This window comes from Streptomyces incarnatus (assembly GCF_001027185.1).
GTDB classification, from domain to species: Bacteria; Actinomycetota; Actinomycetes; order Streptomycetales; family Streptomycetaceae; genus Streptomyces; species Streptomyces puniciscabiei.
In genome coordinates this window covers 5538288-5653630 of sequence record NZ_CP011497.1, presented here as the reverse complement: position 1 = coordinate 5653630, position 115343 = coordinate 5538288, and the positions used below count along the sequence as shown (strand labels likewise).

Annotated in this window: 98 protein-coding genes, 4 tRNA genes and 5 pseudogenes (1 of these 107 only partly in view); 55 read left to right on the top strand and 52 right to left on the bottom strand. The window is 71.8% G+C overall.

What is annotated here, in order from left to right:
• From ABB07_RS25505 to ABB07_RS25485, 5 genes are all read right to left on the bottom strand, one after another.
• Window positions 1–6 carry the 5' portion of a rod shape-determining protein gene (locus ABB07_RS25505; RefSeq protein ID WP_020940056.1) on the bottom strand. It extends 1014 nt beyond the left edge of the window, so 6 of the gene's 1020 nt are visible here — the first part of the coding sequence; the start codon lies at window positions 4–6; its stop codon lies off the left edge, out of view.
• 313 nt (window positions 7–319) lie between these two features.
• Complete coding sequence (gene ndk, locus ABB07_RS25500; RefSeq protein ID WP_208900884.1) at window positions 320–733, bottom strand: nucleoside-diphosphate kinase; 414 nt, start codon at window positions 731–733, stop codon at window positions 320–322.
• Window positions 734–799: 66 nt separating this feature from the next.
• Window positions 800–1162 carry a DUF4233 domain-containing protein gene (locus ABB07_RS25495; protein ID WP_208900883.1) on the bottom strand — a complete coding sequence of 121 codons (363 nt, stop codon included), beginning with the start codon at window positions 1160–1162 and terminating at the stop codon, window positions 800–802.
• Window positions 1163–1171: 9 nt separating this feature from the next.
• The gene (gene folC / locus ABB07_RS25490) at window positions 1172–2677 is read right to left on the bottom strand and encodes a bifunctional tetrahydrofolate synthase/dihydrofolate synthase (protein WP_208900882.1); all 1506 of its coding nucleotides are present in this window, start codon (window positions 2675–2677) and stop codon (window positions 1172–1174) included.
• Window positions 2678–2865: 188 nt separating this feature from the next.
• Entirely contained in the window at window positions 2866–5496 is a 2631-nt protein-coding gene (locus ABB07_RS25485; RefSeq protein WP_208900881.1) for a valine--tRNA ligase, read from the bottom strand.
• Window positions 5497–5633: 137 nt separating this feature from the next.
• On the opposite strand from ABB07_RS25485, the gene ABB07_RS25480 reads away from it, so the two are divergent.
• A complete protein-coding gene (locus ABB07_RS25480; RefSeq protein ID WP_208900880.1) occupies window positions 5634–6635 on the top strand; it encodes a hypothetical protein in 1002 nt (333 codons plus the stop codon).
• Window positions 6636–6701: 66 nt separating this feature from the next.
• Here ABB07_RS25480 and clpX read toward each other — a convergent pair whose 3' ends face one another.
• The 5 genes from clpX to ABB07_RS25455 form a co-directional block, all read right to left on the bottom strand.
• Window positions 6702–7988: an ATP-dependent Clp protease ATP-binding subunit ClpX gene (gene clpX / locus ABB07_RS25475; protein WP_208900879.1), complete on the bottom strand. Its 1287-nt coding sequence runs from the start codon at window positions 7986–7988 to the stop codon at window positions 6702–6704.
• A 170-nt stretch (window positions 7989–8158) separates the two neighbouring features.
• Window positions 8159–8824, bottom strand: a complete 666-nt coding sequence (locus ABB07_RS25470; protein WP_059249543.1) for an ATP-dependent Clp protease proteolytic subunit — start codon at window positions 8822–8824, stop codon at window positions 8159–8161.
• Window positions 8825–8891: 67 nt separating this feature from the next.
• A complete protein-coding gene (locus ABB07_RS25465; RefSeq protein ID WP_208903621.1) occupies window positions 8892–9497 on the bottom strand; it encodes an ATP-dependent Clp protease proteolytic subunit in 606 nt (201 codons plus the stop codon).
• Window positions 9498–9815: 318 nt separating this feature from the next.
• A complete protein-coding gene (gene tig / locus ABB07_RS25460) occupies window positions 9816–11186 on the bottom strand; it encodes a trigger factor (RefSeq protein WP_208900878.1) in 1371 nt (456 codons plus the stop codon).
• Window positions 11187–11376: 190 nt separating this feature from the next.
• Window positions 11377–11453, bottom strand: a tRNA-Pro gene (locus ABB07_RS25455).
• Between the two features lie 150 nt (window positions 11454–11603).
• Between ABB07_RS25455 and ABB07_RS25450 the strand changes: the two genes are divergently transcribed.
• Window positions 11604–11674 (top strand) — tRNA-Gly (locus ABB07_RS25450).
• Between the two features lie 94 nt (window positions 11675–11768).
• Here ABB07_RS25450 and ABB07_RS25445 read toward each other — a convergent pair.
• A complete protein-coding gene (locus ABB07_RS25445) occupies window positions 11769–13910 on the bottom strand; it encodes a protein kinase domain-containing protein (protein WP_208900877.1) in 2142 nt (713 codons plus the stop codon).
• A gap of 110 nt (window positions 13911–14020) precedes the next feature.
• Window positions 14021–14215, bottom strand: coding sequence for a hypothetical protein (locus ABB07_RS25440; protein ID WP_055703542.1), 195 nt, complete (start codon window positions 14213–14215; stop codon window positions 14021–14023).
• A gap of 439 nt (window positions 14216–14654) precedes the next feature.
• Between ABB07_RS25440 and ABB07_RS25435 the strand changes: the two genes are divergently transcribed.
• A complete protein-coding gene (locus tag ABB07_RS25435; protein WP_208900876.1) occupies window positions 14655–15887 on the top strand; it encodes an acyltransferase family protein in 1233 nt (410 codons plus the stop codon).
• Window positions 15888–15920: 33 nt separating this feature from the next.
• On the opposite strand, the gene ABB07_RS25430 is transcribed toward ABB07_RS25435, so the two are convergent.
• Both ABB07_RS25430 and ABB07_RS25425 read right to left on the bottom strand, forming a co-directional pair.
• Window positions 15921–16376 carry an HD domain-containing protein gene (locus ABB07_RS25430; RefSeq protein WP_208900875.1) on the bottom strand — a complete coding sequence of 152 codons (456 nt, stop codon included), beginning with the start codon at window positions 16374–16376 and terminating at the stop codon, window positions 15921–15923.
• Window positions 16377–16447: 71 nt separating this feature from the next.
• Window positions 16448–17617 (bottom strand): PP2C family protein-serine/threonine phosphatase, encoded by a 1170-nt coding sequence (locus tag ABB07_RS25425; RefSeq protein ID WP_208900874.1) that lies wholly within the window; start codon window positions 17615–17617, stop codon window positions 16448–16450.
• A gap of 188 nt (window positions 17618–17805) precedes the next feature.
• On the opposite strand from ABB07_RS25425, the gene ABB07_RS25420 reads away from it, so the two are divergent.
• Window positions 17806–19047 (top strand): GNAT family N-acetyltransferase, encoded by a 1242-nt coding sequence (locus ABB07_RS25420; protein ID WP_208900873.1) that lies wholly within the window; start codon window positions 17806–17808, stop codon window positions 19045–19047.
• 99 nt (window positions 19048–19146) lie between these two features.
• Here ABB07_RS25420 and ABB07_RS25415 read toward each other — a convergent pair.
• Window positions 19147–20570 (bottom strand): annotated as a pseudogene (locus ABB07_RS25415) (amino acid permease).
• 248 nt (window positions 20571–20818) lie between these two features.
• On the opposite strand from ABB07_RS25415, the gene ABB07_RS25410 reads away from it, so the two are divergent.
• Together ABB07_RS25410 and ABB07_RS25405 are read left to right on the top strand one after the other, a co-directional pair.
• Complete coding sequence (locus ABB07_RS25410) at window positions 20819–21304, top strand: ribose-5-phosphate isomerase (protein WP_208900872.1); 486 nt, start codon at window positions 20819–20821, stop codon at window positions 21302–21304.
• 403 nt (window positions 21305–21707) lie between these two features.
• Window positions 21708–22517, top strand: coding sequence for an Fpg/Nei family DNA glycosylase (locus tag ABB07_RS25405; RefSeq protein ID WP_208900871.1), 810 nt, complete (start codon window positions 21708–21710; stop codon window positions 22515–22517).
• Window positions 22518–22530: 13 nt separating this feature from the next.
• Here the strand turns inward: ABB07_RS25405 and ABB07_RS25400 are convergent, their stop codons facing one another.
• Window positions 22531–23112, bottom strand: coding sequence for a biotin transporter BioY (locus tag ABB07_RS25400; RefSeq protein ID WP_208900870.1), 582 nt, complete (start codon window positions 23110–23112; stop codon window positions 22531–22533).
• A gap of 426 nt (window positions 23113–23538) precedes the next feature.
• Here ABB07_RS25400 and ABB07_RS25395 point away from each other — a divergent pair, with 426 nt between their 5' ends.
• The 7 genes from ABB07_RS25395 (at window position 23539) to ABB07_RS25365 (ending at window position 31339) form a co-directional block, all read left to right on the top strand.
• Window positions 23539–24738 carry an ROK family transcriptional regulator gene (locus ABB07_RS25395; protein WP_208900869.1) on the top strand — a complete coding sequence of 400 codons (1200 nt, stop codon included), beginning with the start codon at window positions 23539–23541 and terminating at the stop codon, window positions 24736–24738.
• A gap of 242 nt (window positions 24739–24980) precedes the next feature.
• Complete coding sequence (locus tag ABB07_RS25390) at window positions 24981–26021, top strand: ABC transporter substrate-binding protein (protein WP_208900868.1); 1041 nt, start codon at window positions 24981–24983, stop codon at window positions 26019–26021.
• Complete coding sequence (locus ABB07_RS25385; RefSeq protein ID WP_208900867.1) at window positions 26018–26869, top strand: ABC transporter permease; 852 nt, start codon at window positions 26018–26020, stop codon at window positions 26867–26869. The genes ABB07_RS25390 and ABB07_RS25385 overlap by 4 nt, the downstream gene beginning before the upstream one ends.
• Window positions 26845–27579, top strand: a complete 735-nt coding sequence (locus ABB07_RS25380) for an ABC transporter ATP-binding protein (protein ID WP_208900866.1) — start codon at window positions 26845–26847, stop codon at window positions 27577–27579. Before ABB07_RS25385 ends, ABB07_RS25380 begins: the two co-directional genes overlap by 25 nt.
• Window positions 27576–28919: an LLM class flavin-dependent oxidoreductase gene (locus tag ABB07_RS25375; RefSeq protein WP_244189518.1), complete on the top strand. Its 1344-nt coding sequence runs from the start codon at window positions 27576–27578 to the stop codon at window positions 28917–28919. Before ABB07_RS25380 ends, ABB07_RS25375 begins: the two co-directional genes overlap by 4 nt.
• A gap of 12 nt (window positions 28920–28931) precedes the next feature.
• Window positions 28932–29828, top strand: coding sequence for a TauD/TfdA dioxygenase family protein (locus ABB07_RS25370; RefSeq protein WP_208900865.1), 897 nt, complete (start codon window positions 28932–28934; stop codon window positions 29826–29828).
• 125 nt (window positions 29829–29953) lie between these two features.
• The gene (locus tag ABB07_RS25365) at window positions 29954–31339 is read left to right on the top strand and encodes an amino acid permease (RefSeq protein WP_208900864.1); all 1386 of its coding nucleotides are present in this window, start codon (window positions 29954–29956) and stop codon (window positions 31337–31339) included.
• 62 nt (window positions 31340–31401) lie between these two features.
• On the opposite strand, the gene ABB07_RS25360 is transcribed toward ABB07_RS25365, so the two are convergent.
• A complete protein-coding gene (locus tag ABB07_RS25360; protein ID WP_208900863.1) occupies window positions 31402–32646 on the bottom strand; it encodes an IS30 family transposase in 1245 nt (414 codons plus the stop codon).
• A gap of 140 nt (window positions 32647–32786) precedes the next feature.
• Between ABB07_RS25360 and ABB07_RS25355 the strand changes: the two genes are divergently transcribed.
• Together ABB07_RS25355 and ABB07_RS25350 are read left to right on the top strand one after the other, a co-directional pair.
• Window positions 32787–33434, top strand: coding sequence for a superoxide dismutase (locus ABB07_RS25355; RefSeq protein WP_208900862.1), 648 nt, complete (start codon window positions 32787–32789; stop codon window positions 33432–33434).
• Between the two features lie 138 nt (window positions 33435–33572).
• On the top strand, window positions 33573–34022 hold the full coding sequence (locus ABB07_RS25350; protein ID WP_208900861.1) for a DUF3887 domain-containing protein: 450 nt from the start codon (window positions 33573–33575) through the stop codon (window positions 34020–34022).
• Between the two features lie 52 nt (window positions 34023–34074).
• Here the strand turns inward: ABB07_RS25350 and ABB07_RS25345 are convergent, their stop codons facing one another.
• A complete protein-coding gene (locus ABB07_RS25345) occupies window positions 34075–34725 on the bottom strand; it encodes a mycothiol-dependent nitroreductase Rv2466c family protein (RefSeq protein WP_055703524.1) in 651 nt (216 codons plus the stop codon).
• A gap of 140 nt (window positions 34726–34865) precedes the next feature.
• On the opposite strand from ABB07_RS25345, the gene pepN (ABB07_RS25340) reads away from it, so the two are divergent.
• The 4 genes and pseudogenes from pepN (ABB07_RS25340) to ABB07_RS25325 form a co-directional block, all read left to right on the top strand.
• Entirely contained in the window at window positions 34866–37445 is a 2580-nt protein-coding gene (gene pepN, locus ABB07_RS25340; RefSeq protein WP_208900860.1) for an aminopeptidase N, read from the top strand.
• Between the two features lie 272 nt (window positions 37446–37717).
• Window positions 37718–38755: a hypothetical protein gene (locus ABB07_RS25335; protein ID WP_208900859.1), complete on the top strand. Its 1038-nt coding sequence runs from the start codon at window positions 37718–37720 to the stop codon at window positions 38753–38755.
• A gap of 187 nt (window positions 38756–38942) precedes the next feature.
• Complete coding sequence (locus ABB07_RS25330; RefSeq protein WP_208900858.1) at window positions 38943–39752, top strand: SGNH/GDSL hydrolase family protein; 810 nt, start codon at window positions 38943–38945, stop codon at window positions 39750–39752.
• A gap of 36 nt (window positions 39753–39788) precedes the next feature.
• Window positions 39789–40166: pseudogene (locus tag ABB07_RS25325) on the top strand (GNAT family N-acetyltransferase); the annotation flags it as partial.
• Here the strand turns inward: ABB07_RS25325 and ABB07_RS25320 are convergent.
• The 6 genes from ABB07_RS25320 to ABB07_RS25295 all read right to left on the bottom strand — a co-directional run bounded on the left by ABB07_RS25320 (window position 40107) and on the right by ABB07_RS25295 (window position 46674).
• Window positions 40107–41474 (bottom strand): glycosyltransferase, encoded by a 1368-nt coding sequence (locus ABB07_RS25320; protein WP_244189797.1) that lies wholly within the window; start codon window positions 41472–41474, stop codon window positions 40107–40109. The pseudogene ABB07_RS25325 and the gene ABB07_RS25320 overlap by 60 nt on opposite strands.
• 151 nt (window positions 41475–41625) lie before the next feature.
• Entirely contained in the window at window positions 41626–42768 is a 1143-nt protein-coding gene (locus ABB07_RS25315) for a serine hydrolase domain-containing protein (RefSeq protein WP_208900856.1), read from the bottom strand.
• A gap of 93 nt (window positions 42769–42861) precedes the next feature.
• Window positions 42862–44634, bottom strand: coding sequence for a TIGR03767 family metallophosphoesterase (locus ABB07_RS25310; protein WP_208900855.1), 1773 nt, complete (start codon window positions 44632–44634; stop codon window positions 42862–42864).
• A 202-nt stretch (window positions 44635–44836) separates the two neighbouring features.
• Window positions 44837–45325, bottom strand: a complete 489-nt coding sequence (locus ABB07_RS25305) for an NUDIX hydrolase (RefSeq protein ID WP_208900854.1) — start codon at window positions 45323–45325, stop codon at window positions 44837–44839.
• Between the two features lie 9 nt (window positions 45326–45334).
• Window positions 45335–46225 carry a pyridoxamine 5'-phosphate oxidase family protein gene (locus tag ABB07_RS25300; protein WP_208900853.1) on the bottom strand — a complete coding sequence of 297 codons (891 nt, stop codon included), beginning with the start codon at window positions 46223–46225 and terminating at the stop codon, window positions 45335–45337.
• A gap of 2 nt (window positions 46226–46227) precedes the next feature.
• Window positions 46228–46674 (bottom strand): VOC family protein, encoded by a 447-nt coding sequence (locus tag ABB07_RS25295; protein ID WP_208900852.1) that lies wholly within the window; start codon window positions 46672–46674, stop codon window positions 46228–46230.
• Between the two features lie 112 nt (window positions 46675–46786).
• Between ABB07_RS25295 and ABB07_RS25290 the strand changes: the two genes are divergently transcribed.
• Window positions 46787–47329, top strand: a complete 543-nt coding sequence (locus ABB07_RS25290) for a CGNR zinc finger domain-containing protein (RefSeq protein ID WP_208900851.1) — start codon at window positions 46787–46789, stop codon at window positions 47327–47329.
• Between the two features lie 85 nt (window positions 47330–47414).
• Here ABB07_RS25290 and ABB07_RS25285 read toward each other — a convergent pair whose 3' ends face one another.
• Window positions 47415–48293, bottom strand: coding sequence for a hypothetical protein (locus ABB07_RS25285; protein WP_244189517.1), 879 nt, complete (start codon window positions 48291–48293; stop codon window positions 47415–47417).
• 1 nt (window position 48294) lies between these two features.
• Window positions 48295–48819, bottom strand: coding sequence for an RNA polymerase sigma factor (locus ABB07_RS25280; RefSeq protein ID WP_208903618.1), 525 nt, complete (start codon window positions 48817–48819; stop codon window positions 48295–48297).
• Between the two features lie 330 nt (window positions 48820–49149).
• On the opposite strand from ABB07_RS25280, the gene ABB07_RS25275 reads away from it, so the two are divergent.
• The 3 genes from ABB07_RS25275 (at window position 49150) to ABB07_RS25265 (ending at window position 52545) form a co-directional block, all read left to right on the top strand.
• The gene (locus ABB07_RS25275) at window positions 49150–50169 is read left to right on the top strand and encodes an aspartate-semialdehyde dehydrogenase (RefSeq protein WP_208900850.1); all 1020 of its coding nucleotides are present in this window, start codon (window positions 49150–49152) and stop codon (window positions 50167–50169) included.
• A 138-nt stretch (window positions 50170–50307) separates the two neighbouring features.
• Complete coding sequence (locus ABB07_RS25270; RefSeq protein ID WP_208900849.1) at window positions 50308–51714, top strand: RNA polymerase subunit sigma-70; 1407 nt, start codon at window positions 50308–50310, stop codon at window positions 51712–51714.
• A 69-nt stretch (window positions 51715–51783) separates the two neighbouring features.
• Complete coding sequence (locus ABB07_RS25265) at window positions 51784–52545, top strand: SDR family NAD(P)-dependent oxidoreductase (protein ID WP_208900848.1); 762 nt, start codon at window positions 51784–51786, stop codon at window positions 52543–52545.
• A 97-nt stretch (window positions 52546–52642) separates the two neighbouring features.
• Here ABB07_RS25265 and pepN (ABB07_RS25260) read toward each other — a convergent pair whose 3' ends face one another.
• Window positions 52643–55228 (bottom strand): aminopeptidase N, encoded by a 2586-nt coding sequence (gene pepN, locus ABB07_RS25260; RefSeq protein WP_208900847.1) that lies wholly within the window; start codon window positions 55226–55228, stop codon window positions 52643–52645.
• Window positions 55229–55341: 113 nt separating this feature from the next.
• Here pepN (ABB07_RS25260) and ABB07_RS25255 point away from each other — a divergent pair, with 113 nt between their 5' ends.
• Window positions 55342–55812 (top strand): DUF1203 domain-containing protein, encoded by a 471-nt coding sequence (locus tag ABB07_RS25255; RefSeq protein WP_208900846.1) that lies wholly within the window; start codon window positions 55342–55344, stop codon window positions 55810–55812.
• Between the two features lie 39 nt (window positions 55813–55851).
• On the opposite strand, the gene ABB07_RS25250 is transcribed toward ABB07_RS25255, so the two are convergent.
• The 6 genes from ABB07_RS25250 to ABB07_RS25230 all read right to left on the bottom strand — a co-directional run bounded on the left by ABB07_RS25250 (window position 55852) and on the right by ABB07_RS25230 (window position 61191).
• Entirely contained in the window at window positions 55852–56889 is a 1038-nt protein-coding gene (locus ABB07_RS25250) for a tetratricopeptide repeat protein (protein ID WP_244189515.1), read from the bottom strand.
• Window positions 56890–57040: 151 nt separating this feature from the next.
• Window positions 57041–57943 (bottom strand): LysR family transcriptional regulator, encoded by a 903-nt coding sequence (locus ABB07_RS25245; protein WP_208900845.1) that lies wholly within the window; start codon window positions 57941–57943, stop codon window positions 57041–57043.
• 17 nt (window positions 57944–57960) lie between these two features.
• On the bottom strand, window positions 57961–58875 hold the full coding sequence (locus ABB07_RS25240; RefSeq protein WP_208900844.1) for a DMT family transporter: 915 nt from the start codon (window positions 58873–58875) through the stop codon (window positions 57961–57963).
• Window positions 58876–58907: 32 nt separating this feature from the next.
• The gene (locus tag ABB07_RS25235; RefSeq protein ID WP_208900843.1) at window positions 58908–59837 is read right to left on the bottom strand and encodes an EamA family transporter; all 930 of its coding nucleotides are present in this window, start codon (window positions 59835–59837) and stop codon (window positions 58908–58910) included.
• Window positions 59834–60256: a hypothetical protein gene (locus ABB07_RS41005; RefSeq protein WP_244189514.1), complete on the bottom strand. Its 423-nt coding sequence runs from the start codon at window positions 60254–60256 to the stop codon at window positions 59834–59836. Before ABB07_RS41005 ends, ABB07_RS25235 begins: the two co-directional genes overlap by 4 nt.
• Window positions 60205–61191 (bottom strand): MFS transporter, encoded by a 987-nt coding sequence (locus ABB07_RS25230; protein ID WP_244189513.1) that lies wholly within the window; start codon window positions 61189–61191, stop codon window positions 60205–60207. Before ABB07_RS25230 ends, ABB07_RS41005 begins: the two co-directional genes overlap by 52 nt.
• 100 nt (window positions 61192–61291) lie before the next feature.
• Between ABB07_RS25230 and ABB07_RS25225 the strand changes: the two genes are divergently transcribed.
• Window positions 61292–61804, top strand: coding sequence for a MarR family winged helix-turn-helix transcriptional regulator (locus ABB07_RS25225; RefSeq protein ID WP_208900842.1), 513 nt, complete (start codon window positions 61292–61294; stop codon window positions 61802–61804).
• 7 nt (window positions 61805–61811) lie between these two features.
• Here ABB07_RS25225 and ABB07_RS25220 read toward each other — a convergent pair whose 3' ends face one another.
• Complete coding sequence (locus tag ABB07_RS25220) at window positions 61812–63344, bottom strand: FAD-dependent monooxygenase (RefSeq protein WP_208900841.1); 1533 nt, start codon at window positions 63342–63344, stop codon at window positions 61812–61814.
• A 171-nt stretch (window positions 63345–63515) separates the two neighbouring features.
• Between ABB07_RS25220 and ABB07_RS25215 the strand changes: the two genes are divergently transcribed.
• A complete protein-coding gene (locus ABB07_RS25215; protein ID WP_208900840.1) occupies window positions 63516–64094 on the top strand; it encodes a TetR/AcrR family transcriptional regulator in 579 nt (192 codons plus the stop codon).
• 325 nt (window positions 64095–64419) lie between these two features.
• Here ABB07_RS25215 and ABB07_RS25210 read toward each other — a convergent pair whose 3' ends face one another.
• Genes ABB07_RS25210 through ABB07_RS25200 form a run of 3 tightly spaced genes read right to left on the bottom strand, consistent with a single transcriptional unit; the run spans window position 64420 to window position 67201 of the window.
• On the bottom strand, window positions 64420–64695 hold the full coding sequence (locus tag ABB07_RS25210; RefSeq protein ID WP_208900839.1) for a hypothetical protein: 276 nt from the start codon (window positions 64693–64695) through the stop codon (window positions 64420–64422).
• A 58-nt stretch (window positions 64696–64753) separates the two neighbouring features.
• Complete coding sequence (gene malQ / locus ABB07_RS25205; protein ID WP_208900838.1) at window positions 64754–66907, bottom strand: 4-alpha-glucanotransferase; 2154 nt, start codon at window positions 66905–66907, stop codon at window positions 64754–64756.
• Window positions 66908–67201, bottom strand: a complete 294-nt coding sequence (locus ABB07_RS25200) for a hypothetical protein (protein WP_244189512.1) — start codon at window positions 67199–67201, stop codon at window positions 66908–66910.
• 266 nt (window positions 67202–67467) lie between these two features.
• On the opposite strand from ABB07_RS25200, the pseudogene ABB07_RS25195 reads away from it, so the two are divergent.
• Window positions 67468–67704 (top strand): annotated as a pseudogene (locus ABB07_RS25195) (PadR family transcriptional regulator); the annotation flags it as partial.
• A 99-nt stretch (window positions 67705–67803) separates the two neighbouring features.
• Window positions 67804–68121: pseudogene (locus tag ABB07_RS25190) on the top strand (ABC transporter permease); the annotation flags it as partial.
• Window positions 68122–68383: 262 nt separating this feature from the next.
• Here ABB07_RS25190 and ABB07_RS25185 read toward each other — a convergent pair.
• Entirely contained in the window at window positions 68384–68920 is a 537-nt protein-coding gene (locus ABB07_RS25185) for an HNH endonuclease (RefSeq protein ID WP_208900837.1), read from the bottom strand.
• 324 nt (window positions 68921–69244) lie between these two features.
• Between ABB07_RS25185 and ABB07_RS25180 the strand changes: the two genes are divergently transcribed.
• The 8 genes from ABB07_RS25180 to ABB07_RS25145 all read left to right on the top strand — a co-directional run bounded on the left by ABB07_RS25180 (window position 69245) and on the right by ABB07_RS25145 (window position 77547).
• Window positions 69245–70363, top strand: coding sequence for a mechanosensitive ion channel family protein (locus ABB07_RS25180; protein ID WP_208900836.1), 1119 nt, complete (start codon window positions 69245–69247; stop codon window positions 70361–70363).
• Between the two features lie 47 nt (window positions 70364–70410).
• Window positions 70411–70647, top strand: coding sequence for a hypothetical protein (locus ABB07_RS25175; protein WP_208900835.1), 237 nt, complete (start codon window positions 70411–70413; stop codon window positions 70645–70647).
• Window positions 70648–70825: 178 nt separating this feature from the next.
• Window positions 70826–72037, top strand: a complete 1212-nt coding sequence (locus ABB07_RS25170) for an ROK family transcriptional regulator (RefSeq protein ID WP_208900834.1) — start codon at window positions 70826–70828, stop codon at window positions 72035–72037.
• 42 nt (window positions 72038–72079) lie between these two features.
• Window positions 72080–73423, top strand: coding sequence for an ABC transporter substrate-binding protein (locus ABB07_RS25165; protein WP_244189511.1), 1344 nt, complete (start codon window positions 72080–72082; stop codon window positions 73421–73423).
• Window positions 73424–73426: 3 nt separating this feature from the next.
• Window positions 73427–74368, top strand: coding sequence for a carbohydrate ABC transporter permease (locus ABB07_RS25160; protein WP_208900833.1), 942 nt, complete (start codon window positions 73427–73429; stop codon window positions 74366–74368).
• A gap of 2 nt (window positions 74369–74370) precedes the next feature.
• A complete protein-coding gene (locus tag ABB07_RS25155) occupies window positions 74371–75264 on the top strand; it encodes a carbohydrate ABC transporter permease (protein WP_208900832.1) in 894 nt (297 codons plus the stop codon).
• Window positions 75265–75271: 7 nt separating this feature from the next.
• Window positions 75272–76537, top strand: coding sequence for a 6-phospho-beta-glucosidase (locus ABB07_RS25150; RefSeq protein WP_208900831.1), 1266 nt, complete (start codon window positions 75272–75274; stop codon window positions 76535–76537).
• Entirely contained in the window at window positions 76528–77547 is a 1020-nt protein-coding gene (locus ABB07_RS25145) for an N-acetylglucosamine kinase (RefSeq protein WP_208900830.1), read from the top strand. Before ABB07_RS25150 ends, ABB07_RS25145 begins: the two co-directional genes overlap by 10 nt.
• Before the next feature lie 32 nt (window positions 77548–77579).
• Here the strand turns inward: ABB07_RS25145 and ABB07_RS25140 are convergent, their stop codons facing one another.
• On the bottom strand, window positions 77580–78005 hold the full coding sequence (locus ABB07_RS25140) for an SMI1/KNR4 family protein (RefSeq protein ID WP_208900829.1): 426 nt from the start codon (window positions 78003–78005) through the stop codon (window positions 77580–77582).
• Window positions 78006–78234: 229 nt separating this feature from the next.
• On the opposite strand from ABB07_RS25140, the gene ABB07_RS25135 reads away from it, so the two are divergent.
• From ABB07_RS25135 to ABB07_RS25125, 3 genes are read left to right on the top strand one after another with little or no spacing between them, the layout of a single operon-like run.
• Window positions 78235–79671 (top strand): hypothetical protein, encoded by a 1437-nt coding sequence (locus tag ABB07_RS25135; protein ID WP_208900828.1) that lies wholly within the window; start codon window positions 78235–78237, stop codon window positions 79669–79671.
• 14 nt (window positions 79672–79685) lie between these two features.
• Window positions 79686–80720: a glutamate ABC transporter substrate-binding protein gene (locus tag ABB07_RS25130; RefSeq protein ID WP_208903615.1), complete on the top strand. Its 1035-nt coding sequence runs from the start codon at window positions 79686–79688 to the stop codon at window positions 80718–80720.
• 43 nt (window positions 80721–80763) lie between these two features.
• Window positions 80764–82044 carry a coiled-coil domain-containing protein gene (locus ABB07_RS25125; protein WP_208900827.1) on the top strand — a complete coding sequence of 427 codons (1281 nt, stop codon included), beginning with the start codon at window positions 80764–80766 and terminating at the stop codon, window positions 82042–82044.
• Between the two features lie 19 nt (window positions 82045–82063).
• Here the strand turns inward: ABB07_RS25125 and ABB07_RS42040 are convergent, their stop codons facing one another.
• Window positions 82064–82357 carry a hypothetical protein gene (locus tag ABB07_RS42040; protein WP_425264760.1) on the bottom strand — a complete coding sequence of 98 codons (294 nt, stop codon included), beginning with the start codon at window positions 82355–82357 and terminating at the stop codon, window positions 82064–82066.
• 40 nt (window positions 82358–82397) lie between these two features.
• On the opposite strand from ABB07_RS42040, the gene ABB07_RS25120 reads away from it, so the two are divergent.
• The 4 genes from ABB07_RS25120 to ABB07_RS25105 all read left to right on the top strand — a co-directional run bounded on the left by ABB07_RS25120 (window position 82398) and on the right by ABB07_RS25105 (window position 88951).
• Window positions 82398–84506: a serine/threonine-protein kinase gene (locus ABB07_RS25120; protein ID WP_425264759.1), complete on the top strand. Its 2109-nt coding sequence runs from the start codon at window positions 82398–82400 to the stop codon at window positions 84504–84506.
• 3 nt (window positions 84507–84509) lie between these two features.
• Complete coding sequence (locus tag ABB07_RS25115) at window positions 84510–85913, top strand: PP2C family protein-serine/threonine phosphatase (protein WP_208900825.1); 1404 nt, start codon at window positions 84510–84512, stop codon at window positions 85911–85913.
• A 100-nt stretch (window positions 85914–86013) separates the two neighbouring features.
• A complete protein-coding gene (locus tag ABB07_RS25110; protein ID WP_208900824.1) occupies window positions 86014–87354 on the top strand; it encodes a vWA domain-containing protein in 1341 nt (446 codons plus the stop codon).
• A gap of 34 nt (window positions 87355–87388) precedes the next feature.
• On the top strand, window positions 87389–88951 hold the full coding sequence (locus ABB07_RS25105) for an FHA domain-containing protein (protein ID WP_208900823.1): 1563 nt from the start codon (window positions 87389–87391) through the stop codon (window positions 88949–88951).
• A 42-nt stretch (window positions 88952–88993) separates the two neighbouring features.
• On the opposite strand, the gene ABB07_RS25100 is transcribed toward ABB07_RS25105, so the two are convergent.
• Window positions 88994–89971, bottom strand: coding sequence for a methyltransferase domain-containing protein (locus ABB07_RS25100; RefSeq protein ID WP_208900822.1), 978 nt, complete (start codon window positions 89969–89971; stop codon window positions 88994–88996).
• Between the two features lie 61 nt (window positions 89972–90032).
• Here ABB07_RS25100 and ABB07_RS25095 point away from each other — a divergent pair, with 61 nt between their 5' ends.
• The gene (locus ABB07_RS25095) at window positions 90033–90437 is read left to right on the top strand and encodes a globin (RefSeq protein WP_208900821.1); all 405 of its coding nucleotides are present in this window, start codon (window positions 90033–90035) and stop codon (window positions 90435–90437) included.
• Between the two features lie 41 nt (window positions 90438–90478).
• Here ABB07_RS25095 and ABB07_RS25090 read toward each other — a convergent pair whose 3' ends face one another.
• From ABB07_RS25090 to ettA, 3 genes are read right to left on the bottom strand one after another with little or no spacing between them, the layout of a single operon-like run.
• Entirely contained in the window at window positions 90479–91156 is a 678-nt protein-coding gene (locus ABB07_RS25090; RefSeq protein ID WP_208900820.1) for a DUF8185 domain-containing protein, read from the bottom strand.
• Entirely contained in the window at window positions 91153–91566 is a 414-nt protein-coding gene (locus ABB07_RS25085) for an acyl-CoA thioesterase (RefSeq protein WP_208900819.1), read from the bottom strand. Before ABB07_RS25085 ends, ABB07_RS25090 begins: the two co-directional genes overlap by 4 nt.
• Window positions 91567–91572: 6 nt before the next feature.
• Window positions 91573–93237: an energy-dependent translational throttle protein EttA gene (gene ettA / locus ABB07_RS25080; protein ID WP_208900818.1), complete on the bottom strand. Its 1665-nt coding sequence runs from the start codon at window positions 93235–93237 to the stop codon at window positions 91573–91575.
• A gap of 249 nt (window positions 93238–93486) precedes the next feature.
• On the opposite strand from ettA, the gene ABB07_RS25075 reads away from it, so the two are divergent.
• Both ABB07_RS25075 and ABB07_RS25070 read left to right on the top strand, forming a co-directional pair.
• Window positions 93487–94002, top strand: coding sequence for an HAD domain-containing protein (locus ABB07_RS25075; protein ID WP_208900817.1), 516 nt, complete (start codon window positions 93487–93489; stop codon window positions 94000–94002).
• 234 nt (window positions 94003–94236) lie between these two features.
• On the top strand, window positions 94237–94950 hold the full coding sequence (locus ABB07_RS25070) for a DUF6928 family protein (RefSeq protein ID WP_244189510.1): 714 nt from the start codon (window positions 94237–94239) through the stop codon (window positions 94948–94950).
• Window positions 94951–94982: 32 nt separating this feature from the next.
• On the opposite strand, the gene fxsT is transcribed toward ABB07_RS25070, so the two are convergent.
• The 3 genes from fxsT to ABB07_RS41000 form a co-directional block, all read right to left on the bottom strand.
• A complete protein-coding gene (fxsT, locus tag ABB07_RS25065; protein ID WP_208900816.1) occupies window positions 94983–97202 on the bottom strand; it encodes an FxSxx-COOH system tetratricopeptide repeat protein in 2220 nt (739 codons plus the stop codon).
• Entirely contained in the window at window positions 97199–97621 is a 423-nt protein-coding gene (locus ABB07_RS25060; protein ID WP_208900815.1) for a hypothetical protein, read from the bottom strand. The genes fxsT and ABB07_RS25060 overlap by 4 nt, the downstream gene beginning before the upstream one ends.
• Before the next feature lie 466 nt (window positions 97622–98087).
• Entirely contained in the window at window positions 98088–98243 is a 156-nt protein-coding gene (locus ABB07_RS41000; protein WP_244189509.1) for an SHOCT domain-containing protein, read from the bottom strand.
• Between the two features lie 289 nt (window positions 98244–98532).
• On the opposite strand from ABB07_RS41000, the gene ABB07_RS40995 reads away from it, so the two are divergent.
• The 3 genes from ABB07_RS40995 (at window position 98533) to ABB07_RS25040 (ending at window position 100547) form a co-directional block, all read left to right on the top strand.
• A complete protein-coding gene (locus ABB07_RS40995) occupies window positions 98533–98931 on the top strand; it encodes a hypothetical protein (protein ID WP_244189508.1) in 399 nt (132 codons plus the stop codon).
• 520 nt (window positions 98932–99451) lie between these two features.
• Window positions 99452–99994 (top strand): DUF4262 domain-containing protein, encoded by a 543-nt coding sequence (locus tag ABB07_RS25045; RefSeq protein ID WP_208900812.1) that lies wholly within the window; start codon window positions 99452–99454, stop codon window positions 99992–99994.
• Between the two features lie 325 nt (window positions 99995–100319).
• Window positions 100320–100547 (top strand): hypothetical protein, encoded by a 228-nt coding sequence (locus ABB07_RS25040; protein ID WP_244189507.1) that lies wholly within the window; start codon window positions 100320–100322, stop codon window positions 100545–100547.
• 12 nt (window positions 100548–100559) lie between these two features.
• Here ABB07_RS25040 and ABB07_RS25035 read toward each other — a convergent pair whose 3' ends face one another.
• The 4 genes from ABB07_RS25035 to ABB07_RS25020 all read right to left on the bottom strand — a co-directional run bounded on the left by ABB07_RS25035 (window position 100560) and on the right by ABB07_RS25020 (window position 107766).
• Window positions 100560–101972, bottom strand: a complete 1413-nt coding sequence (locus tag ABB07_RS25035) for a TQXA domain-containing protein (protein WP_425264758.1) — start codon at window positions 101970–101972, stop codon at window positions 100560–100562.
• Window positions 101973–102248: 276 nt separating this feature from the next.
• Window positions 102249–102731, bottom strand: a complete 483-nt coding sequence (locus ABB07_RS25030; protein ID WP_208900811.1) for a single-stranded DNA-binding protein — start codon at window positions 102729–102731, stop codon at window positions 102249–102251.
• A 433-nt stretch (window positions 102732–103164) separates the two neighbouring features.
• Window positions 103165–104970, bottom strand: a complete 1806-nt coding sequence (locus ABB07_RS25025) for a YfjP family GTPase (protein WP_244189794.1) — start codon at window positions 104968–104970, stop codon at window positions 103165–103167.
• 1185 nt (window positions 104971–106155) lie between these two features.
• Entirely contained in the window at window positions 106156–107766 is a 1611-nt protein-coding gene (locus ABB07_RS25020; RefSeq protein WP_208900810.1) for a dynamin family protein, read from the bottom strand.
• Window positions 107767–108039: 273 nt separating this feature from the next.
• Here ABB07_RS25020 and ABB07_RS25015 point away from each other — a divergent pair.
• Together ABB07_RS25015 and ABB07_RS25010 are read left to right on the top strand one after the other, a co-directional pair.
• Window positions 108040–108112, top strand: a tRNA-Arg gene (locus ABB07_RS25015).
• Between the two features lie 873 nt (window positions 108113–108985).
• Window positions 108986–110335: an alpha/beta hydrolase family protein gene (locus ABB07_RS25010; protein WP_244189506.1), complete on the top strand. Its 1350-nt coding sequence runs from the start codon at window positions 108986–108988 to the stop codon at window positions 110333–110335.
• A gap of 514 nt (window positions 110336–110849) precedes the next feature.
• Here the strand turns inward: ABB07_RS25010 and ABB07_RS41790 are convergent.
• Window positions 110850–111023 (bottom strand): annotated as a pseudogene (locus ABB07_RS41790) (hypothetical protein); the annotation flags it as partial.
• A gap of 160 nt (window positions 111024–111183) precedes the next feature.
• Between ABB07_RS41790 and ABB07_RS25000 the strand changes: the two are divergent.
• The 4 genes from ABB07_RS25000 to ABB07_RS24985 all read left to right on the top strand — a co-directional run bounded on the left by ABB07_RS25000 (window position 111184) and on the right by ABB07_RS24985 (window position 115295).
• Window positions 111184–111254 (top strand) — tRNA-Gly (locus ABB07_RS25000).
• Window positions 111255–111556: 302 nt separating this feature from the next.
• Window positions 111557–112516: a D-2-hydroxyacid dehydrogenase family protein gene (locus tag ABB07_RS24995; RefSeq protein ID WP_208903610.1), complete on the top strand. Its 960-nt coding sequence runs from the start codon at window positions 111557–111559 to the stop codon at window positions 112514–112516.
• Window positions 112517–113716: 1200 nt separating this feature from the next.
• Window positions 113717–114199: a sugar transferase gene (locus ABB07_RS24990; protein WP_244189505.1), complete on the top strand. Its 483-nt coding sequence runs from the start codon at window positions 113717–113719 to the stop codon at window positions 114197–114199.
• On the top strand, window positions 114189–115295 hold the full coding sequence (locus ABB07_RS24985; RefSeq protein ID WP_208900809.1) for a glycosyltransferase family 4 protein: 1107 nt from the start codon (window positions 114189–114191) through the stop codon (window positions 115293–115295). Before ABB07_RS24990 ends, ABB07_RS24985 begins: the two co-directional genes overlap by 11 nt.
• Window positions 115296–115343: the final 48 nt, after the last annotated feature.

The following is a 115343-nucleotide window of genomic DNA, read 5'->3' as shown; positions in this document are numbered from 1 at the left end:
CGACATTGAGTTCCCCATCCGGATTCATCTGGCCTTCCTGAGCTTTTGAGGGCATATCAGGTCGGCGAGGCGGGTGCTGTGACGTGAAGGCTTCCATCGTAAACGCGCCTGCACGAACACTGCGCGAGGGTCTCCGCCATTGTCACCATGTGGCGGCCCGCCCCGCTTGTGGAGACGGTCCATCGGTGGCACGCGTTCCCCCGATCGGCAAGGCATATGCCAAAGGACGGCCGAAATGTACGACCGTCCCTGGTCAGGCGCCACCGGACAGAGCTGACGCCCACTCAGAAAAATTACCGAAAACTCAGCTCGCGACGACTCACACGCGGCCCGGGAAGAAGATCTTCACCTCGCGCTCGGCGGACTCCTCGGAGTCGGAGGCGTGAATCAGGTTCTCCCGGACGATCACGCCGAAGTCGCCGCGGATGGAACCCGGCGCGGCGGCGATCGGGTCGGTCGGGCCGGCCAGCGCGCGCACACCCTCGATGACCCGCTCGCCCTCGACGATCAGCACGACGACCGGGCCGGAGGACATGAACTCCACCAGCGGCTCGTAGAACGGCTTGCCGACGTGCTCGGCGTAGTGCTGCTCCAGCGTGGCACGGTCCAGGATGCGCAGCTCCAGCGCGGTGATCTGCCAGCCGGCCTTGCGCTCGATACGGCTGATGATCTCGCCGGTCAGGCCTCGACGGACGGCGTCGGGCTTGAGGAGGACGAGGGTGCGCTGGCTCACGGGAGGACTCCTTACGCGACTGACATGTGCGGTGGGACGAGGTTACAGGGCGTGTCGGGCCGCCCGTCACACAGCGTCAGGTGCGGAGGAGGAGGACTCCGCCTGGGCGGCGAACCTGGCCTTCGCCTCGTCCACCTTTCTGCCGAAGTGCACCGAAGCCCACCACAGCGCCGCGAACACCGCGCCCATGAAGTACATGGTCGGGACGAAGACGCCGGAGGCGATCAGCGCGAGCTGCAGGGCCCAGCCGAGGGCCACCCCGCCGGGCCGGGTCACCATGCCGCACAGCAGCACGCACAGCACCATGGCGATGCCGCTGACCAGCCACACCGTGGAGACGGACAGGGCCGGGTCCTTCATGGCGACGAGCCCGGCGAAGCCGATGACGAAGAACTCGCCGATCAGCGTCGATGCACAGAGCGTACGCATCTACGATCCTCAGCCCTTCCCCAGCAGCAGCCGGGCCTCGCCGACGGTGATGACGGAACCGGTGATCAGTACGCCACCGCCGGCGAACTCGCCCTCCTCCTCGGCCAGCGTGATCGCGGCCTCCAGGGCGTCCGGCAGCCGCGGCTCGACCTGCACCCGCTCCTCGCCGAACACCTCGACCGCGATCGCGGCCAGCTCGTCCGCGTCCATCGCCCGCGGAGTGGAGTTCTGCGTGACGACCACCTCGGCGAAGATCGGCTCGAAGGCCTCCAGCAGCCCCCGCACGTTCTTGTCGCCGCTCGCGCCGACCACGCCGATCAGCCGGCTGAAGTCGAACGCCTCCTGAACGGCCTCCGCGGTCACCCGCGCGCCCGCCGGGTTGTGCGCGGCGTCCAGCACGACCGTCGGGGAGCGCCGTACGACCTCCAGGCGGCCCGGCGAGGACACGGCCGCGAAGGCCTTGCGGACGGTGTCGATGTCCAGCGGATCCGGGCGCTGCTCGCCGACGCCGAAGAACGCCTCCACCGCGGCGAGGGCCACCGCCGCGTTGTGCGCCTGGTGCGCGCCGTGCAGCGGCAGGTACACCTCGGGGTACTCGCCGCCGAGGCCGCGCAGCGTGATCAGCTGCCCGCCGACGGCGACCTGCCGGGCGACCACGCCGAACTCCAGGCCCTCGCGGGCCACGGTGGCGTCCACCTCGACCGCCTTCTTCAGCAGCACCTGCGCCGCGTCCACCGGCTGCTGGGCCAGGATCACGGTCGCGTCCTGCTTGATGATCCCGCCCTTCTCGCCGGCGATCTGAGCGGGCGTCTCGCCGAGGCGGTCGGTGTGGTCCAGGTCGATCGGGGTGATCACGGCGACGTCGCCGTCGATCACGTTGGTGGCGTCCCAGGAGCCGCCCATGCCGACCTCGACGACGGCGACGTCCACGGGGGCGTCCGCGAAGGCGGCGTACGCCATGCCGGTGAGGACCTCGAAGAAGGACAGGCGGTACTCCTGCTGTCCGTCCACCATCTCGACGTACGGCTTGATGTCCTGGTACGTCTCGATGAACCGCTCGGCGGAGATCGGGGCGCCGTCCAGGCTGATCCGCTCGGTGATCGACTGCACGTGGGGGCTGGTGTACCGGCCGGTGCGCAGCTCGAAGGCGCCGAGCAGGGCCTCGATCATGCGGGCGGTGGACGTCTTGCCGTTGGTGCCCGTGATGTGGATCGAGGGGTACGACCGCTGGGGCTCGCCGAGCACGTCCATCAGCGCGGAGATGCGGCTGACCGAGGGCTCCAGCTTGGTCTCGCCCCAGCGGGTGGCCAGCTCGGCCTCGACCTCGCGCAGGGCCTTGTCGACCTCCGGGTCCTCCGGCCGCGTGGGTACGTCGGCCTGCGGCGGGCCGCCGCTCTGCGTCCGCAGGGTTCGGCTGCCCGCTTCGATCACGGCGAGGTCGGGGTCGCGGTCGGTCTCCTCAGCGATGATCTCGTCGAAGCTGTCGAGGGGGTCGGTGCCATTCGGGTCGCTCACGGTGCCCAGTCTACGAAGCGGCGCTGACAAAGGGTGCGGTGGCTTCGCGGCGGCGGTATGGGGTGGCTGGTCCTGTCGGCCGGCTGCGGGTGCGTGGGGGCTGGTCGCGCAGTTCCCCGCGCCCCTTCAGGGCGCCGAAGGCCCCCGGCGCGTCAAACGCACCGGGGGCCTCGACTCCGTACAAACCCTTATACCGACGGCAGCCGCTCCAGCTGGGCCGTGATGCGGGCGATGTCCTCCTCGGCCTTGGCGAGGCGCGTGCGGATCTTGTCCACCACCTGGTCCGGCGCCTTCGCGAGGAACGCCTCGTTGCCGAGCTTGGCCGTGGCCTGGGCCTTCTCCTTCTCGGCGGCGGCGAGGTCCTTGGCGAGGCGCTTGCGCTCGGCGGCCACGTCGATCGTGCCGGAGAGGTCGAGCGCGACCTCGGCGCCGGCGACCGGCAGGGTGGCCGTGGCCGTGAAGGAGTCGCCCTCCGGCTGGAGGCGCAGCAGCTGGCGGATGGCGGCCTCGTGCGGGGCGAGGGCCGTACCGTCGAGCGTCAGGCGGGCCGGGACCCGCTGGCCCGGCTGCAGCCCCTGGTCGGCGCGGAAGCGGCGGACCTCGGTGATGACCGACTGCAGGGTCTCGATCTCCCGCTCGGCGTCGGCGTCACGGAAGCCGCTGTCCTCGGGCCAGTCCGCGATGACGACCGACTCGCCGCCCGTGAGGGTGGTCCACAGGGTCTCGGTCACGAACGGGACGACCGGGTGCAGCAGCCTGAGGGTGACGTCGAGGACCTCGCCCAGGACCCGCTTGCTGACCTCGGCCGGCTCGCCGCCCGCCTGGAAGACGGTCTTCGACAGCTCGACGTACCAGTCGAAGACCTCGTCCCACGCGAAGTGGAACAGCGTGTCCGACAGCTTGGCGAACTGGAAGTCGTCGTAGTAGGCGTCGACTTCGGCCACGACCGAGTTCAGGCGGGAGAGGATCCAGCGGTCGGTCGCCGACATCTTCGCCGGGTCCGGCAGCGGGCCGCCCACCGTCGCGCCGTTCATCAGGGCGAAGCGGGTGGCGTTCCAGATCTTGTTGGCGAAGTTGCGGGAGCCCTGGACCCAGTCCTCGCCGATCGGGACGTCGACACCGGGGTTCGCGCCACGGGCCAGGGTGAACCGGAGCGCGTCGCTGCCGTACTTGTCCATCCAGTCCAGCGGGTTGACCGCGTTGCCGAAGGACTTCGACATCTTCTTGCCGAACTGGTCGCGGACCATGCCGTGCAGGGCGATGGTGTGGAACGGCGGGGTGCCGTCCATCGCGTACAGGCCGAACATCATCATCCGGGCGACCCAGAAGAAGAGGATGTCGTAGCCGGTGACCAGGACGGAGTTCGGGTAGAACTTCGCGAGCGACTCGGTCTGCTCGGGCCAGCCGAGGGTGGAGAAGGGCCACAGGCCGGAGGAGAACCAGGTGTCGAGGACGTCGGTGTCCTGGTGCCAGCCCTCCGCCTCGGTCCCGGGCGGCTGCTCGTCCGGGCCGACGCAGACGACCTCGCCGTTCGGGCCGTACCAGACGGGGATCCGGTGGCCCCACCACAACTGCCGGGAGATGCACCAGTCGTGGAGGTTGTCGACCCAGTCGAAGTACCGCTTCTCCATCTCCTGCGGGTGGATCTTGACGCGGCCGTCCCGGACGGCGTCGCCGGCGGCCTTCGCCAGCGGGCCGACCTTGACCCACCACTGCATCGACAGACGCGGCTCGATGGTGGTCTTGCAGCGCGAGCAGTGGCCGACGGAGTGGACGTACGGCCGCTTCTCGGCGACGATCCGGCCCTCGGCGCGCAGCGCGGCGACGATGGCCGAGCGGGCCTCCAGTCGGTCCATGCCCTGGAAGGGGCCGTGCACGGTGATGACGGCGTGCTCGTCCATCATCGTGATGGCCGGCAGGTCATGGCGCTGGCCGATCTCGAAGTCGTTCGGGTCGTGGGCCGGGGTGACCTTGACGGCGCCGGTGCCGAACGCGGGGTCGACGTGGGGGTCCGCGACGACCGGGATGGAACGGTCGGTCAGCGGGAGCTTGATGAGCTTGCCGACGAGGTGCCGGTAGCGCTCGTCGTCGGGGTGAACGGCGACGGCGGTGTCACCGAGCATGGTCTCGGCGCGGGTGGTGGCGACGACGACCGTCTCGTCACCCTCGCCGTACTTCAGCGAGACCAGCTCGCCGTCGTCCTCCTGGTACTCGACCTCGATGTCGGAAATCGCCGTCAGGCACCGGGGACACCAGTTGATGATCCGCTCGGCGCGGTAGATCAACTCGTCGTCGTAGAGGCGCTTGAAGATGGTCTGGACGGCCTGGGACAGGCCCTCGTCCATGGTGAACCGCTCACGCGACCAGGCGACGCCGTCACCCAGGCGCCGCATCTGCCCGCTGATCTGCCCGCCGGACTCGGCCTTCCACTGCCAGACGCGCTCGACGAAGGCTTCCCGGCCCAGGTCGTGCCGGGACTTGCCCTCCTTGCCCAGCTCCCGCTCGACGACGTTCTGCGTGGCGATACCGGCGTGGTCCATGCCGGGCTGCCACAGCGTCTCGTACCCCTGCATGCGCTTGCGGCGGGTCAGCGCGTCGATGAGGGTGTGCTCGAAGGCGTGGCCCAGGTGCAGGCTGCCCGTGACGTTCGGCGGCGGGATGACGATCGTGTACGGCGGCTTGTCGCTCTTCTCGTCCGCCTCGAAGTAACCGCGCTCTACCCAGCGCTCGTACAGCGGCCCCTCTACGTCGGCCGGCGCGTACTGGGTCGGCAGTTCGGAGTCGGGCGCGGGTGGCTGCTGCTGAGCGTTCTCGGTCACGGGGGTCAGTTTAGAGGTGTCACGGGGTGGTCCCGAAACGCGTTTGTTCTGTAACGGTGCGGCCCCCGGTGCCGTGCGCTTTCCGGGCCTGGTCCAGGATGTCAGGAACACATAAGCGTCCTAGGGGGAACCCAGAAATGAGCAACAACCAGCCGGGCCCGTACGGCCAGCCGCCCCAGCAGCCGGGTCCCTACGGCCAGCAGGGGCAGCCCGGTCCGTACGGCCAGCCGGGGCCCTACGGTCAGCCCGGCCCGTACGGCCAGCAGCCGCAGGCCCCGCAGCCCGGCTACGGCTACCCCCAGCAGGCACCCCCGGCCGCCCCGCCGCAGCCGGGGTACGGCTACCCGCAGCAGGGCGGCATGCCGCCGCAGCCGAACCCGTACGGCCAGCAGCCTTATGGCCAGCAGCCCTACGGCATGCCCCAGCCCCCGGCCCCGGCCGGCGGCAAGAAGAAGACGGGCCTGATCATCGGCGTGGTGGCCGTGGTGGCGGCTGTGGCGGTGGGCGTGGCCTTCGCGGTCAGCGGCGGGAGCGGCGGCAGCGGGGGCGTCGCGGACGACGGCCCGCACAAGCTGATCACGCCGGCCGTGGTGATCAACGGGACGTACAAGAAGTCGGACGACGCGGCTGACTCCTCGGTGAGCGACGACGACATGAACGACTTCAAGAAGGCGGGCGTCCAGAACGCGCAAGGCGTCCAGGCCGGCTACAAGGCCGGTACCGGATTCACCGCCCAGAGCCTGGTGTTCGAGGGCACGTACGGCACCATCAAGAATCCCGAGGCGACCATCGACGCGATGTTCGCCGCGGCGAAGGTCAAGTCCGAGAAGAAGAACAACAGCGACAGCAGCGACAGCAGCGTCAAGGGCAAGTTCGTGGGCTCCCCGCAGGAGTTCAAGCCGTCCGGCTTCAGCAACGGCATCATGAAGTGCCAGGAGAGCCAGATCACGAACAACGACGCGCAGGCCGGCATGGCGAAGACGACGACCGTGCCGATCTGCATCTGGGCCGACCACAGCACGATGGCCATCGTCATGTCGTTCGACGTCGCCAGTCTGGCCAGCGGCAAGGGCACGAGCATGCAGGACGTGGCGGACATCGCGGCGAAGCTGCGCAAGGACGTGCGCGTCAAGGCCTGACCCCGGCTGACCGTGCGAGGAGGGGCCCCGGTCGGTCGACCGGGGCCCCTCCTCGTGTCCGGGGTCCTACGCCGACTTCTGCTCCCCCGACCCCCGCCCGCGCGCGTCCCGCGGAATCAGGGTCGGGTTGACGTTGGAGAGGACCACGTCGGCGGTGATGACGACTCGGGCCACGTCCTTGCGGGACGGGACCTCGTACATGACGCCCTGGAGGACTTCCTCCATGATGGCGCGGAGGCCCCGGGCGCCGGTCTGGCGGAGGATGGCCTGGTCGGCGATGGCTTCCAGGGCCTCGCGCTCGAAGTCCAGCTCCACGCCGTCGAGTTCGAAGAGGCGCTGGTACTGCTTGACCAGGGCGTTGCGGGGTTCCACCAGGATCTTCAGCAACGCCTCGCGGTCCAGGTTGTGGACGCTCGTGATCACTGGGAGGCGGCCGATGAACTCCGGGATCATGCCGAACTTGACCAGGTCCTCCGGCATGACGTCCTCGAAGACGTCCTTCGCCTCCAGCTCGCGCTTGGAGAGGATCGTCGCGCCGAAGCCGATGCCCTTGGCACCCGCGCGGGCCTCGATGATCTTCTCCAGGCCGGCGAAGGCACCGCCCACGATGAACAGGACGTTCGTCGTGTCGATCTGGATGAACTCCTGGTGGGGGTGCTTGCGGCCGCCCTGGGGCGGGACCGAGGCAGTGGTGCCTTCCAGGATCTTGAGCAACGCCTGCTGGACGCCTTCGCCCGAGACGTCCCGGGTGATCGAGGGGTTCTCGCTCTTCCGCGCCACCTTGTCGATCTCGTCGATGTAGATGATCCCGGTCTCGGCCTTCTTGACGTCGTAGTCCGCCGCCTGGATCAGCTTCAGGAGGATGTTCTCGACGTCCTCGCCGACGTAGCCCGCCTCCGTGAGCGCCGTCGCGTCGGCGATCGCGAAGGGCACGTTCAGCATGCGCGCCAGCGTCTGCGCGAGGAGGGTCTTGCCGGAGCCCGTGGGGCCCAGCAGGAGGATGTTGGACTTCGCCAGCTCGATGGCGTCGTCACGGCCGCCCGGGCCGCCGTTCTCGCCCGCCTGGACCCGCTTGTAGTGGTTGTACACCGCGACGGAGAGGGCCTTCTTCGCCGCCTCCTGGCCGACCACGTAGCCTTCCAGGAACTCGTAGATCTCGCGGGGCTTCGGGAGTTCCTCCCAGCGCACCTCGCTCGTCTCGGCGAGCTCCTCCTCGATGATCTCGTTACAGAGATCGATGCACTCGTCGCAGATGTACACACCGGGCCCTGCGATGAGCTTCTTGACCTGCTTCTGGCTCTTGCCGCAGAACGAGCACTTGAGCAGATCGCCGCCGTCACCGATGCGTGCCACGGTGTGCTTCCCCTTCGCCTGGGAGACGCCCGGACGCTTTCGAGTCCAGCGGCTCCTGGTGCTGCCTTATGTCGACGGTACCTTGCCGGGCCCCGTGTTCGGGCCCCCCTTGGCAGGGTTCACTTTGACGCGGACCCTGCCAAGAGGGGCCCAGAGTATGCCGTTCCGCCTCAGCGGACCGCGGCGTTGTTCAGCTTGCGGGTGGAGATGATCTGGTCGACGAGGCCGTACTCCAGCGCCTCCTCGGCCGTGAGGATCTTGTCGCGCTCGATGTCCTCGCGGACCTGCTCGATCGGCCGGTTCGAGTGCTTCGCCAGCATGTTCTCCAGCTGCTCACGCATCCGGGTGAACTCGTTGGCGATGATCTCCAGGTCGGAGAGCTGGCCGCGGCCGGTGGAGCCCGCCGGCTGGTGGATCAGCACGCGGGAGTTCGGCAGCGCCATGCGCTTGCCGGGCGTGCCGGCGGCGAGCAGGATGGCCGCGGCGGAGGCCGCCTGGCCCATGCAGACCGTCTGGATGTCGGGCTTCACGAACTGCATCGTGTCGTAGATCGCCGTGAGGGCGGTCATGTCACCGCCGGGGCTGTTGATGTAGATCGAGATGTCCCGGTCCGGGTCCATCGACTCCAGGCACAGCAGCTGCGCCATGACGTCGTTGGCGGAGGCGTCGTCGATCTGGACGCCCAGGAAGATCACGCGCTCCTCGAAGAGCTTCGCGTACGGGTCGTACTCGCGGATGCCCTGGGAGGTGCGCTCGACGAAGCGCGGGATGACGTAGCGGCTGTCGGGCCGGGGGCCCTCGTACATGCCGCTGGCGGCGCCGGGGAAGTTGCTCATGGGGTTCACCGTCCTGGTGGCGTTCGGGGGGCTGGTGTCTCGGCGGTGCGTGGCGTGGCCGTGCCGGTCAGGCACCGGTGCCGCCGCCTCCCGGAACACCCGAGGCGTGCGTGATGATCTCGTCAATGAGACCGTACTCCTTGGCCTCTTCCGGCGTGAACCAGCGGTCGCGGTCGCCGTCCCGGATGATCGTCTCGACCGTCTGGCCGGAGTGCCGCGCGGTCAGCTCCGACATGCGCTTCTTGGTGCGCATCAGGTATTCGGCCTGGATCTTGATGTCCGAGACCGTACCGCCGAGGCCCGCGGAGCCCTGGTGCATCATGATGTCCGCGTGCGGCAGGGCGAAGCGCTTGCCGGCGGTGCCGCCGGTGAGGAGGAACTGGCCCATGGAGGCCGCCATGCCCATGGCGATCGTGACCACGTCGTTCGGGATGTACTGCATGGTGTCGTAGATCGCCATGCCGGCCGTCACCGAGCCGCCGGGGCTGTTGATGTAGAGGTAGACGTCCTTCTCCGGGTCGGCGGCGAGGAGCAGCAGCTGCGCGGTGATCTTGTTGGCGATGTCGTCGTCAACCTGCTGACCGAGGAAGATGATCCGCTCGTTGAGCAGCCGGTTGTAGACCTGGTCGCCGAGGCCACCACCGATGGAAGGCTCGCCGGCGGCGGAGGGCATCAGATTCGTCACGTATCCACCTGCTCGTCTTACGACGGCGCCGGGCCGTCTCATTGTTCTGCCTTTCATGGACCCTAACGCGGCGGTCCCTTCGGGGAATCCCGGAGAGGTGAGTGTTCGCCGGGGGCGTAGCGCTCACGCGAGGGGCCGGTGCGGTTCATGGGGGGTGGTGCCGGTGGTCGTCGGACTGCGGGTGCGCGGGGGTGTTCGCGCAGTTCCCCGCGCCCCTGAGTCGGCTGCCCGTCGCGGAGACGAAACAGGCCCCCGGGAGACACTCCCAGGGGCCTGCTACGCGCTTCAGGGGCGCCTTCGGGCCGCTCAGCCCTCGGCGTTCTCCTCGGAGGTCTCCGACGCCTCGGCGGCCTCGGTCTCCTCCTCCTCGTCGTCCAGGTCGACGATCTCGCCGTTGGTGTCCTTCACCGTGGCGGCCTCGACCACGACGGCCAGGGCCTTGCCGCGGGCGACCTCGCCGACCAGGAGCGGCACCTGACCGCCCTCGACGACGGCCTGGGCGAACTGGTCGGGGGACATGCCGGAGGAGGCCGCTCGCCGCATGAGGTGCTCGGTGAGCTCCTCCTGGTTGACGTTGAGGTTCTCCTTCTTGACCAGCTCGTCCAGGACGAACTGGGTCTTGATGCCCTTGACCGCGGCCTCGCGGGTCTCGGTGTCGAACTCCTCGGCGGTCTTGCCCTGGATCTCCAGGTACTTGTCGAGGGTCAGGCCCATCTGGCCGAGCTGGTGGTGCTCCAGGTTGTGCTTGCGGGTGTTGATCTCGTCCTCGAGCAGCTTCTCGGGGACCGGGACCTCGACCAGCTCGAGGAGCTTCTCCAGGACGCGCTCCTGGGCCTGGGTGGCCTGGTCGAACTGCTTCATGTTGGCCAGGCGCTTGCGGCTGTCGGCCTTCAGCTCGTCCAGGGTGTCGAACTCGGAGGCGAGCTGCGCGAAGTCGTCGTCCAGCTCGGGCAGTTCACGGGCGGCGACCTGGGTGACCTTGACGGTGACCTCGGCCTCCTTGCCCGCGGCGGAGCCGCCCTTCAGCTCGGAGGTGAAGGTGGCCTCCTCACCGGCGGACAGGCCCTTGACGGCGTCGTCGATGCCGTCCAGCAGCTCGCCGGAGCCGATGGTGTAGGAGACGCCGTTGGCGATGCCGTCCTCCAGCACCTCGCCGTCGACCTTGGCCTGCAGGTCGATGGTGACGACGTCGCCGTCCTCGGCGGCGCGCTCGACGGGAGAGGTCGACGCGAAGCGCTCACGCAGCTGCTCCACGGACTTCTCGACGTCCTCGTCCGTCACCTCGACGGCGTCGACCTCGACCTCGATGCCGGAGTAGTCCGGGATCTCCAGGGCCGGGCGGACGTCGACCTCGGCGGTGAAGTTCAGCGTCTCGCCGTCCTTCAGCTCGGTGATGTCGACCTCGGGCTGGCCCAGCGGGCTGAGCTCGGCCTCGTTGACCGCCTCGGTGTAGAACTTCGGAAGCGCGTCGTTGACGGCCTCCTCGAGCACGGCGCCACGACCGAACCGCTGGTCGATGACACGGGCGGGGATCTTGCCCTTGCGGAAGCCCTTCACCGTGACCTGCTGGTTGATCTTCTTGTACGCCGCGTCGAGGCTGTCCTTGAGCTCCTCGAAGGGCACCTCGACAGTGAGCCGAACCCGGGTCGGGTTCAGGGTCTCCACGGCGCTCTTCACGGTTCGGTCTCCTTGTGGCTGACTTCTTGGGTTTCGCCGGAGCCAGACAGGTCCGGCGGATTCGCCGCCCGGAGGAGTACGTAGGCCGTGAGGGCCGGGTCACACGGGCGCGCAGCTTGCATAGTAACCGCAGCGGGTCAGCGCCCCAAAAGGCGATCATCGCGACACCGTGAGCAGATGCGTGAGCAGGTGGTCGGGGTGGCGGGATTTGAACCCACGGCCTTCCGCTCCCAAAGCGGACGCGCTACCAAGCTGCGCCACACCCCGTCTGGTGCGACACGTAGGGTACATGCCCCGGGCGGATCCGTCGGCCGCATTCCCCGAGGCGGGCCGCACGGCCGAACTCGTTGGCCTCGGCGGCGGGCGACCCGCTACGATGCCTCCAGTGCCGCGGTCACCGACCTGCGGCGCAGTGCTGCGGGCGTAGCTCAATGGTAGAGCCCTAGTCTTCCAAACTAGCTACGCGGGTTCGATTCCCGTCGCCCGCTCCGATCGGTCGTCATGGCCGGCACGGAGGCCCGGTTCCGCTTCGGCGGGGCCGGGCCTCCGGCGTTTTCGGCGGGGCCGGGCCTCCGGCGTCGGTCACAGGTGCCGCAGGTCCACGGAGTAGACCGCCCGGATGCCGTAGGGCACGTAGAGGGCGGCGCCGCGGGTGACGGGGGTGGAGCCGGAGTACACGAAGACGGGGTCCGTGCGGTCGTCGCGGCCGGGGAGGCTGTGGACCTCCTTGCCGGTGCGGCGGTCCAGGGCCGCCAGCCGGCCGCCGGGCGAGGCGATCAGGACGTAGTCGCCCCAGACCGCGGGCGGGCCGGGGCGTTCGACGGAGGAGCGGGTGTCCCAGCGGGTGCGGCCGGTGACCGGGTCCACGGCGCGGACCTCGCCGCTGTTGACGGTGAGGTACAGGGTGCCGTCGAGCACGGTGGGGGTGGCGTCGGCGGACACGGTCCGGCTGAGCGGGACGACGTGCGGGGCGTGGTCGGCGACGCCGACCAGGAGGATGCGGCCGTAGCGCTCGGTGACGGGGCTGTACGGGGCGTCGGGGGCCAGGCTGGTCGGCACCAGGACCAGGCGGCCTCCGGCCTCGCCGGCCAGGGCGAGGATTCCCTGCGCGGTGACGGTCCAGAGGGTCTCGCCATGGGCCGGGCCGACGGAGGCGATCGTGGTGCGGTTCCGCTTGAAGTCGAGGCAGAGCACGTATCCGTGCCCCTGCGCGGCGGTGACCTCGCACGTCTCCCGGCGGGCCGCGGTGTGCAGGGCGGGCAGGGTGCGCTTCCAGCGTGGCGTGCCGGTGGCCGGGTCGAGCAGGGAGTACGTCCTGCCGTCCGCGCGGACGACGATCGGGCCGTCGGCCGTGACGGCGGCCGTGCCGTCCGTGACCGCGGGTGCCAGGTCCCCGGTGGCCGCGCTCCAGCGGACCTTCCCGGTGCGGGCGTCGAGGGCCTGGAGGGCGTAGGTATCCGTCTGCGCCGACCGGGGCTGGGTCTCGGCCACCGTGTAGAGGTCGTGGCCGTGCGTGCCCAGCAGCCCGGTGTCCGAGCCGCTGCTGTTCGGGTCGGGGTGGTCGGCCGTCGGGCGGCTCCATTCGACCTTGCCCGTGGTGAGCGAGAAGCGGACGGCCTTCAGGCCGTCACCGGCGCAGAGCAGCCCGCCGTCGAGTGCCGCGCAGGACGCGAACGCCGAGCCGGCGCTGGTCTGCTTGTCGGTCTCGTGGGCCTGCCAGGCGTGCCAGCCCGCCGGCAGTGCGGCGGACGGACCGGTGCGGGTGTCCCCGGTCAGCCGGGAGGCCGTCACGGTGCCGGCCAGGGCGAGTACGAGGGCGCCGGCGAGCGCGGCCGACCACCGTGCCCAGTGCCGCCCGCGGGGCCGGGCCGGCACGGTGTCCTGGGGCGCGGTGCCGGGTTCCCGGGCGGGCAGGCGCCCCTCGCGCAGCAGGTGCAGCAGTTCGCCGGGGGTCGGGCGGGCCTTGGGGTGTTTCTCCAGGCAGAGGCGGACGAAGGGGAGCAGGTCGGCGGGGACGCCGTCGAGGTCGGGGGTGGCCTCGACGACCCGCGTCGCGGTCTCCCAGGGGCTCACGCTGTCGAACGGGCCGCGCCGGGTGGCGGCGTACACGAGGACCGCGCCGAGGGAGAAGACGTCGGTGGCCGGGCCGACCTCGTGCGGGGAGGTGAACTGCTCGGGGGACATGAAGGGCGGCGTGCCCATCACCCTGCCGGTCTGGGTGAGGGCGTCGGCGGCGGTGGACTCGGCGGCGCGGGAGACGCCGAAGTCGATGACGCGCGGGCCGTCCTCGGCGAGCATGACGTTGGCCGGTTTCAGGTCCCGGTGGACCACCCCGGCGCGGTGAATGTCGCGCAGGGCCTCGGCCAGGCCGGCGGCGAGTTCGCGCAGCCGCTCGGGGGACAGCGGACCGTGCCGGCGGACGTGGGTGCCGAGGTCCGCGCCGGGGATGTAGAGCGTGGCCATCCAGGGGCGCGGGGCGTCGGCGTCCGCGTCCACCACGGGGGCCGTGAAGGCGCCGCTGACCTGGCGTGCGGCGGCCACCTCGCGGCTGAACCGGAGGCGGAACTCGTCGTCGTCGGCGTACTGGCCGTGGACGACCTTGACCGCGAGCCGGCGACCGGAGGCGGACCGGGCGAGGTACACCACGCCCATGCCGCCGCTGCCGAGGCGGTCCTCGATGCGGTAGCCGCCGATCTCCGCCGGGTCCGTGTCGCGCAGCGCCATCCCGGTACGTCCCCCCGTGGTGTGAAGTTGTTCAGCGCCCGAAGTCGTCCGGCCCGTTCCGGTCCGCCGGCCCCGCTCCGGTCAGGACTCCGCTCCGGTCAGGACTCCGGTCAGAACTTGATCGAGCTGATCGAGTCCGCTATCGAGTTCAGGAAGCGGTCGATGGACGGGGCCATGCCGGTGGAGGCGAGGAAGAAACCGAAGAGGACCGCGACGATCGCGGGGCCCGCCTTGATGTTCCCCCCTCTCAGGAGCACTACAAGGATGATCGCCAACAGCAGCACCACAGACAGTGAAATGGCCACAACTGATCACACCCTCGGTCGGTCCGCTCTCCCGGCCCGGGGGTACGGCCCGCACCCCCGCCAGAACCATCGTGCCACCAACCCGGCCCGCCCATGCGGCCCGTGACACAACGTCGGGCATCCGACCGACGCGGGCGACCGGCCGCACAGTAATTCGACCGGGCCCCGCGCACATGACTCCCCGGGAAATTACGCGACTTCGTTTCCTCCTCCACACATCCTCTGCGCAGGTAATTCGAATTGATGACACAGAGGCGCCGTATGCCCCATTTAGTCGGGATGAATCGGGACATCGAGGGTGGATTGACGGCACCTGTGTGCGCATCATCACGTGGACAGAGATGCCAAGTTCATGAAATCGGCGGGTATCCGAAGGCGTTAACCAGGAATACCTGCGGGGGTTTTACGAAATCCCACGGACGACGCTAGGGTGCCTGAGATGTTTGACGCCGCCTCCTCCCCCGGCCAGAACCGCAGACCGCTCCCCCCGGCACAGTCGCCGGCGAACGGAGTGCCCGGTCCGCGCACCCCGCCGAGCCCGCAGGAGCGGCAGGCGAAGGCGGACAGCCCCGGCAAACGGGATGAAGGCGAACGCCCGGACGGCAAACGGGTCGACGGCAAGCAGCGCGACGCGTTCTTCGACAACGCCAAGTACCTGGCGATCGTGCTCGTCGCGATGGGTCACTCGTGGGAGCCGCTGAAGGGCGACAGCCGGATCCTGGAGGGCCTGTACACGGTCGTGTACTGCTTCCACATGCCGGCGTTCATCATCATCTCCGGCTTCTTCTCGCGCGGTTTCGACATGCGCCCGGACCGGCTGAAGCGGCTGATCACCGGTGTCGTGGTGCCGTACGTCGTCTTCGAGACGGCGTACCCGACGTTCCGGAACCTGGTCACGGGCTCGCACGAGGAGATCAGCCTCCTCGATCCCTGGTACCTGACCTGGTTCCTGGTCGCACTGTTCATCTGGCGGCTGACGACGCCGATCTGGAAGCTGGTGCGCTCGCCGTTCGCGGTCGCCCTCGGCATCGCCATGCTGGCCTCCGTCACCCCGAACATCGGCGACGACCTCGATCTGCAGCGGGTCCTGCAGTTCCTGCCGTACTTCGTGCTCGGCCTGTGCCTGAAGCCCGAGCACTTCCAGCTGGTGCGCCGGCGCTCGGTGCGGATCGCCGCGGTGCCGGTGTTCGCCGCCGCGCTGGCGGTCGGCTGGTGGGCGGTGCCGCGCATGAACGCCTCGTGGTTCTACCACCGCGACTCCGCACAGGAGCTGGGCGCGCCCTGGTGGTGCGGCCCGCTGATGACGCTCGCGATGATGGGCTGCTCGCTGCTGCTGACGGCCTGCTTCTTCGCCTGGGTGCCCGGCCGGAAGACCTGGTTCACGGCCCTGGGCGCGGGCACCCTGTACGGCTATCTGCTGCACGGCTTCCTCGTGAAGTTCGCCGACTACCGCGGCTGGTTCGACCACCCCTGGCTGCACCGCCCGCTCGGCGAGATCCTGGTGACCCTCGCCTTCGGCACCGCCGTCACCCTGCTGTGCACCAAGCCCGTGCGGCGCGTCTTCCGGTTCGCGATGGAGCCGCGGATGGAGTGGGCGTTCAAGCAGGACGCGGCGGAACTCGCCCGCGCACGCGAGCGAACGGAAGGCGAGCGCGAGAAGGCCGGCGCATAGGACCCCGACTCCCGCAGGCGAGAAGGCTGGCGCCTAGGACCCCGACTCCCCCAGACCGAGAAGCGCGCGCATCCGGGTGTACTTCTCGGTCAGGCGTTCCCGGGTCGGCCCGTCCAGGACCGCCAGCCGCTCCGGGTCGGCGTTGTGCGCCAGGTCGGCCTCCTTGACCAGGCGTGCGCCGTCGGTCGCGAGGATCCGCCCCGCGTACGCCTCCGGCTCCTCCCCCGGCCGCTTGGTGAGGGCGTCCACGATGGCCTTGGTGCGGGCGCTCAGGGCCGCCTGCTCGAGCCACTGACGGCTGAGCGCGTCGTCCTCCACGGCATCGTGCAGCCAGGCCGCCGCGATCTGTTCGGCGTCCCCGCCCCGGGCGCGCACACCGGCGGCGACGGCGGCGAGATGCTCGGCGTACGGCCGTCCCGCCTTGTCGGTCTGGCCCTCGTGGGCGGCGCGGGCGACGGCCTCGACCTCGGCGGGCGTGAGCTGTGTCATCGCCCCAGTGTCGCAAAGCGGGACGCCCGGCGGGTCGGTCGGCGGTCGGTCGGCGGTCGCTCAGTGGCGGTTCAGCGGACCGCTGCCGTCGCCTGACGGCAGATCAGGAGCAGCGCCCGGTCGTCATTGACGTCCTTCGCGACCGCCTCGATGAGATGCCAGGCGGCGCCGTGGAAGCCGCCGGCGACATAGCGGTCGGCCTCACCGGTGAGCCTGTCGATGCCCTCGACGATGTCGCGGTCGGAGGTTTCCACCAGACCGTCTGTGAACAGCATCAACACGTCACCGGGGCGCAGCGAGCCCTTCACGGAGTCGAACTGGGCGCCGTCGTACACACCGAGGAGCGGACCCTCGGCGGCCTTCTCCTCCCAGCGCCCGCTGCCCGCGCTCAGCTGCAGCCCCGGCGGATGCCCGGCGGAGTACAGCTCGTAGTCGCCGGAGTCGAGGTCCAGGACGAGATGGATGGAGGTGGCGAAGCCCTCGTCCCAGTCCTGGCGCAGCAGGTAGCCGTTCGCGGCCGGGAGGAAGGAGTGCGGGGGAAGGGAGCCCAGCAGGCCCCCGAACGCCCCCGACAGCAGCAGGGCGCGCGATCCCGCGTCCATGCCCTTGCCGGACACGTCCGTGAGCACGACCTCCAGCGTGCGGCCGCCGTTGGTGCGGGCCGCGACGACGAAGTCGCCGGAGAAGGACTGGCCGCCGGCCGGGCGCAGCGCCATCTCGTGGTGCCAGCCCTGCGGCAGCTTCGGCAGCTTGCTCTGCACCCGGATCCGCTCGCGCAGGTCGAACAGCATGGTGCCGCCGCGCCGCCAGGGCACGCCGACCCGGCTGCGGAACTGGGCCGTGAGCAGGCCGAAGAACCCGCAGGCGGCCACCACCAGCACGATGCCCGGAGTGACCCGCGAGGGCCCTTCCGTGTACGGCCCGAGCCGCACCGACTCCACGATCAGCGCGGTGGCCCCCGCCGCGTACAGGCCGAGCAGGCTGGCCGGGCGCAGCAGCAGCCCGCCGGCGATGATCGGCAGCACTAGCGTGGCCGGGGAGCACCACACCGAGTCGACCAGGGTCATGGCCATGAGGAGGGGGATGGTGAGCAGCAGCCCGGCGAACGCGATCCAGTCGGAGCCGTCGCCGCGGAAGTAGTCCACGGCGCTTCTGCGCAGGCCGGTGCGGGCCCGGTGCCACTGCATCCTCCACCGGGCCGTGAACGTCTCGGCCTTCGCGCGCCGCTCTCCTGCTGCCATTAGTTCGGGACCCTATCCATCGGACCGGCTGCTTGGCACGGGAGGTCCCACTTGTCCCCCGTGCGGGGTTCGACTTCGCGGTTCGACTTCGCGGTTCGTCCTCACAGTGAACGGCACGCGAGGCCGTCGCGCCGCCGTCCGGGAGAAATTCACTGGCTCGTCCTGCAATGCCCTGATAGGCATGGCTCATGGGGACTGACCCGGGAACCGAGCTGAAGGTGCTGCGCGAGTCCGACTGGGACCGGTGGTACGACGTCCTGTACCGCGCCTTCGGCGCCTCGGCGGCGCCGCCCGAGGAACGTGAACTGGACAGGTCCCTCACCGAGTTCGACCGTTCCCTGGCCGCCTGGGACGGGGCCGAGATCGTCGGTGCGGCCGGGGCGTTCAGCTTCCGGATGACCGTGCCCGGCGGGGCCCCGGTCCCGGCGGCCGGCGTGACCATGGTGGGCGTGGCGGCCACCCACCGGCGGCGCGGGGTGCTGACCTCGATGATGCGCCGGCAGCTGGACGACGTACGGGAGCTGGGCGAGCCGCTCGCGGTGCTGACCGCGTCCGAGCCCGCGATCTACGGCCGCTTCGGCTACGGCGCGGCCACCTTCCGTACGTCCGCCGAGATCGACACGGGCCGGGTGACCCTGTCCCTGCCGCCCGGCGTCGACGACGTACGGCTGCGCTACGCGGCGCCCGCCGACGTCCTCGACGCCTGCGAGGCGGTCTACGCGGCGCTGGTACCGCTGCGGCCCGGGATGCTCGCCCGGCGGCCCGGCTGGGAACGGGCCGGTCTGCTCGACCCGGAGAGCGAGCGGGGCGGGGCGTCGGCGCTGCAGTGCGTGGTGGCCGAGCGGGATGGCGAGGTGACGGGATACGCCCGGTTCAGCACCAAGATCGGCTGGGGCGAGAGCGGTCACGACGGCACGGTGAACCTGAAGGACCTGGCCGCGCTGGATCCGGTGACCGAGGCGGCGCTGTGGCGGTTCCTGTTCGGCATCGACCTGATGACGACGCTGTCGGTGGGGTCACGGCCGGTCGACGACGCCTGGCGGTACCTGGTCTCGGACACCCGCCGCTGCCGGCCGCGCCTGCGGGACGACGCGTACGTCCGTCTCGTCGACGTCGGTGCGGCGCTCGCGGCGCGCACGTACCAGGCGCCGGTCGACGTCGTGCTGGAGGTGGCGGACGGCTTCTGCCCGTGGAACGCGGGGCGTTGGCGGCTGACCGGCGACACGAAGGGCGCGTCCTGCGAGCGTACGTCCGACGCCGCCGAACTCTCCCTCTCCGTGCGCGAGCTGGGCGCGTCCTATCTCGGCGGCGTGACGCTGCTGTCGCTCGCGGCGGCCGGGCGGGTACGGGAGCTGCGGCCGGGGGCGCTGACGGAGGCGTCGGTGGCGTTCGGCTCACCGGTGGCCCCGTGGCTGCCACACGGTTTCTAGGCCGCCGGATTCCGGTGCGCCGACGGCGTACAGCGACGACGTACAGCACGGTGAAGGGGATCCTCCACCGTGCTGTGGTCGCGTGCCGAGGGCGGTGGATCAGCCGACGGACACCTTGTCGGCCGGGGTCTCGACGGCGGGGGCCTCGCGGTTCTGCTCGAGCCTCTGCTTCACCACGGCGATGACCACCACGACCGCCGCGACCGCCACCGACAGCAGCACGGTCGTACGGCCGCTGCTCTCGCCCTTGGTGTCGGTCAGCATGTAGCCGAGGACGCCGATGATGAACAGGGCCGTCGCCCAGGTCAGGTACGGGTACAGCCACATGCGCACGACGAGCTTCTCCGGCGCCTCCCGCTGGATGATCCGCCGCATCCGCAGCTGCGAGAAGCAGATGACCAGCCACACGAACAGGGCGACCGCGCCACTGGAGTTGACCAGGAAGAGGAAGACGGTCTTCGGGTAGGCGTAGTTGAAGAACACCGCCACGAAACCGAACACGACCGACGCCAGGATGGCCGCCATCGGCACGCCGCGGGAGGTGGTGCGGGCGAACGCCTTCGGGGCGTCACCGCGCTGGCCGAGCGAGAAGGCCATCCGGGAGGCCGTGTAGAGGCCGGAGTTGAGACAGGACAGCACCGAGGTCAGCACGATGACCTTCATGATCTCGCCGGCGTGGGCGATGCCGAGGGAGTTCAGCGCGGCGACGTAGGAGCCGTCGTTCTTGATGGCCGGGTCGTTCCACGGCAGCAGCGAGACGACGACCAGGATCGAGCCCAGGTAGAAGACGCCGATACGCCAGATGATGCTGTTGGTGGACTTGGTGACCGCGCGCTGCGGGTCCTCCGACTCACCGGCCGCGAGGGTCGCGATCTCGCTGCCCATGAAGGAGAAGACGACCAGCAGCACACCGGTGAGGATGGCGCCGGGGCCGTGCGGCAGGAAGCCGCCGTGGCCGGTCAGGTTGCCGAGGACGCCTTGTCGGCGTGCACGCCCGGCAGGACGCCGAACACGGCCAGCAGACCGATGGCGATGAACGCGCCGATCGCCACGACCTTGATGCCGGCGAACCAGAACTCGAACTCGCCGTAGGAGCCGACGGAGACCAGGTTGGTCGCGGTCAGCACGGTCATCACGATGAGGGCCCAGGCCCACTGCGGCACGCCCGGGACCCAGCCGTGCAGGATCCCGGCGCCGGCGGTGGCCTCGACGGCCAGTACGACGACCCAGAAGAACCAGTAGAGCCAGCCGATGGAGAACCCGGCCCAGCGGCCGAGGGCACGGTCGGCGTGCGCGGAGAAGGAGCCGGAGGTGGGGTTGGCGGCGGACATCTCGCCGAGCATCCGCATCACGAGGACGACGAGGGTGCCGACGATGGCATAGGAGAGGAGGATGCCCGGTCCCGCGGTGGCGATACCGGAGCTGGAACCGACGAAGAGGCCGGCTCCGATGACGCCACCGATCGCGATCATCGTCAGGTGGCGGTTCTTGAGTCCTGCTTGGAGGCCCGAGCCAGGGGTCATGGACGGATTTCCTTTACGCCAGGCGGAGCATTCGTACGAGCGGTGTACGAGCCGGTCCAGTGAATCCGAGGTGAACGGATTCGGGAACCTCTGAATCCGTATCGTTACTTGAGGTTCCCTTGAGGTTCTATGGTCCGGCTCACATTTCCCTGGGTCCGGTGGGGTGCCCTTCGAGCCCCGCGGGGCCGCCTGGCGGGGGGCCGGCACCCGAGGCTGCTGCCCGGAATGGGGCGTGTCACACTCATGGCATGCGCGTGTATCTCGGCTCCGACCATGCTGGCTACGAACTCAAGAACCACCTCGTCGAGTGGCTCAAGGCGGCGGGTCACGAGCCCGTCGACTGCGGGCCGCACATCTACGACGCCCAGGACGACTACCCGCCCTTCTGCCTCAGGGCGGCCGAGCGCACGGCGGCGGACGCCGACGCCCTCGGCATCGTGATCGGCGGCTCCGGCAACGGTGAGCAGATCGCCGCGAACAAGGTGAAGGGCGTGCGGGCGGCGCTGGCCTGGAGCGAGGAGACGGCGGCGCTCGGGCGGCAGCACAACGACGCCAACGTGGTGGCCGTGGGTGCGCGGATGCACAGCACGGAGGAGGCGACGAAGTTCGTCGAGGTCTTCCTCAACACGCCGTTCTCCGGTGACGAGCGTCACATCCGGCGGATCGACATGCTGTCGGCGTACGAGACGACGGGCGACCTCCCGCCGATCCCGGCCCACCACCCGCAGGCCTAGGCCTCACCCACCAGCCCACCCGGCTCGACCGGCTGGAGGGACACCCCCGCCGGGGGCTCCGCCCCTGGACCCCCGGGTCCCGCCCAGCCGCACACCGGACTCGGCCGGCTGCAAGGCCGGGCACCTGGGGGCGGAGCCCCCAGACCCCCGTCCTGCCCACCGACCCGCCCGACTCGGTGGGCTGGGAGGTGGGCCTCCGGGGCTTCGCCTCTGGACTCCAGCTGCCCGGTCCGGTCTGCCGGCTCGCTTCTCGGTCCGGCGAGACGGGTGGGTGGGAAAGCGTTCGAGGCCCGCCCACCCGGAACAGTCAGCCGGAGATGCCGGCTCAGCCCGGTCGTTCACCTCTCGGCCGACCGAGACGGGCGGGTGGGTGGGCGAAGACGGAAGGAAAGGACACCCCGCCTTGCCGGAAGGGCACACCATTCATCGGCTGGCCCAGGACTACGCCGAGCGCTTCCTCGGCACCGCCCCGCGCGTCAGCAGCCCGCAGGGCAAGTTCTCCGACGCCGCGACCCTGCTGGACTCGGCCGAGCTCACGGCCACCGACGCCCACGGCAAGCACCTCTTCCTCCGCTTCCGGGACACCGACTGGGTCCACATCCACCTCGGCCTCTTCGGAAACGTCGGCTTCGGCGACGCCCCCGCGCCCCCGCCGACCGACACCGTCCGGCTCCGGCTCGCGAACGAGACGGCGTACGTGGACCTCCGCGGCCCCACCACCTGCGCACTGATCACCGACGCCGAGAAGCGGGCCGTACACGACCGCCTCGGCCCCGACCCGCTCCGCGAGGACGCCGACCCGGACGCGGCGTACCGCAGGATCTCCCGCAGCCGTACGACGATCGCCGCGCTCCTCATGGACCAGAAGACCGTCGCCGGCGTCGGCAACGTCTACCGCGCCGAGGTCCTGTTCCGGCACGGCATCGACCCCTACCGCGCGGGCAGGGACATCGGCCGCGCCGAGTGGGACGCCCTGTGGGCCGACCTCGTCGAGCTGATGCGCGAAGGGGTACGGAGGAACAGGATCGACACGGTCCGGGCCGAGCACACCCCGGAGGCCATGGGCCGGCCGCCCCGCGTGGACGACCACGGCGGCGAGGTGTACGTCTACCGCCGCGCCGCCCTGCCCTGCCACATCTGCGGCGACGGCATCCGCACCGCCGGTCTCGCCGCCCGCAACCTCTTCTGGTGCCCCACCTGCCAGAAGCCCTGAAGATGCGCGCCCGCTAGCGCTTGTCCGCGAGCTTCCAGGCGGTGGGCAGCGCGCCCATCGCCAGCGCGGCCTTGAGGGCGTCGCCGATCAGGAACGGGGTGAGGCCGGCGGCGACGGCCTGGGAGAGCGAGAGGTGGGCGGCGAGGGCCAGGTAGGGCACGCCGACGGCGTAGATGATCGCCTCGCCGAGGATCATCGTGCCCGCCATGCGCAGCGGCGAGCGGTCGGCGCCGCGCCGGGCCAGGGCGCCGACGGCCGCTGAGGCGAGCAGCATGCCGAGGACGTAGCCGAAGGAGACCGAGGCCGCACCGGAGGTGCCGTCCGCGAACCACGGCACGCCCGCGACACCGGCGAGCGCGTACAGGGCGAGGGAGAGGAAGCCGCGGCGGGCGCCGAGCGCGGTGCCGACGAGCAGCGCGGCGAAGGTCTGGCCGGTCACCGGCACCGGGGTGCCGGGCACCGGGATCGCCACCTGGGCCGCGAGGCCGGTGAGCGCGGCGCCGCCGACGACGAGGGCCGCGTCGCGGACGCGGGACGCGGGGAGCAGGTCGGCGAGGACTGCGCCGGGGCGAGCGGTGGCGGTGGCGGTGCTCATGGGGACTCCGCGGGTGACGGGGACATGCTGGGACACGGTGACGCTATCCCAGCCGACTCGCGCCGATCACCGTCAGCGCTCGACAAATGACGGAACGAGGGCTTGGTGGGCTCCACACAAAGAGTGCGGGTTACACCGATCAGGGCGTGACCCTGGTCACTGAGGCAGGGACGCACAGCTCACTGGGTGGGGTGCCGGGGCGACTGTGGGGTCTCACCAAACGAATCCGGGTCGTCTGGCCGGATTCACCTTCCTGCCCTACCCTTCCAGCCATGGTTGCCCAGGCCCGGTACTTCACCTCGCGTCGCTATGTCGACCTGCGACGCCAGGGCACGGCCACCTGTCGCCGCCCGGGGTAGGGGCGAGCGCTCGGCACGCCCCTCCTTCCGAGACGTGTCGGCCCCGTTTCCTCCAGGACGGTTCCCCATGCCCCGTACCGCGGCACCCACCCTTGTCTCGCCCGTTCCGCGTGCCGCCGACAGCGACCGGCGGCGCACCAGCGCCAGTGTCGTGCTGCGGTCCGTGCTGGAGCACGGGCCGGTCGCGCGCAGCACCGTCGCCCGGCTGACCGGTCTTTCGCCCGCGTCGGTCACCGAGCACTGCGCCCGGCTCACCGAACTCGGCCTCGTCCGGGAGGCGGCGGCGCCCCGCCGCTCGAACGGGGTCGGCCGGCCGCATGTCCCCGTCGACCTGGACGACACGGGGTTCCTGGTCGGCGGGGTGCACGTGGCTGTGCCGTACACGACGGTCGCGCTGCTGGATCTGCGCGGCCGGGTGGTGGCCCGGCGCGAGCTGAAGCACGAACGGACCGATCCGGGCTGGGTGCTGGCGCGGGCTGCCGAGGGGCTCGCCGCACTGCTCGCCGGGGTGCCGGGGCGCCGGCCGCTGGGGGTCGGGGTGGCCGTCGGCGGCTGGGTGGACCGGGAGACGGGCACCGTGGTCGAGCACGAGCTGCTGGGCTGGCGCGAGGTGCCGGTGCGGGAGCTGCTCGGCGCCCGCACCGGGCTGCCGGTCCATGTGGACGGGCACGCGCGGGCGTTGGTGCACGGGGAGCGGCTGTTCGGGCGGGCCCGGGGCAGCCGCAGCGTGCTGCATCTGTTCGTGGGCAATGTGGTCGACGCGGCCTTCGCCACCAACGACGAGGTGCACCACGGGCCGCGTTCGGCGGCCGGGGCGATCGCGCATCTCCCGGTGCCGGGCGGCACCGAGCGGTGCCCGTGCGGCCGTACCGGCTGCCTTCAGGTCGAGCTGAGCGAGCGGACGCTGTGCCGGCGGGCCCGCGCCGCGGGCGTGATCGACTCGGCCAATCCGATGCACGTGGTGGCCGCGGCGGCGGCCGGGGACGCGGTGGCCCGGCGGCTGCTGGTCGAGCGGTCCCGGACGACCGGGCGGGCGGCCGGGCTGCTGCTGGACGTGCTCAATCCGGAGACGGTCGTGGTGACCGAGGTGGGGATCCTGCATGTCGAGGACTGCCTCGGCGCGCTCCGGGAAGCGGTCGGGGAGAGCCGTGCGGCGGCCGTGCTGCCGACGAGTTTCCCGGATTCCGTGCTGGCGGTGGCGGGGGGTTCGGTCGTTCTCGACGTGCTGTTCCGGGATCCGCTGAGCCTGTCACCTGAGGCTATTTAATTCAGAAACTCGGAATGTTGACAGGGATCAGCGAAGGACAGGAACATGCTGGTCATGAGCCCGCTTACCAGCTGTCGCACCCTTTGTTGCTGACACATTGCCGCGCGTGAAGCGCGCGTTTCCGGCTCCTTGCTCTCTTTTTCCCCCGGCCGCCGGCCAGGGAATTCCACCTGCCTTTCCCCTGCTTTCCCCTGCTTCCCTCCTTTCCCCTTCTTTCCCCTCCTGTCCTTCGGGGAGTTCTCATGCACCGTCGTGTCTTTCTCGCCTCTCTGCTGGGCGCGTCCGCCGCCGTCGGCCTCGGCGGCTGCGCCAAGGGCGATGCCTCCGCCGACACCAAGGGCGCCGCCACCAGGCCGCTCGCGGACAAGGTCCCGGCCGGCACCAGCCTGAAGATCGCCTCGTACCTGGGCCAGCAGCAGCTGCAGTTCCGGCTGGCGAAGCTGCCCCAGCTGCCGTTCACGGTGTCGAACTGGCTCAACATCGGCGCCGGCCCGGATGTCATCAACGCCTTCCGCGCGGGGTCCCTGGACCTCGCCAACAATGCCGGTATCCCGCCGATCCAGGCGCACTACCAGGGCTTCGACGCCAAGATCGTGGCGATCGACATCACCCGCAAGCCCAACTACGTCTTCGCCACGAAACCCGGCAGCGACCTGCACACCGTCGCCGACTTCAAGGGCAGAAGGCTCGCGTTCTCGCAGGGCCAGGCGCAGGGCGTCGTCCTGCTGCGGGCGCTGAAGCAGGCGGGCCTGACGTACGACGAGGTGAAGCTGGTCCCGCTGACCAGCAACCAGTTCTTCACCGCCCTGCAGTCCGGGCAGGTCGACGTGGCCCCGCTCGCCAACAGCCAGGCGCCCGCCTATCTGAAGCAGTACGAGGCGAAGGGCGCCCGCACCATTCCCACCGACGTCGTCGACCTGCTCAACCTGCTGTGGGCCCCGCAGTCCGTGCTGAACGACCCGGCGAAGGCCGCCGCGATCGCCGCCTACATCCCGCAGTGGGCCAAGGGCCAGGTGTGGCAGTACGAGCACCCGGACGTCTGGAACGAGGAGTTCTACGTCAAGACCCAGAACCTGACCCCGGAGCAGGCGCGCGGCATCAGCCGGCTCGCCAACAAGCCGCTGTTCCCGCCCAGTTGGGCCGAGGCGATCAAGTGGGAGCAGGAGACGGCCGATCTGCTCGCCGAGGGCGGGTTCGTGAAGAAGTTCGACGTCGGCTCGCTCTTCGACCACCGCTTCGAGTCGATCGCCGCCAGGGCCGTACCCGAGGAGTACCGGAAATGACCGCGCTGACCACGACGACGACCGCCGTCGCGGCGGCGGCAGAGGCCGGGGAGGTTCCCGAGGTCCGCAGGCGGCGCCGCCTCTCCCCCGGCCGCCGGCTGCCCGCCGCCCGGCTGATCGGCCCCCTCGTCCTCCTCGCCCTGTGGGCCGCGGCCTCCGCCGCCGGAGCCCTCGACACGGGTGCCGTCCCGGCGCCCTGGACGGTCGTCAGGACCGCCGGTCATCTGTGGACCGACGGCACCCTGGCCACCGACATCGGGACCTCGGTGCAGCGGGCCGGGTACGGCTTCGCGATCGGTCTGGCCGCGGGCGTGCTGCTCGCCCTCGCCGCCGGGCTCAGCCGCGTCGGCGAGGCGCTGATCGACGGGACCGTGCAGTTCAACCGGGCGATCCCGACGCTCGGCCTGATCCCGCTGTTCATCCTCTGGCTGGGCATCGGGGAGACCTTCAAGGTCGCCATCATCGCGATCGTCGTCTACATCCCGATCTATCTGAACACGCATGCCGCGCTGTCCGGCATCGACGGCCGGTACGTCGAACTCGCCGAGGTCCAGGGCCTGTCGAGGCTCACCTTCGTCCGCCAGGTGGTGATACCCGGCGCGCTGCCCGGATTCTTCGTGGGACTCCGGCTCGGTGTGACGGGCTCCTGGCTGGCCCTGGTGGTCCTGGAGCAGATCAACGCCACCAGCGGCCTCGGCTACATGATGTTCCAGGCGCAGAACTACGGCCAGAGCGACGTCATCCTGGTCGGCCTGCTGATCTACGGCGTCTTCGGCCTGGTCTCCGACAGCGCGGTCCGTCTCGTCGAACGGAGGGTGCTGTCGTGGCGCCGCACACTGAGCAACTGACCCGCCCCGCCGTCCGGCTGCAGGGTCTGACCCGGTCCTTCGACGGCCGTACGGTCCTCGACGGCATCGATCTCGACCTGCCCCCGGGCCAGTTCGCGGCCCTGCTCGGGCACAGCGGCTCGGGCAAGAGCACCCTGCTGCGGGCGATCGCCGGGCTGGACCACGGGGTCGCGGGCGGCGGCCTGCTCACCGCCCCCGAGCGGGTCTCGGTCGTCTTCCAGGACTCCCGGCTGCTGCCCTGGCGCCGGGTGCTGGACAACGTCCTGCTCGGCACCGGCGGCAAGGACGCCGAGGAGCGCGGCCGGGCCGCCCTCGCCGAGGTCGGGCTGAAGGGCCGCGAGCGGGCCTGGCCGGGCGAGCTGTCCGGCGGCGAGGCCCAGCGGGCCGCGCTCGCCCGCTCCCTGGTCCGCGAGCCGGAGCTGCTGCTGGCGGACGAGCCGTTCGGCGCGCTGGACGCGCTCACCCGGATCCGGATGCACGGGCTGCTGCGCGACCTGTGGCAGCGCCACCGGCCGTCCGTCCTGCTGGTCACCCACGACGTGGACGAGGCGATCGTGCTCGCCGACCGGATCCTCGTCCTCGACCAGAGGCGCATCGGCCTCGACCTGACCATCGACCACCCCCACCCGCGCTCCTACCGCGAGCCGGTCCTGGGTGAGTACCGCGAACGACTGCTGACCGCACTGGGCGTCACGGAGGACCACCGGTGACACAGAGAAGTCTCCACCTCAACGCGTTCCTGATGAACACCGGGCACCACGAGGCCTCCTGGCGGCTGCCGGAGAGCGACCCGTACGCGCACGTCGACCTGGCGCACTACGTGCGGCTCGCACGGATCGCCGAGCGCGGGACCTTCGACTCGCTGTTCCTCGCCGACGGCCCCCAGCTGTGGGGCAATCTCGCCCAGCGCCCGGCCGGGGCCCTGGAACCGCTCACCCTGCTGACCGCGCTGGCGACGGCCACCGAGCACATCGGCCTGATCGCCACCGCGTCCACGTCGTACAACTCGCCCTACAACCTGGCCCGCAGATTCGCCTCGCTGGACATCGTCAGCGGCGGCCGGGCCGGGTGGAACATCGTCACCACGGCGGGGGCCGAGGCCGCCCGGAACTTCGGGCTGGACGCCGAGCCCGCGCACGCCGAGCGGTACGCCCGAGCGGCCGAGTTCGTCGATGTGGCGCTGAAGCTGTGGGACAGCTGGGAGGACGACGCGATCGTCGCCGACAAGGCGGCCGGCGTCTGGGGCGACGACAGCAAGGTCCATCCGCCCCGGCACCGGGGGACGTACTTCAGCGTGGCGGGCGCCCTCAACGTGCCCCGCTCACCCCAGGGTTACCCGCTCCTGGTGCAGGCGGGGTCGAGCGAGGACGGCAAGGCCTTCGCCGCCCGCTACGCGGAGGCGGTCTTCACCGCCCAGCAGACCCTCGCCGACGCCCAGGCGTTCTACGCCGACCTCAAGTCCCGTACGGCACGGGCGGGCAGGGATCCCGAGCACATCAAGGTGCTGCCCGGGATCGTGCCCGTCCTCGGCGCGACGGAGGCGGAGGCACGGGCGGCGGAGCAGCTGCTGGAGGAGCACATCGTGTACGACCACGGGGTGGACCGACTGGAACGGCTGCTGCAACTCCCTTCCGGAACACTGGAGTTGGACGCCCCGCTCCCGGCCGGCCTGCCGCCCGAGTCCGCGGTCGAAGGGGCCAAGAGCCGCTACACGCTCGTGGTCGAGCTGGCCCGGCGCGAGCGGCTCACCGTCCGGCAGCTGATCGGCCGGCTCGGCGGCGGGCGCGGCCACCTCACCTTCGCCGGGACGCCCGAGCAGGTCGCCGACCAGATCGAGACCTGGTTCACCCAGGGAGCCGCCGACGGCTTCAACATCATGCCCGCCGTACTGCCCTCCGGCCTGGACGCCTTCGTCGAGCACGTCGTACCGCTGCTGCGCGCCCGCGGGCTGTTCCGCGACGCCTACGGCCCCCGCCAGACCCTCCGGGAGCGCTACGGCCTCCCCCGACCCGCCAACCAGTACCTGAGCCCGGCCCCCGCCCTCGTCTGAAAGGACCCGCCCATGTCCCTCGAGATCACCAAGGTCACCGCCCGCATCGGTGCCCGCGTCTCCGGCGTCGACATCACCAGGCCGCTCGCGCCGGAGGAGGTCACCGCGATCCGCGAGGCCCTCAACGTCCACAAGGCGCTCGTCTTCGACGCGCGCGGCCTGGACGACGCCGGACAGCAGGCCTTCGCCCGCCACTTCGGCGACCTGACCACCGCGCACCCGACGGTCGGCGCGGTCGACGGCGCGCCGAACGTGCTGCCCGTGGACAGCGAGCGGGGCCGCGCCAACCACTGGCACACCGATGTGACCTTCGTGCTCAACCCGCCGCAGGCCAGCACCCTGCGCTCGATCACCGTCCCGCCGTACGGCGGCGAGACCCTGATCGCCAACGCGGCCGCCGCCTACCGGGACCTGCCCGAGCCGCTGCGCCGGCTGGCCGACACCCTGTGGGCCGAGCACACCAACGACTACGACTACGCCGTACCGGACGAGGAGATCGACGAGGAGCAGGCCGCCCAGCGCGCCCAGTTCACCTCCATCAAGTACCGCACCGCCCACCCGGTGGTCCGCGTGCATCCGCTGACCGGCGAGCGCGGGCTGTTCATCGGCGGGTTCGCCCAGCGGATCGTGGGCCTGTCCGCCGGCGAGTCCCGCAAGGTCCTGGACCTGTTCCAGGCGTACGTCACCCGCCCGGAGAACATCCTGCGCCACCGCTGGGCGGAGAACGAGCTGGTGCTCTTCGACAACCGGATCACCCAGCACTACGCCATCGACAACTACGACGGACAGCCGCGCCGGCTGCACCGGGTGACCGTCGCCGGTGACGTGCCGGCCGGCATCGAGGGCAAGGAGAGCTACTCGATCGAGGGCGACGCCTCGCACTACACACCGGTGCTCGCGGCGGTGTAACCGGACCCTCACCCTCCGCACAGAGGGTGTCCGGATACTGGGCGGTCCCTCCGCGTGAGCGGACGGGCCGCCCAGACTGGCGGGGTTTTTGCCCGCCCATTGCCTTGCCCGGGAGAGCCGCACCGATGCCCACCAGCACCACCACGGAGACGCCACCGCAGGAACAGCAGGCCGCCTCCCTCTCCCACGGCCTCAAGCAGCGCCATCTGTCGATGATCGCCCTGGGCGGCGTCATCGGCGCGGGCCTGTTCGTCGGCTCCGGCGCCGGCATCGCCGCCGCGGGTCCGTCCATCGTCGTCGCGTACACGCTCTCCGGCCTGCTGGTGATGCTGGTGATGCGGATGCTGGGCGAGATGTCGGCCGCCTACCCGTCGTCGGGCTCGTTCTCCGCGCACGCCGAGCGGGCGATCGGCCCGTGGGCGGGCTTCGCCGCCGGCTGGTCCTTCTGGGTGCTGCTGTGCACGGCCGTCGGCCTGGAGGGCATCGGCGCCGCGAAGATCGTCCAGGGCTGGGTGCCGGGCACCCCGCAGTGGATGTGGGTGGCCCTGTTCATGGTGACGTTCTGCGGCGCGAACCTGGCCGCGGTGAAGAACTTCGGCGAGTTCGAGTTCTGGTTCGCCGCGCTGAAGGTGGGCGCGATCAGCCTGTTCCTGATCCTGGGCGCCCTGGCCGTCGCGGGCGTCCTGCCCGGCACGGACTCCCCCGGCACCTCGCACCTCACCCACTTCTTCCCGCACGGCAGCGAGGGCCTGATCATCGGCCTGCTCGCGTCCGTGTTCTCCTACGGCGGCATGGAGACGGTCACCATCGCCGCGGCCGAGTCGGAGAACCCGGTCAAGGGCGTGGCCTCCGCCGTCCGTACGGCGATGTGGCGGATCGCCCTGTTCTACATCGGCTCCATGGCGGTCGTCGTCACCCTGGTCCCGTGGGACTCCAAGGCGGTCGTCGAGAGGGGCCCGTACGTCGCCACGCTCGACCACCTCGGCATCTCCAGCGCCGGAGAGGTGATGAAGGTGGTCATCCTGGTCGCCCTGCTGTCCGCGATGAACGCCAACATCTACGGCTCCTCGCGCATCGCCTACTCGCTGGTCGAGCGCGGCCAGGGCCCGAGGGCGCTGACCAGGCTGTCCGGCGGGGTCCCCCGCACCGCCGTACTCACCTCCTGCTTCTTCGGTTTCGTCTGCGTGCTGCTCAGCTACTGGAGCCCGGACCGGGTCTTCCCCTGGCTGCTGAACATGATCGGCGCGGTCATCCTGGTCGTCTGGATCTTCATCGCGGTCTCCCAGCTGCTGCTGCGGCGCCGTATCGAGCGCGAGACCCCCGAGAAGCTGGTCGTGCGCATGTGGGCGTTCCCGTGGCTGACCTGGGTCGCACTGGCCGGCATGGCGGCGATCTTCGTCCTGATGGCCCGCGAGCCGGACACCCGCGTCCAGCTCTGGTCCACCGGCGGCATGACCCTGTTCCTGGCGGTCGTGGGCTACCTCTGGCAGCGGGCCCGAGCCGGCCGCTGACACCCCTGCTCGGAAAGGCCCCCGGCACCGGCGTATTCGAGGGGTCGTTGCAACACTGCTGGTCAGCTGGCTAGGTCCAGTAGCTTAGCGAGGCGCTCGGCTGGGGTTTCCCAGCCGAGCGTTTTGCGTGGGCGGCTGTTGAGTTCGGCGGCCACGGCCTCCAGGTGCTCGGGTGTGTGGCTGCTGAGGTCGGTTCCTTTGGGGAAGTACTGCCGTAGCAGGCCGTTCGTGTTCTCGTTCGATCCGCGCTGCCAGGGGCTGGCCGGGTTGCAGAAGTAGACCGGGATGTCGGTGGCGACGGTGAACGCGCGGTGGGCGGCCATCTCCGAGCCCTGGTCCCAGGTCAGGGATCGCCACAGGTGCGGTGGGAGGGTCTGGACGGTGGTAGCGAGCGCGTTGCGGGTCGCGAGGGCGCTGTGTCCGCGCGGCAGGTGCACGAGCATCACGTAGCGGGTGGAGCGTTCGACGAGGGTGCCGATGGCTGAGCGGCCGTCCTTGCCGATGATGAGGTCGCCCTCCCAGTGGCCGGGAATGGCCCGGTCCTCCGCTTCGGCCGGCCGGTCGCTGATCATGACCATGTTCTTGATAGGCCGGGAGATCCGCTTGGCGGCGTGGCGGTGCGGGCGGCGCATGGCGCGTCCGGTGCGCAGCGAGCGGGTCAGCTCCCGGCGCAGTTCACCACGGCCTTGGACGTAGAGGGCCTGGTAGATCGTTTCGTGGGTCAGGTGCATCTCCGGCCGGTCCAGGAAGCGTGCCCGCAGAGCCTGGCAGATCTGCTCGGGGCTCCACCGCATCGTGAGGTGGTCCTGGATGAAGTCCCGCAGCTCGGGGTTCTGGCCGATCTTGCCCACCTTGGGCCGGGAGCGGCGCCGTTCGGCACGGCGGTGGGCATGGAAGGGCTGGTAGGTCCATCCTCCCCTGGGCATGGCCCGGCGGTTGCGGCGGATCTCGCGGCTGATGGTGGAGGGGCTGCGGCCCAGCTCGGCGGCGATCTGCCGGACGGATGCCTTCTCACGCAGCCGGTCGGCGATGTGGATGCGCTCTGCCTCGTCCAGATGGCGCGAGGGCGCCGGAGGCGTCGTCTCAACGGGCAGCGGCACCACCGAGTTGATCGGTGGTGCCGCCTTGTTCCTGCCCGAGGCGGAGCGTCCGTTCCGCCATCGCTTGCCCGTACGGAGATTGATCCCGACGATACGGGCCGCTTCCCGGGTGCTGTAGCCCTGCTCCATGAGCTGGAAGTATGCGGCCCGCTCCCGGGTCAGTTTCCCGGCCCCAGGCCTCCTGTCCTTGCGGACCTCGAAGTCCATCGCACCCCTTGAACCGGGGGTGTTGCAACGACCACTAGAACTCAAGGACCACACGTGGGGGCCTTTGTGTTGTCCGGGCGCAGTTGTTGTTAGCTTGTAGTTGCAATAGACTTGCAATAAGGTCTCGGAGGGGATCACCCATGCCCGTCTACTCGCTGCCCGACCTGCCCTACGACTACTCCGCGCTCGCCCCCGTGATCAGCCCGGAGATCATCGAACTGCACCACGACAAGCACCACGCGGCCTATGTGAAGGGCGCCAACGACACCCTGGAGCAGCTCGCCGAGGCGCGGGAGAAGGAGTCCTGGGGAGCCGTCAACGGGCTGGAGAAGAACCTGGCCTTCCACCTCTCCGGGCACATCCTGCACAGCATCTACTGGCAGAACATGACCGGCCCGAAGGACGGCGGCGGCGAGCCGCTCGCGGCCGACGGCGTGGGCGAGCTGGCGGACGCGATCAGGGAGTCCTTCGGCTCCTTCGCCGCCTTCAAGACCCAGCTCTCCAAGGCCGCTGCCACCACGCAGGGCTCCGGCTGGGGCGTGCTGGCGTACGAGCCGCTGAGCGGCCGGCTCATCGTCGAGCAGGTCTACGACCACCAGGGCAACGTCGGCCAGGGGTCCACCCCGGTCCTGGTCTTCGACGCCTGGGAGCACGCCTTCTACCTGCAGTACCGGAACCAGAAGGCGGACTTCGTCGAGGCCATGTGGCAGGTCGTCAACTGGCAGGACGTCGCCCGCCGTTACGAGGCCGCCAAGTCCCGGGCGAACGCGCTCCTGCTGGCTCCCTGAGAGTCCCCCGCTCGTCCTGCCTCGTGATCGTCTTCTCACCCTTCACGGCGGCAGGCGGAAGAAAGGAGAACCCCGTGAGGACGTGACTCACGGGGTTCTCCGCATGCGCCGGGTGGGTGGGTGGCGCACGATGAGCGTATGTCCGACCACGACATCGCCCGCGGTGGCAGGCGGCGACTCGTCCGGGCGGCGGCCCCGGTCGCACTGGCCGCGACCGCGCTGCTGCCGGTCACCGGTTCCGCGCTGGCCGCGTCCGGGGACGACACGGTCGCCGTGCACACGCTCGACGACATCGTCAAGGGCCACTACAAGGCCGCCACCGCCCACTTCGACACGGACATGCGCAAGCACCTGCCGCCGGACGGGCTGCAGAAGGTGTGGAAGAGCTACCAGGCCCAGTTCGGACACTACGTGTCGCACGGGAAGCCCAAGGACACCAAGTCCGGCCGCTACACCGTGGTCAGCGTGCCCCTGCGCATGCAGCACAGCGCCGGCGAGTTCCGCCTGAGCTTCGACAAGAAGGGGTCCGTCGCCGGGCTGTTCTTCCTCAAGCCGGGCGTGCCGGTCCCGAAGCCGTCGCGCACATGACCAGGGAACGGGCCCGGCGCGCCGAACGGCACCGGGCCCGTACGCCGGCGGCCTACAGGTTGCTGAAGTCCGGCCCCTTGGTCCGGGTCCGCTTGATCTCGTAGAAGCCCGGCACCGAGGCCACGGCGAGGGTGCCGTCCCACAGGCGGGCCGCCTCCTCGCCCTTGGGGGCCGGGGTGACGACCGGGCCGAAGAAGGCGATCTGCTCGCCGTCGGGGCCGGGCACCGCGATGACCGGAGTGCCGACGTCCTGGCCGACCTTCTCGATGCCCTCCTTGTGGGAGGCGCGCAGCTCGGCGTCGTACTCGAAGTCCTGCTGCTCGGCGTAGTCGATGAGGTCGGCGGGCAGTCCGACGTCCGCGAGCGCCCCGGCGACGGCCTCCAGGGTGGGGCCCTCGCCGTTGTTGTGGATGCGGGTGCCGAGCGCGGTGTACAGCGGGCCGAGGACGTCGGCGCCGTGCTTCTGCCAGGCCGCGGTGACCACGCGCACCGGCTGCCAGGCCTTGGTGGCGAGCATCTCCCGGTACTCCTCGGGCAGCTCGTCCAGCCTGTTCTCGTTGAGGACGGCGAGGCTCATGATGTGCCAGCGGACCTCGATGTCGCGGACCTTCTCCACTTCCAGCACCCAGCGGGACGTCATCCAGGCCCACGGGCACAGCGGGTCGAACCAGAAGTCGACGGGGGTCTTGCCGGACTCGGACATGGCTCTCCTCAGCGAAGGACTCTTTTCACGCCTCAACCACGTCCTCGCGACCGGCATTCCCTGCTGCCCCCCGTCAGGGGCACATGGCAGGATCGGTCCTGTTCCGCCCTCATCCACGCGATCACAAGGGAGTGCCGTCCGTGCCCGGTGAGAATCTGTCCCGCGACGAGGCCCGGGAGCGGGCCGCCCTGCTGTCCGTCGACGGGTACGACGTGTCCCTGGACCTCAGGTCGGCGGTGGGCGGCGGGGACGGCGAGCCACGCACGTTCCGCTCGGTGACCACGATCCGGTTCCGGTGCAGCGAGCCGGGCGCGGCGAGCTTCGCCGACCTGATCGCGCCGAGCGTGACCTCGGTCTCGCTCAACGGCCGGGACCTGGACCCGGGCGAGGTCTTCGACGGCTCGCGGATCGCCCTGGAGGACCTGGCCGCGGAGAACGAGCTGGTGGTGGACGCCCAGTGCGCCTACTCCCGCACCGGGGAGGGCATGCACCGCTTCGTCGACCCCGAGGACGGCGAGGTCTACCTCTACACCCAGTACGAGCCGGCCGACGCGCGCCGGGTGTTCGCGAACTTCGAGCAGCCGGACCTGAAGGCGCCGTACCGCTTCGAGGTGCGGGCGCCCGAGGGCTGGACGGTGTGGAGCAACGGCGCCGGTGAACTCGCGGACGGCGTATGGCGGTTCGCGGAGACCAAGCCGATCTCGACGTACATCACGTGCGTGGTGGCGGGGCCGTACCACTATGTGACGGATTCCTACGAGCGGGTGCTGGAGGACGGCACCAAGCTGGAGATCCCGCTCGGCGCGATGTGCCGCAAGGGGCTCGCCCCGCACTTCGACGCCGACGACGTCTTCCTGGTCACCAAGCAGGGCCTGGACTTCTTCCACGACCACTTCGACTACCCGTACCCGTTCGGGAAGTACGACCAGGCCTTCGTGCCCGAGTACAACCTGGGCGCGATGGAGAACCCGGGTCTGGTGACCTTCCGCGAGGAGTACATCTTCCGCGGCAAGGTGACGCAGGCGTCGTACGAGGGCCGGGCCAACGTCGTCCTGCACGAGATGGCGCACATGTGGTTCGGCGACCTGGTCACCATGGAGTGGTGGGACGACCTGTGGCTGAAGGAGTCCTTCGCCGACTTCATGGGCACCTTCGCGAACGTCGGCGCGACCCGCTTCAAGGACGCCTGGATCACCTTCGCCAACCGCCGCAAGGCCTGGGCGTACCGCGCGGACCAGCTGCCGTCGACGCATCCGGTCACGGCGGACATCCGTGACCTGGAGGACGCCAAGCTGAACTTCGACGGCATCACCTACGCCAAGGGCGCCTCGGTGCTCAAGCAGCTGGTGGCGTACGTCGGCCAGGACGCCTTCCTGGAGGGGGCGCGGCGCTACTTCAAGCGTCACGCGTACGGCAACACGCGCCTGGGCGACCTGCTGTCGGTGCTGGGCGAGACCAGCGGCCGGGACATGTCGGCGTGGGCGCGCTCCTGGCTGCAGACGGCCGGGGTCAACTCGCTGACCCCGCAGGTGCTGCTGGACACCGAGGGCCGGGTGGCCGAGCTGGCGGTGGTGCAGGAGGCGCCGGAGTCGCACCCCGAGGAGCGCCCGCACCGGATCGCGGTGGGCCTGTACCGGCGGACGGCCGAGGGCGCGCTGGAGCGGTACGCGCGCGTGGAGACGGACGTGCACGAGCCGCGCACGGTCGTCGCGGACCTGGCGGGCGCCGAGGCCCCGGATCTGGTCCTGGTCAACGACGACGACCTGACGTACTGCAAGATCCGCTTCGACGACACCTCGCTGGCCACCCTCAAGGAGCACCTGGGCGAGCTCACCGACCCGCTGGCCCGGGCGCTGTGCTGGTCGGCGCTGTGGAACATGACCCGGGACGCGCTGCTGCCGGCGCGGGACTTCGTCGGCCTGGTGCTGCGGTTCGCGGGGCGCGAGTCCGACATCGGTGTGCTGCAGATGCTGCACGCGTGGGCGAACTCGGCGCTGGTGCACTACGCGGCGCCCGGGTGGCGGGAGGCCGGCGGTGAGCTGCTGGCGCAGGGCGCGCTGCGGGAGCTGGAGGCGGCCGAGCCGGGCAGTGAGCAGCAGCTGGCGTGGGCGCGTTTCTTCGCGACGGTGGCGTCCGGCGAGACGGACCTCGCCCTGCTCAAGCGCCTGCTGGACGGCACGGAGACCGTCGACGGCCTGGAGGTGGACCAGGAGCTGCGCTGGGCGTTCCTGGAGCCGCTGGCCGCGCACGGCGTGGCCGACGAGTCCGTCCTCGCGGCCGAGCTGGCCCGCGACGACACGGCGTCCGGCAAGCGCCACCAGGTCCGCTGCCTGGCGGCCCGCCCCTCGGCGGCGGTCAAGGCGCAGGCGTGGGCGCAGGTGGTGGAGTCGGACGCGCTGTCCAACGCCCTGGTGGAGGCGACGATCGCGGGCTTCGGCCAGTCCTCCCAGCGGGAGCTGACGGCGCCGTACGCGGAGAAGTACTTCGCGGCGATTCTGCGGGTGTGGCGGGAGCGGTCGATCCAGATCGGCATGGACGTCGTACGGGGGCTGTTCCCGGCGCTGCAGGACCGGCCGGAGACGCTCCGGGCGACGGACGCGTGGCTCGAGGAGCACCGGGACGCGGCGCCGGCGCTGCGCCGGCTGGTGCTGGAGGCGCGGGACGACCTGGCGCGGGCGCTGCGCGCACAGGAGTGCGACGCGACGGCCGACGGCGACTGACACCGGCCGGCACCCGCTGACACCAGCCGGCCCGGCACCCGCCGGTGCCGGCCGGCATCGGACGAGCTTTGGCCTGAGCTTGGGCCGCGGGTGACCGTTACGGAATTCGGTCAATCGGAACCGTAACCCCTGGTCCGCACCCGATCGGACCAGGGGTTTCCCGTCCCTACTCGGCACCCGAACACCTGACCTTTAGTCCCCCCTTGTCCGCATTCCTCGACGGGCGTGTAACAGCGGTTAAAGGTGGGACCGGGCGCGGGAATCCCGACGCCATGACGCACAACACCCCGCTCTCCCCCCGCCCCCTCCGCCACCTCTCCGAGGTCCACCGCCGCGTCCAGACCACGGCCCAGCTCCGCTCCCACGGAGTGACGACGGCCGAGCTGACCGAGCAGTGCCGTTCCGGCGGCCCCTGGCAGCTGCTGCTGCCGAACGTGGTCCTCCTCCATCCGGGCCCGCCGACGAGCGAGGAGCGTCTGCACGGGGCGCTGCTGTACGCGGCCCGCGAGTCCGCGCCGGGCGTCCCGGCGCAGCCGACGGCGGAGGAACCGCACCGCCCGGTCTACGCGGAGGCGATGATCACGGGCCTGGCGGCCCTCACCCTCCACGGCTTCTCCGCCACCCCGCCCCTGCTCTCCCTGGACCGCATCGACGTCCTGGTCCCGCGCCTGCGCCGGCTGCGCTCCGCGGGCTACGTCCACGTCCTGCGCACCCCCGCCCTCCCGGCCCCCCGGATGGTGACGGGCCTGCCGGTGGCGCCGGTGCCGCGGGCGCTGGCGGACGCGGTCGCGGAGCTCACGGACGCGGCGGCGGTACTTCGGCTGCTCACCGAGGCGGTGCGCGGCGGCCACTGCGAACCGGCCGCAGTCGTACGGGAGTTGACCCAGGCCAAGCTGCTGAACCGGCCGCACGTGGTGGACGCGGTGGACGCGCTGGTGGCGGAGGGCCGTGCGATCGCCGAGAACCGCCTGTACCGGATGGTCACCGAGTACGGCCTGCCCGACCCCGTCTGGAACGTCGACCTGCGGCTGCCCGGCGGCCCGCACCTCGGCGGCCTGGACGCGTACTGGCCGGACCAGGCGGTGGCGGTGGAGCTGGACACCCGGGCCCCGCGCCATGACGAGGACGCCATGTGGTCGGAGTACGCCCGCAAGCGCGAGCACCTGGAACGCCTCGGGATCACGGTCGTGTACCTCACGCCGCGGAAGCTCAGGGACGCGATGGAACAGCAGGCGGCGGTGGTCCGCACGGCCCTGATGGCCTCGGCCGACCGTGACCCGGCCGCGTATGTCGTGGTGCTTCCCCGGTAGTGACGGACCGGGAGGCACCGGGAGGGCCGCAGCGAGCCCTCAGGAGGGGAGAGGAGGGGCCACCGGGCGAATCCGGCGGCCCCTCCTCGTGGTGTGCGACCGCGACAGCCCTCGGGTGACGCTGCGTTCTCACCCGAACGGAGGAGCCTCGCGGGCGGCGCCGTCCGGCCCGCGAAAGATGAGAGGTATGCGACATACCCGGACAGCCGTGTGCTCGTCGGCCCTGCTGCTCGCCGCCGCCTGCCTCGTCGCCGCCCCCGGGACGGCACAGCCGGCGCCGCTGGGAGCGGGCCCGGGTTACGTGGCCCTCGGTGACTCCTACTCCGCGGGGCTCGGTGCGGGCGCCTACCTCCCCACCGGCACGAACTGCAAGCGCAGCAGCCGGGCGTACCCGGTGCTGTGGGCCTCCGCGCACAAGGTGACGGCCTTCGCCTTCGCCGCGTGCAACCACGCCCGGACGGCCGACGTCCTGTCCGGCCAGCTCGGCGCGCTCGGCGCCGGCACCAGGCTGGTCACCCTGACCGTCGGCGGTATGGACGCGGGCTTCGCCGGTGTCATGACGACCTGTGCGCTGGGCGGCACCAGCCGCTGCCTGTCGGCCATCACCCGGGCCCGCGCCACGGTGGACAGCTCCCTCGGGGACAGCCTGGACCGGCTCTACTCGGCCATCAGGGACCGGGCTCCCGCCGCCCACGTCGTGGTGCTCGGCTATCCGCACCTGTACCACCTCAGAGGCACCTGCGAGATCGGCCTGCAGGACACCGCGCGCGCCGCCCTCAACGACGGTGTGGACCACCTCGACGCGGTGATCGCCCGCCGCGCCGCCGCCCACGGCTTCACCTTCGCCGACGTCCGGGACGCCTTCGCCGGGCACGAGATCTGCTCCGCCAGCCCCTGGCTGCACAGCGTCGACGTCCCGGCGGTCACCGAGTCCTACCACCCGACGGCACCGGGCCAGTCGCTCGGCTACCTCCCGGTGCTGGAGCGGGTCTCCTGACGAGGTCCTGACAGGTCGGGCCCTACGCTCCGGTCCATGTCTGCCGAATCCGTGACCCTGCGCCCTGTGGGTGAGGACGACCTCCCGCTGCTGGAACACTTCCTCACCGACCCGGAAGCGGCGGGGCCCTTCCAGTGGTACGGGTACGCCGACTCCGGCCGCTTCCGCCGCCGCTGGGCGGAGAACCGGCTGCTCGGTGAGGACGGCGGCCACCTGATGGTGACCGCCGACGGCGAGCGGGCCGGGTTCGTGGCCTGGCGGAAGGTCGTCGTCTCGGCCTCCACCCACTGCTGGAACATCGGCGCCCAGCTGCTGCCCGGGGCCCGCGGCCGGGGCATCGGCAGCCGGGCCCAGCTACGGCTCGTCCGCTATCTCTTCGCCCACACCGCCGTGATGCGGATCGAGGCCGACACCGAGGCCGAGAACCTCGCCGAGCAACGGGCCCTGGAGAAGGCGGGGTTCACCCGCGAGGGCGTACTGCGGGGCATCGTCTTCCGGGACGGCCGGTGGCGCGACGGCGTCGCCTACAGCGTGCTGCGCGACGACCCGCTGCCCACCGACGTGTGAGGCGTACACCTCGTCGAGCAGGGTGGCGTAGGCCGCGATCATGCGGGTGCGGCTGAAGCGCTCGCGGGCGGCGTCCAGGGCCGGGGCGAGCCCGGTACGGCGGGCGGCCGCGGCGGACCAGGCGTCCGCGATCGCGGCCGGGTCCGGCGGGGTGACGTGGCCGAGGCCCTCGACGATCGACGCGCTGTCGCCGACGTCGGTCGTCACCGGGACCGCGCCGCACATCATGCCCTCGATCAGGCACAGCGGCGCCGCCTCGCCGGAGACGGAGGTCAGGGCGACGACGTCGGCGGCGGCGTACACGGTCTCCATGTCGCCGCGCACGCCGAGCAGGCGTACGCGGTCCGCCAGGTGCCGGTCCCCGCCGAACGCGGTCTCGATGTCGGCCCGCAGCGCCGGGTTCTCGTCGGTCATGCCCGCGCCGCACATCAGGACGTGGGCCTCGGGCTCGCGGGACAGCCACGCCCGGGCCGCCCGGAGGAAGAGCGGGACGTTCTTCATCGGGGCGTAGCGGGCCGCGAAGACGACCGCCGGGGCCGCGGCCGGGACGCCCAGGGAGGCGCGGAGCGCCAGCCGTGCGGCCGCGTCGGGGCGGAAGCGCAGGAGGTCCACCCCGTTGGGGATGACATGCAGCACCTCGGCGGGGACGCCCTCCGCCTCGTACGCCGCCCTGGTCGACTCCGCGCAGCACACGCACGCCACCACCTTGCCGTCGGCGATGGCGGCCTTCAGCTCGTCGAGCGCGGGGCCCTGGTTCTCCGGGTCGGAGCGGTGCAGGCCGACCACGATCGGGCGGCGGGGCAGGCCGGCCTGGTTGAGCAGGGCCAGCGGCTGCTCCTTCAGGGAGAGGATCACCTCCGCCCCCGCCATCGACCGTGCCGTTTCGGCCAGCTCCGGCCCGCTGAATACGTTCGCCGCGAGCGCGCCGTCCACCAGGCCGGCGCTGCGGCCGAGCGAGGTGACGCCGACCCCGCCGGCGGTCAGCGCCCGGTAGCAGGGGTCGTCCTCCATGCGCTGCCGGGTGGCCTCGCGGTGGACCTCGCCGTGGATGCTGAGTACCTGGTGGGACTGGCCGCCCTCGGCCAGTCCCCGTACGACGTCACTGTGCACGATCCGGGCTCCTCCGGAGAAGAAACCCTCGTAGACCGACAGCACACGCAGTCCGTGCCTCGCGCGCACGCGACCACCCGCCTTGCATAAATGATCGAGAAGATCGAGCCATCCCCGTCCAAAGCGGGATAGCCGATATGAGGCGGTACGGACATTGCGTCCGGGTTAACACGGAATGACGTGGATGAAACGGTGGCTAACAGAATTCCGCGTCGATCACGGACTCCATGCCCCCGGTCCAGTCGCCGTTGAAATTGAAGGCGATCGCATGGCGGCCGTCCGCCGTCGTCATCGCCGTGGAGGCCGACCCGTGAATGCCGCCGTTGTGACCCCAGACGTGAACCCCGCAGGTCAGCCGGGTGTCCATGAGTCCGAGGCCGTAGCGCGTGTTCGGGATGCCGGTGGCCTCGACGGTGGTCTTCATCTCCTTCAGCTGCGCGGGCGGCAGGAGTTTCCCGCCGAGCAGCGCGCCGTAGAAGCGGTCGAGATCGGCGGAGTCGGAGATCATTTCACCGGCGGACGAGGCGAGGGACGGATTGAGGGTCGTGACGTCGTACGCCGGGCTCGTCGGGTCGTTGAATTTCGAGTAGGCGCGGCTGCTCGGGCGGGGCACGGTGATCCGGGTGCCGGGGAGCGAGGTGCCCCGCAGCCGCAGCGGCGCGATGAGGCGGCGTTCGATCTCGGTGGCGTACGGGTGGCCCGTCACCTTCTCGATCACCATTCCGGCCAGGACGTAGTTGGTGTTGGAGTACTTCCAGGACGTGCCCGGCGCGAAGTACGGCTCGTGCCGCAGGGCGATCGTGACCAGCTCGCCCGGGGTGTACGTGTCGTAGCGGTGCCGGGCGAAGCCGTCCCTGGTGAAGACCGCCCGGCCGAAGTCCGCGTCGGAGGTGTAGTCGAAGATGCCGCTGGTGTGGTTCAGCAGCCGGCGGATCGTGATGCGGCGGCCGTCGTGGCCGTGCCCGCGGACGACGCCCGGCAGCCACGTGTCCACGGTGTCGTCCAGCGACAGCCGGCCCTCCGCCTCCAGCTGGAGCAGGACGGTGGCGACGAAGGTCTTGGTGATGCTGCCGACGCGGTACCGGTCGGCGGTGGAGCGCGGCCGGCCCGTGCGGAGGTCGCCCACACCGGCGGTGGTGGACCAGGTGCCGTGGCGGTCCTCGGCGGTGGCGGTCACCCCGGGCACCCCGGCCGCGACGGCGGCCTCGACGGCCGTGCGGGTGGCGGCGTGCGGGGGTCCGCCCGCGGGGTGGGCACCGGTGGCGGCGACGGCCGGAGCCGCGAGGGCCGCCGAGAGGAGTACGGCCGTGGCGGCCACCAGGGTCGTGCGTACGCGCATGTCTTCCCCCAACCTGTGCGGTTCGTGCGGTCGGGGGAAGAAACCGATGCCGGATGCGCGAAGGTTGCTCGGGTTACTCCGGTTGAGTGACTTTCAGCCCTTCTTCAACACCAGCTCCGTGTTCCGGTCGGCCGTGCCGCCCGCGCCGAGGGTCTTGCTGGCGCCCGGGGCGTTGAAGGTCAGCTCGCGGTAGAGGGCGGCGAGGCCGGTCTGGGAGAGGTCGGCGAAGTCGGTGCGGTGCGGGGCGGCGGACTCGATGAGGGTGGTGAACACGGAGATCGTGCCGTCCTTGTTGTCGGCCAGCTCGATGATCCGGGCGAGGTGCGGGTAGTCGATGTGCGAGGCGGTGGAGATCTCCCAGAAGGAGCGGCCGGCGGGGCCCTGGTGCGGGGTGATGACGTTCCGGTGGATGTGGCCGTTCACCCAGGCCAGCACATGGGTGTGGGCGGACAGGACCGAGAGCACCTCCGCGCCGCTGTGCCGCTTCTCGCCGGGGCGCGCCGGGTCGGGGCGGGTGTTGCCCATCGTGGTGCTGGTGTGGTGGCTGAAGACGACCGCGTGGGAGTCCTTGTTCGCCTTCAGCGTCCGGTCGAGCCAGTTCAGCTGGGCGGTGCCGATGGAGCCCACGGAGTCGCCGCCGGGGTCGGTGGTGTCGAGGCTGATGCCGATGACGTCGTCGGAGACGCGGAAGGCGTAGTACTGGGTGCCCGCGTCGAGGTTCGCCGAGGAGTAGCCGTGCCCGACCGGGCCGTGACCCTGGTGGGCGGGGTCGAGGTGGGCCTTCAGATAGTCGGCGGGCGTGTACGGGGCCCGCTTCTCGTCCGGGGTGACCGAGCGCATCGAGCGGGCGTGGGCCTTGAGGAACTCGCGGTAGCCGGCGCCCCTCGGGTCCTTGGCGCTGCTGATGGCCTCCTGGAGCTTCCTGGCGTCGGCGGCGGAGACGTCGAACAGCTTCCTGCCGCCGATGGCGGCCTCGGCGAGGTAGGGGTCGCCGTGGGAGCCGAAGCAGCCGAGGGGGAGGGCGTCGTGGTTGCCGACGGTGGAGTACCACGGGAGGTCGAGGCCGGGGCTGTTCACCTCGCGGATCGCCGCGGCCAGGAAGCCGTCCAACCGCGGGAAGCCGAGCGCCTTGTCACGGTCGCGGGTGGCGGAGTCCGGCTGCCAGAACAGCTTCAGACCGCTGTTCTGCACCCCCTCGTAGTGCCGGGGGTCACCGGTGTTCGGGGTGATCCGGCCACCGCTCATGATCTGCATGAACCACTCCAGTTCGGAGTGGGCGTTGTTGTCGGTGTTGTCGCCGGTGGTCATGACGAAGCGCAGCGGGGCGCCGGTGGCCGGGGCCCCGCGCAGCGCGTTGACCCGCTCGACGAGCGCGACCGCACCGGGCACGGTGAGCGCCTCCTGCGGGCGCCAGGAGTGCGGGGCGTTCGAGCGCAGGTACTCCAGGCGCAGCGGGTGCTGGACGTCCTGCAGGTGCAGATCGGTGAACTGCACGAACGCGGCGAGGACCGTACGGCGCTGCTCCCGGCCGGACTTGGGTGTGGCCAGTTCGCCGCGCACGACCCGCTGCCAGCCGGGACCGTCGCCCAGGCGCTGGTAGCCGGAGCTGTTCCGCGGGGCGGCGACCGAGGCGAGCGTGGTGCCCTTGGTGTACGGCGCGGGCGGGGCGGTGGAGGCCGCTGCGGACCGGGCAACGGGCGCGTCCCCCGTGCCGCCGGGACCGGTGGCGGCCTGGCTGTCGGTGGGGTGGAGGGCGTAGCCGACGCCCGCGGAGAGCGAGACCGCTCCGGCGGCGGCGAGGACGGTACGGCGGTTGACCCCCAGGCCGGAAGCGGCGGAGGCGGTGACAGAGCGTATGCGCGACATTGGCGCGATCTCCCCGAGTGCGAACGCGTCGGCAGTGGTCGCGGGCCGTCGCTGACGCGAACACCCCGCTCACTCAAGGATCGTTGGCACCAGGGATGGCCTGCGCGTGAACGCGGCGGCAACGCGCAGCGCCGATCACCGTACGTGGATCACGGGGTACGGGTCGCGGTCATGGAGTGGATCGTGGGCGGCCGGGGGCCGGTCACTCCTCGTTCACCTCTTGGGGTAGGGGACGGGCTCCGGGGACGAGGTGACCGTTCGTGGGGCGTTCCCGCCACAGGCGCAGGGCCGTGTCGACGAGGGACACCCGGTTGAGATCCGGCACCGCCGAAAGATCCTGCCATGCGGCGAAATCCGTCGATCCGCCGGTTTCGTACCGGAGTTCACCGCCGACGACCTCGCCCTCGTAGACGAGGCGCAGGGCGTGGTGGTCGGTGCCCGGCCGCAGACCCTGACCCGGGTGGCGATGGCGGCGGGAGTCCACGCCGAGGAGACCGGTCACCTCGATGCGGTAACCGGTCTCCTCCATCAGCTCACGGCGGACGGTGTCGTACGGGTCCTCCCCGTGCTCCATGCCGCCGCCCGGCAGCACCCACTCCGGGGTTCCGTCGGGGCCGGGGGAACGCGCCAGCAGGAGCTGTCCGTCACGGACGCACACGGCGTAGGCCGCCACCCTCAAGTTCTGTCGCATGCACGGACGTTAACGCGAGATGTCCGGATTCGCCGGGGAATATTCCGGCGCCGACCAGCGCAGCGGGAGGGCGGCGGGGGTCCACAGGGCCTCGGTGAGGGTGAAGCGGACACTCCGCTCGCCGGACGCCGTGAACTCGGTGTGCGCCTCGCCGGTGAGCTGGAGGGTGGTGCCGGTGGCCCAGTCGAGGAAGAGCAGGCCGGCCCGGGGGTCGCCGCGCAGGTTGCCGAGGGTGAGGAACATGGCGTTGCCGGGGTAGTCCGGCCAGGTCAGTTCGCGTGGTGAGGTGACCTGGACGAAACCCGGGTTGCCGCCGCGGTGACTGGCGTCGGCTCCGGCGGGGTGGACCGTGGCCAGGAAGAAGGTGTCGGCCGCGCGGATGAACTCCGTCGCCTGCGGGTCGAGTTCGGTCAGCCTGCGGGGGGTGCCCGGTGCGCGGTCGGCGAGGGTCTCGTACGTCTCCCTGCGCTGGATGTGTTTGGGGCAGTTGGAGAAGACCTGGTCGGCCTCCACGGCGAAGCCCCTGCTGGTCGGCCTCAGCCGGCCGTTGAGGCGCATGCGGCGGCGGGTCCGGGGGTCGAGGGCGATGGTGCCGACGGGGGTGCCGGGTGTCTTGAGGGCCGCGCCGAGCGGGTCGGATCCCTGCCCGGTACCGGTGACGACCGACACCTGCCGCACGCCCGTCGCCCTGACGAACCCGGGGCTGCCCGTGAGCACCGACGCCCACACGCTCCCCGTCCCCGGGTCCGCCGCGCCGATGATCAGCAGGGGCTGGAGCTCCAGGAACGCGGCCGCGATCGGCTTGATGCCCTGGCCGAGGGAGCGGCCCACGTGGTCGGCGCGGTCGCGGACGCCCATCAGCTCCTGCACGGCGAGCGAGCCCGCGTGATACACGCCCATGACTAGAAGAAACCGCAGGTCGGGGCGTCCGCGTGCGGGGCCGGGGCGCCGTCGGGGCCGAGCGGGGCGGAGATCTCCAGGCGGATGCCGTCCGGGTCGTGGAAGAAGATCCCGCCCGAGGTCCCGCCCTCGCGGTGGGCGACCACGCCGTCGTAGGCGAACTCCACGCCGGCGGCCCGCAGCGCGTCCTCGTACTCCCGGACGCGGTCGATCGAGTCGACCGTGAAGGCGAGGTGGTGCAGTCCGGGGCGGCCGCTGTCGTACGACCCCTGCGCCTGCTGCCAGAGGGTGACGAGCGGGGCACCGCCGGTCTCCCCCAGCATCGCCCAGCGCTGGTCGTCCTCCTTGCCCTCGGCGAGCACGGCGAAGCCGAGGAGGTCGCGGTACAGGGCGAGCGAGCGGTCGAGGTCGGTGACGTTCAGACCTGCGTGTGCGATGCGCGGGGCCATGGTGTTCTCCTTCGAGCTGCCATCTAACCTTCTTAACTGACGTTAGACGGTTATACGTCGGTCGGTCAACCGGTCACATACAATTGAGTGGTTAGACGAGAAGGAGTGTCCGATGGCCGCACCCCGCGATCCCCGCCCCCTGACCGGCGAGCCCCTCGCGCTCGACCTGCTCAACACCCGGTGGAACCGGGAAGGCGTCACCCAGGACCTGCTCGACGGCACCGAGGGGCTGGCGGTGTGGCTCGCGAGCAACGGGCTGGCCGGGGACCACGCGGCCGACGCGGAGGTGCTGGCACATCTGCGCGAGGCGCGCGAGGCACTCGGGGCCGCGGTGCACGGGACGCCGGCCGAGGCCGCGCCGCTCGTGGACGCCGTACTGGCACACGGGCGCATCCGGGCCCGGCTGACCGCCGACGGCCCCGCCGAGGAGCCGGAGTTCGCCGATCCGTCGTGGGGGCCGGCCTGGCTCGCCGCCCGGAACTACCTGGACCTGATCACCCGGGCACCGGAACGCATCCGGACCTGCGCCGGCGGCAGCTGCATCCTGCACTTCTTCGACACGTCCCGGAACGGCACCCGCCGCTGGTGCTCGATGGCGGCGTGCGGCAACCGCGCGAAGGCGTCCCGGCATTACGCGCGCTCGAAGGAGAACTGAGCCGGCTGCCGGCCCCGGCCGGCCGGCCACACGGGTCCACCGCGATCAAGGTGAGGGGCAGGTGTCCGGGGGGACACCCGCCTTTTCACGGCTTGCCGGTGGGTGCCCCTCCGGCGGGGCAGGTGACGTGCCCCGACGTGGGCAGCGCCTCGGTGAACCAGGCACGGTTGACGGCCACGCGGGCGTCCCCGACGGCCCACAGGCTCGCGTTCTGCTGTCCCGCACGGACCTGGACGAGTACGTGCTGGCCCTTGCGCGGGGCCGGTTGCGCGCCGCTCTCGAGCAGGAAGGCGACCTCGGCCGGGCCATGGGCGGGCTTGTAGGAGCGGATCACCTTCAGCGTGACCCGGCTCCACGGGGACGGCTTCTGCGGTTCCACCTCGGTCACGGTGCCCTCCACGACCAGCCGGGAGCAGGCGAGGGTGAGTGCGGCGTCGGACGGCCGCCCGCCCTCGCCGGAGACCCTGTCCGGGGGCTCGGCGACGCTTTTGCCCGATGCGCTCGCCGCGCTGTCGTCCGAGGCACCGGGGTGCGTGATCAGCCAGCCGAACCCGGCGACCAGCGCGAAGACCGCGGCACCGGCGAGCGCCCCGAACGCGATCCGCAGCGCCCGGCGCGGTCCGGCGGGCCGGCCGGGGCGCGGCGGCCGCGGGGGACGGCGCCCGGACCGCACCGGTCGTACGGCACCGCGCGGGCGGGACACCGGCGCGGGATGCCCGGCGCGCTCTTCGGGCACCGCCTCCTCCCCGGTCAGCGCCTCGGCGAGCCGGCCCAACTGCTCCCTGAGCACCGCCAGATCGGCCTCGGCCGCCCGGTGCTCGGCGAGGAAGGCGGGATCCCGACGGGCCTCCTCCGGTACCGGTTCCCCCGTGATGGCGGCCATCAGCGCGTCCATACCGCCGTACTCCCCGGTGTTCGCGTCCATACCGCCGTACTCCCCGGCGTTTCCTCCTCCGGCGGTCACGTCACACCACCTCGTCCTCGTGCAGGCGGTCACGCAGGGCGCGGACCGCCGTGTGCAGCCTGCTCTTGACCGTGCCCTCGGGGACGCCCAGTTCCTCGGCGATGGCCCGGACGGGCAGGTCGGCGAAGAAGCGCAGGACGAGCACCTGCCGCTGGGCGGCGGGCAGCTCGTCCAGGCCCTGGGCGACGGCGACGGAGAGCAGGCTGGTCTCCTCGCCGGAGGGGTGCGCGGGCTCGCGCAGCGCGGCCAGCCGCTCCCCCAGCCGCTCCTGGCGCCGCTTGGCCCGGTGCCAGTCCATGGCGAGGTTGGAGGCGACCACCGCCGCCCACGCCGAGACGTCCCGCGGCGCCTCCCGGCCGCTCGCGGTCCGCTCCAGCAGCCGCAGCCGGACCTGCTGCACCCCGTCCGGCAGGTCCGACTGCGGGACGCCGCCGAGCGCGAGCACCGCCCGCACCCGGCGTTCCTGGGCCGCGTCCAGCGGATCGTCGTACGACGTCTGCTCGCGGCGCGCTCTTCCGCGCAGCACCAGCCACCCCCTCACGCGTTTCTCCTACGACGCGGCAGCGGGCGGAAACGTTCGGGTCGATGTCGTCCGGTCCGCAGAGGCGTGCGTCACATCGCCGTGTGGCCGGGAACCGCACGGGCAGGGGCGGGACAGCACAGCTTGCGGCCTGGCCGGCAGGCGAGGGGAATTTCTCCAGCTCAGCGGGGTGTTCGACGGAGGTACGGAACCGTCCGCCGGGTGATCGTGTCCCACTCCTCGGGCACGTCACGCAAAGAATTGGACAGGTGGACCGGGGTCGGCCGCATGATGGAAAAGCCCCGGTCATGCACGAGACACAAAGAGGGAGTCACTGTGAGGGTCGGAATCGTCGGAGCCACCGGTCAGGTCGGCACGGTCATGCGCAGGATCCTCACGGAGCGGAACTTCCCGGTGACCCAGCTGCGCCTGTTCGCCTCGGCGCGCTCGGCCGGCACCGTGCTGGACGGGGTGACGGTGGAGGACGCGGCGACCGCCGACTACTCCGGCCTGGACATCGTGCTCTTCTCCGCGGGCGGCGCGACCTCCAAGGCGCTGGCCGAGAAGGTCGCCTCCCAGGGCGCCGTCGTGATCGACAACTCCTCCGCCTGGCGCAAGGACCCCGACGTCCCCCTGGTGGTCTCCGAGGTGAACCCGCACGCGGTCGCCGACCGCCCCAAGGGCATCATCGCCAACCCGAACTGCACCACGATGGCCGCGATGCCGGTCCTCAAGCCCCTGCACGAGGAGGCGGGCCTTCAGGCGCTGGTCGTCGCCACCTACCAGGCGGTGTCCGGCTCGGGCCTCGCCGGCGTGGCCGAGCTGCACGGCCAGGTGCAGAAGGTCGCCGCCGAGGCCGACAAGCTGACCCACGACGGTTCGGCGGTCGACTTCCCCGAGCCGGGGGTCTACAAGCGCACCATCGCCTTCAACGTGCTGCCCTTCGCCGGCAACCTCGTCGACGACGGTCTGAACGAGACCGACGAGGAGCAGAAGCTGCGCCACGAGTCCCGCAAGATCCTGGAGATCCCGGAGCTGAAGGTCTCCGGCACCTGTGTCCGTGTGCCGGTCTTCTCCGGCCACTCCCTCCAGGTCAACGCCCGCTTCGCCCGCCCGCTCCCCCCCGAGCGCGCGACCGAGCTCCTCTCCGGCGCCCCCGGCGTGGCCCTCTCCGACATCCCGACCCCGCTGCAGGCCGCCGGCCAGGACCCGTCGTACGTCGGCCGCATCCGCCGCGACGAGACGGTGGACAACGGCCTCGCCCTGTTCATCTCCAACGACAACCTCCGCAAGGGCGCCGCACTGAACGCGGTCCAGATCGCGGAACTGGTGGCGGCGGAGCTGTCCGGGAAGTAACCCCCGACCGCGTCACCGGGGCGGCCACGACCACGTGGCCGCCCCTTTTCGTGTCCGGAGTTCGCGCGAGTGCTGGCGGGGACCGTGCCGGTGCGCGAGGATCGCTGCCCCGGAGTGCGAGTGGTCCGAGCGGGAGGGGTGGCCGTGGACACGTGCGCGAGCTGTGGCGGTCCTCTGCCCGCGCGTGCCGGGCGGCGGGGGCGTAGCTCCGTGTACTGCTCGGCGGCCTGCCGGCAGCGGGCGTACCGGGGGCGGCAGGACGGCGGGGACCTGGAGGCGCTGATCGAGTCGGTCGGCCGGCAGGCGGGTGCGCTGGTGCCGAGGCCTGCCTCCGCCCTGTACGCGGGCGTGACCGAGCTGTCCGCCTCCGTGGCCCGGCTGCGCCGGATCGCGCGGCTGGCACAGGAGACGGCGGAGCGATCCGTCACGGAGACGGGCGTGACGGAAGTCCCTCGGTCCGTCGCGGAGACGGCGGAGCGATCCGTAACGGAGTCGGGCGTGACGGAAATCCCCGGGGCCGACAGTCCGGTTTCCGTCACGGAGTCGCCCGTGACGGAATCAGGCGGGACGACCGTCGCCGGTCCGCCGTTCGACGAGAGCGCCTTCGCCGCGCTCACCGAGGCGCACCGCCGGGAGATCCGCGCCCACTGCTATCGCATGACCGGTTCCTACGACGACGCCGAGGACCTGGTCCAGGAGACGTTCCTGCGGGCCTGGCGGGCCCGGGACGGCTATCAGGGGCGGGCGGGCGCCCGTACCTGGCTGTACCGCATCGCGACCAACGCCTGCCTGGACTTCCAGCGCCGTACGGCCCGCCGCCCGCGGCACTACGAGCCGCTGCCCGGCATGGACCACGGCCCCGGCGAGCCGCCCGCCCGGATCACCTGGCTGCAGCCCTGCCCGGACGACGAGCTGCCGGACAGCGCCGCGGAGGCGCGCGAGACCGTTGAGCTGGTCCTGCTGGCCGCGCTCCAGCACCTCCCGGCCCGGCAGCGCGCCGCGCTCGTGCTGCGCGACCTGCTCGGACTCACCGCCGCCGAGACCGCGCAGGCCCTCGAAACCTCCGTGGCCTCGGTCAACAGCGCGCTGCAGCGCGCCCGTCCGGCCCTGCGCGAGCATCTGCCCGCGAGCCGTACGGACTGGACGGCCGCCCCGCCGACGGACGCCCAGCGGGCCGCGCTCCAGCGGTACATGACGGCCGCCGAGCGGCTGGACTTCGACGCGATGGCCGGGCTGCTGGCCGAGGACGTCACGCTGACGATGCCACCGAACCCGTTCTGGTTCACGGGCCGCGCGGCGCTGCTCGCCTTCCTCCGCCCCAGCCTCGACCCCGCGTCCCCCCTGTTCCTGGGCCACTGGCGCCACCTGCCCGCCCGCGCCAACGGGCAGCTCGCGGCCGGGGGTTACGTCCGCCGCCCCGGTACGAACGTCTACCGCGCCCAGGTCCTGGACGTGCTCCGCTTCGACGCCGACGACCGCATCGCGGAGATCACCTCCTTCGAACCGCACCTGTTCCCGGCGTTCGGGCTGCCGCTGCGGCTGTGAGCGATGAGCGCGTGGGGCGCCGTACGTCAGTACCGGTGAACGTGACGACACACCGACAGGGAGTTCACCATGCTGCTCACCGACAAGACCGCGATCATCTACGGCGCCGGAGGCTCGATCGGCGGTGCGGTGGCCCGCGCCTTCGCCCGCGAGGGCGCCCGGGTGCACCTCGTGGGCCGTACCCGGGAGACGCTGGAGGCGGTGGCCAAGGAGATCACGGCGGCCGGCGGGCACGCCGAGACGGCGGTCGTGGACGCGCTGGACGAGGCGGCCGTGGAGGAGCACGCGGGCCGGGTCGGCACGATCGACATCTCCTTCAACCTCGTCAGCCGCGGGGACGTCCAGGGCGCCCCGCTGACGGAGATGCCGGCCGACGACTTCCTGCGCCCCGTCCTCGACGGAACCCGCGCCGCCTTCCTCACCGCCCGCGCCGCCGCCCGCCGCATGGCCGAGCGCGGCTCCGGGGTGATCCTCACCCTCAACAGCGGCTCCGCGCACGGCAGTCCGATGATGGGCGGCACCGGCCCGGCCGACGCGGCCGCCGACGCCCTGGTGCGCAACCTCGCCATGGAACTGGGCCCGCGCGGGGTGCGCGCGGTGGGCCTGTGGGCGGCCGGTGTCCCGGAGACGCTCACCGGGGACAAGCTCCGCGCCGTCGACCCGAACGTGAACGTCGCCGGCATCCTCGACCACCTGGCGAGCCTGCGCATGACCCGCCGCAACCCCACCCTGGCCGAGATCACCGCCACGGCCGTCTTCCTCGCCTCCGACCACGCGGCGGGCATCACCGGCACGTTCGTGAACGTGACCGGGGGGATGTTCCCGGGCTGAGCACGGGCGATGTTCCCGGGCTGAGCACGCGGGATGTTCCCGGGCTGAGCACGGCGGAGGGCGCCCGGCGCGGATGCCGGGCGCCCTCGCGGCCGTACTACTGCGCCGCCGCGTCCGCCGCCTGGGCCCGCAGTGCGCGCTCGACGCCCGAGCGGGACTCCGAGACGAGGCGGCGCAGGGCCGCGTTCGGCTCGGCCGAGGACAGCCAGGTGTCCGTCTTGGCCAGGGTCTCCTCGGAGACCTGGACGGCCGGGTACAGGCCGACGGCGATCTGCTGGGCGATCTCGTGCGAGCGCGAGTCCCAGATGCCCTTGACGACCTCGAAGTACTTGTCCGCGTACGGCGCCAGCAGCTCGCGCTGGTCGGTCTGGACGAAGCCGCCGATCACGGCCTCCTGCACGGCGTTCGGCAGCTTGTCGGACTCGACCACCGAGGCCCAGGCCTCCGCCTTGGCCTCCGCCGTCGGCCGGGCGGCCCGGGCGGTCGCCGCGTGCCGCTCACCGGCCGCTGTCCTGTCCCGCTCGTACTCGGCCGCGATCTCGGCCTCGTCGAAGCGGCCGACCGCCGCGAGGCGCTCCACGAACGCCCAGCGCAGCTCGGTGTCCACGGCCAGGCCCTCGACGGTCTGGGTGCCCTCCAGCAGCGCCTCCAGCAGGTCCAGCTGCTCCGGGGTGCGGGCCGTCGCCGCGAAGGCACGGGCCCAGGCCAGCTGGTGGTCGCTGCCCGGCTCCGCCGCCCGCAGGTGGGCCAGCGTGGCGTCGGTCCAGCGGGTGAGCAGGGACTCGCGGGCGGCCGGGTCGGCGTACAGGTCGATGGCGAGCTTGACCTGGCGGTGCAGCGACTGCACCACACCGATGTCGGACTCCTTGGCGATGCCGGACAGGACCAGGGCGAGGTAGTCGCGGGTGGCCAGCTCGGCGTCCCGGGTCATGTCCCAGGCGGAGGCCCAGCACAGGGCCCGCGGCAGGGACTCGGTGAAGTCGCCGAGGTGCTCGGTGACCACCGCGAGCGACTCCTCGTCCAGGCGGACCTTGGCGTAGGAGAGGTCGTCGTCGTTCAGCAGGACCACCGCCGGGCGGCGCCGGCCGGTCAGCTGCGGTACGGCCGTCAGCTCGCCGTCGACGTCCAGCTCGATGCGGTCGGTGCGCACCAGCTTGCCGGCCGTGTCTGTGTCCGGAGCGGACAGGTCGTACAGGCCGATCGCGATGCGGTGCGGGCGCAGCACCGGCTCGCCCTTGGCGCCGGCGGGCAGGGCCGGGGCCTCCTGGCGGACGGCGAAGGAGGTGATGACCCCGTCGGCGTCGGTGGCGATGTCCGGGCGGAGGATGTTGATGCCCGCCGTCTCCAGCCACTTCCCCGACCAGGTCTTCAGGTCGCGGCCGGAGGTCTCCTCCAGCGCGCCGAGCAGGTCGGACAGGCGCGTGTTGCCGTACGCGTGCCGCTTGAAGTAGGCCTGCACGCCCTTGAAGAACTCGTCCTGGCCGACGTACGCGACCAGCTGCTTGAGGACGGAAGCCCCCTTGGCGTACGTGATGCCGTCGAAGTTGACGAGCACGTCGTCCAGGTCGCGGATGTCCGCCATGATCGGGTGCGTGGACGGCAGCTGGTCCTGCCGGTACGCCCAGGTCTTCATCGAGTTCGCGAACGTGGTCCACGAGTGCGGCCAGCGCGAGCCCGGCGCGGCGGCCTGGCAGGCGATGGAGGTGTAGGTGGCGAACGACTCGTTCAGCCACAGGTCGTTCCACCACTCCATGGTGACCAGGTCGCCGAACCACATGTGGGCCAGCTCGTGCAGGATGGTCTCCGCCCGGACCTCGTACGCCGCGTCGGTCACCTTGGACCGGAAGACGTACTGGTCGCGGATGGTGACGGCGCCCGCGTTCTCCATCGCGCCCGCGTTGAACTCGGGCACGAACAGCTGGTCGTACTTCGCGAAGGGGTAGGCGTAGTCGAACTTCTCCTGGAACCAGTCGAAGCCCTGCCGGGTCACCTCGAAGATCGCGTCCGAGTCCAGGAACTCGGCGAGGGACGGGCGGCAGTAGATGCCCAGCGGCACGGACTGCCCGTCCTTCTCGTACACGCTGTGCACGGAGTGGTACGGGCCGACGATCAGCGCCGTGACGTACGTCGAGATGCGCGGGGTCGGCTCGAAGACCCAGACGTTGTCCTTGGGCTCCGGCGTGGGCGAGTTCGAGATGACGGTCCAGCCCTCGGGCGCCCGCACGGTGAACTGGAAGGTGGCCTTCAGGTCCGGCTGCTCGAAGGAGGCGAACACGCGGCGGGCGTCCGGGACCTCGAACTGGGTGTAGAGGTAGGCCTGCTCGTCGACCGGGTCGACGAAGCGGTGCAGGCCCTCGCCGGTGTTGGTGTAGGCGCAGTCCGCGACGACGCGCAGGACGTTACGGCCCTCCAGCAGGCCCGGCAGGGCGATCCGCGAATCCTTGAAGACCTCGGCGGGGTCGAGCGCGTCGCCGTTGAGCGTGACCTCGTGGACGGTGGGTGCCACCAGGTCGATGAAGGACTCGCCGCCGCCGCGGGCCACGTCGAAGCGCACCGTGGTCGCGGACCGGTAGGTACCGCCCTCCTGCGCGCCGGAGAGGTCGAGATCGATCTCGTACGAGTCAACGGTGAGCAGCTCGGCCCGCTGCTGCGCCTCTTCGCGAGTCAGGTTTGTGCCAGGCACGCGGTCATCTCCTCGATATGTGTGGGTTCCGTCATCCTTCCATGGGAGCCATGGGGAAAGCGATGTCCGGATCCCGCCGGTCAGCGCGGCGGCCGGGCGGCACGCTGGGCCGTATGACGACCTGCACCGCACGCCCCGTCCCGGCCGGGGTCCTGAAGGAACTGCGCACCGCCGACGACGCCGGACGGCCGATGAACCCCTTCACCGACGAGGAGGGCGGCGCGCCGCTGCGCTGCTGTCTGCGCCGCAGCGCTCCGGGCGAGCTGATCGCCCTGGTCTCCTACGCGCCCCTGCGCCGCTGGGCGGCCGGGACGGGCGCCGATCCGGGGGCGTACGACGAGCAGGGCCCGGTCTTCGTGCACGCCGAGGAGTGCCCGGGCCCGTCCGGCACCGCGCTGCCCTTCACCGACGCCCACCGTGTGCTCCGCCGGTACTCGGCCGACGGCCGGATCCTGGGCGGCCGGCTGGTGGACACCGGCTTCCCGTCCGCCCTCGCCGAGGCCTTCGCCGACCCGGAGGTGGCGGTGGTGCACGTGCGGGCGGTGGAGTACGGATGCTTTCTGTACGAGGTGCGGCGGGATTGAGCCGCTGCCCGACCGCGCGAGGTGCGGGGGCGTGAACCGCTACGCGTCCGTACGAGGTGCGGCGGGTCGGGCCTCGCCCGTCGCGGGGGCTCGGTCGCCGTGCTGGATGCGGCGGGCCGCGGCGACGAGCCCGGCGGGCAGGGCGGGGCCGGCACAGGCGTGATCGATCAGCAGGTCCCGGTACCCGTCGTGCGGCAGGCCCGGCGCCAGTTCGACGAGTTCGCCCAGGTCGGCGGGCGAGCCGGTGAGCCGGGCCCGGTAGGCGGCCCGGGCGGCGCGCAGGGTGGGCTCGTCCGGCTCGTGCCGCATCCCCTGCTCGGTCAGCCGGACGGCGGCGGCGAAGTCGCCCTGCTCGGCGCGGACGTCGGCCAGGTCCAGGTACAGCGACCAGTTGGCCGGGTCCAGGGCCAGGGCGCGCTCGAACGCCGCCGCGGTCCGTTCGGGCTCCCCCAGCCTGCGCCAGGTGCCCGCCCGGACGACTTCCGTCAGCATGACCGGCTCGACGGAGTCGGCGCGGTCGCAGAGGGCGAACGACGCGTCGGTGAGACCGCAGGCCCGCAGCAGGATCGCCATCCTGGCCAGCGCCTCCGGCGCCGGCTCGCGGGCGGCGACCGCGTCGATGGCCCGGAACCAGGGCTGGAAGCGTTCCCGCATGCCGTCGGTGTCCAGGTCGTGGCCGCGGTCCATGGTCCGCATCGCCGCCTCGGCCAGCGCCCCGGCGCTCACCCGGCCGAGAAACCGCTCGTCGCCGAACCAGGGGGCGTCCGCCCACGCGATGTCGGGCCGCACACCGGTGACCGAGCCGATCGCCGTCGCCGCGTCGTCCATGTCGCCGTCGAGGAAGCTGACGTACGACCGCGCCAGTACCGTCCGCAAGGAGTTGGCCCCCCGGACGACTTCGGCCAGCTCCGGCCGCCGGTCCCGCCACAGCTCGGCCAGCACCGCGTAGGGTTCGGGGTCCTCGGGCGCGGCGGCGATGGCGCCCACCAGATGGTCGACGGCCGCCGCGGGGCTGCCCCCGCAGTGCGCCAACACCCGCGCGAGACCCACTCCGGCGGCTACCGCTCGATTCGACACCGTCCGAGGGTATCCCTGGCCCGATCGGGCGTGCGCTCGCCTCCCCTCAGCGCGCCTGCCATGGGCTCGGTCTGCCGTGGGCCCGCCTGCCGTGGGCCTGCCTGCCGTGGGCTCCGTCTGCCGATGGGGGGACGAGTAGCCGTACCCGCGCCTAGTGCCCTCCGTCGGCCGCCGCCGCCAGCGCCTCCAGCACCCGGGCCACCGCCCGCCCCGTCTCCGCGCCCCTGCGCACCGCGGCCGTCACATGCCGCACCGGCCCGCCCGGGCCGAGGTCGCGCAGGACCACCCCGTCGCGGCGGCCCGCGGCCATGCGCGGGACCAGGGCCACTCCCATGCCGGCCGCGACCATGGCGAGGATCGCGGTCCAGCCGGAGGCCGAGTGGCCCTGGTGGGGGCTGAAGCCGGCCGCCTCGCAGGCGCGGCGGGTGATGTCGGACCAGGGGCCGCTGCCGCCGAAGATCCAGGGTTCGGCGGCCAGATCCGTGAGGGTCAGGGCGGGGGCAGCGGCCAGCGGGTGGCCGGGGGGCAGGGCGACGTCCAAGGGGTCGGCCAGCAGGGGGACCTGGGTGAACCGGGGGTCCGCCGCGCCGGGGGCCGACGCCGCGAGGGACAGGGCGAGGTCGGCCTCGCCGGCGGTCAGCAGGTCGTAGGCCTCGGCGGCCTCCGCCTCCCGTACCCGGACCGTCACCCGGGGGTGCGTGGTCCGCAGGGCCCGTACGGCCGGTACGACCAGGGCGGGTACGGACGTCGGGAACGCGGCGACCCGGACCTCCCCCGCCTCCCCCTGGACGTACGCCGCCAACGCGGCCTCCGCGCGCTCCAGTTGCTCGAAGACCGGCTCGGTGTGGGCCAGCACCAGCCGGGCCGCGTCGGTGAGCCGGACCCGGCGGCCGCGCGCCTGGAGCAGCGGCACGCCGAGCTGCCGGGCGAGGTTGGTGAGCTGCTGGGACACCGCGGACGGGGTCATGTGCAGGGCCTCGGCCGTCGCGGTCACGGTGCCGCGCTCGCGCAGGGTGCGCAGGATCTGCAGCTTCCGGATGTCCCACTCGGCCATGCCCGGAAAGCTACACGTCACCTGCGGGATCCCGCCCCCAGCACCACCCCGCCCAGGATCAGCGCCATCGACAGCAGGTGCGGCAGACCGGTCGTCTCGCCGAGCACGGCCCAGGACAGCAGGGTCACGCAGACCGGCTGGAGGTGGTAGACGATGCCCGCACGGGTCGCGCCGATCAGCGCGACGGCCTTGTTCCAGGCGAAGAAGGCCACCGCGGAGGAGGCGACGCCGACGTAGAGGAGCGGCAGGACGGTGGCGGGGGTGGGGTGGAAGGAGCCCTGCACGGTCACGCTCACCGCCTGCGCGGGCAGCAGCAGGACCGTGCCGGTCAGGAAGGTGGTGAAGAGGAAGCCGGTGCCGCTCAGTTCGGCGGGCCGGCGGCGCAGCAGCGCGCTGTAGCCGGCGAAGCAGCAGGCGGCCGCGATCATCCACAGGTCTCCGGTGGCGAAGCCCGCACCGCCGCCGACGAGCAGCGTCACACCCGCGCAGGCGATGAGCAGCCCGGTGCTGCGGCGGGCGCCGAGCCGTACGCCGCCCAGCCGTTCGAAGACCGCCATGAGCACCGGCGACGCGGCCATGATCAGGCCCATGGTGGCGGCGGGCGTGGTCAGTCCGGCCTGGTTGACGAGGGTGTTGTACACCGCCACACCGAGGAAGGACGCGAGGAGGACGTAGCGGGCGTGGCGGCGGATCAGCGCCCGCTGCCGCCAGGCCTGCCGGGCGCCGAAGGGGGCTACGGCGAGCAGCGCGACGACCCAGCGCCAGAAGGCGTGCTGTACGGGCGGGACGCTGTCGTGCAGGCCGCGCGAGGTGACGAAGCTGCCGGACCAGACGAGGGTGGCGAGGGCGGCGAGCGCGAGGCCGGCCGCGGGAGCGGCGCACGTGCGGGCGGACGGGACGGAGGTGGTGGTCCTGGGCAGGACGGCTGCCACGGGGCTCCTTTCGGGGTGGGCGTTCCGTGTCCCTACCGTCGCAGCGCCCGATCCATCAGGTCCATCGAATCTTTTCGACGATTCCTTTCAGCTGAACTGAAAGATGGCAGCCTGCCTCCACCCAGTTGCCCCGCCAGCGTCGCGCCGAACGCCAGCGCCATGCCCGCCACCTGCACCGGCGTGAGCGCCTGGCCGAGGGCCGCCCAGCCGACGACGGCCGCGGTGAGCGGGGAGAGCGGGCCGAGGAAGGCGACCTGGGTGGCGGTGAGCCGGCCGATGCCGCGGAACCAGAGCCAGTACGCCACCGCCGTGTTGGCCAGGGCCAGATAGAGGTAGCCGCCCACGGCACGGCCGTCCAGGGCGGGTGGGGCGCCCTCGGCCAGGACGGCGACCGGCGCGATGAGCAGGCCGCCCGCGGTGAGCTGCCAGCCGGTGAGCGCGAGCGGACCGACGCCGTCCGGGCGGCCCCAGCGCTTGGTCAGCACCGTACCGGCGGCCATCGAGGCGGTGGCGGCCACGGCCGCGAGCACTCCTACGGCATCGAGCGTGCCGGTTCCCTGCAGCACGACGAGGCTGACGCCGAGCGCGGCCGCGAGCCCGGTGACGAGCGTGCGCGGAACCGGCCGCTGCCCGAGCAGCAGCGCCGAGAGGCCGACGACGAACAGCGGCTGGACCGAGCCGACCACGGCGGCCATTCCGCCGGGCAGCCGGTACGCCGACACGAACAGCAGCGGGAAGAAGGCGCCGATGTTCAGCGCGCCGAGCACCGCCGACCGCCACCACCAGCTCCCGCGCGGCAGCACCCGGGTCAGCGCCAGCAGGAGCAGTCCCGCGGGCAGCGCCCGCAGGAGGGCCGTGAACAGGGGGCGCTCCGGCGGCAGGAACGCGGTGGTGACGGCGTAGGTGGTGCCCCAGGAGACGGGGGCGAGCGCGGTGAGCGGAACGGTCAGGGATCGCTTCACGGCCGGATCCTCCGGGTTCCTTCGGCGTCGGCGAGGGTGGCATCGGCGAGGACGGGGACCAGAGCGGGGGCAGGAGCAGGAGCAGGGGCGCCGGGGGCGCCGCCGCGGGTCACCGTCGCCGGCCGTGGCCGTACCGCCTCCGCCGGCAGGCGGGATTCCGTCCGGATCAGGAGGGCGGCGGCGACCGCCGAGGTGAGGACGAGGACGGCCCACGGCGCCCGGCCGTCCAGGGCCAGCAGGGCGGTGAACAGGGAGGGCGCCACGGCCTTCGCCAGGGACCAGGACATCTGGTACGCCGCCAGATACCGGCCGCGCACCGCTTCGGGCGCCGCCGCCACCGCGAGCGCCTGGGCGGCGGGGCTGTGGATCAGCTCACCGAGGGTGTAGACGACGACCACGACGACCAGGGCCCCGCCCACGACGACGGCCGATCCCGGCGTACGGTGCCGAGCACGATCTGCGCGGCGAAGGCGGTCGCGAACAGGCCCCCGCCCAGCGCCGCCGCCCGGGTGCGCCGGGCCCCGGCTCCGCGGACCCGCGCGCCGACCCCGACCCCGGCCACCGCGCACAGCACGGTGTTGAGCGTGAACCCGGCGCCGGTGAGCATCGAAGGCCCGTGCAGCCACTCCACGACGAAGAGGGGGAAGAGCACCGACAGAGCCGAATAGCTCAGCGCGTTCAGGAAGTTGGCGCCGGTGACGACCAGGAACGGCCGGTCGGCGAGGACGAGCCGGTAACCGGCGCCCGCGCGGCGCGCGACCGGAGCCGCACCTGCGGTACGCACCTGCCGCAGGGGCCGCAGCAGCAGCGCCGCGAGCGCGAAGGAGAGGGCGTTGCCCCAGGCCGCGTACGTGTACCCGGCGCTGCCCGCGAGGGAGATGACCAGCGTGGCCAGCAGCGCGCCCGCCCCGTTCCCGGCGTTCTGCAGCGCGCGCGTCGACGCCTGCAGCCGGTCCCGCCCCGCCCCGCTCGCCACCTCGCCGATCAGGGACTGCTGAGCCGCCGGGAAGGCCCGGTCCGCGGCGGCCGTGACCAGGGCGACGGCCGCGAAGGCGGGCAGGGAGTGGGCGAAGGGGTAGAGGGCGAAGCCGGCGACCCGGACGCCGTAGAGCCCGTACTGCACCCGCTTGGCGCCGTACCGGTCCACCGCCGCGCCGGCGAGCGGCAGTACGGCGATGCCCGCGAGGCCGGTCGCGGTGAGCACGGCGCCGACGACCGTGAAGGACAGCCCGGTGACGGCGTGGAAGAAGACCAGCGTGAACGGGACGTACATGCCGGTGCCGATGCCGTTGACGGCGGCGGCGACGGGCAGGGTCCATTCGCCGGGTGTGCGCTCGTTCGTTCTTGTCACCATGACCCCCTGAAGTAACTTGGCAGCAAGTAGCTTAGTGCTAAGCAACTTTCCTGCAAGTTACTTTCTTGCTGGCGACCTCCCGGAAGGCCATACTCGGCCCATGAGCGCAGGCAAGGATCCGGTGGACGCGATCATCGGCCAGTGGGCGGCCGTGCGACCCGACCTCGACTCCAGGGCGATGGAGGTCTTCGGGCGGATCTACCGCCTCTCCCGCACCATGGGCGACCGTATGGAGAAGGCGTACCAGCCCTACGGCATCTCACGCGGCGAGTTCGACGTGCTCGCGACACTGCGCCGCAGCGGCGAGCCGTACACCCTCTCGCCGCGCCAGCTGTCGGCCACCCTGATGCTGACCACCGGCGGGATGACCGGGCGCCTCGACAAGCTGGAGAGGGCCGGCCTGCTGCGCCGCTCCCCCGATCCGCACGACCGCCGGGGCCTTCAGGTGACGCTGACCGAGAAGGGCCTGGACGTCATCGACCGGGCGGTCGGCGCGGGCCTCGCGGTCCAGACGGAGGCCCTGTCCCGCCTCAACGACGAACAGGCCGGCCAACTGGCCGACCTGCTGAGGGAGTTGCTCGCGGGGACGCTGGAGGCACCACACCGGGCCTAGTGGTGGTCTAGCCGCCGACGTGCGCGGCGAGCGCCACCTCGATGGCCGTGCCGTCGGCCGAGTCGGCGGCCCAGGCCGTGTATCCGTCGGGGCGGACCAGCACGGTCGTACGGCGGTCGCTCGCCCAGTGGGCCACGGTGAGCCGGTCCGCGAAGCCGGGCCCCGCCTCGTACGGCTCCGGGGTGATCAGCACGAACCGGCCGCCGCGCAGGGCCTCGTAGAGGCGGCCGCCGCCGGCCAGGGCGACGTCCGGCACCCGGGTTCCGGTGAGGCGGTGGGCGCCGCGCGGGGCGGGGTAGCGGTAGCCGACGCCGGTGACCTGGCCGGCGACCTCGCGGCGGGCGGGGCCCACGGCGTTCAGGAACGTGGTGAGCGCCGCGCGGGCCGCGAGCGTCCAGGGCCGCTTGGCCATGGCGAGGCGGACGATCCCGCCGCTGCTGCGCAGCACCGCCCTGCCCACGGGGTGCCGTTCGGCCTGGTAGCTGTCGAGCAGCGCGGGCCCGGCGTGACCGGTGACGACCGCCGCGAGCTTCCAGCTCAGGTTGGCCGCGTCCTGGAGGCCGGTGTTCATGCCCTGGCCGCCGGCCGGGGTGTGCACGTGCGCGGCGTCGCCGGCCAGGAAGACCCGCCCGGCCCGGTAGGCGGGCGCCTGCCGTTCGTCGCTGTGGAAGCGGGACATCCAGCGGGCGTCGTGCATCCCGAAGTCCCGGCCGAGGGCGAGACGGGTGATCTCCTGGATCTCCGCCAGGTCCAGCGGTTCGGTGTCGGGGACGTTGCGGCCGCGGTGCCAGCCGATCACCCGGTAGTAGCCGTCGCCGAACGGCGCGAGGAAGGCGAAGGCGTCGCCGACGGCGTTGACGGTGAGCAGGTCTGGCGGCTCCTCGGCGAGCCTGACGTCGGCGAGGACGACGGACCGGATCACCGACTTGCCCGGGAAGGGCAGCCCGATCGCGTCCCGTACGGCGCTGCGCATGCCGTCGGCGCCGACGACGTACGCCGCCCGCAGCCGCTCCGTGCGGCCCTCGGGGCCGCGCGCCTCCACGGTCGCCCCGTCGGCGTCCTGCGTGAGCCCGGTCAGTTCGGTCTCGTACCGGAAGTCGACGCCCGCCTCGACCGCCCGGCGCTCCAGGACCTTCTCGACCTCGTACTGCGGGAGGACGAGGAGGTGGTTGAAGCGGGAGGGGAGGGCGGCGAGATCGACGGTGAGCCGGCCGAAGAGGGCCAGGCGGTCGAGGGGCCGGCCGACCTTTTCGAGGTCGTCGGCGAGGTCGCGCGCGTCGAGCTGTTCCAGGGTGCGGGCGTGCAGGACGAAGGCGCGGGAGAGGTTGCTGATCTTGTGGGGGCGCTTTTCGAGGACGGTGACCGGGACGCCGGCGGTGGCGAGGTCACCGGCGAGGAGGAGACCGGTGGGGCCGGAGCCGACGACGATGACGGCGGCGGTGGCGGTGGCGGGGCTGCCGGTGCTGGTGGCGCCGGGGGTGCCGGTGACCTCGTGGGTGGTGGTGCCGTTGTTGCCAGTGGTGCCAGTGGTGCCGGTCATGGTGGCCTCCTGGGTGCCAACGCTTGTTGGTCTACAAGCGTTTGCCAACCGCCGTTGACCAACACCTGTTGGTCAACACCCATTGGTCAACGCTTGTTGGCAAGCCTAGAACCGGGCCGCGAGGAGAGTCAACACTTGTTGGCCCACGCATGTTGGCCTACGCTCGTTGGCATGACCGCCAGCACGAAGACGAGCCAGGCGCGCCGCTCCGACGCCACCCGCACCGCCATCCTTCAGGCCGCCCGCGAGCGGTTCGCCGCCGATGGCTACGAGCGGGCCACCATCCGGGCGATCGCCAGGGACGCGCGCATCGACCCGTCCATGGTCATGCGCTACTACGGCAGCAAGGAGAGCCTCTTCGCCGCGGCCGTCGCGCTGGATCTGCGGCTGCCCGATCTGACGGGGGTGCCGCGGGACGAGGTGGGGCGGACGCTGGTGGGCCACTTCCTCGGCCTGTGGGAGGAGAACGAGGAGCTGACGGCCGTCCTCCGGGTCGGCGCCACCAACCCGGCCGGGGCCGAGCGGATGCAGGGCATCTTCCGGGAGCAGCTGCTGCCGGTGGCCCGGCAGGTGTGCCCCGACCCCGAACAGGTCCCGGCGCGGGCCGCGCTGTGCGCCGCGCAGCTGCTCGGGCTGGCCCTCACCCGCTATGTGCTGCGCCTGCCGGCGGCGCGGGAACTGACCCGCGAGGAACTGCTGGCGTGGCTCGGGCCGACCGTACAGCGGTACCTGACCGCGCCGAATCCCTGAGCCGCACCGCCACGGCCGATCGACCGTGGTCCACCGGCGACACCTTGACCGCATCCGCTGCATCAAGGGCGGACCGGCTGGACGCCGGAAATACCGGTCCCGGGCGAAGAAGGCGCTCGTACGAGCCGAGGACGTGGACGGCGTCGTACCGATCCGGAGGCTCGAGGGCGCCGTTCACACGGGGCGTGGCTGATCGCCGAGCCCCGTGCGAAACGCCGAGGGCGCCGACCTCACCCGGGTACGGCAGCACGCGCGTACCGACGGGAGGACAGGCGCCCCCGGCGACAGAAATAGCCGGTGTCCGGCGAAAGGAACCGGTGTCCGGTCAGGCCTTGGCGTCGGCCTCGGGCTTCACCGAGGACGAGGGCTTGACGACCCTGATCTTGGACTTGTCCAGCGCCATCACCAGACCGGCGATGACCACGAACAGCGCGAGCGGGATCAGCACGTAGAGGCCCAGCGTCTGGATGGCGCTCAAGGGGGCGCCGGGGTCGTCGCCGTCGTCGCGGGTCAGCGCGAGCGCGGGGGACGACATGAGCAGCATCATCAGCGTCGTACCGGCGGCCAGGGCGCCGGCGCGCAGGGCGTTCTTCTTGTCCACGATCTCAAGTTAGCGAACCCCCCGGAGGGACGCGCGCCCGGGGTCCCGTACGGGGGGTTCACACGCCGTCGGCCTGCCCGAACACATGGAGCAGCGCCCTCAGCCGAGGGGAGGCCGTCAGTTCCTCCAGCGGCAGCGGCCGGCCCTCGCGGTCCGCGATCGGCAGCCGCCAGTTCGGGTACTGGTCCCAGGTCCCGGGGAGGTTCTGCGGGCGGCGGTCGCCGAGGCCGTCCGGGAGCCAGACGCCGATCAGCCGGGCCGGGGTGCGCAGCAGGAAGCGGTGGACGGCGCGGATCTCCTCCTCCTCGTCGGAGCCGGGCGGCCCGGCGGCGGTGCGGTCCAGCAGGCCCAGGCTGCCCAGCAGGGCCAGCCACTCGGCGGTGTCGGCGACGGCCTCGGCGCGTTCCTCGGCCGCCGGGCGGGTGAGCAGGCCCAGGCGGTCGCGCAGGTCGATGTGGTCGCCGGTGAGCCGGGCGGCGGTGGGCGGCAGGTCGTGGGTGGTGGCGGTGGCCAGGCAGTCGGCGCGCCAGCGCTCGGGCGGCAGCGGGCGGCCGTCGCCCTCCCAGTCCCGCTCGAACCACAGCACCGAGGTGCCGAGCACCCCGCGCCGCTGCAGCGTCTCGCGCACTCCGGGCTCGACGGTGCCGAGGTCCTCGCCGATGACGACGGCCCCGGCGCGGGTGGCCTCCAGGGCGAGGACCGCGAGCATGGCGTCGGCGTCGTAGCGGACGTAGGTGCCGCCGGTGGGCGGGCTGCCCTGGGGGACCCACCACAGCCGGAACAGGCCCATGACGTGGTCGACGCGCAGGGCGCCGGCGTAGCGGAAGAGGGCGCGCAGGAGCTCGCGGTAGGGGGCGTATCCGGTGGCGGCGAGGCGGTCGGGGCGCCACGGGGGCAGGCCCCAGTCCTGGCCGCGGGCGTTGAAGGCGTCGGGTGGGGCGCCGATCGACATGCCGGCGGCGAAGACGTCCTGCTGGGCCCAGGCGTCGGCACCGTCCGGGTGCACGCCGACGGCGAGGTCGTGCACGATCCCGACGGACATGCCGGCCTCGCGGGCGGCGCGCTGGGCGGCGCGCAGCTGGCCGTCGGTGAGCCAGGCGAGGCGGGCGTGGAACTCGACCCGGTCGGCGAGGTCGGCCCGGGCGCGGGCGGTGTCGGCCGAACGGGGGTCGCGCAGGGCCGGCGGCCACCGCTGCCAGTCGGAGCCGTGGATCTCGGCGAGGGCGCACCAGGTGGCGTGGTCGTCGAGGGCCTGGCCGTGGGCGGCGCGGAAGTCGTCGTAAGCGGCCCGGCGGCCGGGGCCGAGGGGGACGGCCAGGACCAGGTCCAGTGCCTCGCGCTTGAGTTCCCACACCGCGTCCCGGTCGATGAGGGCGCCCTTGTCGAGGACGGCGGCGCGCAGCCGTTCGGCCCGCTCCAGCAGGGCGCTGAGCCGCTCGCGGTCGGTGACGTAGGCGTACTCGGGGACGTCCTCGACGCGCAGGTGCACCGGGTCGGGGAAGCGGCGGGAGGACGGGCGGTACGGGGAGGGGTCGGTGGGAGCGCCGGGTACGGCCGCGTGCAGCGGGTTGACCTGGACGAATCCGGCGCCGGCGGTGCGTCCGGCCCAGCCGGCCAGCTCGGTGAGGTCGCCGAGGTCGCCCATGCCCCAGGAGCGGCGGGACAGCAGGGAGTACAGCTGCACGAGGAGGCCGTAGGAGCGGCCGGGCGGGGCGGGCAGCCGGTCGGGGGCGACGACGAGGTGGGCGTGGGCGGTGCGGCCGTCGGGTGCGACGGCGGTCAGCCGGTGCACACCGAGCGGCAGGTCCGCCGCGGTGTCCCGCTCCTGGCCCGCCTCGGTCTCGACGCGCAGGCGGGTGCCGGGCGGCAGTGCGGCGAGGGCGGCGGGGCCCCGCGGGTCACCGGCCCAGTGCACGAGCGTCGGCGGCAGCAGGCGCTCGCGCACCTCGCGTTCCCGTGCGGCGAGGGCGCTCGTCACGGCGGTGGGGCCGGTCGCATCCACGCCGAGGGCGGCCAGGGCGGCGACCACGGCGGAGGCGGGCACCGGGACGTCACGGCCGGGGGCGGGGCTGTAGGAGGTGGCGACTCCGTGCGACTCGGCGAGCCGGGCCAGGTCCTCGTCCGTGAAGTCCCCGGATTCCTCGGGGTTCCCGGACTCCTCGAAGGCCCCAGATTCCTCGAAGGACCCGGGATCCTCGTGCGCCGCGGTCATCTACGGCCTCGCGCCGAACGCGCCGGACTCGTGGGCCCCCACGCCGTAGGGGTCGCCTGCGTACGACGCCGCCGCGAAGGCGTCCGACTCGCTGGTCAGCGGAGTGGCCTCGGCGAGCGGCGGCTCGCTGGTCAGGGGCTCGGCGTCGGGCAGCGGCGGCTCGCTGGTCAGCGGGGCCTGGGCGCAGGCGCTCTCCGCGCTGAACACGCACAGCGCCGCGTCGTCGGTCGGGGCGGACGGGTCCGCCCCGGGTTTCCACTGGGCCGGGATCGGGAGTCGAGCCGGTGCGGCCACGGAGGCCTCCTTCTGGGTGGCGGTCGGATGCTGCGGTTTTGAACGGATTACGGCAGGCCTACCCCGTGACAGCCCCCGCACTCCAGAGAGCCACTCGAACCCGCCTCGAACCCGCCCCGACCCCAGCTCTCCCCCGCTCGAGCCCGCCCTGACCCCTCTCGATAACCCCCACTCAATAACCCCACTCGATCACCGCCTCTATCACCGGCCTCTGTCACCTGACCGACCACGATCTTGATCACTATTCACTCAGTACATGTACCGACAGGGTCGTCGTGTCGATCCTGGCCGGGGGCGACCCGGCCGCCTGCCTGCGCGCCCAGCGTGCCGCGCACATGGCACGGATGCGGCAGCTCACGGCCGTCAAGACCGACCGGAACGCCGATCTGGCGACCGTGCTCTCGGCCGACTACGCCCTCAACCACCTCGACGCCGACCTCCGCTGGATGAACACCACGGCGGCCCGGCTGACCACTCTGACCGCGGAGGTCGACGGAGCATGACCCACCAGGGGGACACCTCGGCCCCGGTCCTCACGGGCCGGGACCTCGTCAAGGCCCACGGCAGGACCCCGGCGCTGCGCGGCGCCTCGGCCGTCCTGCACCACCGAGTCGGTGGCCGACCGCCGCCGGGGTCTGGCCGCGCAGGTCGCCTCCGGGGTGCCCCGGGCGGTGCTCGGCCGGGCGCTGCTGCTGGAGACGGCGCTTCCGCTGGCCCCCGCGGTCGCGCTGGCGGGCGCGGGCGGCATGGCGATCGGCGTCTGGTACGCCTCGCTGGCCCAGGGCGGGCTCACCCGGACCGTACCGTACGCGGCGCTGCTGGTGCCGGTGGGCGTCTACGCCTGCTGTCTGCTGGCGGCGGCCACCTCACTGCCCCTGCTGCGCCGCACGGCCCACCCGGGGGAGCTGCGGTACACGTGAGCCCGAAGCCGCCGGGGAGCTGCGGTACGGCGCGGTCCCGACGGCCCCGGCCGGAGCCGCGGTACGCGTGAGCCTCCGGCTCCGGGGGCGCAGGGGACTCCCGGAGCCGGTGCGCGCCCTCATCGCGTATGCGGGACCCCGTTGCGTACGCGGGACCCCGCCGAGGACACGAGGCCCCGCCCCGTATGCGAGGGCCGCCGCGCATGTGCGGCCTCGGCGCGTACGCGAGGCCCCGCCGGGTACGCGAAGGCCCGGATCGCCGTCAGGCAGAAATGCCGTCGATCCGGGCCAGGGCATCGTCCGCGCCGTACGGCTGCAAGTAGGGCAGCCAGCGCGGATCCCTATGCCCGGTGCCGATGATGCGCCAGGCCAGCCCGGACGGCGGAGCCGGTTTGTGCCGCAGCCGCCACCCCAGTTCGACGAGGTGACGGTCGGCCTTCACGTGGTTGCAGCGGCGGCAGGAGGCCACCACGTTGTCCCAGACGTGCTTGCCCCCGCGACTGCGCGGGATGACGTGGTCGACGCTGGTTGCGACGCCACCGCAGTACATGCACCGGCCCCCGTCGCGCGCGAAGAGCGCACGCCGGGTGAGAGGAACGGGCCCCCGATAGGGAACCCGGACGAATCGCTTGAGCCGGACCACGCTGGGTGCGGGGACGGTGACGGTTGCGCTGTGCATAAAGGCGCCGGATTCCTCGAGGGAGACGGCCTTGTTCTCCAGGACGAGGACGAGCGCGCGGCGGAGCGGTACGACGCCGAGCGGCTCGTACGACGCGTTGAGGACCAGGACATGCGGCACGGGTGCCTCCTTGGGCGTCGGCGGCGCGTGGCTCGCGCCGGGACGATCTGCAGTCAGTCTCCCTTGGTGCCTGGTGGAAGCGCCACCATGTACCGGTAACGGGCTGGGAGTGTTTTCGACCACACCGGAATCATCCCCCGGATCATGACCAGTTCAAGCCGGGGTGAGCCCCGTCTCTCCTGCGCCCCTCCTTGGCGGATCCGCGCGATGCACACACAATGCCCCGTTAGTGTGGTGGCCCTGTCCGTCCGGTGACCTTTCCGTGACCTTGAAGCCCTTGACCGCCCACCGGCACGGACCGCGCAGCACCTGGAGGTACCTGCCGTGTCGTCCTTGCCCGCCGTGCTTCTGGCCGCCGGTGCGTCGCCGACCCCGTCCCCCTCTCCCTCTCCGTCCGGCGCGACGGCACCGGCCGTGCCGTCGCTCCAGGACGCCCAGGAGAGCGCGACGAACGCGGCGAGCTGGGTCGAGCAGAACTGGTCGACATGGCTCGCGATGGGTCTGCAGATCCTGCTGATCGTGGTGATAGCGGTCGCGCTGCGCGCGGTGGTACGGCGGGCGATCACCAAGCTGATAGACCGGATGGGCCGCACCGCGGAAGCCGTCAACGGCACGGCGCTGGGCGGGCTGCTGGTCAACGCCGAGCGGCGCCGGCAGCGCTCGCAGGCGATCGGCTCGGTGCTGCGCTCGGTGGCGAGCTTCCTGATCCTCGGTACGGCCGCGCTGATGGTGCTGTCCACCTTCAAGATCAACCTGGCGCCGCTGCTGGCATCGGCCGGTGTGGCCGGTGTCGCGATCGGTTTCGGCGCCCGGAACCTGGTCACCGACTTCCTCTCCGGCGTGTTCATGATCCTGGAGGACCAGTACGGCGTCGGTGACGTGATCGACGCGGGCGTGGCCACCGGCGAGGTGATCGAGGTCGGGCTGCGCGTGACCAAGCTGCGCGGTTCCGACGGCGAGATCTGGTACGTCCGCAACGGCGAGGTCAAGCGGATCGGCAACCTCTCCCAGGGCTGGGCGACGGCGGGCGTGGACGTCACCGTCAAGGCCTCCGAGGACCTGGACCGGGTCAAGGCGACCCTGGACGACGTCGCCGAGCACCTGAGCAAGGAAGAGCCCTGGAACGAGCTGCTGTGGAGCCCGGTCGAGGTCCTCGGCCTGGACTCGGTCCTGCTCGACTCGATGGTGGTCCGCGTCTCCGCCAGGACCATGCCGGGCAAGGCGCTGACGGTCGAGCGGGAGCTGCGCTGGCGCATCAAGCGGGCGTTCGACGCGGCGAGCATCCGCATCGTGGGCGGCGCGACGTCGGTGGAGGACGCGGAGGACACCCCGGACCCGTCGGCGGCGGTGGCGGCCCCCTCGGCGTACTCCAACTCGGACTCCCCGCAGGCCAGGGCGACGGCCCCGATCTCTGCGCAGTCCCCTGCGGCTCCGGGCAAGTAACCGGCGAACGAGCGGAACGGGTTCAGCACACTCGTTCGAGTGAACAGGTGGGCATTCCGGCGCGTGGTCCGCGCCGGGTGCCCATCGTTTGCCACTCCATCGACATGATCGCCCACCGCTACACCGCCCCGGTCCTCGCCGGCGACGACCCCACCGAGGCGTACTACGACGCCGACACCAAGGTCACCCTCGGCAGTCCCCTCCCCCTCCCGGCGCCGTACCCGCCCGCGATACCACCCCCTTCCTCGACAGCTGAGGCCCCACCGTTCCCGCCCCCGAGGTAACGACTCCGTCTCCTCCGCGCCGTTGTCTATTGACGCCCCCTTCGTCCTGGGCTTACTTTCCTCGCACCGCGATAGGAAACTTTCCTAACAGTGATCTTCCGGCGGCCGCTGATCAAGGCTGGACGCCACGACCGGGTCACTGAAAAGCTGGGCGGTTGGAAAGGCAGGTGTCGACCCCATGGCAGGAACCGCCGGTACGCCGGGCACCCCGCGCGTGCTGCGCGCCATGAACGACCGCACCGCCCTGGACCTCCTGCTGGAGCACGGGCCCCTGTCGCGCACCCGGATCGGGAAGCTCACCGGCCTGTCCAAGCCCACCGCCTCCCAGCTGCTGGCCCGCCTGGAGGCCGCCGGACTGGTCCGGGTCACCGGCACCAGCGAGGGCCAGCCGGGCCCCAACGCCCAGCTGTACGCCGTCAACCCCGGCGCCGCGTACGCCGCCGGGCTCGATGTCACCCCGGAGCGGATCCGCGCCGCCGTCGCCGACGTCACCGGGCGGACCGTGGGTGAGTTCGAGCTGCCCACCCCGGGGCGGCGGCCCGCCGAGCCCGTCGTCCAGCAGGTCACCGACGCGCTCGACGGTGCCGTCAAGGCGGCCGGACTGGCGCGGTCCGATGTGCACCGGCTGGTCATCGGCACGCCGGGCGCCTTCGACCCCAACACCGGCCGGCTGCGCTACGCCTCCCATCTGCCCGGCTGGCACTCCCCCACCCTGCTCGACGAGCTCGCCGCCGCCCTGCCGATGCCGGTGGAGTACGAGAACGACGTCAACCTCGTCGCCCTCGCCGAACAGCGGCTCGGGGCGGCCAAGGGCCACGCGGACTTCGTGCTGCTGTGGAACCAGGAAGGCCTCGGCGCCGCCCTGGTCCTCGGCGGCCGGCTGCACCGCGGCTGGACCGGCGGCGCCGGCGAGGTCGGCTTCCTGCCGGTGCCGGGCGCGCCCCTGGTCCGGCAGGTGACCAAGGCCAACAGCGGCGGCTACCAGGAGCTGGCCGGCTCCCAGGCCGTACCGAAGCTGGCCCGGGAGCTCGGTATCCAGGATGTGCCGCCGGGGCCGTACACCGAGGTCGCTGCCGAACTCGTGGCCCGGGGCGCCGATCACGCCTCCGGCCCCTACCGGGAACTGCTGCGGACCTATGCGACCCGGCTCGCCACCGGTCTCGCCTCGCTCGTCTCCGTCCTCGACCCCGAACTCGTCGTCCTCAGCGGCTCCGCGCTGACGGCCGGCGGCGAGGGCCTGCGCGCCCTCGTCCAGGCCGAGCTGGAGGAGCTGGCCGCGGCCCGCCCCCGGCTGGTCGTCGGTGACGTGCACGAACACCCCGTACTGCGCGGCGCGTTGGAGTCCGCGCTCGTGACCACCCGCGACGAGGTCTTCGACACCTCGCGCTAGCCCTCCCCTCTCACCCACCCCGTCCCGCTGGGAGACCTCGCCATGCCCGAAGTCATACCCTCAGCTGCCCGAAAAGCGGCTTTCGCCCTGACTGCCTCGCTGGCCCTCCTCACCACCGCCTGTACCGGCCAGTCCAACTCCGGTGCCACGGACGACGCCTCGAAGGACACGACGATCAACTTCTGGCACGCCTGGAGCGCGCCGAACGAGGTCAAGGCCGTCAGGTCGCTGGTCGCCGGCTTCGAGAAGGCGCACCCCAACATCCACGTGAACGTCGTCGGCAACATGACCGACGACAAGATCAACCAGGCGCTGCGGTCGGGGGGCGACAAGGCGCCGGACGTGATCTCCTCGTTCACGACCAACAATGTGGGCAAGTTCTGTTCCTCGGGTGCGCTGGTCGACCTCAACCCCTTCTTCAAGAAGTCCGGGATCGACCCCGAGAAGACGTTCCCGAAGCCGATGAACGAGTACACCCAGTTCGGCGGCAACCGCTGCACGGTGCCGCTGCTCGGTGACGCGTACGGGCTCTACTACAACAAGACGGCGTTCGCGAAGGCCGGTATCGCCCGGCCCCCGAAGACCTGGTCCGAGTTCGAGGCCGACGCCAAGAAGCTGACCATCACCGACGGGGACTCCTACAAACAGCTGGGCTTCATGCCGGACTACCACGGCTGGGAGTCCACCACCGAGCACTACTTCGCGCAGTTCTCGCCGACCTATTTCGGCAAGGACGGCACGTCGGACCTCGCCAAGGACCCGGCGTTCCAGAAGGGCTTCGAACTCCAGAAGCGGCTCGTGGACGAACTCGGCGGATTCCAGAAGCTGGAGAAGTTCCGGGCGACCCTCGGTGACGAATGGGGCCCCAAGCACCCCTTCCACACCGGTCAGGTCGCCATGCAGCTCGACGGCGAGTGGCGGCTCGGAATGGCCGAGCAGGCCAAGCCGAGGTTCGAGATCGGCGTCGCCCCGCTGCCCGTGCCCGACGACCAGGCCGCCCAGTACGGCAAGGGCTACATCACCGGCACCATCGCGGGCATCGCCGCCACCAGCCACAAGCAGAACGCGGCCTGGGAATTCGTCAAGTACGTCACCACGGACACCGACGCGGTGGTCGGCTTCGCCAACGACATCCACAACGTCCCCTCCACGCTGGCCGCGCTGAAGTCCCCGGAACTGAAGTACGACCCGCGGTTCAAGACGTTCCTCGACATCGCCGCCGATCCGGACTCCACCACCTCTCCCGCCTCCGTCAACGGCGGTCAGTACCTGGTGACGATCCAGCAGTTCGGTTACGACTACGAAAGCGGCAAGGTCACCGATCTGAAGGCCGGCCTGAGGAAGACGGCGGCACAGATCGACACCGACATCGCGCAGGCGAAGTAGCCGATGAGCACCATCACTCTGGCGTCCAAGCGCCGCCGGTCGGCGCTGCGGACTCTCGCCTTCATGTCGCCCTGGCTGATCGGGTTCGCGGTGTTCTTCGCGTACCCGCTGGTCTCGACGGTCTATTTCTCCTTCATGCACTACGACGGCTTCAGGCCGCCGACATGGAGCGGGGGCAAGAACTGGGCCTATGTCTTCGAGCACTACCCGCTGTTCTGGCCGGCCCTGCGCAACACCCTGTGGCTGGTGCTGGTGATGGTGTCCCTCCGGGTCGTCTTCGGGCTCGGCATCGGCCTGCTCATCACGAAGATCAAGACGGGGACGGGCGTCTTCCGCACCCTGTTCTACCTGCCCTACCTCGCCCCGCCGGTGGCGGCCACCATGGCCTTCGCCTTCCTGCTCAATCCCGGCACCGGCCCGGTGAACTCGATCCTGGAGAAGGCGGGCGTCCCGGCGCCGGGCTGGTTCAACGACCCCGCCTGGTCCAAGCCCGCCCTGACCCTGCTGGCGCTGTGGGGCATCGGCGACCTCATGGTCATCTTCATGGCCGCGCTGCTGGACGTGCCGGCCGAGCAGTACGAGGCGGCCGAGCTGGACGGCGCCTCGGCCTGGCAGCGGTTCCGGTACGTCACCCTGCCGAACATCTCCCCGATCGTGATGTTCGCCGTCGTCACCGGCGTGATCCAGACCATGCAGTACTACACCCAGCCGCTGATCGCCGGGAAGGTCGCCTCCGGGGTGATCCAGGGCGCGGGCACCCAGTTCGAGCCCGGCTACCCGGACAAGTCCACGCTCACCCTCCCCCAGCTCGTCTACAACCTCGGCTTCCAGCGCTTCGACTACGGCTCGGCCTGTGTGGTCGCGCTGGTGCTGTTCGCCCTGTCGATGGTGTTCACCGGGTTCCTGATGCGGCGCCGGGGCGGTCTCATCCAGGCAGGTGACTGACCATGACCCAAGTACTGGACAAGCCGGTGGATGTGCGGGTGCCCGCCACGGCGGCCGAGCGCACCGCCCGGCGCCGGGCGCTCCTCGAATGGATCGCGGTGCACTCGCTCGGGGTCGCCGCCGCGCTCTTCTTCACCCTCCCCTTCGTGTTCGTCTTCCTGACCTCGCTGATGAGCGACACCCAGGCACTCAGCCGCGATCTGATCCCGCACACCTGGGAGTGGGGCAACTACAAGAGCGTGCTCGACACCCCCGGCTTCCTCACCTGGTGGAAGAACACGCTGGTCTACGCCGGTCTCGGCACCGTCCTCACCGTGGTGTCGTCCATCCCCGTGGCGTACGCGCTCGCCAAGTTCCGCTTCCGGGGCCGCAACCTGTCGCTCATGCTGGTGATCTCGATGATGATGCTGCCCCCGCAGGTGGTCATCATCCCGATGTACCTGTTCTGGGCCAAGCAGCTGGACCTGTCCGGCACGCTGTGGCCGCTGATCATCCCGATGGCGTTCGGCGACGCGTTCTCCATCTTCCTGCTGCGGCAGTTCCTGATGACGATCCCGAACGAGTACCTGGACGCCGCGAGGGTGGACGGCTGCGGCGACCTCAGGACCCTGCTGAAGGTCGTCCTGCCCATGGCCAGGCCGGGCATCGCGGCCGTCGCCCTGTTCCAGTTCTTCTACGCCTGGAACGACTACTTCGGGCCGCAGATCTACGCGTCCGAGAACCCCGGCGCCTGGACGTTGTCGTACGGCCTGGAGTCCTTCAAGGGCGCCCACCACACCGACTGGAACCTCACCATGGCCGCGACCGTGCTGGTCATGGCCCCCGTGATCCTCGTGTTCTTCTTCGCCCAGCGGGCGTTCGTCGAGGGCGTCACCCTCACCGGAGTAAAGGGTTGATCCGACTGTGAAACTCACTGTGGTGGGCGGAGGCTCGACCTACACGCCCGAACTCATCGACGGCTTCGCACGCCTGCGCGACACCCTGCCCATCGAGGAACTCGTCCTGGTGGACCCGGCCACCGAGCGCCTGGAGCTGGTGGGCGGGCTGGCCCGGCGGATCTTCGCCAAGCAGGGCCACCCCGGCCGGATCGTGACCACCGCCGACCTGGATGCGGGCGTCGACGGCGCCGACGCCGTGCTGCTCCAGCTGCGCGTCGGCGGTCAGGCCGCCCGCGCGCAGGACGAGACCTGGCCGCTGGAGTGCGGCTGCGTCGGCCAGGAGACCACCGGCGCGGGCGGCCTGGCCAAGGCGCTGCGCACGGTCCCGGTGGTCCTCGACATCGCCGAACGGGTCCGCCGTACCAACCCCCGGGCCTGGATCATCGACTTCACCAACCCGGTCGGCATCGTCACCCGCGCCCTGCTCCAGGCCGGGCACCGGGCGGTCGGGCTGTGCAACGTGGCGATCGGGTTCCAGCGGAAGTTCGCCGGGCTGCTGGGCGTGGCACCGGCCGACGTCCACCTCGCGCACGTCGGCCTCAACCACCTCACCTGGGAGACGGGGGTGCGCCTCGGCGGCCCGGAGGGCGAGAGCGTCCTGCCCGGGCTGCTGGCCGAGCACGGCGACACCATCGCCGACGACCTGCACCTCCCGCGCCCCCTCCTGGACCGCCTGGGCGTGGTCCCCTCCTATTACCTGCGCTACTACTACGCCCACGACGAAGTCGTGCGCGAACTGCGCACCAAGCCGTCCCGGGCTTCCGAAGTGGCCGCCATGGAACGGGAGTTGCTGACGATGTACGGCGACCCGGCGCTGGCCGAGAAGCCGGCGCTGCTGGCCAGGCGGGGCGGGGCGTACTACTCGGAGGCGGCGGTGGACCTGGCGGCCGCGCTCCTGGGCGGCGGCGGAAGCCCCTACCAGGTGGTGAACACGGTCAACCGGGGCACGCTGCCGTTCCTGCCCGACGACGCGGTGATCGAGGTGCAGGCCGCGGTCGGCCCGGCGGGCCCCGCCCCGCTGCCGGTGCCGGAGCTGGACCCCCTGTTCTCCGGGCTGATCGCGAACGTGACGGCGTACGAGGACCTGGCCCTGGAGGCGGCGCTGCGCGGCGGCCGGGACCGCGTCTTCCGCGCCCTGCTGGCGCATCCGCTGATCGGCCAGTACGCGTACGCCGACGCCCTCACCGACCAGCTGATCGCACACAACCGGGAGCACCTGGCGTGGGCCTGACCTCACCTCTTCCCGCGGGGGTACTCGCCATCGACGCGGGCAACAGCAAGACCGACGTGGCCGTGCTCACCGCCGCCGGGGAGGTGCTGGCCACGGCCCGCGGCGGCGGTTTCCGCCCGCCCGCGGTGGGGGTGACGGCGGCGCTGGACGCGCTGGCGGAACCGGTCGCTCGGGCCTTCGCGGAGTCGGGCGTCACCTCCGTGTCCCATGTCTCGGCCTGCCTGGCGAACGCCGACCTCCCGGTGGAGGAGGAGCAGTTGGCGGCGGCGCTCCAGGCGCGCGGCTGGGGTGCGTCGGTGTCGGTCCGCAACGACACCTTCGCGATCCTGCGGGCGGGCGTCGCCGAGCCGCGCGGGGTGGCCGTGGTGTGCGGGGCGGGCATCAACTGCGTCGGCATGCGGCCCGACGGCCGTACCGCGCGCTTCCCGGCCCTCGGCCGTATCTCCGGTGACTGGGGCGGGGGCTGGGGCCTGGCGGAGGAGGCGCTGTGGTTCGCGGCCCGCGCGGAGGACGGCCGGGGCGGTCCGACGGCGCTCGCCCGCACCCTCCCCGCCCACTTCGGTCTGCCGTCCATGTACGCCCTGATCGAGGCCCTGCACCTGGAGCACATCGACCACGACCGCCGCCACGAACTGACCCCGGTGCTCTTCACGACGGCGGCGGACGGCGACCCGGTGGCCCGCTCGATCGTCGCCCGGCTCGCGGAGGAGGTGGCGGTGCTGGCCACGGTGGCGCTCACCCGCCTGGACCTGCTCGACGAGGAGACGCCGGTCCTGCTGGGCGGCAGCGTCCTGACCGCCGGTCACGCCCTCCTCGACGACGCCGTCCGCGACCTGCTGACCACCCGCGCCCCCAAGGCCGGGGTCCGCGTGGTCACGGCGAGCCCGGTCCTGGGCGCGGCCCTGCTGGGCCTGGACCGCCTGGGCGCGGACGCGGCGGCGCGGGAGCGGGCACGGCGGCACTGGGAGCCCGGAAGAGCCGGCCTGCCCGCCGGACGCACGGGCGGTTGACGGCGGTACGCGGTACGGGGCCGCGGGCGCGCCTACCCGGTGATGCGCCCGGTCAGCCGCCACCGCAGACAGGTGGCGAGATCCGGGGCGACCCAGGTGCGGCTGTCGTCCTCGTGGTTCCAGACGAAGACGTCCGGCCGGTCGATGGCCGCGAGCACGGCGAACAGATCGCCGTTGCCGGCGTCACCGAAGAACAGCAGCGGCTCGAACGGCATGTACGGCGTGGCGAATTCGGGATCGCCGCGCAGCGCGAGGTTCTCGGCGGCGATCCGCTCCGCCGGCCGGAGCAGGCCGTGGCCGTACTCGCCCTCGATCCCGTCGGCGGCGCGGAGCAGGTCCGCGAGGTCCTCGGGCAGCGGCCCGCCGAGCGCCCCGGCGCAGTCGCGCAGAGCGGATTCCGCTGCTCCCGGCCGGCACACGACCGGGCCGGGCGGTGTCGCGAGGAGTTCCGTCCCCATGGCGCCCGATCCTCGCACGACGACCCGGCCGCGCCCCGGCCGGTGCCGGTGCGGTCGGGATGGAACCGGCACGCCCCGACCGGCGTGTTCATCGACAGGGGGGTGGTGTGCCCGGCGCCGCGCGCCCTCGGGCACACTGCGATCCGATCAAGATCCAGTGAAGGCCGGTGCGGATGTCGGTCCGGGCGGCGATACTTGGCGGCGAACGGATGACCATGGGGGAGGTCGAGTGACACACCCGCCGAAGAGCACGGCAGCGCCACCGGTGGCGGGCCCCGGCCTGCCCGCCGCGCCCGGCATCCCCGCGCAGCCCGCCCGCCCGGCCCCCGGCGGCTCCCCCGCGCCGTCCGCCCGGCGGACCGCGTTCGCCGAGGGCGTCGACCGGCTGCGGGACGCGGCGACCACCGAGCCGGGACGGCTGCGGATCATCGGTGCCGTACTGGCGCTGCTGGTGGTGGCGTTCGGCGCGGTCACCGCCTGGCAGGCCAGTGAGCGGGCGGCCGCCGCCGACGACGTGCTGCACCGCAGTCAGCCGCTCAGTTCCGGTGCGGCGGACATCTACCGGTCGCTGGCCGACGCCAACACGGCCGCCTCCAGCGGGTTCCTGGCCGGCGGGCAGGAGACGGCCGCCTCCCGCGACCGGTACGAGACGGACATCCGGACCGCCGCCGCGGGCCTGGTGACCGCCGCCGCGAACGCCGAGCCGGGCTCCGCCTCCGAGGCGGCCGTCGCCCGGCTGAACAGGCTGCTGCCCGAGTACAAGGGCCTCATCGAGCGCGCCCGGACCTACAACCGGCAGGGCTATCCGGTCGGCGGCGCCTATCTGCGGTACGCCAACGAGAAGATGCAGAAGGAGATGCTCCCGGCGGCGGAGGATCTCTACACCAAGGAGAACCAGCGGCTGGACGCCGACTACGGCGACGCCACACCGTACCCGTGGGTCGCCATCGCCCTCGGCGTGCTCGCGCTGGCCGCGCTCGGCTGGGCCCAGCACCGCACCTACCGGCGCACCAACCGCGTCCTCAACCACGGCCTGGTCGCCGCGTCCGCCGTCACCACCGTCGCCCTGCTGTGGCTGGTCGTCGGGCACGCGGTGGCCCGCGCGGAGCTGAACGGCTCCTACGACCACGGCATCCGCTCCCTGACCGTCCTGCACGACGCCCGGATCGCCTCCCTGAAGGCGCGCGGGAACGAGAACCTGAGCCTGGTGGCACGCGGCGCCGAGACCATCACGGCCGGCGGGAAGACGTACGACGCGTACTACTACGACTTCGACAAGGACATGACCATCCTGGGCCAGGGCCTGACCCGGGCCGCGAAGCTCGCCGACGACCAGGGCGGCGGCGCACCGGTGAAGTCGGCCGAGGGCAACATGGCGGTGTGGAAGCAGCGCCACGCCGCGGCCCGCACCGAGGACGAGAACGGCAACTACGAGCAGGCGCTGGACAAGGTGATCGGCGCCAAGGGCGCCACCGGCGAGTGCTTCGACAGCGTCGACCGCAACCTCGCCCGGGCGATCGACCACGAGCAGACCGAGTTCCAGCGGGCCGCCGGGGACGGGCGGGACGCCATGACCGGGCTGCCGGTCGGCGCGGCCGTGCTCGCGGTGCTCGGCGCGGCCGGGGCGCTGGCCGGCATCGGCCGCAGGCTTTCGGAGTACCGGTGACAGGGGGCATGACGATGTACGCGGCGCGTGTACGGGCCTCCCTGCGGGGCTGGGGCGGGGTCGGCGCGATGGCGGTGCTGTGCGCGCTGGCGCTGGCGTTCGTCCTGCTGCTGCCGTGCACCCAGCAGGCCCCGCAGCACCGCCCGGCGCGGACCGGCCAGGCCGTCGCCAGCGGGGTGCAGGCCCGCGCCGAGGACTGCACACCCGCCGGGGCGCAGGACCAGACCCTGTCGCCGTCCAGCGCGGACGGTCCGACCATCGACGCGATCAAGGCCCGTACGGGCGCCAAGCGCAAGCTGATCGTCGGCGTCGACCAGAACAGCTACCACTGGGGCTACCGCAACCCGAACACCCAGGGCGCCGAGCTGGAGGGCTTCGACATCGACCTGGTGCACCGGATAGCCCAGGACATCCTCGGCGACCCGGACGCGGTGCAGTTCAAGGCGATCCCGACCAGCCAGCGGATCCCGGCGATAGAGGACGGCCGGGTGGACCTGGTGGTGCGGACCATGACGATCACCTGCGAGCGGCTGTCCCAGGTGGCGTTCTCCGCGCCCTACTTCAAGACCGGACAGCAGGTCCTCGCGCCCAAGTCGTCGTCCATCACGGGCTACAACTCCACCCTGGCGCACAAGAGGATCTGCACGGCGGCCGGTTCGACGGCCTACACCAAGCTGGACGCCGACAAGAAGAACGGCACCCTGCCCTCCTCCACCGACATCTCCACCACCGTCCCGAACCAGCTGGACTGCCTGGTCAGGCTGCAACTGGGCGAGGTGGACGCGGTGGTGACCGACGGCGCCCTCGCCGCCAGCCAGGCCGCGCAGGATCCGACCGTCGAACTGAAGGGCGGGGCGTTCACCACCGAGTACTACGGCGTGGCGATGAAGAAGGACGCCTCCGATCTGGTACGCCGGGTCAATCGCATTCTGGTGGGCTACCGCGCGAGCGGCTGGCAGGCGTCGTACGACACGTGGCTGTCGGCGACACTGGGGAAGGACTCGAGCGCGTCCAAGCCACCCGCACCGCGGTACCTGCGCACGAGTTGAGCCACATCCGACCGGAAACCCCCCAAGCAGCGAGAGGTGATCGATGGGCGTCACGGACCCCGCCGGGCCGGTGATGGACCGGGACGAGGTGGACCGTGCGCTGGCGCGGCTCGGCCAGGAGCACGAGGCGATCGAGACCTCGCTGCTGGCGCTGCAGGACCACGCGGGCCGCAGACTCCTCGAAGGTGCCCGGCTGACCGGGGTCACCAAGGAACGCTGGCAGGCCACGGAGGCGCAGATCACCCTGCTGTGGGGGTACTTCGACGCCTACGCGGCCGCGCTGCGCTCCGCCCGCGAGATCCGCGCCCGGCGCCGGTGGTCCAGCCGTGAGGACCTCGCGGAGCTGACCGAGCTGCTGCGCGGCGAGTCCGTGACCGTCCCCGGCGGCGGGACCGGCGTGCTCAGCGAGTCCCACTCGCTGTCCGGCCTGGTGGACCGGATGAACGAGCTGTACGCGACGAGCCTGGACCTGGTCGTGGCCTGCGACGCGGTGTGGTCGGCGCTGCCCGCGCGGATCGATTTACTCGCCGCGGAACTCCAGCGCACCCGCAAGCTCGCCCACTCCGTCGGCGTACGCCCCGGCGAGCACCCCGCCGGCGACGACCTGGAGCGGATCACGCGCACGCTCACCAAGCTGCGCGAGGACGTCGTCTCCGACCCGCTCGCCTTCTGGATGCCGGCCGAGGGCAGTTCGGCGCCGGGCGGCGGCCGTCCGGACACCACGGTGTACGACCGTGAGGCGCGCGCCCTGGAGGACGTGCGCCGGGAGATCGACGCCGTGCTGACGGTCCGGCAGGACGCGGAGGCCCGGCTGATCCGGCTCCGGGACGTGCTCTCGCGCGCCGACCGCACCCTCGCCGAGGCCCGCACCGCGCGCGGCGAGGTGCTGGCGAAGATCGCGGCGACCGAGGTGCCGGTGGTCAGCGGCCCGCCGACCGTGCTCCAGGAGCAGCTGGCGACCGCGGCCGAGTACCGGCGGCAGGCGCAGTGGCACCGCCTCTCCCCGCTGCTCGAATCGCTGGAGCAGAAGGCGGAGGACGAACTGCTGCGCGCCCGCGAGTCGTTGACCGCGGTCACCGCGCCGCTCGCGGTCCGCGCCGAGCTGCGCGGCCGGCTGGACGCGTACAAGGCGAAGGTGGCCCGGCACGGACTCGCGGAGGACCCGTTCCTGGTCGAGCGGTACGACGCGGCCCGGCGGATGCTGTGGAGCGCGCCCTGCGACCTGCGGGTGGCGGAACAGGCCGTGCTGCGCTACCAGCAGCTGGCGGCCGAGCTGCTGGGCGGCGCGGGCGCGCCCGAGGACCGTAAGGGGGACCAGTCATGAGTCAGCCGGGGCAGAGCTGTCAGCGGCCGGGCTGCGAGGGGTCGTACGAGGACGTCGGCGGCGGCGAGCTGTACTGCGACACCTGCGGTCTCGCCCCGGTCGTCTCGGCGAGCGGCCTGGTCGGGTCGCCGGCGACCGGGGTGACCAGGGGTGCGGCGGACAGCGGCAGTTCGCGCAGCAGCTCGCGCACCTCCTCGCAGTCGTCGAGGTCGCGCCGCTCGGTGTCCGGGCGGCTGTCGCGGTCGCTGTCGGGCCGGTCCAGCGGGCGTTCGGTGTCGGTGCGCAGCTCCGGCTCCTCCTCCGGCACCTCCACGCGGGGGCGGCTGGGCGCCGGTCTGGTGCACGTTCCGCAGGTGCCGCGGCCCGACCCGCGCTCGATGGTGCTGGACAACCCGGAGGTGCCGGAGCGGAAGCGATTCTGCTCCCGCTCGGACTGCGGGGCGCCGGTCGGCCGGGCCCGGGGGGAGCGCCCCGGCCGTACGGAGGGCTTCTGCACCAAGTGCGGGCACCCGTACTCCTTCGTGCCCAAGCTGAAGGCCGGGGACATCGTGCACGGCCAGTACGAGGTCGCGGGCTGTCTCGCGCACGGCGGGCTCGGCTGGATCTACCTCGCCGTGGACCGGGCCGTCTCCGACCGGTGGGTGGTGCTCAAGGGCCTCCTCGACACCGGGGACCAGGACGCGATGGCCGCCGCGATCTCCGAGCGGCGCTTCCTCGCGGAGATCGAGCACGCCAACATCGTGCGGATCTACAACTTCGTGGAGCACCTGGACCAGCGCACCGGCTCCCTCGACGGCTACATCGTCATGGAGTACGTCGGCGGCAAGTCCCTGAAGGAGATCGCCAACGCCCGCCGCACACCGGAGGGCCGCCGCGACCCGCTGCCGGTGGAGCAGGCGTGCGCCTACGGCATCGAGGCGCTGGAGGCCCTCGGCCACCTGCACAGCCGTAACCTGCTGTACTGCGACTTCAAGGTCGACAACGCCATCCAGACCGAGGACCAGCTGAAGCTGATCGACATGGGCGCCGTGCGCCGCATGGACGACGACGAGTCGGCGATCTACGGCACGGTCGGCTACCAGGCGCCCGAGGTCGCGGAGGTCGGCCCGTCCGTGGCGAGCGACCTGTACACGGTCGGCCGCACGCTCGCGGTGCTCACCTTCGACTTCCAGGGCTACACCAACGTCTACGTCGACTCCCTGCCCGACCCGGACACCATCGACGTCTTCCGCCGTTACGAGTCCTTCTACCGGCTCCTCGTCCGCGCCACCGACCCCGACCCGGCCCGCCGGTTCGCCTCCGCGCAGGAGATGGCCGAGCAGCTGACCGGCGTGCTGCGCGAGGTCGTCTCGCTGCAGACGGGACAGGCCCGGCCCGCGCTGTCGACGCTGTTCGGCCCCGAGGTGAAGGTCATCGACCGGGAGTTGTTCCCCCGGCTGGACGGGGACGTGTCCCGGCTGGGGGCGCGGCCCGTGGCGTCCAGGACCGCACCCGCCGTCCCGGCGCTCCCCGCGCCCGCCCTCGTCAGGCCCGTCGACGCCCCCGCCACCGCGCTCGCCCTGCCGGTTCCGCTGGTCGATCCGAACGACCCCAACGCGGGCTTCCTGGCGGGCCTGATGACCTCCGCGCCGGCCGAGCTGATCGCCGCCCTGGACGCGGCGCCCGCGCAGACCGTGGAGACCCGGCTCCGGCAGATCCGCGCCCGGCTGGAGAGCGGCGACCACCAGGCGGCGCTGATGAGCCTGGCCAAGCTGGAGGAGGAACGGCCCGACGACTGGCGGGTGGTGTGGTACCGGGGCGTGGCCGCCCTGGTCACCGGCGACTTCGAGGGCGCCGCGCTCTCCTTCGACGCCGTCTACGACGCCTTCCCCGGCGAGGCCGCGCCCAAGCTGGCGCTCGGCCTGTGCGCGGAGGTGCTGGGCCAGCTGGACAACGCCGCCGAGTACTACCACCTGGTGTGGGCGACCGACCCGAGCTATGTGAGCGCCGCCTTCGGGCTCGCCCGGGTGCAGCTCGCGGCCGGGAACCGGCAGGGTTCCGTGCGGACCCTGGAGTCGGTTCCGGAGTCCTCCATCCACTACACGGCCGCCCGGGTCGCCGCCGTCCGGGCCCGGCTCAGACAGCGCACCGCGACCGCCGGTGACGTACCGTTCCTGGACGACCTGACGGCCGCCGCCGGACAGGTCGAGGCGCTGGACGCGTACGGCCTGGATCCGGCGCGGCGCGAGCAGTTGGCGGCGGAAGTCCTCGGCTCGGCGCTGGACTGGATACTCTCCGGGGGCCAGGGCACCGCGCCCGCCGCCGGCGGACGGGTGCTGCTGGGCAGCGGTCTGGACGAGCGGGGCCTCCGCTTCGGCCTGGAGCGCGCCTACCGCACGCTGGCCCGGCTGGCGACCGGCGGCGAGGAGAGGATCGAACTGGTGGAACGGGCCAACCGTTACCGCCCCCGAACGTGGGTGTAGTTGATGTCGCAGATGCCCCAGCAGGCCGCACTGGCGAAGTGCCCGAGCTGCGCGGAGCCCGTCGAGCCGGGTGACCTCTTCTGCGGAGCGTGCGGGTACGACCTCTCCGTCGTACCCGAGCCGCCGCAGGACCACCCGACGCTGACCATGACCGGCTCCGCGGCCGATTCCCTCGGGGACGGCGTGGCCTGGCCCGCCGCCGAGCCGGACGGCTCCGGCACCCCGCAGGCGCCGCATCTGCCGGCCGACCTGCCCGGCACCGACTCCGGCGGCACCCCTCTGCCCGAGCACGGCTCCGGCACGGACCCGCACGGCTCGGGCACGGACCCGCACGGCTCGGGCACGGACCCGCACGGCCACGGCTCCGGACCGCAGCCGGCCGGGTCCGGGGTGCGCTTCGACCGGCCCGCGGAGCCCGACGAGTACCCGCTGCAGGCGCCGGACCCGCGCGTGGCCGACAACCCCGGGAACACAGCCGTGCCGGAGGAGCCCGCCCAGGTGTGCGTGGCCTGCCGGGCGGGCCGGGTGGACAGCGACGGCTACTGCGAGAACTGCGGGCACGCCCAGCCCCGCGAACGCGACCACATGGAGCGGGAGTCGGGCCCGGTGGCCGCCGTCAGCGACCGGGGTCTGCGCCACCACCGCAACGAGGACGCCTTCGCCGTCGGCCACACCACGCTGCCCGACGGCACCCCGGCCGCCGTCGCGATCGTCTGCGACGGCGTGTCCTCCGCGACCCGCCCCGACGACGCGTCGACGGCCGCGTCCCAGGCGGCCGGTGACACGCTGCTGGCCGCCCTGCCGCGCGGCACGCATCCGCAGACGGCCATGCACGAGGCGATCGTCGCCGCCGCGCAGGCCGTGAACGCGCTCGCCGAGGAACCGGAGACGGCCCGCGAGCACGCCCCGCACCAGAACGCCCCGGCGTGCACGATCGTCGGCACGGTGGTGACCTCCGGGCTGCTGGTCGTCGGCTGGGTCGGCGACAGCCGCGTCTACTGGGTGCCGGACGACCGCGGCGCGCCAGCGGCCCGGCTGACCGAGGACGACTCCTGGGCCGCGCAGATGGTCGCCGCCGGCCTGATGAGCGAGGCCGAGGCGTACGCCGACGAGCGCGCCCACGCGATCACCGGCTGGCTCGGCGCGGACGCCTACGAACTGGAGCCGCACACCGCGTCCTTCAAACCGGACCGGTCCGGAGTCGTGGTGGTGTGCACCGACGGCCTGTGGAACTACGCCGAGACGGCCGAGGAGATGTCCGAGGTCGTCCCGGCGGACGCGGCCGCGCGCCCGCTGCACGGCGCCCGTGTGCTGGTGGGCCACGCCCTGGACGGCGGGGGCCACGACAACGTAACAGTGGCCGTCGTGCCGTTCCCGGCGCCGCCGCAGGGGGCAGGATCGGCCTGAGGCCGCGGCCACGCGCCAGGGGCCACGGGCCGGAGGGGACCGGCCCGTTCACAGCCATCGCCCTGCTTCAACGGGGCGGTCGAGGGGGATTTGAGTACGCATGGCCAATTTCGCGAAGTCGCATGTGCCGCAGTTCTCGATGGACGTCTATCAGAACGAGTACCTGCCGGAGGGCGGGCGCGAGGTCAACGCGATCGTCACCGTGACCGCGACCGGCGGCGGCACGGTCGGCAGCGCCGTGACCCCGGTGTACGCGCGGGGCCAGGGCCCGTCGGCCGCCGTGGCGGTCATGGTCGACTGCTCCGGTTCGATGGACTACCCGCCGACCAAGATGCGGGGCGCCCGGGACGCCACGGCCGCCGCGATCGACACCCTGCGCGACGGCACGCACTTCGCGGTGATCGGCGGCACCCACGTGGCCAAGGAGGTCTACCCGGGCGGCGGACGCCTCGCGGTCGCCGACGCCGGCACGCGCGAGCAGGCCAAACAGGCGCTGCGCCGGCTCAGCGCGGGCGGCGGCACGGCCATCGGCACCTGGCTGCGGCTCGCCGACCAGCTGCTGAACTCGGTGGACGTCACCATCCGGCACGGCATCCTGCTCACCGACGGCCGCAACGAGCACGAGTCGCCGGAGGACCTCAGAACGACGCTTCAGGCGTGCGCCGGACGGTTCACCTGTGACGCGCGGGGCGTGGGCACCGACTGGGAAGTGAAAGAAGTCACAGGGATCGCCTCCGCGTTGCTCGGCACCGCCGACATCGTCGCCGACCCGGCGAGCCTCACCGCCGACTTCACGCAGATGATGGAGACGGCGATGGGCAAGGAGGTCGCGGACGTCTCCCTGCGGGTGTGGACACCGGTCGGCACCACCATCCGGTTCGTCAAGCAAGTCGCGCCCACGGTCGAGGACTTGACCGCCCGCCGCACCGAGGCCGGGCCGCGCGCCGGGGACTATCCGACCGGGTCCTGGGGCGACGAGTCCCGCGACTACCACCTGTGCGTCGAGGTCCCGGCGGCCGGCCTCGGCCAGGAGATGCTCGCCGCCCGGGTCTCGCTGGTCGCACCCCAACCGGACGGATCGGTACAGAACTTCGGCGCGCAGGGGCTCGTACGAGCCGTGTGGACCGACGACATGGCGGCCTCCACCTCGATCAACCCCCAGGTCGCCCACTACACCGGACAGGCCGAACTGGCACAAGCCATCAAGCAAGGCCTCGATCTCCGCAAAGCGGGCGATTTCGATGGCGCAACGGCCAAACTGGGGCGGGCCGTTCAGCTCGCCAACGCCTCCGGGAACGCGGATACTGCGAAACTGCTTGCGAAGGTGGTGGACGTGGTCGATGCCGCGACAGGTACTGTGCGGTTGAAGACGAAGGTCGCAGAGGCGGACGAGATGACTCTGGAGACCCGGTCCACAAAGACTGTTCGTGTAAAGAAGTGACCCAATAGACATCCGGAGAAGGGGAAGCACCGACATGCCGACCTGCCCGAACGGACACCAGTCGGGTTCCGACGACTGGTGCGAGGTCTGCGGTCACCGCATGGCCGGTGCCGTACCTCCGCCCCCGCCGCCCCCGCCCGCGGGCGGTTACGGCTTCCCGCCCCCGCAGGGCACCCAGGCCGGCGGACGCCCGCCGGCCGCGTCGGCCGCGGAGCCGGAGCTGTGCCCGCAGTGCCGTACGCCCCGCGAGGGCGGCGCGCCCTTCTGCGAGGAGTGCCGGTGGAACTTCCTGACCAACACGGCCACCTCGTACACCCCGGCCGCGCCGCGCCCGCCGCAGCCGCGGTTCCAGCCGCCGAGCGCGACGTACGGCGGCAATGACGGGTACGAGTACCAGGGTTCGCGTCCCTCGCAGATGAACCGGCCCGCCGAGCCGATCCCGTCCTTCGGCAGCGAGCCGTCGGGTCCGACGCCGTTCGCCGCCGAGCGCGGCCCGTCGGGCCCGCCGACCTCGCCCGGCCCGTCGGGCTCCTCCGGCCCCTCCGGCTTCGGGGGCGACGGGCGTCCGCCCGGTCCGCCGCCCGGCTTCGGCGGCCAGGGCCAGGGCTCCGGCGGCCCGTCCGGCTTCGGCGGCGGTCCCGGGCAGGGTGGTCCCGGCTCCGGCGGCCCGTCCGGCTTCGGCGGCGACCGGGGCCCGGGCTCCGGTGGCCCCTCGGGCTTCGGTGGCGGTCCGGGGCAGGGTGGTCCCGGCTCCGGCGGTCCGTCCGGCCCCTCCGGGTTCGGTGGCGGACAGGGCGGTCCCTCCGGCCCGCCGCCCTTCGGGCGTGAGCCCGCCGGTCCCGGTGTCCCGCCCGGGCCCCAGGGCTTCGGCGGCGACCCCTCGCGTCCGGTACCGCCGCCGCCCGGTCCGACCCCGCCCGCGGGTCCCGGTGCCGGTCCCGGCGGTGCCCCGCAGGCGTACCAGCAGTCCGCTCCTCCCGCGCCGCCCGCGTTCCCGCGCGAGACCGGCCGGCCGCCCGGCGGCGCGCCCTCCGGCGGCCCGTCCTTCGGCGGCGAGGACGACTGGGTGATCTCCCCGCCGTCGTCCGGCCCCGGTGGCGGACAGGGCGGCGGTGGCTACGGCTACCCCCAGCCCGGTGCCACCCAGGCCCCTCCCGGCGGCCCCGGCTTCCCGCAGCAGCCCGCGGGGCCGGTCACCTGGACGGCGACCATCGGCCCGGACCGCGACTACTTCATGGCGATGATGCAGCGCTCGGGCCCCGAGGCCGCGGGCCTGAACCTGCCCGCGTACTCGCCCGAGCAGCAGCGCACGCTCAGCGGCAACCAGGTCACCATCGGACGCCGCCGGCACTCCACCGGCGACACCCCCGACATCGACCTGGCGGTGCCGCCGGAGGACCCGGGCGTCTCGCACCAGCACGCGGTGCTGGTGCAGCAGCCGGACGGCAGCTGGGCGGTCGTCGACCAGAACTCGACCAACGGCACCACGGTCAACATGTCCGAGGAGCCGATCCAGCCGTTCGTGCCGGTTCCGCTGCAGGACGGCGACCGGGTGCACGTGGGCGCCTGGACGACGATCACCATCCGCCGGGCCTGACGGAGAACAGCGGGGCCGTCATAGGGGCGACCACGGGGGCGATCAAGGGAGGGGCCAGGCGTACGGCCCCTCCGGCTCGTCCAGCCACGCCCAGGTGTGCTCGCCGTCGACCGTGACGCCGTACCGCTCGCGCTCCGGCATGCCCTCGCGCTCCCACAGCGCACAGGCCTCCTGCGGATCGAGGGTGCCCCGGGTCAGCGCGAGCAGGAAACGGAACGTCTCCTGTTCGCGGGCCCGGCCCGGCAGCCCGGCGAGCGACACGCCCCCCGGCTCCGGCCGGTCCGCACCGCGCAGCGGCACGAAGTGGGCGGGCGTGGGCAGGAATCGGCCCTCGCCCCGGCTCGCGTCCCGCACCGTGAGCGCGAGCAGTCCGGTGGCCAGCGGGGTCAGGATCCGGGCGCCGGGGCGGCACTGGGCGAGCCAGGCACGCGGGACCGTGGCCAGCTCGCAGGTGGCGATGATCCGGTCGAACGGGGCGCGTTCCGGCACACCGCGCGAGCCGTCGCCGGTGACGACGGCCGGATGGAATCCGGCCGCCTGAAGGTGCCGGCGGGCCGACTCGGTGATCTCCGGTTCCAGGTCGACGGTGGTGACGAGGTCGCCGGCGCCGAGCCGGTGGGCGAGCAGGGCCGCGTTGTAGCCGGTGCCGGCGCCCACCTCCAGGACCCGGTGCCCGTCCCCGACCGCCAGCGCGGCCAGCATCCGCGCCATGAGTGAGGGCTGGCTGCTGGAGGAGACCAGCTCGCCGTCGCGCAGCCGGGTGGCCAGCGGCACGTCCTCGTAGGCGCCGCGCACCCAGCGTCCGCGGGCCTCGGGGTCGGGGCTCTCGCCCCAGCGGCGCTCGTAGCCGCGCGGCCCGGCGACGTAGTAGTACGGCACGAACAGGTGCCGGGGCACCGCCGCGAACGCCTCCCGCCACACCGGGTCGCCGGCGAAGGCTCCCTCGGCGTCGATCTCCCGCACCAGCGCCTCCCGCGCGGCGACGGCCAGGCGGTCGGTCTCGGCGTCGTAGGCACCCATGGGTCCACAGTAGGGTCCTAGGCCTTGAGTCCTGGGTCACCCGGTCTGAGACCATGGGGACGTGAATGAGATTCGGCGCGGCACGCTTCAGGAGCAGACCTTCTACGAGCAGGTCGGCGGGGAGGAGACCTTCCGCCGGCTGGTCCACCGTTTCTACGAGGGAGTCGCCGAGGACCCGTTCCTCAGGCCCATGTACCCGGAGGAGGACCTGGGCCCGGCCGAGGAGCGCCTCGCCCTCTTCCTGATGCAGTACTGGGGCGGCCCCACCACCTACAGCGAGAACCGCGGCCACCCCCGGCTGCGCATGCGGCACGCCCCGTTCACCGTGGACCGTGCGGCGCACGACGCCTGGCTGCGGCACATGCGGGTGGCCGTCGAGGAACTCGGGCTGTCCGAGGAGCACGAGACGACGCTGTGGAACTACCTGACGTACGCCGCCGCCTCGATGATCAACACCCCGGAGTGACGAACAGCGGAACGGGATGAGCCGGAAGGAGCCACTTGGGCTCAGCGCACGCTGACGCCCAGTGAGCCGAGCCCGGAGCGCCGTACGGCGACCGACCCGTACGGGGTGCGCAGTCTGAGCCACGCCCCCGAGGAGTACAGCCCGGTGTCGGCCGGGTCGGCGCCCGGCCGCAGGAAGCCCAGGGACTGGGCCGCGTGCACGGCCCGCACCGGAAGCCCGGTCCGCCCGATCTCCCGGGACCAGATGTCCCGCCCGATCCGGTCCAGCTCCGCGCGGGTACGGCCGTCAGGTGCCAGTTCCTCCGTACGGGTCCGGAACTCGGTGACCGCCGCGGCGACCGTCGCCCGCAGCGCGTCCGGCGCGGGCAGCCCCGGCTCGGGCCGCCAGCCGCCGCGCGGCGGCAGCACACCGGCCCACGGCGGCCCGGTGACCGCGGCGGGCACGGCGGCGGTGGCCGCGCGTTCGTCCACGGACTCCAGGAACTCACCGGCGGAGACGGTCACGTCGAGGGTGACGTCGAGGCCCTTCTCGTAGGGCTTCGCCAGCCGTACCGCACGGACGGCCAGCACCTCGAAGGACGGCGGCCGGCCGAAGACGGCGAGCGCCGTGCCGGCCGCCTGCAGACGCACCGCGGCTCCACGGTCGTAGCGGAGCAGCCGGGAGAGGAAGGCGGCGAGGTCGGCCGCCTCCCTCTCGTCGGCCAGGTGCAGCACCGTCATGCGGCGACGGCCTCCTCGTCGGCGTCGTCGCGGTAGCCGTCGAGGAACTCCCGCTCCTCGGCGGTGAGCCGGCGCGGCCGCTGCGTCTCGAAGTCGAACGGGACGACCACGGTGGACGCCTGCACGTAGATCACGTCCGCGTCCTTCACCTCGTAGGCGACGGTGAAGGACGCGGCCCTGACCTGGGTGACCCACAGCTCGATGTCCACGGGCACGGGCCGGTGGACGAGCTGGCGCTTGTAGTCGATCTCATGGCGCGCCACCACGGACCCCTGCTTGGACTCCTTGCCGCGCAGGGACAGGAAGTCGATGCGAGCCTCCTCCAGATAGCGGAGGAAGATCGCGTTGTTGACATGTCCGTACGCGTCCATGTCCGACCAGCGCAGCGGGCAGCGATAGATGTGGCGCAAGACCGATCAGCCCCGGGTCAGCTTCTTGTAGGTGGCGCGGTGCGGACGCGCGGCGTCCGGACCCAGCCGCTCGATCTTGTTCTTCTCGTACGACTCGAAGTTGCCCTCGAACCAGAACCACTTGGAGTCGCCCTCGTAGGCGAGGATGTGGGTGGCGACACGGTCGAGGAACCACCGGTCGTGGGAGACGACGACGGCGCAGCCGGGGAACTCCAGCAGCGCGTTCTCCAGGCTGGACAGGGTCTCCACGTCCAGGTCGTTGGTGGGCTCGTCGAGGAGCAGCAGGTTGCCGCCCTGCTTGAGGGTCAGCGCCAGGTTGAGGCGGTTGCGCTCACCACCGGAGAGGACACCGGTCGGCTTCTGCTGGTCCGGGCCCTTGAACCCGAACGCGGACACGTACGCCCGGCTCGGCATCTCGACCTGGCCGACGTTGATGTAGTCGAGCCCGTCGGACACGACCTCCCACAGCGTCTTCTTCGGGTCGAGGTTGGACCTGCCCTGGTCGACGTAGGAGATCTTGACGGTCTCGCCGACCTTGATGTCGCCGGCGTCCGGCGTCTCCAGGCCCTGGATCATCTTGAACAGGGTGGTCTTGCCGGCGCCGTTGGGGCCGATGACACCGACGATGCCGTTGCGTGGCAGCGTGAAGCTGAGGTTCTCGACCAGGACCTTCTCGCCGAAGGCCTTGTTGAGCTTGTCGACCTCGACGACCACGTTGCCCAGGCGCGGGCCCGGCGGGATCTGGATCTCCTCGAAGTCCAGCTTCCGCATCTTCTCGGCCTCGGCGGCCATCTCCTCGTACCGGGCGAGACGCGCCTTGGACTTGGCCTGCCGCCCCTTGGCGTTCGACCGCACCCACTCCAGCTCTTCCTTGAGCCGCTTCTGGCGCTTGGCGTCCTTCTGGCCCTCGACCTTGAGGCGGGCGGCCTTGGTCTCCAGGTAGGTGGAGTAGTTGCCCTGGTACGGGTAGGCACGGCCGCGGTCGAGCTCGAGGATCCACTCGGCGACGTTGTCCAGGAAGTACCGGTCGTGGGTGATCGCCACGACGGTGCCCGCGTACTTGGCCAGGTGCTGCTCCAGCCAGTTCACCGACTCGGCGTCGAGGTGGTTGGTGGGCTCGTCGAGCAGCAGCAGGTCGGGGGCTTCCAGCAGCAGCTTGCAGAGCGCGACGCGGCGCTTCTCACCACCGGAGAGGTTGGTGACGGGCCAGTCGCCGGGCGGGCACCCGAGGGCGTCCATGGCCTGCTCGAGCTGGGCGTCGAGGTCCCACGCGTTGGCGTGGTCCAGCTCCTCCTGGAGCTTGCCCATCTCGTCGAGCAGCGCGTCCGAGTAGTCGGTCGCCATGAGCTCGGCGATCTCGTTGAACCGGTCGAGCTTGCCCTTGATCTCGGCGACACCCTCCTGGACGTTCTCCAGGACCGTCTTCTCCTCGTTCAGCGGGGGCTCCTGGAGCAGGATGCCGACGCTGTAGCCCGGGGACAGGAACGCGTCGCCGTTCGACGGCTGCTCCAGCCCCGCCATGATCTTCAGCACGGTCGACTTACCGGCACCGTTCGGGCCGACGACGCCGATCTTCGCTCCCGGCAGGAAGTTCAGGGTGACATCATCGAGGATCACCTTGTCGCCGTGCGCCTTGCGCGTCTTGCGCATGGTGTAAATGAACTCAGCCAAGAGAAACCGTCCGGCAGCTTGAAATCTGGCAGTGGGCAGATACACCCCATCTTGCCGTACGGCCACCCCTGGGCGGAAACGCGTTGGGCGCGGGGGCGCTGACCTGGGGTTTCAGTGGGTCCGGCGGTAGCTCACCGGTCACTGCCGGTCGCCGTCGAGTGGCCCGGGCACCCTGGCACGGCCCGGAGACGGCCCAGGGACGGCCCGGGCAGGAGGGTGTCCTCACTGCTCCGGGGCTATCGTGCCGCTGTGACCAGCGCGGCGGAGCGCCCCGTCCTCTTCCTCGACGTCGACGGTCCCCTCATCCCGTTCGGGGCGTCGTACGGCTCCTCGACGCCGGTCGATCAGGGCAACCCGCTCCTTGATCGGCTCGATCCCGGAATCGGGCCGCGCCTCCTGGCCCTGGGCTGCCGTCTCGTGTGGGCCACGACCTGGATGGAGGATGCGAACGAGGCCGTCGCTCCGCGCCTGGGGCTGCCGAAGCTGCCCGTGGTGGAGTGGCCGGACACCGGCGCCGACGACGGCCCCCGGGGCCTGCACTGGAAGACCCGCCCCCTGGTCGAGTGGGCCGACGGTCGACCGTTCATCTGGGTCGACGACGACATCGGCGCCATGGATCGCTTGTGGGTCGACGCCCAACATCCGGGGCCGTCGCTGCTTCACCGCGTCGACCCGGCTCAAGGACTCGCGGACGCCGACTTCTCGGCACTCGCCGATTGGCTCACTGCTGGGGGCGCCGACTGCCGGTTGATCGGAATCCCGTAGTCGATCTGGCAGTGCACGGCGGGCACCACGATGTCCGCAGTCTCCACGGCCGCCTCTGGTCGCAGTAGTACGTCTGCTGATCACGAGTCTCGCGCGCCCTCGCACGGCCCGGGGACGGCCCGGCTCGGCAGCCGGGCTGTGTCGCCTCCGTTGTCAGTGCGTGCGGCTATGGTGCGTTCGCCATTGACAGGAACGCTCTGGGGAGGGGCTGTGGGAGCCAAGACGGGACTGCTGGTGTACGCCGACGGCGACGCGCCGGAGTTGCTGCGACAGGTGGACGCGGCGGACCTTGACCGGACGACCGCCATGATGCGGCGGCTCTACCCGGGCGGGGAGATCGAGGAGTGCGGGGGCTCGAATCTCTGGGACGGCGTCTACCCCTCGCAGGGAACAGCGTACGCGGCCAGTTGGCCGGGCGTGGATGTCATCGCCGACCAGAGGGTGATGATCGACGCCCCCTCCCGGCTCCCGGAACACCTCGTGGCGGCGAGCGCAGGCCGACGACTCGTCCTGCACGCGATGCACAGCGTCGTCGACTGGCTGGCGTTCGCCGTGTGGGAGGACCGGCGCCTCGTCCGCTCCCTGAGCCTGTCCCCGGACAGCGGCATCATCGAGAACATCGGCGAACCGCTCCCCTTCGAACTGCCCTACTGGGCCGGAGACCGCCCGGCCGACACCGTGCCCTGGCCCGGCGAGGAGGAAGAACCCTACGCCCTGCCCTTCCACCCTTTGGACCTGGGCGAAGACGCGTTGCGTGCACTCTGCGGCTTCATCCAGGAGGGCCGTCCGCGTCCCGATGATGTCGACGCGGAGGCCATCGAGTTGTACGGCTTCCACGTGCGAGATCCACACGGGCCTGATCGTGCCGACCAGGAAGCGGGGCTACGGAGGGCGGTCGAAAAGATGCAGCCGCCGCGCGTTTACACGCTGGGCTCGATGGCTCACTGATCGAACGCGATGGCCGCCCTCTGAGGGGCTGGTCAGTCGGTCGTGGTCGGCTGCGGTAGGTCAGCTGCGGTCGTTGAGGTTGCTGCACTTCTCTGCTGTACAGCTTGGCGGGCGTGGGCGAGGTTGTAGCGGCTTCGAAGGGTGTGGGGGTGGGCGTCACCCAGGACCTGCTCGCGCTGAGCGAGGGTGACCTCGTACAGGGGGATGGCCCGCCCCAGGTCCCCCGCCGCCTGGTGGGCGCGGGCCAGGTTGTGGCGGCAGGTCAGGGTGTCGGGGTGGGTGTCGCCCAGGACCTGCTCGTACTGGGTGAGGGTGGCCTCGAACAGGGGGATGGCCCGTCCCAGGTCCCCCGCCGCCGTGTAGGCGTAGGCGAGGTTGTTGCGGCTCTGCAGGGTGTGGGGGTGGGCGTCGCCCAGAATCTGCTCGCGCTGGGCGAGGGCGGTCTTGTGCAGGGGGATGGCCCGTCCCAGGTCCCCTGCCGCCTCGTACGCGTGGGCGAGGTTGTTGCGGCAGTTCAGGGTGTGGGGGTGGGCGTCGCCCAGGACCTGCTCGTACTGGGTGAGGGTGGCCTCGTACAGTGCGATGGCCCGTCCCAGGTCCCCCGCCGAATCGTAGGCGCCGGCGAGGTTGTTGCGGCAGTTCAGGGTGTGGGGGTGGGTGTCGCCCAGGACCTGCTCGTACTGGGCGAGGGTGGCCTCGTACAGTGCGATGGCCCGCCCCAGGTCCCCCGCCGACTCGTACGCGTGGGCGAGGTTGTTGCGGGTGGCCAGGGTGGCGGGGTGGGTGTCGCCCAGGACCTGTTCCCACTGGGCGAGTTCGAGCGTGCGGAGAGGGATGGTGTGGGCGCTGCGGCCCTGCTGGTGCAAGTACTGCGCGGCGGCGGAAAAGGTGCAGGCGCTTTCGGGGGAAGCGGGCGTGTGCGCTGGTGTGGATACGGCCAGGGCGAAGACGTGGGGGAGCAGACGTTCCCACGGCACGGTGTGTTCGGTTGCGGGGACGCCCTCGTCCGGGAGGGCCTGCGCGATGGCTTCTTCTGCTTCCCGCCGGCCGGGGGGATAGGTTGAGGTTCCGGCTTCGGTGGTGGTCCGGGTACGCAGGACGCTCTGCACCAAGCGGTGAATGTTGACGCCCTGCCGGTCGGCGGTGAAGGCGATCATGTTGTAGGCGTGCAGGACACCCAGCGCTTCGTTCACGGCGATCGCGTCGGGGGCCAGTTGGGCCAGCAGGGTGCGGGGGATGTCGTCCGGCGCGGTCCAGGCCATGGTGTCCAGCAGCGTGACGGCCAGCGGGTCGCGGGCCTCGATGGCGATGAGGGTCTGCTCCCAGATACGGGCGATGGTGCGCTCGGCCCTGATTCCGTCGGCGCTCTTGGCCAGCATCAACCCGAGGGCGCGCCGGTAGGCGGCCATGTCCGTCCCGGTCTGGTGCAGGTAGGCGCCGGCCTGTTCCAGGGCCAGCGGCAGATACCCCAAATCCTCTGCCAGCTCCTCGGCCTGCCGGCGCTGGGCCGAGGTGGGCTCTTGGCCGTCGAGGGCGATGGTGCACAGCAGGTCGGCGGATGCGGCCGGGTCGAGCAGGCCCAGGGCCATGGTCGGGGCGATGGGATGCCAGCCGGTGGAGCGGCGACTGGTGGCGAGATGATGACCGCCGGAGAGCATCCCGAAGTAGTGCCGCAGCACGTCGGGCTCCTCGACGTTGTCGAAGACCAGCAGCCAGCCGGGATGCCACTGCAGCCACAGCAGCGCCCACGCCGCTCGCTGCTCTACGTCCGCCCGCTGCTCTACGTCCGCTGTCGCGGCCCAGTCCTGGCACAGCGTCCCGGCCAGGGAGGCGAGATCCTTGACGATCTGCTCGGTCGATGCGGCATTGATCCACCACACCACCGTGTACGAGCCGCGGTAGCGGAGGGCGTAGTGCAGGGCCAGCGCGCTCTTGCCGATACCGCCCAGCCCATGGATCGCCCACGCACCCGAAACAGCCTGAGTGACAGCGGCCTCCCCCTCGCGGGCCAGCATCTGCCGAAGCCGCCTCAGGTCCTCGTCCCGGCCGACGAACAACCCGGACGCCGACCCCGGCAGGTTCGCCAGACCCGGTGGCGCGCTCACCTCCTGCGCCTGCCGCGCCGCCTGCGCCGACATCATGATCACGCGGGCGTTGTCCCCGGTGATGGCCACACCGATGCTGTCGGCCGCTGTCGACCGTTCGCCCGAGGCGTGCGGGCCACCACGCTCGGATCTCGGCTGTTCGTTCACGGCCGCAGGGTGACGTTGTCGCCGGTGATGGCCGTGGTGATGGTCTGTGCCGCGATCGCACGCTGCCCCGACGCCGTCACGTTCACCGGCCCGGCACCGGCGGCCGACAGCATCGCCGCCAGTTCGTCCCGCAACGGTGCGTCTTCCCGCAGGGCACGTTTGAGTTGCTGCCGCAGCGCGGACGCCGCGTCGCTGTCTTGTGGGTCGTCGGCCGCGTCCTGCACCGCGGCCTGAAGCTCCGCCTGGCCCTGCTCACCACGACGGCGCCACACCGCCTGCAAGATGCGGCGCCCCAGATTCGCCGTGGTCTCCACAGCGGCATCCTCGGCGCGGCTCAACACACCCGCCCCGTACGCGCCCACCGCCGCCGACAGGTACGGCCCCGCCTGCTCCACCAACTCCACGATCTCCGCACCCACTTGATCCCCCCGGGGGCTCTCCCGACTCCCAACGGCTAAGCGTAGGAAGACACCAGCCACCTCGTATCCCGAAACGCCGCAACTGCCCGTGATGGCTTCAATACAGCTAGCAGCCGCGCTCCGTGCATCGGCCCGCAGGGCCAACCGCACCGCCCCTCACCCGCGACGGAGCCGTCAAGGGCAAGAAGCCGCTGGTGAGATCCGGCATGCGAGCCCGACGCCACGCGCCTCGTCGAATGATCTGATGGCGGACCCCATACCCGGGCGAGGTGTGGCGCGAGCTGCCGACCCGTGAGTCACCCCCGGGTGTGGCCGAACCTGACGCTCACCTTGCGGCCGATCCGGTCGGTCGATCCTGCGGAGTGGAGTCGAACCACCTGCGCGAGAACCGGCGTCAGTACCACGCCAAGAGACTGGGATCACGCGCGTCGACCCGGGCCCGGGCGCCGACTGGCCGCCTCAAGTGTCAGAGGCGCCCGAGCAGTTCAGCCTTCTTCTCCGCGAACTCCTCGTCCGTGAGGATGCCGGCGTCGTGGAGCGACGCGAGCTTCGCGATCTGCTCGACAACATCCGGCTGAGCTGCGGCCTCGGCCGGTGCCCCATGCTTGCCTCGCTGGATCACCGAAGAATCGAGAGGTTCAGGCGGGTCGTAGTACGGAGGCTCCCCGCCGGTCAGCAGGCCAGCGAGGTGGCCAAGGCGAGGTAGAAGGAACTGACGGGCAACGACCTCCCCCCCGGTTACACCTTGGTTCGCCGGTGGTTCCGCCTGAGCCCGGACGACGACCCCGGCTGCTCTGTCCGGGAAGGTTCGCCGGTTGTCGGGAGGGGGGTGGATGGCGTGCGATGACTTCCGACGAGGGAGATCCGCCTCATAGGATCTTGAGCCCAGGCACGGATGTCGGAGGGCGACGATGGAAGAACCGCGGATACGCCTCGGCAGTGACAACGTGTGGCTGGAACTGGCTCGGACCGATGGCGACACCTGGCAGGTCACCGCAGATTGGTGCTCGTGCCTGACAGCTGACTTCACCGCAGATCTCAGCGCCGCGGAGGTCGTGGACTTCGCGGCCCGCATGCTCTCTCACCTGCGCGCGCCGTCGAGTGGACGCTTTTCGGCGGCGGTGACTCCCGGTCGGAACAACCCGCTGACGTTGAAGGCGGAGCCCGTCGGGGACGGTTTCGCCTTTTTCGTGCGCCTGACTCCCAACGGCGACGACGACGTGTGTCATTTGCAGATGGAGATCGATCCGATCGCCAGGTTGGAACTTCGTGAAGCATTCAGTGCGCTGCACGCCGCGCTGGTGGTCTGACCACCGGAACATCCGGTCAGACCGCCATCGCGAGCGGGCGTCCGCCCGCCCGGGGCTGGACGGTGTGGTTTGGGACCGGACACGGGCACCGTGACAGCGGACTTGGTCTCCCTCCCAGTTCGCGGCAGTGTCGTGGGCCAGGTCCTCCGAACTCAGGTGCCTGCCGGGGCCGGTGACGCGGATGACTTCGAAGAGCTCGGTCTTCCCATGGGTCAGCGGCGGCAGCATGCCCCGGACTCTCCGATCGTGACTTCGCTGACCAGGGACGGCCGCGGCGGCGGAGGCGGCGGGTACGGCGATGGCGGCGCCGGCGTTGCATGTCAGCGGAGCAGCTCGGGTATCGGGCAGGCCCCCAGCGGCTCCTTCGGCCGGTCGGCCCAGCGCCACCAGACGTGCCGACCGGTACACCTCCACAGCGCCCGGCAGAGCCGTCGGCCATCGTCCGCCCGCTTGCGGTACCTCGCTGCTGTGCGCCACCCCAGGAGACGGTCCCGTGTGCAAGCAGGTCTAATCTCCTGGGATGGACGACGCCCCTTGCTTTTGCCTCCTCTGCGCCCCGACGGAATGGGGCGGCCCGGTGTGGGAGGAGCGCGACAGCCGCATAGCCAAGAGTGTCGCGGACTTCGGCTGGCACGTCATGGGCGTGGCCGGCGGTGACGCCCCCGGCGATTGGGGCTACTCCATCGGCCTCTGGCACACGCTGCGCAGTCCCGAGGTGAGCGTGTTCGGCCTGCCGTCGCAGACCGCGATGCGCGTGGCGAACGCCGCTGGGGCAGCGATTCGGAACGGCGACCCACTCGAGCCCGACCAGCGCCGAGGAGACGTCCTCAACGGCTACGACGTGGCCGTCCGGCCCGTGCATCCCAGCTGGTATCACGACTTCTTCGGCGCAGGCATCGACTTCTACCAGACCCCACCACTGCCCATCACACAGCTGTTCTGGCCGGACAAGGCCGGGCGGTTCCCCTGGGAGGAGGGAGCGGACGAGCGCTGCCGCACGGGACAACCACTGCTCTGGATTCCAAAAGACGAGACCACCGGCCCGTGGACCGAAATCACGTGAGGTCGGGCGAGGCTCAGTGGTCGAGTGGGCCCTACCGACAACGCCAAGGAGTGAGCATGCCGACTTCCCCGGAGCCAAAGTCAGGGGACACCGTTCTGGTGAACGGTAGCTGGGGAGCAGCGGCTTGAGCCGCGGTGCCGTCGACTTCAACTCGGCGCTGCACTCTGACGGCTTAAGGAGCCGGCAACGACGATGGGCACAGTCCACAGCGGCGCCAACCCGTTGGGTGCGGGGGCTCAGACCTGGGCGTTTGGGGTTGTCACGGGGTGGCTCGTTCGTCTCTGTGACAGTTGAGCGCCGATCAGTGAGGGGCGATCATGAGCGCATGAACCACGGCTTACGTCGTATCGGCGGCCTGGCACTCTTGGTCGCGGGCATCGCGTTGGGTGCCTGGGTGGTTTTCGGGGCTCCGCACGACTGGCACGGTGCAAGGGTCCTCGGACGGCTGGTGCTCGGCGGCATGGGGGCAGTTGGGATGATCAGCAGTTCTGCAGGGCTGATCTTTCCCCACGCTCCGCAGGACGGGCCCAGCACCCAGGACGACGAGGCGTGACGCCGGGCCAGGTCAGTCGCCGGGCTGTTCCCGCTTGCGGAGGAGTACCAGTACCGCGCCGCCGATCAGCACGAAGCCGATGGCCACGCCGGCGATCAACGGGGTGATCACGGAGCCGCCCGTCGCGGCGAGGTTGGTGCCGGGGGCCGTGGTGCCGCCGACCGAGGCGGGGCTGGGCTCGTTGTGGACTCGGGCCGACTTCGTGGTGATCGCACCCCGTGTCTCGCAGTCGAGGACGCCGGTGAAGCGGTGGCTGAAGCCATGGGGTCCGGTGATCGTGAAGTCGTAGGCCTGGTCCTCCTGGAGCGGGACGGTCACCGTGCGGGAGGCGCCCGCGGGGATGGTGTGCTCGACGCCCATCAGCTCGAAGGTGAAGGGCTTGTCGCCCTTGTTGGCCGCGAAGATGTCCAGGCCGCTCTTGGCGCAGTTCTTCCGGGCCGACACCGCCGGTATGGCACCCTCGGCCGCCCAGGTGGCGGTCGCGGTCGCGGAAACCGTGGACTCGCTGGAGCCGGCCAGGATCTGGCTCTGACTGCGGCTGTCGGAGGCGAAGGCACGGCCCACCGGCACCGTGGTCGACGCCTGCACGGTCAGCTGCCCCGAGCCGGTCGAGGCGCCCTCGGGAACGTGGAAGTACAGTTGCGTGCCGTTCTGCGCGGAGGTGATCACCTTGCCGGTCTTGTCGGTGATCCGTACCCCGCTGGTGGCCGCGTCCGGCGGCGGACTCACCGTGACGGTACCCGCGTTGGTGTGCACGGTCACCGGTCCCAGCAGGTCCCCCGGCCGGCCGGAGACCGCCGGCGGGTCCAGGGTCAGCGAGGCCTGCGGTTCGCCGAGGTCGCGGGCGCTCTTCTGCAGATAGTCGGCGAGCCTCTCGGCCTGTGGATCGACGGCGTCGACCTTGGCGTGGTCGGAGTAACGCCAGATGGCCACCTGGGTGCCGGCCGCCGCGTCCTGCTCGGTCAGGGTGCCGGCGCCGGCCCGGCGGGCGAGCGCGGCGAGGTCGTTGACCTGGGGATAGGAGTTCTGCAGGATCCAGCGGATCCGGCCGGCGTCCTTGTTGCCGCCCAGCGAGGTGCCGCTCCAGGGCGTCTCCTGGTAGAGAGCGTCGCGCTGGGTGGGGGTGTTCAGGTCGACGCAGTACGTCTGCAGGGTGCCGCCGCCGTCGACGGACATCTCGAACAGGCCCGCCCCCACGCGCTGGTCGCCGCCGTCCTCGTGGATCACCGCCTCGCCGTAGGTCTTCAGGCCGTTGATGGTGGCCGTCGCCCCGCCCTGGGTCTGCGATATCCCGTCGGTCCCGTCCGCCACGGCCGTACCCGCGCCGGACAGCACACCGGCTGCCACGAGGCCGGACACCGTCGTGGCGGCGGCCAGGCGGGCCGCTCCGGTGGAACGGCGGAACCCACAGAACGCAGCAAGCACAGAATTCCCCTTCGAGCAGGACCCGTTGGACGTGGGGGACGGTCCCACCAGCAGAATCGGCAGCCCCTAGGGGCACGCCCGGCATCCTATGGATCAGCCGGAGCCTCTTCCGCCGATCGGATGATCCGATCAGCGATCCGATCCATAATCGTTATCGCCGGGGACCGTCCATGAGCTGGGCATATCGACAAATCAACCAGTTCGTACAGGGGTGTTCGGCGACCGGGCCGCCCACGCCCGGCCCTCCCCGCCCTGCGGCGGTCGGTCGTACTGATGTCACGTCACTGCTGCGGCCACCACTGCCTGTTGAGGTGCGCTGCCACCCTCGTCCGGTGTGTCAGTGGGACGCGGCGTCTCCCAGTTCGGCTCCGGCCGTGCCGCCGCCGGCGGTGCCTCCGGCCTGGCCGAGCGCTGGAACGCGGCCGTACCGCGCGAGAGATCGTGGCCGATCGCCACGGCGTCGATGCCGGCGGAGGCCCACTGCTGCTGCCCGTCGCGCGTCTCCGTGCGCACCTTCAGCCGGCCCTGTACGACCAGCGGCTGGCCCACCTCCACGCAGGCGGCCACGTTCGACGCGAGCTGGCGGTTGGCCCACACCGTGAAGAAGTTGGTGTGCCCGTCCGCCCAGGCGCTCTTCTCCCGGTCCCAGTAGCGCGCGGTCACCGCCAGCCGGAACCTGGCCGACGGGCCGACCGCCGACTCCCGGTACACGGGCTGGGTCGCCACGTTGCCCACCACGCACACAATGGTCTCGTTCATGTCCTCACTCCCCTCCCCCGCCCGGCCCTTCCGGCCGGGCGGACAGGCGCACGGGGCACATCCCGTGCGGCTGTGTCTGTCTGTCGTGTGTGTCCGACGTACGTGCCTGACGTGTGTGTCCGGCCTCTGTGGTCTGCGCCGAACGCACGGACCGTCCGCCGTTCTTCCGGCCGGACGGCGCCGTGTGATCGCCGCGGACCCAGACTGCCTGCGCCGGGCCGGACGCGCTGAGAGCTGTGGACAACCCCCGACCTGTGGAAATCTCCGCCACCCGCATGAGTGACCCGCTGTCACCGGCGGCCGTCTTCACCCCCGCGGCCGAAGAGCCCCCTGGGCGCACGAGACCCGGAAACGGCCGAGGTGCCCCGGGAAACGGCCGAGGGGCCCCGGAAACACCCGGGGCCCCTCACGCTCAGATCTCACCGGTTCCGGCTCACCCCACTCCGGCCCCGCTCCGCGCGACGCGCCCGTACTGCTCCCGTACCTCCCGGTACCGCAAGAGCTCCGCCGCCACCGGATCGAGCACCCGGGCCCGGCCGCAGCCGGCGGCCGCCTCCCGGAGCCGGCGTTCCGCCTCCTGGCCGTAGCGCCGGGCCGGGCCTCTCGCCGCCATCCGGCACCCCCACTCCACCAGCGGACCGCCGACGATCCCGCACACCATCAGCAGCACCGGCACCCAGAGGTTGGGCTTCATGACATCGACGATCTGGCCGAACAGCCACAGACCGCCCACCACCTGCAGCAGGGTCATCGCCGCCTGGACCAGCACCGCGGCCGGCCACCACCCGGGCCGCGGCGGCCGGCCCGGCGGCAGCCCGGCCCGCGCCGCCAGTTCGTCCAGCGCCTCGGACAGCCCCTGCGACCCGCGTACGGCCGCCTCGCGCACCGCCTGCGCCCACGGCGCCGGCAGCCCGGCCGAGGCCCGGTCGGACACCGTACGGACCGCCTGTTCCACACGCTGGCGGGCGGTGGCCTCCTCGTCGGGCTGGGCCGTGCGCACCGGGATGCGGCCCGTGGTGGACTCGCCGCGGCTCTGGTACCAGCGCCACAGCCGCAGCCAGGGCGTGCCGCAGGCCCTGTTGGCGTTGCGCAGCCAGGCGCGCTCGGCCGCCTCGCCCGCCGCGGTGGCGCCCACCGCGTCCGCGAGCCGCGCGGCGAACTCCTCGCGTGCCTCCTCGCTGAGGCCGACGCGCCGCCCCGCGGCGTACATGGGCCGCAGCCCGGCCGCCGTGGCGTCCACGTCGGCCGACACCCGGCGGGCCGCCGCGCCCCGCTCGGCCACGAACTGCCCGAGCGCCTCGCGCAGTTCACCGACGCCGTCGCCGGTCAGCGCGGACAGGGCGAGCACGGTGGCGCCCGGTTCGCCGTACTCGCCGAGCGCGATCCCGTCCTCGTCCAGCAGCCGGCGCAGGTCGTCCAGGACCTGGTCGGCGGCCTCCTCGGGCAGCCGGTCGATTTGGTTGAGAACGACGAACATGATCTCCGCGTGGCCGGCCATGGGCCGCAGATAGCGCTCGTGCAGCACGGCGTCGGCGTACTTCTCCGGGTCGACCACCCAGATCACCGCGTCGACCAGCTTCAGGATCCGGTCGACCTGCTGACGGTGCTCCACGGCGGCGGAGTCGTGGTCGGGCAGGTCGACCAGGACCAGCCCGCGCAACTGTGCCTCGGCCTCCGGACTCTGCAGCGGACGGCGGCGCAGCCGGCCCGGGATGCCGAGCCGGTCGATGAGGCCGGCCGCGCCGTCGCTCCAGCTGCACGCGATGGGCGCGGCCGTGGTCGGACGTCGTACGCCGGTCTCCGAAATGGCCACTCCGGCAAGGGCGTTGAACAGCTGCGACTTGCCGCTGCCGGTCGCTCCCGCGATCGCCACGACGGTGTGCCGGCCGGAGAGCTTCCGGCGGGCCGCCGCCTCGTCCAGCACCCTGCCCGCCTCGGCGAGCGTGTCGCTCTCCAGACGGGTCCGGGACAGCCCGACCAGCTCGCGCAGGGCGTCCAGCCGGGACCGCAGTTGGCCGTCGTACGCCAGCGGGGCCGGGGTCTGGCTGCCCGGACCGCGGCTGCTGCTCTCCAGGGCCGAGGCACGCTCGGCGGCCAGGGCGGCGGCCGTCGCCTCCGTGACACGCCGGGCGATGAGGCCGTCGTCCCAGGGGTCGGAGGAGTCGTGGGGCTCGGGGGGCTCAAGAGGCTGCGGGGACTCGGGGGACTTGAGGGAGCCGGGAGGGTTGGGGGATGGCAGCCGGGAGGGCCGCGACGACGCCGGACGCCCCGCTGGTGCGGGGGGCTCAAAGGCGGGGCTGGGCGCGAAGGTGGGCATCGGCGGGATCGGCGGGAGTGGGGGCGGCGGTGGGGGTGCTGCTTTGGTGGTGGGGGCGGGGGTGCTTCTGGCGATCGGGGTCGGGTTGGTCGAGGGGGCAGGTCCTGTTGCCGGGGCTGGTTTGGCCGGCGGTGCCGATGTGGCGGCTGTGGGGTGGGAGGTGGCCCCCGGGGTGACGACGTCGGCGTCGGTCACGGCTTGCCGGAAGGGATGCGGCAGAGGGAGCTGCGTGCCGCCTGGGGCTTCGGGGTACGGCTCCCGCTCCTTGCCCCAGTTCTCGCTGCCGAGGCCCCCTCCCGTGGGCTGCATACGGTCCGCGATCTCGCCGTCGCCTTCACCGTCCTCCTGGCCGGCGCCGCCGCCGTCCGGGACCTCGCCTCGGCGCTCATGCTCGTCCGCGTGCGCGTACACGTGCTCGTACCCGTGCTCGTTCAGCACGCGCGCGTGCCGCTCGCCCGACGGGTTCTCATGGCCGGAGACGGTGAGGCCCACACCCGCCGCCTGCTCGCGGCCGGCGTCCGCGCTACCGCAGGGGCCGGCGGATCCGTCGGCAACAGCGCTAGCGGGGTCGCCGGGGACGTCGCAGGTGACGGAGGCATCCGAGGCGTCGAGGACGGCGCCGGCCCCCGTAGCGGAGTCACCCGTCCCGCCGCTGTGGTCCACCACGTTCGGACCACCTCGAAGACGCTCTGCACGCTCGTCCGCACCAGCGCCGTAAGGGACACGCTCCACGTGGTCCACGTGGTCCACGTGGTCAAGCTGATCCACGTAGTCCACCTGATCCACGTAGCCCGCAGGCTCACCGCGACGCATCTGCTGCACGCGGTCCATGTGCTCGACGCGATCCATGTGCTGCACACGATCCATGTGATCCACACGGTCCATGTGCTCGAACTGGTCCATGCGCTCCAGCCGATCAACATGTTCCAGATGTTCCAGGCGATCAATGTGCTCCACGAGCCCCGGCTCCGGGTGACCGCCGTGCTCCACGTGCCCGGTGGCGGTCTCACTGCCGTGGCCTCGCTGCTCCATGTCCCTCATGCGTCCCGCGTGCCTCATGTGGTCGATGTGATCCGTGTGGTCCTGGTCAGTGACGGCGGTCACCGGTCACCTCTCCTTCTGCAGTACGGACAGCGCGGCGATGAGTTCGGCCTGGGGCTCCGGGTGGACGTCAAGGGCGTCGAGTGGGGCGAGGCGCCGCTCGCGTTCGGTGTGCATGACACGGTCCACGTGGTCGTTGAGCAGCCGTCCGGCCCGGTCGCGCAGCCGCAGCGCGCCGTGCGCCCCGATCCGCTGCGCGAGCCCCTCGCCCGCGTTGCGCGCCCGGCGTCCGCCGAGCAGCGCGGTGGCGACCAGGGCGGCGATGAGCTCCGGGTCGGGTGCGGTGGTCCGTTCCAGTTCGCGTACCTCGTCCTCGGCGTACTCCTCCAGCTCGCGCCGCCAGCGCCGTACGGCGACACCGATGCGGTGTTCGGTGCTCTCCGCGGAGGACTCGCCGGCGGCGAGGGCCGGGTCGGCTCCGGCCGGCTCGCGCCGCCAGGCCTCGTCGATGCGCTCGTCGGCAGCGGTGACGGAGCACAGCAGCAGGGCGGCCAGGCTCGCCACGAGTGCGTCGAGGAGTTCGCCGGGGGCGCAGTCCAGGGGGAAGGCCCGCCAGCGCGTGAGGGCGTCCCCGGCGAGTACGGCGCCGGACTGGAGCCGGCCACGCACGCGCGCGTGCTCGCTGTCGTAGGCGGTGTCCACGGCCGCGGTGAGCCGGAGGGCGGCCGCGTACTGGGCGGCGGCGGCGCCGGCCAGCTCGGGCAGGCGGGACTTGAGCGAGTCGAGGAGCCCGTAGGCCGTACGGGCCATGACCTGTTCCCGGGCGGCGGGGTCCTGGGCGTGGTGCATGAGCCAGTTCTTCAGCGGTGCGACGGCGGTGGCGGGCAGCAGGCCGGCGCCCCAGGCGGACTCGGGCAGTTCGGGCACGGTGAAGCGGGGTACGTGGCCGAGCCCGGCCTTGGTGAGCAGGGCACCGTACTGCCGGGAGACCTCGGAGACGACCTGGTGGGGCACCCGGTCCAGGACGGTCACCAGGGTGGCGTCGTACTCCTTGGCGGTGCGCAGCAGGTGCCAGGGGACGGCGTCGGCGTAGCGGGCGGCCGTGGTGACCATGATCCAGACGTCGGCGGCGCAGATCAGCTCGGCGGCGAGGGCGCGGTTGTCGGCCATCAGGGAGTCGATGTCGGGGGCGTCGAGGAGGCCGAGCCCGCGCGGGACGGTGTCCGCGGTCTCGACGCGCAGCACGCGCGCGGGGGGCTCGCCCACGCCGGTCAGGAGGATGTCGTCGGGGTCCTCCTGGGGCCCCCACACGCGTGCGAGACCGGGCAGCACGCGCACGCTGCTGAACCAGTGATGATCCTCCGGATGGCAGACAAGCACCGGCGTCCGGGTGGTCGGCCGCAACACCCCGGCCTCGCTCACCCGGCGGCCGACGAGCGAGTTGACGAGCGTCGACTTGCCGGCGCCGGTGGAGCCGCCGACGACGGCCAGCAGCGGCGCCTCGGGCTCTCGTAGGCGCGGTACCAGGTAGTCGTCGAGCTGCGCGAGGAGTTCGTCGCGGTTCGCACGCGCGCGCGGGGCTCCCGGCAGAGGCAGCGGAAAGCGTGCGGCGGCGACACGGTCGCGCAGTGCGGAAAGTGTGTCGAGCAGCTGAGGCCGAACGTCCAAGGTCACCACATGCGAAGAATGCCCAATTTTAGGGTGATTCTGAAGCATATAGACATGTCTGCGCGCCGACGGAGCAGAAAGGGCGGAAGGGATGACTGGGACATGGGTACAGCCGAGGCATAACGAGTGCACAACACCCGGGGCGCCGGACGCCAAAAGCGCTGCACGATTCGTACCTGCCTGCGATTATCGGGATCGCTTCACCAGACCTCCACATCAAGCCACGGAGGCGAAGCGACAGGGTCGAGGAACGGGGAGCTTTATCCTTGGACCCGCCACCAGGCCCCCGTAGCTCAGTGGATAGAGCAGGCGCCTTCTAAGCGCTTGGCCGCAGGTTCGAGTCCTGCCGGGGGCGCACGTCTCAGCCCTCCCGCCTGGGAGGGCTTTTTTGCTGGTCAGGGTGGGTTCGGGCTGACGCGACGAAGCCCCGGACGCCCTCTCGATGATCAAGGGCGGACTCCGGGGCTGTCCGGCTGTCACCGGGCTTTCGCGGGTGGCCGTGTCGAATACGTGTCGGAAGTTCTCGACCGGAGGAAGATCAGCCACCGTCCGGCACCTCCGCCTCCGGCAGGTCCCCCGGCAGGTCTCCCGCAGCTTCCAGTCGCCGTCGGAGGTCCGGCAGCTGCCCGTTCGCCGCCCGGTGGGAGACTCGTTACGTGCACTGCGCCACGCCCGACGGATGACGGAGCCGGCAAGGAGGCCATCTGAATCGCCGTGGCGCAGCAGACCACCTGGCCGGAGTCGCCGTGCGGATCAGCACATCGCACCACTGGACGTCGGCGTCGGGCTCGGGCGGGGCCGCGTCCTCCACGCGCATGGCTACGGCTTCCGCCAGGCGAGGGCCGCAGGAGTACAGCGTGGCGAAGGAGGCGGGGAGCCGCTTGCCACCGCGCCGCACGGCGCCGTGTCCAGTCCAGGATTGCCGCCGGCTGCTCGGCATTGGGCACGGCCCGCTCGTCCACGGCGTTCGTGGTCCTGGTGGCGGCTGTCGAGGGCGCTCTATGGCACTGCGAGGGCAACCGCTCCTCGCTGAGCAGAGACTCGACGGGACGCGTATGTGTCAGTGCACCACTGTCCGCTGGGGCGCTTGGGAAGTCGCATTCGCAAAACGGCTGGGAGGCGCTGCCGGCGGCATGGATCCCCGCGCAGCACATCGGCCGCCTGAGCGGTACGGTGTGCGGCATTTCGATCGCCTGTTCTGCGATCGCTGACCCATCAAGGGGGTTCCATGAAACACCGTCGCCCGCGCCAACGGCGCAGAGGGCTCGCCAGAGCGGTCGGTACGGCGGGTGCGCTGGCCGTGGCGCTGGGTGCAGGGATGACACCGGCGATGGCCGCCGGGAAGACGTCCGACAAGCCTGCGGCCACCGGGTTCTCGCCCGACCAGACCGACCCGAAGACGCCCTGGGCGCCCGAGAACGACGAGGCGCCGCTGGACCACAAGGCCGTCCACCCCGATGCCCTCGCGTCCGGCCGCACGGACACATCCGGTCTGCAGCTCAACATGCCCGCGCCGACCGGGCCGTACAGCGTGGGCATGGTCGGCCTGCACCTCATCGACAAGTCCCGTACGGATCCGTACGTGTTCGGCAACACTCCTCGCGAGTTGATGGTGTCGCTCTTCTATCCGGCCACCGCCACGTCCGGGCACTACCAGGCGCCGTGGATGCCGTCGATCTCCGGCGCCCACTTCCTCGCCTCGCGCGGGCTGTCGCCGCAGGAGGTGACCCTGCCGAGGACCGCGGGCCATGTCCTCGCGCCGGTGAACACCAAGCTCGGCAAGCTGCCCGTCCTGCTGTACTCGACCGGGCTGCACTCGGACCGCGCGATGGGCACCGCCCACGCCCAGGATCTCGCCAGCCGCGGCTACCTCGTCGTCATGGTCGACCACACCCACGACGCCAACGAGGTGCAGTTCCCCGGCAACCGGCTCGAGGTCAACACGATGCCGGCGGGCGCCCACTCCTCCGACACGCTCAAGGTGCGCGCGGCCGACATCCGGTTCGTCATCAACCAGCTCGGCACGATCAGCAAGGGCGGCAACCCGGACCCCGGCCACCCCACGCTCCCCACCGGGCTGTCGGGCGCCGTGGACATGTCCCGGATCGGGATGTTCGGCTGGTCGCTGGGCGGCGGGGCGGTCGACACCGCCATGCAGCTGGACACCCGTATCAAGGCCGGTGCCGACCTGGACGGCCAGTTCTTCGGGACGGCGCCGAGCAAGGACCTGGACCGCCCCTTCATGCTCTTCAGCTCCGGCACCCACAACCGCAACAACGACGGGTCCTGGCGCACGCTGTGGTCGCATCTGAAGGGATATCGGGTCGACATCCAGCTCCACGGCGCGGCGCACCTGTCGTTCAGCGACAACGAGTGGATGGTGCCGCAGGAGGCGGGCCTGCTCGGGCTCTCCCAGGCCCAGCTGCAGCAGCAGTTCGGCACGATCGATCCCGACCGAGCGGTCAAGGTCCAGTCCGCCTACCTCGCCGCTTTCTTCGACCAGGAGCTGCGCGGCAAGCACAGCACCCTGCTGGACGGACCGTCCAAGAGCTATCCAGAGATCTCGTTCGTCCGCTGACCGGCTGTCGGCCGTACAGCTGACCGGTCATCCGAAGGGCGGGTCCCGTTCGCGGATCCGCCCTTCGGCGTGTCGGGAGGGGCCGCCCCGCATGCGCCGGCGATCACCAGGGGCCCCGCTCGCACTGGGCGTCGTTGCCGCCTGCGGCAGGTGGCACCTTGCTGGCGCGCCAGTGGCGGCGTCCTGGGCGGTCCCAGGTCACCCGACGCCGACCGACAACGGCCGAAGTCCACGGTCTCCGGCCAGGTCGGAGTCGTGGGCTTGGTCAGCGTCACTGGTCAGCGAGACCGGTGATCAGTAGACCAGCATGTCAGGCCGCACCGAGCAGGCCGTAACCGCCCAACGCAGCCGCCCCCTTCAGAAGCGATGAGGACCGCTCACCGCCCGGTGGTGACCACGGCTGGTTACCCCGCGGAGCACGTCCCGCAATGCCCTGGTCCGCTCCTCGGCCAACCGTCGCAAGGAGACCCGTGGTTCGTACGATGCCATCATCGTCGCGTCCGCTCCTCATCGGTCACTTGGTGGGTGGTGCGGTCACTTGGTGGGTGGTGAAGACTGCTTCGCTGCGATCGCCTGGAAAGGCCGGAAGGGCGGCCTCGACAACTCGCCCGGTGGAGTCCGTCGCGACGCGTGCGATCGCAAAGACTGCCCCGTCAGAGCGGGTCCTGGGGGCCGATGCTTCGTCCGGTGTCGGTGGGCGGGCACATACCGTCTCCCGGACAGCTGTCGGCGGTGCGCCGGTCCGCGCGGCGACTGTCCCTCATGGCCGATGCGGAGGAACGCGGCGAGAGGACTGCCTGTCGGCACCTTCAGCAAGGTCGTCGGCCGCCCGTTTACCAACATCAACGGCCGCATGGCAAAGGAAACAGCGGAGCGCCTTCCAAGCGCTTGGCCGCAGGTTCGAGTCCTGCCGGGGGCGCTCACGCACAGAACGGCCGTTTCGCCGAGAGCCGCGCGTCAGGATCGAGATTCGGCCTGATGGGGGCAGTGAGGCGTGTGAGTCTCGTGAGGCGAGACCCAGGCGCGGCGGAGTCCCAGGGGAGACTGCGGGGTCGGCGGCGGTCCGCTCGCCCTCGCCGCTGACCATGGATTCCGGCGTCGCTCGCCTTCGTCGTCTGCGTGAAGATCGGGGTTCGCTCGCCCGGGCGTCAGTCGCTCCGGCCGGGGATGGACACTTGTTCCGTCCGGAGAAGGCGACAGATGTCCGAGGGGAGAGACGACGTGCGACTTCGCTGTGCGGTGCTGGACGACTTCCAGGGTGTGGCCACCGAGTTGGCCGACTGGTCGGTGATCGAGGACGAGGTGGAGGTCGTACCGCTGCGGGAGCACCTGGACGGCGAGGACGCCCTCGCCGCTGCGCTCGCGGACTACGACATCGTCGTCACGCTGCGCGAACGTGTCCCCTTCCCGGGCTCCTTGCTCGGCCGCCTGCCCCGGCTGAAGCTGCTCATCGCCTCCGGCATGCGCAACACCGTGATCGACTACGCCGCGGCCGAGGCGCGGGGCGTCACCGTGTGCGGTACGGCCAGTTCGGGCACTCCGCCGGTCGAGATGACCTGGGCGCTGCTGCTCGGTCTGGCCCGCGGGATCGTCGAGGAGAGCACCGCGCTGCGCACCAACGGCCCCTGGCAGTCCACCGTCGGTGCCGACCTGCACGGCCGCCGGCTGGGCCTGCTCGGACTCGGCCGGATCGGCAGCCGGGTGGCCAGGGTCGGACTGGCCTTCGGCATGCGGGTGGGCGCCTGGACCCCGGGCCTCACCAAGGAGCGCGCGGCGGAGGCGGGCGTCGAACTCGCCGCCTCCAAGGAGGAGTTGTTCGCGGAGAGCGACTTCGTCTCCGTCCACGTCGCGGCCCGCGGAAGCACCCGGGGACTCGTCGGCGCCGCCGAACTCGCCCTGATGAAACCGACCGCCTACCTGATCAACACGTCCCGCGCGAGCGTCGTCGACCAGGACGCCCTGCTGGCCGCGCTGCACGAGGGCCGGATCGCGGGCGCCGGCGTGGACGTCTTCGACATCGAGCCGCTGCCCGCCGACCACCCGATGCGCACCGCTCCCCGGCTCCTCGCCACACCCCACCTCGGTTACGTCTCGCACGCCAACTACACGACGTACTACCGCCAGGCGGTGGAGGACATCCAGGCCTACCTGGCCGGGTCCCCGATACGGCTCCTGTCCTGAGCCCCGCCCCCTGACACGTGCCGTCCGGCCGCACGCGGAAGAGCGCCTGGCCCTGCGTGCTCGGCCGGATCGGCCCGAGCCGGTCACCGCTTTGGGCGGCCGGCACGGCCAGACACCGTGACGCGGTATGAATGTCGCATCATTCGCCTCCCCGTCAATCCCGGCTGCTGCCGGTCGGCGGCCGGCCCGAGCAGGTGGCGCCGGGGCGCATCGCCCATTCAGTCATGGATCAGCGATCGAGCGGTGCCGCCGGGCCCGCGCCCGCGCGCGGCCCGCCGGGCGGCCTGGCGAGGCCGGTCCGGCCCCGGTGGCTCGCGGCGTACGGCGGTGCGGTCCGGCCGCGGTGGCTCACGACGTACGGCGGTGCGATCCCGCCGCGGTGACCCACGGCCTACGGCGGTGCGGCCCGGGCGTCGCGGTCGGTTTCAGCTCACTCGGGCAACGCCCAGGGGCAGTTGGGGGCGACGGTGTCCGCGGCCGGTGTGCCCCGACGAGTATGCGTTCGCCGCGCCGGGTGAGCAGTGGGCGCGCCTGCACCGGGCATGTCCGCCCGCGCGGCCGTTCCGGAGTTGGGCCCGGGCGGTGCGTTCGTCCTGGCTCTCGTACGGCACGCCGGGCCGGTTGCGGCTCGTCCTCGCCTACCCGCGCGGCGAGTTGGTGGCCGCGGCGCCGCTCGCGCGCGTCCACCACCCGCCGCGTCGGCGCCGGCGGTGCCCCTCCATGGTGCATTCACCGAATGCTCGATCTGCTCCTGGACGAGGAAGCGGCCGGGCGGGCCGTTCGCGTGTCGTGAGCCCTGCCGGGACCGAGCCATCGCCGCGGCGGGCCGTCGTCAACAGGCTTTTCCAGCAGGCGCGCCACCCGGCCCGGCAGGCCCTGCGCGGACGGGCCCGGTCCTCCGTCCGCGGTGACAACGGCAACCCTCAGGGGCCGAAGGCACCTGGCCTGCCGTAAGAGCCGGTCGGCCAAGGCGGCCGAGTCCCGGAGACCGGTTCCGGCCCGCCGGGCCCTGAGCGGCCCGAACTCCCGGCGCGGGCAAGGACATCAACGGCGACAGGGGCCGCGATGCGTCGTACGGGTGTTCTTGCCCCGGCGACGGAATGGACCGCGTATGTCGCAGCCGATCCGCGGCGCCGGACGCTCCTACATTTCTGATGCACCTGTCACATTATTCTGTGCTAATTCGGGAGGAGTAGTGCTTTGGTAGGAGTAGCTCAGGAGCTGAGCGGTGCCGAAGCCCCGGCGGTGACGTCACCGCCTCCGCTCGCCGGGAAGATCCGGGCCGAGCGTTCCGCCGGCGCCCGCGCCAAGCGCACGCTCGACGTCGCGCTCTCCGCGCTTCTGCTGATCGCCTTTCTTCCCCTGATGGCGCTCATCGGTCTCGCGGTGGCCGTCAGCAGTGCGGGACCCGTCACCTACCGGCAGGTTGGGGACGGCATGGGGCAACGATCGTTCGACATGCGGAAGTTCCGCACGATGTACGAACTCCCGCAGCTGATCAACGTGCTGCGGGGCGACATGTCGCTGGCGGGGCTGTGGCAGGTGTCGGGCCGCTCCGGCACCACCACCGACGAGGCGATCCGGCTGGACCTGCAGTACATCGACCACTGGAGCCTGCGGTTGGACCCGCTGATCCTCCTGCGCACGCTGCCCGCCGTCCTGCGAACCAGCAATGCGCGGTGACCCGCGCGGCCTGGCGCAGGAGGGCGGGCGGCCCACTGTCCTGCATGTCGCGGAGGCCTGGGGCGGCGGGGTGCAGACGGCCGTCAGCGACTACGTGCGGTCCGTCCCGGAGGTGCGGCACCTGCTGCTGATGTCCGAACGCCCCGGCTGCCAGGTCGCCGACACGGATGCGCTCTTCGACGGCGTGTGGCGGATGCCGCCCGGACACGTCGCGCGGATCCGCGCAGTGGGCCGGCTCTTCCGTGAGCTGCGGCCGGACGTGGTCCACGCCCACTCCTCGCTGGCCGGGGGGTATGTGCGCCTCGCTCCCGCCGTGCCGACGGACCGCATCGTCTACACCCCGCACTGCTACGCGATGGAGCGCGGCGACCTCGCGCGGTACGCGGCGGCGGCGGTGCAGGCGGTCGAGCGTGTGCTGTCCCGGCGTACGGGCACCGTGGCGGGTGTCAGCCCCCGTGAGGTCGAACTCGCCCGCTCGCTGCGCAAGCGTCAGCGGGCCGTCCACGTGCCCAACCTGGTGCCGCACCGGGAAGCCGCGACGGCCGTCCCGCCGTGGCCGAGGACGGAAACCGGAGCAGGCACCGGCGACGGCGACGGTCTGCCGCCGCGGACGGTCGCCGCCGTCGGCAGGCTGTGCCGGCAGAAGGACCCCGGCTTCTTCGCGGAGGCGGCGGCCGAAGGGCGGCGGCTGATGCCGTCGAGCAACTGGTTCTGGCTCGGCGGCGGCGAATCCGCCCACCGCGCGCGGCTGGAGCGGGCCGGCGTGACGGTCACCGGCTGGCTGGACCACCGCTGCCTGCAGCGACTGCTCGCCCAGGCGGACGTGTACGCGCACACCGCGCTGTGGGAAGGGGCGCCGATGACGCTCCTGGAGGCGGTGGGGCTGGGCCGGCCGGTGGTGGCGCGGCGCATCCCGGCCCTGGAGTCCCTGGGCCTGACCGGTCTGGTCGACACACCGCGGGAGCTGGCGGCGGCGGCCGTCGCCGTGCTGACGCGGGGTCCCGGCGCGCAGACCGACGCGCGGCTGGACCAGCTGTTCGCCGAGCACACCCCGGAGCGGCAGCGCATGATGCTGCGGTACGCCTACGGCCAGTGACGGACGCCGACCGCGCCGGACGGAGAGACGGCGGCACGGCGAAACGGC

Excerpts from the sequence above, each read along its gene's own strand:
- ABB07_RS25495 (WP_208900883.1), bottom strand. The coding sequence starts at position 1,162 with ATGCGTACGCTCTGTGCATCGACGCTGATCGGCGAGTTCTTCGTCATC.
- ABB07_RS25480 (WP_208900880.1), top strand. The coding sequence starts at position 5,634 with ATGAGCAACAACCAGCCGGGCCCGTACGGCCAGCCGCCCCAGCAGCCG.
- ABB07_RS25470 (WP_059249543.1), bottom strand. The coding sequence starts at position 8,824 with ATGAGCAACTTCCCCGGCGCCGCCAGCGGCATGTACGAGGGCCCCCGG.
- ABB07_RS25465 (WP_208903621.1), bottom strand. The coding sequence starts at position 9,497 with ATGCCCTCCGCCGCCGGCGAGCCTTCCATCGGTGGTGGCCTCGGCGAC.
- ABB07_RS25445 (WP_208900877.1), bottom strand. The coding sequence starts at position 13,910 with ATGGCGCTGCGCGACACGGACCCGGCGGAGATCGGCGGCTACCGCATC.
- ABB07_RS25435 (WP_208900876.1), top strand. The coding sequence starts at position 14,655 with ATGTTTGACGCCGCCTCCTCCCCCGGCCAGAACCGCAGACCGCTCCCC.
- ABB07_RS25430 (WP_208900875.1), bottom strand. The coding sequence starts at position 16,376 with ATGACACAGCTCACGCCCGCCGAGGTCGAGGCCGTCGCCCGCGCCGCC.
- ABB07_RS25425 (WP_208900874.1), bottom strand. The coding sequence starts at position 17,617 with ATGGCAGCAGGAGAGCGGCGCGCGAAGGCCGAGACGTTCACGGCCCGG.
- ABB07_RS25420 (WP_208900873.1), top strand. The coding sequence starts at position 17,806 with ATGGGGACTGACCCGGGAACCGAGCTGAAGGTGCTGCGCGAGTCCGAC.
- ABB07_RS25410 (WP_208900872.1), top strand. The coding sequence starts at position 20,819 with ATGCGCGTGTATCTCGGCTCCGACCATGCTGGCTACGAACTCAAGAAC.
- ABB07_RS25400 (WP_208900870.1), bottom strand. The coding sequence starts at position 23,112 with ATGAGCACCGCCACCGCCACCGCTCGCCCCGGCGCAGTCCTCGCCGAC.
- ABB07_RS25395 (WP_208900869.1), top strand. The coding sequence starts at position 23,539 with ATGCCCCGTACCGCGGCACCCACCCTTGTCTCGCCCGTTCCGCGTGCC.
- ABB07_RS25390 (WP_208900868.1), top strand. The coding sequence starts at position 24,981 with ATGCACCGTCGTGTCTTTCTCGCCTCTCTGCTGGGCGCGTCCGCCGCC.
- ABB07_RS25385 (WP_208900867.1), top strand. The coding sequence starts at position 26,018 with ATGACCGCGCTGACCACGACGACGACCGCCGTCGCGGCGGCGGCAGAG.
- ABB07_RS25370 (WP_208900865.1), top strand. The coding sequence starts at position 28,932 with ATGTCCCTCGAGATCACCAAGGTCACCGCCCGCATCGGTGCCCGCGTC.
- ABB07_RS25365 (WP_208900864.1), top strand. The coding sequence starts at position 29,954 with ATGCCCACCAGCACCACCACGGAGACGCCACCGCAGGAACAGCAGGCC.
- ABB07_RS25360 (WP_208900863.1), bottom strand. The coding sequence starts at position 32,646 with ATGGACTTCGAGGTCCGCAAGGACAGGAGGCCTGGGGCCGGGAAACTG.
- ABB07_RS25355 (WP_208900862.1), top strand. The coding sequence starts at position 32,787 with ATGCCCGTCTACTCGCTGCCCGACCTGCCCTACGACTACTCCGCGCTC.
- ABB07_RS25350 (WP_208900861.1), top strand. The coding sequence starts at position 33,573 with ATGTCCGACCACGACATCGCCCGCGGTGGCAGGCGGCGACTCGTCCGG.
- ABB07_RS25345 (WP_055703524.1), bottom strand. The coding sequence starts at position 34,725 with ATGTCCGAGTCCGGCAAGACCCCCGTCGACTTCTGGTTCGACCCGCTG.
- ABB07_RS25335 (WP_208900859.1), top strand. The coding sequence starts at position 37,718 with ATGACGCACAACACCCCGCTCTCCCCCCGCCCCCTCCGCCACCTCTCC.
- ABB07_RS25330 (WP_208900858.1), top strand. The coding sequence starts at position 38,943 with ATGCGACATACCCGGACAGCCGTGTGCTCGTCGGCCCTGCTGCTCGCC.
- ABB07_RS25315 (WP_208900856.1), bottom strand. The coding sequence starts at position 42,768 with ATGCGCGTACGCACGACCCTGGTGGCCGCCACGGCCGTACTCCTCTCG.
- ABB07_RS25310 (WP_208900855.1), bottom strand. The coding sequence starts at position 44,634 with ATGTCGCGCATACGCTCTGTCACCGCCTCCGCCGCTTCCGGCCTGGGG.
- ABB07_RS25305 (WP_208900854.1), bottom strand. The coding sequence starts at position 45,325 with ATGCGACAGAACTTGAGGGTGGCGGCCTACGCCGTGTGCGTCCGTGAC.
- ABB07_RS25300 (WP_208900853.1), bottom strand. The coding sequence starts at position 46,225 with ATGGGCGTGTATCACGCGGGCTCGCTCGCCGTGCAGGAGCTGATGGGC.
- ABB07_RS25295 (WP_208900852.1), bottom strand. The coding sequence starts at position 46,674 with ATGGCCCCGCGCATCGCACACGCAGGTCTGAACGTCACCGACCTCGAC.
- ABB07_RS25290 (WP_208900851.1), top strand. The coding sequence starts at position 46,787 with ATGGCCGCACCCCGCGATCCCCGCCCCCTGACCGGCGAGCCCCTCGCG.
- ABB07_RS25265 (WP_208900848.1), top strand. The coding sequence starts at position 51,784 with ATGCTGCTCACCGACAAGACCGCGATCATCTACGGCGCCGGAGGCTCG.
- ABB07_RS25255 (WP_208900846.1), top strand. The coding sequence starts at position 55,342 with ATGACGACCTGCACCGCACGCCCCGTCCCGGCCGGGGTCCTGAAGGAA.
- ABB07_RS25245 (WP_208900845.1), bottom strand. The coding sequence starts at position 57,943 with ATGGCCGAGTGGGACATCCGGAAGCTGCAGATCCTGCGCACCCTGCGC.
- ABB07_RS25230 (WP_244189513.1), bottom strand. The coding sequence starts at position 61,191 with ATGGTGACAAGAACGAACGAGCGCACACCCGGCGAATGGACCCTGCCC.
- ABB07_RS25225 (WP_208900842.1), top strand. The coding sequence starts at position 61,292 with ATGAGCGCAGGCAAGGATCCGGTGGACGCGATCATCGGCCAGTGGGCG.
- ABB07_RS25220 (WP_208900841.1), bottom strand. The coding sequence starts at position 63,344 with ATGACCGGCACCACTGGCACCACTGGCAACAACGGCACCACCACCCAC.
- ABB07_RS25215 (WP_208900840.1), top strand. The coding sequence starts at position 63,516 with ATGACCGCCAGCACGAAGACGAGCCAGGCGCGCCGCTCCGACGCCACC.
- malQ (WP_208900838.1), bottom strand. The coding sequence starts at position 66,907 with ATGACCGCGGCGCACGAGGATCCCGGGTCCTTCGAGGAATCTGGGGCC.
- ABB07_RS25170 (WP_208900834.1), top strand. The coding sequence starts at position 70,826 with ATGGCAGGAACCGCCGGTACGCCGGGCACCCCGCGCGTGCTGCGCGCC.
- ABB07_RS25165 (WP_244189511.1), top strand. The coding sequence starts at position 72,080 with ATGCCCGAAGTCATACCCTCAGCTGCCCGAAAAGCGGCTTTCGCCCTG.
- ABB07_RS25160 (WP_208900833.1), top strand. The coding sequence starts at position 73,427 with ATGAGCACCATCACTCTGGCGTCCAAGCGCCGCCGGTCGGCGCTGCGG.
- ABB07_RS25155 (WP_208900832.1), top strand. The coding sequence starts at position 74,371 with ATGACCCAAGTACTGGACAAGCCGGTGGATGTGCGGGTGCCCGCCACG.
- ABB07_RS25140 (WP_208900829.1), bottom strand. The coding sequence starts at position 78,005 with ATGGGGACGGAACTCCTCGCGACACCGCCCGGCCCGGTCGTGTGCCGG.
- ABB07_RS25130 (WP_208903615.1), top strand. The coding sequence starts at position 79,686 with ATGTACGCGGCGCGTGTACGGGCCTCCCTGCGGGGCTGGGGCGGGGTC.
- ABB07_RS25125 (WP_208900827.1), top strand. The coding sequence starts at position 80,764 with ATGGGCGTCACGGACCCCGCCGGGCCGGTGATGGACCGGGACGAGGTG.
- ABB07_RS25115 (WP_208900825.1), top strand. The coding sequence starts at position 84,510 with ATGTCGCAGATGCCCCAGCAGGCCGCACTGGCGAAGTGCCCGAGCTGC.
- ABB07_RS25110 (WP_208900824.1), top strand. The coding sequence starts at position 86,014 with ATGGCCAATTTCGCGAAGTCGCATGTGCCGCAGTTCTCGATGGACGTC.
- ABB07_RS25105 (WP_208900823.1), top strand. The coding sequence starts at position 87,389 with ATGCCGACCTGCCCGAACGGACACCAGTCGGGTTCCGACGACTGGTGC.
- ABB07_RS25100 (WP_208900822.1), bottom strand. The coding sequence starts at position 89,971 with ATGGGTGCCTACGACGCCGAGACCGACCGCCTGGCCGTCGCCGCGCGG.
- ABB07_RS25090 (WP_208900820.1), bottom strand. The coding sequence starts at position 91,156 with ATGACGGTGCTGCACCTGGCCGACGAGAGGGAGGCGGCCGACCTCGCC.
- ABB07_RS40995 (WP_244189508.1), top strand. The coding sequence starts at position 98,533 with ATGGAAGAACCGCGGATACGCCTCGGCAGTGACAACGTGTGGCTGGAA.
- ABB07_RS25045 (WP_208900812.1), top strand. The coding sequence starts at position 99,452 with ATGGACGACGCCCCTTGCTTTTGCCTCCTCTGCGCCCCGACGGAATGG.
- ABB07_RS25040 (WP_244189507.1), top strand. The coding sequence starts at position 100,320 with ATGAACCACGGCTTACGTCGTATCGGCGGCCTGGCACTCTTGGTCGCG.
- ABB07_RS25030 (WP_208900811.1), bottom strand. The coding sequence starts at position 102,731 with ATGAACGAGACCATTGTGTGCGTGGTGGGCAACGTGGCGACCCAGCCC.
- ABB07_RS25010 (WP_244189506.1), top strand. The coding sequence starts at position 108,986 with ATGAAACACCGTCGCCCGCGCCAACGGCGCAGAGGGCTCGCCAGAGCG.
- ABB07_RS24985 (WP_208900809.1), top strand. The coding sequence starts at position 114,189 with ATGCGCGGTGACCCGCGCGGCCTGGCGCAGGAGGGCGGGCGGCCCACT.